Genomic DNA, 115,343 nt, shown 5'->3' on the forward strand with positions numbered 1-115,343 from the left:
TAGAAGACGACCTGTTCCTTCTCTTTCGGGAAGGTGTCGAGCCGCACCGCCATCAGCATCACCTTGCCGGCGCTGCCGGACGCCTCGAACAGGCGGCGCGGATCGGCATTGAAGCGGGCAGGGGTTGGCGCCTCGATGTCACGCACATGGGCGGCATAGTCATGGTCCGAGGCGGCTCGGGCGGGGTCGTTGACGATGTCGGCGGCGGTGAAGTCGCCGCTTTCGATCCGCCGAAGGATCGTCTCCGGATCATTGCCCAGCGCGATGCCGAGATGATTGACGAGATGCAGCCCGCCCGCCTCATCCAGCCGTGCGAACAGAGCGAGCTGGGTGAATGCGGGGCCGCGATGGATCAAGGCGCCGCCGGAATTGTTGCAGACGCCGCCGAACACCGACGCGCCGATGCACGACGAGCCGATCACCGAGTGCGGCGCGCGGCCGATCTTGTCCAGCGCCTTCTCCAGATGGAACAGGGTCGTGCCCGGCAGGCAGACCACCTGCGTCCCGTCGTTAATCAGGTGCAGGCCCTCGATACGCATGGTGTTGACGAGCACGATGCCACGATCATAGTCGTCGCCGTCGGGGGTCGAGCCGCCGGTGACCCCCGTGTTGGCCGACTGCATGATGACGATCTTGTCCGCCGCGACGCAGGCCTTCAGGACGCGCCATTGCTCCACCAGCGAGCCGGGCCGCACCACGGCGACCACCGGGCCGGAGCCGAAGCGGATGCCGGTGCGAAAACGCCGCGTCGCCTCGGGGCTCGTCAGGACATGCGATTGACCGACGATGTCCCGAAGGTTTGCGATCAGGATCGCGTCGCCGTCGTCCGTCTCCCGCGCAGCGGTCTTGCCCGCCGGAATCGTCAGGTCGAGAAATGCGGCATCCATGGCAACCACTCCCCCCTTTGCGTAACCTGTGGCTCCCGGCAGGATCCATCAAGCGGCTTGATCGGGCGGTCCCGCTGTCGGCCGGCCAATGCGCCGTCCGACGAGGATCGATGGCCACAGCCTATTTGGATGCCCGCTGTGCAGCATCGCCAGAAGTGGTGATGCCACGCATGCTCGCGGCGCTTAATCGCCTCCCGGCGCGGCCCCTTCCCAGGCCGTACCGAGGGGAGTGAGGCGCGGGACTGTCTTCTCCAGCCACTCGACCTGCGCTGGCGGTTCGGCGCCCGCTCTTACGCCCGCGTTCCGCTGGTCTCTCTCCTGCTCTTCAGCAGCGCTTCCATGAAGATCGGCTCCCAGGTGAGGATGTGGTTCCGCATAAGCTCTCCGATGCCGGCCACGTTGCCTGCCTCGGCGAGGGCGGTCAGCTGGTAATGCTCGCCCACAGATGCGGCCTGCCGCTCGAGCCCCGCCCGCGACGAGATGCCGTGGAGCCGCATCTTGTCTCGCAGGCCCATGGCCATCTCCGTGAGCAGCGCATTCTCGGCCGCGCCGATGAACACCATGTGGAAATTGCGGTCGTTCTCCAGGTAACCGTAGATATCGTCATTCTCCACGGCCACACGGATTGCGTCGGCGAGGCCGGTGAGCTGCTCAAGGACCTTCTTTTTCTTCCGCGGCTTGAGGGCGAACAGCTCGGCTGCATGCACCTCGAGCAGGCTGCGCATATCGAACAGATTGCGCAGATCGTCCACCGTCGGCTCCACCACCTTGAACCCGCGATTGCGCATGGGCTCGATGAGGCCGGTACGTGCCAGCTCCAGCAGCGCTTCCCGCACCGGAGTCGTGGACATGCCGAGGTCAGCCGCCAAGGTCGGCACCGAGTACATCTTACCCGGACCGCTTTGTCCCGAGATGATCTCCGACCGCACCTGCCGGAGCACCTGTTCACGCAAATTCGGATCCATCACCTGCCCGCAGTTGGTGCCGCCTGAGGCACAATTGGTAGCGCTTTACAATAATGCGTCACTTTTCGCCGCGCAAGCCGGGTAGACCACGAAGGTGCCAGTGGTGGCGGGGAAAATCGGCATTTCAGGGCCTGCTTAAACTTTGCGCTTGCGGCCGGTGACGCGCCAATATAAAACGTGACGTGTGACGCGCTACACTAATGTAGGATATTCACATGGATACGCCCCTCAAACGATGGCTCTGCCTCGGATGCGGTTTTTCGTACGACGAATCCCTTGGCCTTCCGGAGCACGGATTGGCACCCGGCACCCGCTGGGCCGATGTCCCTGACGACTGGGTTTGCCCCGATTGCGGCACGCCCAAGAACCAGTTCGAAATGGTGGAGATGGGCTACGCCGAAGGCGGCGTCGATCTGGCGCGCAACGCCTAAGCGCGCAACAACCTCGGGAGATGAACCATGCCCAAATCTTTCGTACTCCGGGCGAGTGAACGCGGCCACGACGTGATCTATTCCGATGGCAGCGCCTCGTCTTATGTAGCCGGTCACCCCGGCAGCTATATCGCCCGCGAATCCAGCTTCAACTTTCATCAATACCAGGGCGGGCGCCCTGGGTTCGGCACCGTCCGCGTGTTCGGCGATGAAGTGTTCAACGGTGCTGGCTGCGGCTACAACATGCACCCGCACCACAATTTCATCATCTGCGCGTTTGTGCTGGAAGGCGAGCTGACCCACATCAATACAGCCGGCGGCGGCACCGTGGATCAGCTGCGGCAGGGAGATTACTACGTTTTCTCCGCCGGATCGGGTGGGAAACACTGCGAGCTATCGATCAGCCCGGAAAACATGAACGCCATTTATCTTTGGCTCATGCCCGGCCAGCTCTATCTGTCGCCGAGTTACCATCGCGCCCACTTCGACATCCGCACCCGGCGCAATCGTATCGCTCAGCTCGTGGGCGATGGGGACGGCGCGCTGCCGGTCTCGCAGGACCTGCGCGTCTCGCGTCTGGTGACCGACCGTGCAGGCCGCTTCACCTACACCCCGCGCACACCGGAACACGGCGTTTACGTGTTCGTCGCGGAGGGCAGCGCCACCGTGAACGAGGTCGCGCTCGGGCGTCGTGACAGCCTGGGCATCAGCGGCGTCGAGGCCCTCGCGATCGAGGCTCGCGACAGCTCCGACCTCTTCTTCGTCGAGACGGCCATGCTCGACGATGCCCGCATCCGCGCTTGGGAAAAGGCCCACGGAGCCGACCTCCTCGACTGAGGGCGTGCCCGGAGATCCATCCCCAGGGAGACGACAATGCCGATCATGGACGTGCGCTATGCCGCCGGGACGCTCGATGCAGCGGCGAAAGCCGATCTTGCCGCGCGCCTCACCGACGTGCTTATCAAAATGGAGGGCGGCGCCAACACGCCTGGCGGGCGGGCGTTCGCCTGGGTGTTCTTCACCGCTTTCGCTGCGGATGACTGGTGGATCGGCGGTCGAACCGATGGGACCTACGTGACCGGTCCGGGCAAGTTCCTGGTCAATGTCTTCATCCCCGAAGGTTACATGAACGTCACGCACAAGAACGAGGTTCATGCCTGGGTGGCGGAAGCGATCGGCGGGGCGACAGGCTGCGCCGATCCGGCCGATAGCCTGCTCACCGTCATCAACGAGGTGACCGAGGGCAATTGGGGCGACGGGGGCCAGCCCATCAGCCTGGAATCCATCGCCAGGACGGTGGGCCAGGAGGGCGGGCCCCGACCGCTCTGGTCGCGCGCCTATTTCGAGGCCAAGGCGCGGGCCATGGCGGCGGCGGGCTATCCGGCCGACACCGGCGGAATGCTGCCCTCGCTGCGGCCGCGGCTGCTAGCATCGGCCGCTGACCCGGCCTGATAACCGGCGCCGGAAACGGCGCGGTTTTCCACAACCGGCCGAAGCGCGGAGACACGCGCGCGGCTTCTTGCAACAATCCAGAGAAGAAGTGAGGGGAACTTCGTGACCGATCAAACGATTCTGACCCCTGTACTGGACCGCAGGCGTCTCCTCGTCGGCGCCGCCGTCCTCGGCACCGCCGCCCTGCTCCCCGGCGCCGGCCACGCGCAGAGCGGCGAGCTCGTCGTCTCCAACTGGGGCGGCGACTGGAACGAGCGCATCGCCAAGGGGTTCGAGGACCCGGCCTTCGCCGCCTCGGCCCTGCGCATCATCCATGACCTTGCCCCGGTGCCGGAGCGCAAGGCCAAGCTGCTGGCGGAACGCCGCCTTCCCCGCTCCAGCGTCGACGTGACCTGGCTGAGCGACGCCGACGCCTACGAGATGAGCGCCCAGGGCGTGCTCGAAACTCTCGACATGTCCCGCATTCCGAGTGCCGGTCACATCATCGAGAAGCTGCGCCGGCCCTATTTCATTCCCGCGGCCTATGGCGGCGTGGTCCTGCTCTACAATCCGGCCAAGATTCCGCAGGCGCCGACAAGCTTCGCCGATCTGTGGAACCCGAAATATGCCGGCCGCGTCGGCATCATCGATCAGCTCTATTTCAACTATATCTACGCGGCCGCGCTCTCCCACGGCGGCTCCATGGGCGACGTGAGCCAGGCCTTTCCCGCCCTGCTCGAGATGAAGAAGCAGGTTCAGCCCCGGCTCTATCCCTCCCACCAGGCGCTCGCGGCGGCGTTCAAGGCAGAGGAGATCTGGATCTCGGCGAACTACAGCGCCCGCGCCATCCAGTGGGAGAAGGAAGGCCTGCCCCTGCGCTGGTCCTATCCGAAGGAGGGTGCCGTCGCCATCTCGTTTGGCGCGGGCATCCCGAAACGGGCGCGCAACGTGGACGGCGCCTACGCCTATCTGGAGGCGATGCTCCAGCCCAAGGCCATGGGCGCGATCTCCCTCGCCACCTCCTATGCCGTCGCCACCGACAATGCCGACGTCCCCGCCGAGGATCGCAAGCGCCTCGAATTTACCGCCGACCAGATCGCGAAACTCAATTTCGTCGACTACCCTTATGCGGCAAAGAGCGACGCCCAGTGGATCGAGTGGTGGAACAAGGAATTCAAGGCGTGAGCGCGCCGGCCATTACCGGAGAGGACAGCCTGGCCGGTGGACGGCCTGCACCGGGCGGCACCGACCGCCAGCGCCGGCGCTCCGGCGCCGGCTGGCTGCTTTTTCCCAGCCTGACGCTGGTGCTGGCAGGCCTGATCCTGCCGCTTGCCCTGATGGCCCGTACCAGCGTCGCCCATTTCGATGCCGGGTCACCGGACCTCGCCGGCTTCACGCTGGAAAACTATGCCCGCTTCTTCGGCGAGCCGTTCTATTTGATGATCCTCGCCCGCACGCTGGCGGTTGCGCTGAGTTGCACGGCCATCTGCCTGGTGCTCGGCATCCCCGCGGCGTTCGCCATCAGCCGGGTCGAGAGCCGCGCGCTGAAGACGGCGCTCATCCTCGCCACGATCATTCCCCTGCTCATGGGGAACGCGGTGCGCGCGGCGGGCTGGATGGTTCTGCTGGCCGACAAGGGACTGATCAATTCGGCGCTGCTGTCCGCCGGGTTGATCGCCGAGCCGGTCCGTATCCTCTACACCGGATCGGCGGTGGTAATCGGTCTCATCGCCGTGCTGCTGCCGTTCATGGTGATCTCGCTCGAGAGCGTGTTCGAGAACATCGGCACGGCCTATGAGGAAGCTGCCCAGACCATGGGTGCGCCGCCGTGGACGGCATTCTTCCGCGTGACCCTTCCGCTGGCCATGCCCGGCATCTTCTCCGGTTGCCTGTTGTGCTTCGTGCTGGCGATGAACGCCTATGCGACACCGGTCCTCATCGGTGGCCCGTCGTTCCAGATGATGGCGCCGAAGGTCTTCGAACAGGCGATCAAGGTGTACAACTGGCCGTTCGCCGCCACCATCGCCCTGGTGCTGATGGCTGTGACGCTGGCGCTGAGCGTCGCCTCCAGCCTTGCGCTGCAGAAGCGCTACGGAGTGCTGTGACCATGATCGGCTCGCGCTCTCCCTTGCCGCGCTCCTTGTCGGACAGATCGTTCCGGCCGGTCATGGTCGGCGGGTGCGTCGCGGCCTTCGTCATGGTGCTCTCGCCCTTGGCGGCGATCATCTGGGTCAGCTTCTTCGAGAACAAGATCATCAGCTTTCCACCCACCGGCTATACCTTCGACTGGTATCGGGCCGCAGCGGCGGCGCCTCAGTTCCGCGACGGCTTCTTCACCAGCCTGGAGCTGGGCGTCGTCGCGATGCTGGTGAGCCTTGTCGTCGGCGTGCCGGCGGCCCTCGTGCTGGCCCGGGGGCGCTTCCCCGGGCGCGAGGCGATCCAGTCGCTGTTGCTGGCGCCGCTCATCGTGCCCGGCATCGTCGCCGGGGCGGCGCTCTATATGTTCCTCATCGAGGTGGAGCTGGCGAGCGGCGTTCAGGTGGCCATGACCTTTACCGGCCTCGCCATCGCCCACAGCCTGATCGCGCTGCCCTGGACGGTTCGGCTGGTGACGGCCTCGCTGGTTGGCCTGGATCCCCAACTGAAGGAAGCCGCGCTCACCATGGGTGCGCGGGAATTGACCGCCTTCCGGCTGGTGACATGGCCGCTCATCCGGCCCGGGGTGGTGGCGGGAGCGCTGTTCGCCTTCATCGCATCCTTCGTGGACCTTGAGAAATCGCTGTTCCTCGTGGGGCCGGGAATGACGACGCTGCCCATTGTCATCGTCAACTATCTGGAGTGGAGCATCGACCCGACCATTGCCGCGGTCGCGACCGTCCAGATCGCCATCATTTCGGCGGGCCTCGTCCTGACCGACCGCTACTTCAAGCTTGCGCGCGCATTCTGAGGAACGAAGATGTCGAGCATCCGCATCCAGGACCTCGTCAAGCGCCACGGTGCGCAGGTGACCGTCGACCGCGTCTCCCTGGAGATCGGGCAGGGCGAGTTCATCGCCTTTCTTGGCCCCTCGGGCTGCGGCAAGACCACAACCCTGCGCATGATCGCGGGCCTGACCGAAGCGAGCGCCGGCACGATCCATTTCGGCACGCGCGAGGTCACCGACCTGCCGCCTTACCTGCGCGACGCCGGCCTCGTGTTCCAGGGCTATGCCCTGTTCCCGCACATGAGCGTCGCGGAGAACGTCGCGTTCGGGCTTCAGATGCGCAAGGTGGACCGCCAGGAGGTGCGGCGCAGGGTGGACGAGGCGCTGTCGCTGGTGAAGCTCACACATCTCGCCGGACGCCTGCCGAAAGAACTCTCCGGCGGCCAGCAGCAGCGGGTCGCGCTGGCGCGGGCCATCGTCTACAAGCCCGAGGTGCTGTTGCTCGACGAGCCGCTCTCCGCTCTCGACGCGAAACTGCGCACCGAGGTCCGCACGGAATTGCGGCGGCTGCAATCCGCGCTCGGGCTCACCACCATCTTCGTCACCCACGACCAGGAAGAGGCGCTCAGCGTCGCTGACCGCATCGTGGTGATGTCGGAGGGGCGGGTGCAGCAGGTCGGCACCCCGCGCGAGATTTACCAGCGGCCGGCGACGCGCTTTGTGGCCGAATTCATCGGTCTCGCCAACCTGTTCCCTGGCGGGCTCGACGGCCCGGGCCGGTTCCGGTCCGAGAGCGGCGAATGCTTCGCCACCGGGACCACGGACGTGCCGCCGAACGCATCGGTGTTGGCCATCCGTCCCGAGCACGTCAGCCTGCTGCGGGGCGACCCCGCGCCTGGTGGCGCCTGCGCCCTGGCGGCGACTGTCGAGGACGTGATCTATCGCGGCGCCCTGACCGAGTTCGTCGTGCGCACCGCCTCGGGCGTGAAGCTTGCGGCGCACCTACAGAATTCCGCTCCCGGCCGCGACGACCTGCGGCCGGGAGACCGGGTTGTCGCCTCCTGGCCGGTGGATGCGGCGATGCTGTTCTAACCCTAGCCCTGCGCCTCGTCAGGCGCCTGAACCCCTCGCTCGATCCGACGGCCGTCTTCCACGGCCGCAGAAGCCGCACGCCCTTCAGCGCGCGAAAGATGGACCATGGCTGAACGACACCAAGGCTATTGCACCCTTTGCCGCTCGCGCTGCGGCTCCATCACGCTGGTGGAGAACGGGCGGATGGTGGGTGTCGAGCCGCGCCAGGACCATCCCACCGGCGGGGCGCTTTGCGCCAAGGGCCGTGCCGCGCCCGAACTCGTGCACAGTCCAAACCGCCTCAGCACGCCGTTGCGCCGGATTGGACCAAAAGGCGAGGGGGCGCGCTGGGAGGAGATCGGCTGGGACGAGGCGCTCGACGAGATCGCAGGGCGCCTCGGCGCCATCCGGAACGAGTCCGGCGCGGAGGCGGTGGCTTTCGCCGCTACCACCTTCAGCGGCTCGCCCATCGTCGATAGCTACGAATGGATCGAGCGCTTCGTGCGCTGCTTCGGCAGCCCGAACCTCATCTATGCCATCGAGGTGTGCGGCTGGCATAAGGACTATGCCCACGCGCTCACGTTCGGGCGCGGGCTCGGCATGCCGGACTACGATCATGCCGATGTGATCGTCCTGTGGGGGCATAATCCGGCGCGGACCTGGCTGGCGCAGGCGAGCCGGGTTGCGGAGGCCCGTCGGCGCGGCGCGAAGGTGGTGGTGATCGATCCCAAGCCGGATGGCTCGGGCCAGCAGGCGGACCTGTGGCTTCGGATGCGGCCGGGTACGGACGCTGCCCTCGCCATGGGCGCGATCCATCATCTGATCACAACCGGGCGCTTTGCCGACGACTTCGTGCGACGCTGGACCAATGCGCCGATGCTGGTGGAGGCGCAAACCGGCCAGCTGGTGCGCGCCGATGCCGTGGGCGTGGCTGGAGCGGAGGGCTTCCTTGTGCTCGACGCAGCCGGCGAGCTGCGGCCCTGCGACACGAGCCTCGCGCCGGGAGAGGCCGCGGGTGTTCGGCTGGACGGACAGGTGCGCCTGTCCAGCGGGGATGGCCGCATGATCGAGGCGCAGACCGTCTTCCGCCGCCTCGCCGAGCGTGCCCGCCCGTATTCGCTGTCCCGCGTCTGCGCCCTGACGGGGCTCGGCGCGGCAGAGGTGCAAGCCTTCTACGCGCTTCTGGAAGGCGCGCCCCGCGCCGCTTATTACACCTGGACCGGCGTCGGCCAGCACGCCAACGCCACCCAGACCGAGCGCGCCATCGCCACCCTGTTCGCCCTCGTCGGCTCTTGCGACCGGGAGGGCGGCAACATCTGGATCGTCCCGCCGCCGGCCAACGCGCTGAACGATCTCTCCCTGCTGCCGCCCGGACAGAAAGAGAAGGCGCTCGGCCTCGCCGAGCTTCCGCTGGGCCCCCCCGCCCATGGGTGGATCACGGCCCGCGACTTCGCCCGCGCCGTGGTCGATGGCGCGCCCTACAAGGTGCGCGCGCTGATGAGCTTCGGCACCAATTTCGCGGTGTCGCAGGCCGATACGGCACGCAATCTCGCGGCGCTGGATGCGCTCGAATTCCATGTCCATGCCGACATGTTCATGAACCCCACCGCCGAGCGCGCCGACATCGTGCTGCCGGTGAACATGCCCTGGGAGCGCGATGCCTTGCGCATCGGCTTCGAGATCACCCAGGAGGCGGCCGAGACCATCCAGTTTCGCCGGAAGGTCCTCGACCCCCTGAGGCAGAGCCGGGCGGACCATGAGATCGTGATGGCTTTGGCGACGCGCCTCGGGATGGCAGCCCAGTTCTTCGGCGGCGACATCGAGGCTGGCTGGAACCACCAGTTGGCGCCCCTCGGCCTGACGGTGGACGATCTGCGGGACAGGCCCGACGGGGTGCGCGTGCGGCAGCCTTTCGCCCATGCGAAGTTCGCGACGCAGGAGGCTGACGGCACCGTGCGCGGCTTCGACACCCCGACCCGCCGGGTGGAGCTCTACAGCGAACGGCTGCTGCAGCACGGCCACGACCCGCTGCCCGATTACGTGCCGCCCTATGCCGACGAGGACAGCGCGCTGCCGCTGATCCTCACCACCGCCAAGAGCGGCTGGTTCGTCCACACCTCCCATCGCCATGTGGCTTCCCTGCGCCGCAAGGCGCCGGATCCTGCAGTCGAGATCAGCCCTGGCCTTGCCGCCGCCCGCGGGCTTGCGGCAGGGGACTGGGCTGAGGTGCGCACGCGGGACGGGGGAGCGCGCCTTCGGGTGCGGATCAACCAGGCCCTCGGGGATGCGACCGTGGTGGCCGATTTCGGCTGGTGGGAGGCGTGCGCCCCCCTCGGCCGAGCCGGCACCGGCAGCCACGGGCCGGACACCGCAAACATCAACGCCGCCCTGAGCGATGCCGTGCGCGATCCGGTCAGCGGCTCGGTGCCGCTCAGGGCGGTGCGCTGCGAGATCATGCCGCTGCCCGAGGCCAATCGCGGCCGATGGCAGGGCGAGCGCCGCTTCATCGTCGCCGCCGCCCATGCGGCGGATGCGCAGACCCGCGCCCTGACGCTGGTGCCAGAGGACGGCGGCGCGCTGCCGGATTTCCTGCCCGGTCAGCATGTGATCGTACGCCTGCCGCAGGGCGGGCCGGCGCGGGCCTATTCCTTGACCGGGCCGCCCGCCGCGCCGCGGACCTTCTCCATCGCCGTGCGGCGCAATCCGGTTTGTGCGGATGGCGAGGAAGCCGGCTTTCTCTCCCACCGCATCCAGGAGCTTGAGGCCGGCGACGCGCTGCTGCTGGAGCCGCCCTCCGGCGTGTTCACATTTCCTCTCGACGGCCACCGTCCGCTGCTCCTGATCGCCAACGGCATCGGCATCACCCCGTTCGTATCGCTTCTTGAAGCGTTGGCGGGGGCGCCGGCCGGACATACCGGAGATGTATTGCTGCTGCACGGCTGCCGCCGCCGCGCTGAACACCCGCTCGCCGACCGGCTTGATGCCCTCGCAGCACGCATTCCATCGCTGCGCAGGATCACGTCTTATTCGCGGCCCGATGTGCAGGACCGTGCCGCACAACCGGTCGCGGTGGGCCGCCTCGACATCGACGCGCTGCGCGCCAGCGGTGACCTGCCCGATGCGCCGGTGGGCCGGCCGATTGCCTATATCTGCGGAACGCCCGATTTCATCGCCACCATGCGGCACGGGCTGATGCGATGGGGTGTGCCGGGCTTCGACATCTTCACCGAGGCCTTTTCGGTCGCGGCCGAGATGCCGCCCCAGCTTGCGCCGCGGCGCGTGACCATTGCGGGCGCCAACCAGTCATTCGTGTGGACGCCGCAAGCCGGTTCGCTGCTCGATGCGGCGCAGGCGGCGGGGATCGGGCTGCGCAGCGGTTGCCGGGTGGGCCAATGCGAGAGCTGCGCCGTCGCGCTGGTGGACGGCAGGGTCGCCCACCGCGTGCCGGTGGAGGTGGACACCGGCACCTGCCTCGCCTGTCAGGCGGTGCCCCTCACCGATCTGACCCTATCCCTATGATCGCAAGAGGATGACATGACGTTCAATGCCACCCCCAGTCCACACCCTGTCATATCGAAGGAAGGAAAGATCATGCACGAAACGACCTCATCCCGCCGCGCCATGCTCCGCCTGGCCAGCATCGCCGCCGGCGCCGCCGTGGTGGCAGTTTCCGCTCAAAGCGCGAAGGCGTACCAGGGCAATATGGAGCGCGCCATCGGCGAGCTCGAGATCGCCCTGCGCTCCCTGCGCCAGGCGACGCCCGACAAGGGCGGCCACCGGGAGCGCGCGATGGAGCTGATCCGTCAGGCGATGAACGAGGTGCAGGCGGGCATCGACTATGCCGCCCGCAAGTTCGGCGACTGAGGGCGGAAGCACTCCCGCATGCAGCTGTGGGTTGTCGACCTGCATCCGGCAATCCACAGGCTCGTGGTTTGGGTTGAAAGAGGAGCGGCGGACCAGCTCAAGCCGCTTCTGCCGCATCCCGGCGGGCCGGGATGCGTTGAAAGGACTGAGCTTCTCTGCCATCGTCAGGCTACTTTCGGGGCTGTCCCAGCGTGAAAGACACGGAGCGCGATCTTGCCGACTGCGTCGGCGCCATCTATCAGGCCGGCGCCGGGGACGGCAGCTGGCTGGACGTCGGCGAGCGCATCTGCCGGCTCATGGATGCCCCGCGCGCTTTGCTGAACCTCGGGGGGCCGGGCGGGCCGCGCAATCTCCTGATGCCCGCCGACGGCAGCGAGAGCGCCTATTCGGCCTATTTCCACGCCAGCGACCCCTATGCCGCCAAGGCCCGCTACGACTTTGCGACAGCCCGGGCTTACCACCTCGGGAACGCGAAGCTCGGCGCCGAACTGGTCGCCGAGACCGACTTCCTGCACAGCGAGTTCTATTATGATTTCGCACGGCATCACGAGCGTCGCCATGTGATCGGCGGCATGGCCGGCCTCATGGAGGCGACTCCGGTGCTGGTGTTCCGCGGCGGCGACGCCGGCGCATTCGACGAAACCCATGTGCGCCTGCTGAAGACCCTGATGCCGCACGTCCAGCGCGCCATCGAGCTGCGCGCGCGGCTGGGGCGGGACGACGAGGCGGTCGCCCTGACGCGGGCCGCCCTGGACGCGCTTCCCGTGGGCGTGAGCGTCGTCGATGCGGGACTGAAGATCCGCTTCATCAACGATCTCGCCCGCAAGTATCTGGCCGGACCCGATTCCGGCCTGTTCTCCCTGCGCTCGGGCCCCTATGCCGGCAGTGGGGTCTATGTCGCGGCCATGTCCCGCGAAGAAGCCGGCGTGCTCCGCAAACTTGTTGCCTCCGCCACGTCAGGGGGCTCAGGGGGGGCGATGCGGGTCACCTCGCGCAACGGCGCCATCGCCGCGCTGACGGTCGCGCCGGCGCCGCTGGGCCTTGCCAACGACGTGAGAGGGCGGGACGAAGGCGATGCCAGGGATCCCTTGGCTCTCATCCTCCTGCGGTCGCTCAACCGCAAGGTGGTGCCACAGGCGGACATGCTGTGCGAGATGTTCGGCTTCAGCCGGGCCGAAGCGGAGGTCGCCGTCGCGCTTTCCGGCGGCGCCAGCGCCGAGGACGTGGCGCGCGGACGCGGGGTCTCGCTCATGACCGTCCGCAGCCAGATCCGCTCGATCCTGGGCAAGTCGGAAGCGGAGAATTTGCGCGACTTCGAGCGCACCATGGCGACCCTCGGGGCGCTGGTGCCGCAGCTGCGCTGAAGGATCATCCGTCGGCCCGTCGGCCGCTTTGTTTCCCGCATAGACAGTTCTGACGATGAGGCGCCGTGCCCCATTGGCTAGGTTCCCTTCAATCGAAGCGGGATCGGATGCGCGCCATGCAACAGCACGTCACCCCTGCGCCACGCAGGCGCATGATCGTCGGGATCAGCGGCGCCACGGGGATCGTCTACGCACTGCGCATCCTGGAGGCGCTGAGGCTCCTCGACATCAAGACGCATCTCGTCATGTCGAAGCCGGGCGAGCGCACCCTCGCCCACGAAACCGGCCTGAAAGTGCGTGACGTTCGCGCCATGGCGGACTTCAGCTATAGCGACGCCGATATCGGCGCCGCCATCGCCTCCGGCTCGTTCCGCACCATGGGCATGATCGTCGCCCCCTGTTCGGTGAGGAGCCTGTCCGCCATCGCCACCGGCAACACCGACGGCCTGCTCACCCGCGCGGCCGACGTCTGCCTGAAGGAACGGCGCCGCACGGTCCTCATGTTCCGCGAGACGCCCCTGCATGCCGGGCACATCCGCGCCATGGCGCAGGCCACCGAGAGCGGCGCCATCCTCTTCCCGCCGGTGCCGGCCTTCTACGACCGCCCCGCCTCGTTGGACGAAATGGTGAACCACACCGTCGGGCGCGTGCTCGATCTGTACGACCTCGACGCAGGCCTGTTCCATCGATGGGGCGGCCAGGCGGAAGCAGGTCCTCGCGCCGACGCGCACGCCGGGGGAGACGCCTGATGTCCCTCACCGACCTGCGCCTTTACATCGAGGCCCTGCGCGCCCTCGGGGAAATCCAGGAGATCGACACGCCGGTCTCCCTCGACCTGGAGCTTGGCGCCATCATCCGCCGCTGCATCGAGACCGGGGCGCCCGCGCCCCTGTTCAATGCTTTCTCCGACCACCCCGGTGGCTTTCGCATCCTTGGAGCTCCGGGCGGCACCAGCGCGCAGCGCGGCATGGAGCTCGTTCGCGTTGCCGTCGCGCTGGAGCTGCCGCCGACCACGGGCGGCCTTGCCATCGCCGAGGCCATTGCCGCGAGCCTCGACAGGCCGGCCATCGACCCGGTGATCGTGGATGATGCGCCGGTCTTCGAGAACAAGCTCACCGGCGCCGCGGTGGACCTCGCCGCGCTCCCCGTGCCGCTGCTGCACTATGGGGACGGGGGGCGCTATCTCAACACCTTCGGCTGCATCGTTGCCCGCACGCCGGACGGAAGCTGGACCAACTGGTCCATCGCTCGCATGATGCTAGTCGATCGCGAGCGCCTCTCGGGGATCGTGGCGCCGGAGCAGCACCTCGGCATGGTGGCGAAGGCGTGGGCGGACCTGGGCAAGCCGATGCCGTTCGCGCTGGCGCTCGGGGTCGAGCCTGCCATTCCCTTCATCTGCGGCATGCCGCTGCCCGCCCATGTCGACGAGGGCGGCCGCCTCGGCGCGCTGCTGGGGCGCGCCATCAGGACCGTGAAGTGCAGGACGGTCGATCTGGAAGCTCCCGCCAGCGCGGAGATCCTGATCGAAGGGCACCTGCATCTTGACGCGTTGGTGGAGGAGGGCCCCATGGGCGAGTTCGCCGGCTACATCCCCCTCGATACGCAGATGCGCCGGCCCACCTACCGGGTCTGCGCCATCAGCCATCGCGACAACGCCATCCTGCCGGTCGTCGTCGCCGGCGAGCCGGTGGAAGAGAACCACACCGCCTGGGGCCTGCCGAGCTCGGCCCAGCTCCTCCACGAACTGCGCAAGGCCGGGATCCCGGCGACCACGGCGTGGATTCCGCTGCACGCGGCCCTGCACTGGCTGGTGGTCACCGTGCCGCGCGACTGGCGTCGTCGCAGCGGCGCCGGCGAGAGCGAGGCGCTCTGCCGGCGCATCGGGCAGACGGTGTTTGCAAGCAAGGCGGGGGCGGTGATCCCCAAGGTGATCGTGCTGAATGACGACGTCGATCCGACCGACCTGAAGGAACTGGTCTGGGCCTTCGCCACGCGCTGCCATCCCCTGCTCGGCCATGTTGTGTTCGACGACATCGAGGCCGCGCCGCTTCTCGCCTATCTGCGCAGGAGCGAGAAGGTCTCGGGCCATACCGGCAAGATCGTCTACAATTGCCTTGCCCCGGACGAATGGGGCGAAGCCCTGCCGATGCGGGCATCGTTCCGCCACGGCTATCCGGCGGACATCGTCGACCGCGTGCGTCGACGATGGAGCGCGTACGGTTTCAAGTAAAGGTCGCCCATCCACACCACGTCAACAGCCGGCGGTCCGGGAATCACCCCGGCGCCGGAGAGAGGAAAGCCATGACCGACGCATTCGAATCCACCCATCCGGCGGAGATATCCGCTTTCGTGGGCAAGCACATCATCTATACTTATGCCAATGGCTGGCAGTATGAGATGTACTTCAAGAACGACCGCACCATCGACTACCGCGTCCATGGCGGCATGGTCGGCGGGCGCTGGGTGAAGGGCCAGGAGGTGCACATCGTCCGCCTGGCCGACGGCGTGTACAAGGTCTCCTGGCACGAGCCGACGGGCACCTGCGTGAGCGTCGCCTACAATCTCAATGAGAACCGCGCCCACGGCGCCACCTTCTTCCCCCGCTGGATCGAGCAGGAACCGAAGAAGATCATCGGCTTCCAGAACGACAAGATCGACCTGATGCGCCGGTATCGCGACGCGGGCCCGACCTATCCGACCCTGCTCGTCGATGAATTCGCCGACATCACCTTCGTTGAGGATTGCGGCCGCGACGACGAAAGCGTCATCGCCTGCGCGCCCGAGGATCTGCCCGCGGGCTATGCTACGCGCCGCAACGTGGGCTAATGGGCGCTGATGGCTGCACGCGACACGGGAGGGTTCGAGAATGGCCGTCGGAGACCTCAATCGTCGTCAAGTCGCGCTGCTGGGTGTAGCCTTGGCCGCGACATGGCGCGCTCCGGCGGAAGCACAGGCGAGATCCCCAATGCTCTATCCGGGCGAGGAGTTGACCGAGGCGGCCGGCTATCCGGCTCTGGTGCGGTTCGAACCGGGGCGCGAGGGCCTTCCCCTCGTGGTGTTCGTCACGGGAGGAGGGGTGCTCGGTCGCATCGCCTATGGGCCGCCCGGAGGAAGGGCCGCCGATTTCCTGTGCCACTGGCTGCACGAGGAAGGGTTCCCCTCGCTGGTCCTGTCCTATCCCATCGACAACGGGGGTGTGTTCGACGCCGCATTCCCGCGGTTCTCGGTCACCGACTGGGCGGAGCAGAGTGCCGAGATCATCGCCCGCTACATGGACCGCAATGGCCTGCCGGCCAACGCAATCGTGCTCGGCTGGAGCATGGCAGGGCGGATTGCGGAGCCGCTTCATGCCGCCCTGCGCGGCCGGGGAAAGGGCATCGAGCTTTTCATCGCGATGGCCGCCGCAACGGCGCTCCCCAATACCCTGCCCGGTCTCGACCACCTCAAGCCAGCCGCAAGCGGCCTCGCCGCGATCAGGGGCGCCTACCTCGACTGGCTGCTCCGGTGCCTCGCGGATCAGAACGCGGCTGCCGGCCACGTGGTGCTCAATGCGGACGCATTCACACGCGAGATGACCGGCGATTTCCCGGTCGGGCTCGCAGCATCGGCCATGCGCTATCGAGACGGAGCTTTCGTTTCCGACCCTGCCGGAGACGCGCGCGAGGTCGGCACCGCGCGCTACCGCGCCTTTCCGCCGCTCGCCTTGATGACGCACGCCTCTGCGATCGACGCCCGGCACGCGCTCACGGACCGCTCCACATGGGGCGTCTACATCACCCAGCAGCTTTGCGAAGGTCTCGTTTTCTCGCAAACGGAGAAGCTCGCGGCGCTTCCCTCCGAGAAATGGGCGTTGCTGGTCGAGCATGTCGGGCATGCCGCCCAGCGCCTGAGCGCGACGCTGCCAGGCAATCACATGTTCTTCCTTGGAGAAAATGGCGCCAGGAAAACCGTGCAGACGTTGAAGCAGCTCAGGCAAACCGCCGTAGACGTTGCAGGCGAGATCTCACTTCTGATGGACTGAGAAATCGCCCATTCAGTCCCCTCCAAATAAGTCGGACTACGGGCTTGTTCCGGTCGCAGATGGCGCGGCCTTTCTGGCCATCAATGCAGACGATGTCGCCAAATTGGCGCTTTCGTTCGCGGTCAATCGCGACCGGGAGGGGCGAACGCAACTTGTCACAGAAACGCGTGTCCATTGCACGACCCGTGCGACCCGTCTGAAGTTCACGCCCTATTGGCTTCTGATCCGTCCTTTCAGCGGCCTTTTGCGTCGACGAATTCTCTCATCGGTCAGGAATTCACTCCCACTCGATGGTGCCCGGCGGCTTGCTGGTCACGTCGTAGACCACGCGGTTGATGCCCTTGACCTCGTTGATGATGCGGGTCGCGGCGCGGCCGAGGAAGTTCATGTCGAAGGGATAGTAATCGGCCGTCATGCCGTCCACCGAGGTGACGGCGCGCAGGGCGAGGACGTGGTCGTAGGTGCGGCCATCGCCCATCACGCCCACGGTGCGCACCGGCAGCAGAACCGCGAACGCCTGCCAGATCACGTCATAGAGGCCGGCGGCGCGGATCTCCTCCAGATAGATGGCATCGGCCTTGCGCAGGATCTCGAGCTTCTCGGGCGTGATCTCGCCGGGGCAGCGGATGGCGAGGCCCGGGCCGGGGAAGGGGTGGCGGCCGACGAAGCTCTCGGGCAGGCCGAGTTCACGGCCGAGTACGCGCACCTCGTCCTTGAACAGGTCGCGCAGCGGCTCCACCAGCTTCATGTTCATGCGCTCGGGCAGGCCGCCCACATTATGGTGGCTCTTGATGGTCACCGAAGGCCCGCCGGTGAAGGACACGCTTTCGATCACGTCGGGATAGAGCGTGCCCTGGGCGAGGAAATCCGGCACGCCCTTGCCGTCGGCGGCGATCTTCTTGGCCTCCGCATCGAACACGTCGATGAACAGTTTGCCGATGGTCTTGCGTTTGACCTCGGGATCGGTGACGCCCGCCAGCTCCCGCAGGAACAGATCGGCCACATCCACATGCACCAGCGGAATGTTGAAGGTGTTGCGGAACAGGGAGACCACCTGCTCGGCCTCGCCCTGGCGCATCAGGCCATGGTCCACGAACACGCAGGTGAGCTGGTCGCCGATGGCCTCATGGATCAGAACGGCCGCGACCGCCGAATCCACCCCGCCGGAGAGGCCGCAGAGCACGCGCCGGTCGCCCACCTGGGCGCGGATCTTGGCGATGGCACTGTCGCGGAAGGCGCCCATGGTCCAGTCGCCGGAGAGGCCGGCGATGCGGCGCACGAAATTGCGCAGCAGCTTCGCGCCGTCGGGGGTATGCACCACCTCGGGATGGAATTGAACCGCGTAGAACCGCCGGCCTTCATCGGCGATGGCGGCGAAGGGGGCGTTGTCGGAGGTGGCGATCACCTCGAAGCCCGCGGGCAGGGCGGTCACGCGGTCGCCATGGCTCATCCACACCAGATAGCGCTGGGCTTCCTGCCACACCCCCTCGAACAGGGCGCTCGGCTTTTTCACCTCGACCTCGGCGCGGCCGAATTCGCGGTGGTGCCCGGCCTCCACGGAACCGCCGAGCTGGGCGGCCATGGTCTGTTCGCCATAGCAGATGCCGAGCACGGGAATGCCGGCCTCGAACACTTCCTGCGGCGCGCGCGGGCTCTCCCCCTCGATCACCGAGGCCGGGCCGCCGGACAGGATGACGGCCTTGGGGTTGAGCCGCTTCAGCGCCTCCTCCGCCTTCTGGAACGGCACCACCTCGGAATAGACGCCTTCCTCGCGCACGCGCCGTGCAATGAGCTGGGTCACCTGGCTGCCGAAATCGATGATGAGGACGGTGTCTTGCATGGCGGCGCGGCTTTCCGGCGGGAGGGGCGAGGATTGCGCCCTCCTTTAACGGCAAAGTCGCGAATTGCAAAAGCGCGCGCCGCTCCGCGGCGCGCGGCTCACGCATGCCGTGGACGCAGGGCGGCCGCCGCCCGCGACCGAGGCATGCGCTTGTCCCGCGCCGGCGGCGTCAGATCGATGCCCAATGTCCTTCGCATCCCTCGGGGGCGGCGTTGGCGGTGGAATGGCGCTTCTTCAGCTCCACGCAGCCATAGGCCCGTGCCTCTTCCGGCAGATGGGAATTGATGGCGACGCCGATCTGGTCATAGGGGGAGGGGGCGGCGAAGACATAATAGGCCCAATACCCGCCGACGGCGACGACGAGCAGGACAAGCAGGCGGATGATGAACATGGCAATCTCCCGGGTTCCGATGGGCGCGCGAGCGCAACCTCTGCGCTAAGGACGCTTCAGGAGAGGGGAAGGTTCCAGGCTAAGGGCAGGGCGCCGGTGCGCCGGATGCCCAGATCTGCATCAAGGAGCCGGCGGCAAGGGATTGCGTCGCGGCGACCTTGAAGCATTGCCCCGAGCGCAAGGTGGCGAGCGTGGTGCCCCAGCCGGCCGCGCTCGGCCGCACATAGACCGACCAGCGCGCCTCGATCAAATCACCGGCCTTCGGCGCACCGGTCAATGGGGTGCCGTCGGGCGCTGTGAAGTTGAAATCGGACGTCCCGGCGAAACCCACGGCCACCCATTGGGTCCTGGGAGACGCGCCGGACGGCTGGATGGTCGTCGCGGCACTGCCGGAGCCCGGGGGGATTGAGGGCAATTGTGGGGTCTTGTTTGGAAGCAGGGCCAGCAGCAGCGCGCTGAAGCCTGTCGATTGTGGATCGTCCGTATTGCACGACTTTGGAAGAAGCGCGCGTATAGCGTTTACTTGCTCGCCTTGCAGATTGTCCTGGGAAGCGACGAAATCCATCGTGTCCTTCAGCACGCCCCAACAGGCCGTCTCCCTGTTGAACCTTTCCTTTTCGGTGTTCGACCTCTGCCCCTCCTGGTTGAGGCTGTAGGTCGCAAGACCGAGCACCACAGCGATCGCCGATTTCGTGATGACATCGGCGATGCTGATGCCGAGCTTCCAATATTCCACATTCATAGCAACGCCCCCGTATGCCATCACGGCAGACTATCGATTGGCGGAGCCAGAAATACAACCAATAATTGAAATATCAGCTTCGTCGCAACACGCTCACAAAAAAACCGTCGGTCCCGGTCCGCCGCGGCGTCAGCAGCAGGCCTTCGGGGCTTTCCAGAGCGGCGGTGCGCAAGGCGAGGCCGGGGGCGCCCAGCGCCAGCACCGCTTCCACCGGCGGAACCACCGAAAAGTCCGGGTGCTTCTCCAGCAGGGCCCGGATCTGGGCGCCGTTTTCCACATCCAGCAGCGAGCAGGTGACATAAGCCAGGCGGCCGCCGCTCTTCACATAGCGGGTGGCGCTTTCCAGGATCTTGGCCTGCTCGGCGGTGCGCTCCGCCAGGGCACCGGGGCGCATGCGCCATTTCGCGTCCGGGTTGCGCCGCCAGGTGCCGGTGCCCGTGCAGGGCGCATCCACCAGAACCAGGTCCATCTGTCCGGCGAGGTCGGCGAGCACGTCGGCATCGCCGCGCGGCGCGCGGATCTGCACATTGCGCACACCGGCGCGGGCGAGGCGCTCGTGGATCGGCTTCAGGCGGCGAATGTCGGAATCATGGGCGTAGAGCTGGCCCTTATTGTCCATGAGGGCGGCGAATTCGAGCGTCTTGCCGCCGGCGCCGGCGCACAGGTCCAGCACCTGCGAGCCGGGCAGGGGGCTCGCGAGGATGGCGGCGATCTGCGACCCCTCGTCCTGCACCTCCACTTCGCCTTTGACGAACGCGCCCTCCGAGGTGAGGGGCGGGGCCTTGCCCTCCGCATCGAGGATGATGCGCAGCGACAGCGGCGACCATTGGCCCGGCTGGGGCGAGAGATGGGAGAGTTCGGCCAGCGTGGCTTCGGGGGTGGATTTCAGCGTGTTCACCCGCAGGTCCAGCGGGGCGCGGGCGGCGAGCGCGCGGCCCTCCTCGACACGCTCCTCGCCGAACACGACGTTCAGATAGGGATCGAGCCATTGGGCGTAATCGCCCTTCACCCAGGGGGCGGCGCCCTCCAGGCTCGGATTGGCGAGGCGCGCGGCTTCCTCCGCGCTCAAAGGCGCAGGGGCGAAGCGGGCGCCGTCGCACAGGCGCGAGATGGCGTCGAGATCGAGCCCGCGCATCACCGCAAGCGTGCCGAGCACGAGAGCGCGCGGCGTATCCGCGCCCATCACGTACGCGGCCGAAGCGCGGCGGCGCAAGGTGTCGAACACGAGGCCGGAAATGGCGGCGCGATCGCCCGAGCCGGCGAAGCGGTGGGCGAGGCCCCATTCCTTGAGGCTGTCGCCGGCGGGGCGGCGCTTTGCGGCGATATCGCCAAGCACCTCGATGGCGGCGGACAGGCGGGCTGAGGGGATCAATTCAATCAGGTCCTTGGGGCAAGAAGGGGGGCAAGAAGGAAGGCGCCGGCTTTCACCTGGGCCTCGAAATGATCGAGCGCGGCAGCGAGCCGTTCGTCGATCACATGCAGATATTCGGTCCAGTCTTCATAGCGCGACAATTCGGAGCGCCCGTCGCTGATGCCGCGCAGGCCCACCAGCGGCACGCCGAACCGCTGGGCCGCACGCAGCACCGCGAAGGTTTCCATGTCCACCATGTCGCAGGCAATGGAATCATAGGCCGCGCCGGAGATGATGGCCCCGCCGGTGGAGAGCGACGCCGCCGCGATGCCGGGAATCTGGTGGGGAATTTCCACCAGGGCCGGCAGGTCGAGAAACGGCGTGCGCCCCTTCTCGAAACCGAGCGGGGACGCGTCCATGTCCCGATAGGCGAGGTGCGAGACCTGATAGATGCCGGCATGCTCCAGCGCGCGCGCCCCCGCCGAGCCGAGGGTGAACACGAGGTCGGGCAAGGCGTCGGCGGCGGCGAGGTGGGCAAGCGCATGGGTGGTCGCCATCGCCGCCTCCACCGGGCCGACGCCGGTGATCAGGGGATCGATGCGCGCGCGCAGATGGGGCCCGTATTCCATCTGCGTCGCCATGACGAACAGGATTTCGAGATCGCCGACGGCGCGGACGTGGCGGGACGGGTCTTCCATCGCAGGGCAATCCGGGAAATGCGTGAGCCGCACTCCTCGGCTGGCGCGGCGGTCCTGTCAATCACCCGCGCCTCACACGTTGAGGAGGATGGCCAGCGCGAACAGCACCCACATGATGGCCAGGGCCACGGCGCCCACCGCATAGGCGGAGAAGCGCAGGTGCAGCCGGTTGGACGTGGTGAACACGAAGGCATGGACGATGCGGGAGATCACGAACACCCAGGCGAGCACCACGAAGACGATATCCGCCTTGCGCGTGAACAGGGCCAGCACGGTGATCACATAGAACAGCACCGGCAGTTCGAACTGGTTGGAAAAGGCATTGGCGAAGCGCTGGGCGCGGGGCGGATAGGCGGCCGTGTTCTCGGCTGCGGCGGCATGGGAGACCTCGCCGCTGGAGAGGGCGCGCATCCGCACCGGAAAAAGCGCGAACAGCAGCAGGAAGGTGAGGCCCACTTCCACGAACAGGGGCAACAGGATCATGGCGACGGTCATGGATGGGCCTTTTCGCGTGAATGAGCGGGGTGGGGGCGCCGGCTGCGCCCCCATTGCACCGCTCATGGTGAGGAACCTCGAGCACGGCTGCACGTTCCATCCTTGAACAGGAAACACAGCCATGACCGCCCCATCTTCTCCCGCCCCATCTTCTCCCGCCCCATCTTCCCTCTCGCAGCCCACGCAGCTTCCCGACGCGCGGCAGGTGGAGCGCGGCCGCGCGCCGCGCCCTTTCTTCACCCGCCTGGCGCAGGAGGTTTCGCGCTATGCCGGCAAGCCGGCGACCTTCGTGTGCGCGGTCGTCATTATCCTGGTCTGGGGCGCGACCGGGCCGCTGTTCGGTTACAATGATACTTGGCAGCTGATCATCAACACCTCCACCACCATCGTCACCTTCCTGATGGTGTTCCTGATCCAGAACAGCCAGAATCGCGACACCGCCGCACTCCAGATCAAGCTCGACGAACTCATCGCCCGCACCGAGGGGCCGCGCAACGCGCTGCTGGATCTGGAGGACCTGGACGAGACGACGCTCGAAAAGCTGCGGATGGAATATGCGCTTCTCGCCGATCGTGCGCGGGAAGAGGGCAAGGGGCAGGGCGGAGCACGCGATCCCGGAGCGGTCGCGCCCGAGACCGCGCCGGTCAAGACCGCCGAGAAGGGCGCTGCCGGATGCGCGCCGGACGCGGCTTCATCGCCTGGGCCGTGCGACGGTGGCCGCCAGGTGGCTGCGGCGGATTGCCCCGATCTTCCGGGCCGCGCCGCCTGATCCCGCGCATCTTGCGCCGCGCCGGGGCAGGCGCCCGCGGCGCGGCCACCTAGCCCCGGATGCCAAGGCGCGCTAGGCAGGGAGCGGAACGCGCCAGGCGAAGGGCGCGGGGAGATTGGGATCCATGCCGCTGTATTCCCTGGACGGGGTCGGCCCGGACGTGCCGGCCACGGGCCGCTATTGGATCGCGCCCGACGCCACCCTGATCGGCCGCGTGATCGTCTCGGAGGAGGCGAGCGTGTGGTTCGGCGCGGTGCTCCGGGGCGATAACGAGCCGATTTTCATCGGCCACGGCACGAACATCCAGGAAAACTGCGTGCTCCATACGGATCCGGGGTTTCCGCTGCATCTCGGCGCGGGCGTCACCGTCGGCCATATGGCGATCCTGCACGGGTGCACGGTCGGCGACGACAGCCTCATCGGCATGGGCGCGACCGTGCTGAACGGCGCGCGGATCGGGCGCAATTCGCTGGTGGGCAGCAATGCCCTGGTGACCGAGGGCAAGGCGTTTCCCGACAATTCCCTCATCGTGGGCGCCCCGGCGCGGGTGGTGCGGGAATTGGATGAAGGCGCCATCGCCGCCCTCAAGGGCGCGGCGCAGCGGTATCGGGCGAATTGGAAGCGCTTCGCCTCCAGCCTCAAGCGGATCGACTGAGGCGGGCAGCAGGCACAGTAAGGGAAGGCGACGGGAAGGGGCGGCTCAGCGGCCGCCGCCCACCACCGGGGGAGAGCGCGTGTCGCCCAGGGAAACCCACAGCGTGGGATCGCCCTGCGACTGGCGCTTCACGTAGCGATAGCCGGTATCCTGCCAGGGCAGGATCTGATTTTCCTGATTGTCGAGGATCAGGTCGCCGCGGTCGGTGACGACGGTGAGCACGGCGTGGCCGTCGCCTTCCTTGTCGCGCACCACCGTGATGAGCAGGACCGAGGCCGGCCAGCCGAGGCCGATCAGCGCCCGCCGCTTGGCGAGGACGTAATCCTCGCAATCGCCCTTTCCGTCGTCGGGATAGGCCCAGCGCTCCACCTCGCCATAATGGTCCATGTCGGTCATGGGCGTGATGGAAGTGTTGAAGCTGCGGTTCACCTGATCGAGCGCCGCCAGATGTGCGGCGTCCAGCGGCGCCTCGGCGATGAGATCGCCCTCGGCGACGCAGTCACCCTTATTCTCGGCGCAGAAGCGCACATAGCCGATGGGGGCGGAGGTGCCCCCCACCGCCTGGAGATGCGGCATCAGCGCGGGCGGAAGGCTCGCATAGCGCCGGTCGCCGGCGACGGCGCTGCCGGCACCCGCAACGAGCAGGACCGCGAGCAGAAGCTTTCGAGCGATGTGAAACGGCATGGCACGCTGTCGCGAGGGGTTAACAACTTCATAATGCCTGAGGTTCGCCGCATTCGCGCCGTCAACCTTTCATTAACCTTAACTGCCGTTAACGACCTTGGCCAGCCGCCGGCGCGGCCTGCGATCCGCGCTGTGGCACACGCGCTTTTTCCTTGCTGCGGACACCGCGCCCCCTTATGTGCGGGACGTGCTCGACCTCAGCGATCCACGCCGCGCGCCGCCCCGCGAGCCGGTGTTCAACATTCCAGGCATCGTGGCGCTGCTGGCCCTGGTCATGGCGGCGATCGCGTTCGCGCGCGAATTCCTGCTGGACGAGCAGTCCAACGTGATGCTGCTCGCCTATTTCGCCTTCATCCCGGCGCGCTACGACGCCACGTTCGCACTGCCCGGCGGGGTCGGGGCGGACATCTGGACCTTCGTGAGCTATGCCTTCCTGCACGCCAATCTCGTGCATCTCGGCGTCAATCTCGTGTGGATGCTGGCGTTCGCGACGCCCGTGGCGCGGCGCTTCGGCACGCCGCGCTTCCTGGCCTTCATGGTGGTCACGGCGGCGGCCGGTGCGCTCGCCCATCTGATCGCCTATCCCGACGCCCTGGTGCCCATGATCGGCGCTTCGGCGATGGTGTCCGGGGCGATGGCGGCGGCGGTGCGCTTTGCCTTCTCGCCCGGCGGCGCGCTTGGCCGCCCGGTCCGCGGCGCGCCCGAGCATCCGCCGGCCGCCTCGCTTCTCGGCGCGTTCCGCGAGCCGCGCGTGCTCACCTTCGTCGCGGTCTGGGTGGTGGTGAACTTCCTGTTCGGCGCCGCCATCACGCTGCCCGGCACGGAGGGCGCGGAAGTGGCGTGGCAGGCGCATATGGGCGGCTTCTTCGCCGGCCTGCTGCTGTTTCCCCTGTTCGACCCCATTCCCCGCGCGGCGGTGCCTTCGCACCCCCCGCGCTGAGGCCCGTGCTGAAATACCAGTCAATCATCCGCGCGCGCCGTCATGCGGGGTTGCGGATCGCGCCATCGCGGATGATCATTCCCTCAAGGCAATACCGGTGAGCGTCAATAACGCCGGATCCGCCTCTCACTAGGGAATGGAGGTCAGCCATGACCGTAGGTATTATTCTTCAACGCAAGACATCGGGTCTCGTCACGATCTCGCCGGAAGCCTCGCTCACGGAAGCGGTGCAGAGCCTTTCGCAGAACCGCATCGGTGCCATCGTCGCCACCGGGCCGGACGGGCACCTCGAAGGCATTCTTTCCGAGCGCGACGTGGTCCGCATCCTCGGCGAGCGCGGGCCGGAGGTGCTCTCCGAGCCGGTCTCCTCCGTGATGACGCGGGCGGTGGTGACCTGCACCGCCGACGAAACCGTTCCCGCCATCATGGAGCGCATGACGCGCGGGCGCTTCCGTCACGTTCCGGTGGTATCGGGCAACACGCTCGTCGGCATCATCTCGATCGGCGACGTGGTGAAGTATCGCGTCGAGGAAATGGAGCGCGAGAGCGCCGAGCTGCGCGACTACATCATGACCGCCTGAGACGGCACGGGTCAGGGCCGCGGCGCCCTGGCCCGCGCATCCGGCGCGCCCGCGGGATGCGCCGCCGGGCGATTTTGGCGCCCTTATTTCAGCGCCTCCATGGCACTGTGCACATCGTCCACGATCCGTTCCACCGCCTCGCGCCCGGCGGCAATGGCTTCGTCCGCGCGGTGGAAATCGAACAGGCCGATCTTGGCGAGCTTCGGCGAGACCGTGACATCCGGCGGGTCCCCCGCAAGGCGGGAGCGGGCGATGCGATCCTGGGTGATGTTGAAGGCGTCGATCATAACCGCCGAGATCCCGCGCGGTCCCTCGCTCGGCCCGGAGAGGAACTGCCGGCGCAGCATGCGGTCGGGCCGCAGCATGCGCGAAAGCCCCTGCTTCTGGTGCTCCACGACCACATCGGCCACTTCGGCGATGGTGCTGCCATGGTCCTGGATCACGGTGCCGCGCCCGAAGATTTCTGAATTCAGATTGACCGCGATCACGATCCGCCCGCCGAGCGCGCGCGCCGCCGAGACCGGCACCGGATTGACCAGCGTGCCGTCCATCAGCCAGCGCCCGCCCACCTTGGCCGGAGTGAAGATGCCCGGCAGGCAATAGCTCGCGTGGATCGCCTCCACCAGTTCGCCGCGCGTCAGCCAGATTTCATGGCCGGTGCCGAGCTCGGTGGCGATGCAGCCGAACACCACCGGCAAATCCTCGATGGTGAGATCGCCGAGTTCGATGCGCATGCGCTCCATCAGCCGCCGTCCGCCGATGAGGCCGGCCGCGCCGAGGGAGAGATCGAGAAAGCCGAGCACGTTGCGCTTGTTGAGGCCGCGTGCCCAATCCTCCAGCGCGTCGAGCTTGCCGGCCGCCCAGATGCCGCCGACCACCGCGCCGATGGAGGTGCCGGCGATCACGCTCGGGCGGATGCCGTGGGCTTCCAGCGCCCGCATCACGCCGATATGGGCGAAGCCGCGCGCGGCGCCGCCGCCCAGCGCCAGGGCGATCTTCGGGCCGCCCTTGCGGCCGGCCTTCCACGGCGGCTCGACCTCGCCTTGCGCGTCCACGGCGGGTGCCACCTCGGGGTGGAGACTGCCCTCGCCTTCGCTTGGGGCTTCGTCGGTGCGAGTGCGACGGGTAAAACCTTGAAACATGCGCGACCTCCGACCGGCCGGCGTGCCGGTGGCAAGCTCCGGGACTCAAACCCTGTCTAACCGTGTTTGATGTCCGAAGCGTGGCTTTGCCAAGGTGCGCCATGGGGCTGGTGCGAGGCTGCGCCCGTACTGTTCAACACATCCTTAATCGTGCGAATGGCCGGACTTAATCGTGCGAATGGCCGGAATGCGCGCCATAGACCGCCTTCGGGTCGAAGCGCGGCTCATCGCCGGTGAATTCCAGCGCCGCTTCGCCCGCTGCGCCGCCGATAGGCACGCGGCGATAGAAGCAGGAGCGTCGGCCGGTGTGGCAGGCGGCGCCCGTGCCGCCCATCTCGACTTTCAGCAGCACCGCGTCCTGGTCGCAATCCACGCGGATCTCCAGCACCTTCTGGGTATGGCCGGAGCTTTCGCCCTTCTTCCAGAGCGTCTTGCGCGAGCGGCTGTAATAATGCGCCTCGCCGGTCTCGATGGTGAGCGCGAGCGCCTCTTCATTCATGAAGGCGAGCATCAGCACCTCGTTCGTCACCGCGTCCACGGCGATGCAGGTCACGAGGCCGTTGGCATCGAAGCGGGGGGTCAGGCGCGTGCCTTCCTCAAGCTCGGCCGTGCCGGTGCTGGCCGCGAAGACGGGGGTCTCAAGGCTCATGAAAACTCCAATGGGCTGTTCTGTCGGCGGGCACCGCGCCGAGGGGCTCAGCCCTTGGCGCGCACCAGGGTGATGAAGCGCACCTGCTCGGCCGGGTCATCGCGGAACGCACCGGTGAACTGGCTGGTGATGGTGGAGACCCCGGCCTTGGTGATGCCGCGCATGGCCATGCACATATGCTCGGCCTCGATCATCACGGCAACCCCGCGCGGTTTCAGCGTCTCGTCCAGGGCGGAGATGATCTGCGAGGTCAGGTGTTCCTGGGTCTGCAGGCGCTTGGCATAGATGTCCACCACCCGCGCGATCTTGGACAGGCCGACCACCCGCTCCACCGGGAAATAGGCGACATGCGCCTTGCCCACGAACGGCACCATGTGGTGCTCGCAATGGGAATAGAAGGGAATGTCCCGCACCAGCACGAAATCGTCGAAATTGCCGATCTCGCCGAACGTGCGGTCGAGCGCCTCGGCGGCGTCGTGGCGGTAGCCGGAGAACAATTCCCCATAGGCCTTCACCACCCGATGGGGTGTTTCCAGCAGGCCCTCGCGGTCCGGGTCCTCGCCGATATAAGCGAGCAGGGTGCGCACCGCCGCTTCCGCCTCGCGCTTGGAGGGGCGTGCGGGATCGTGCGCCTCGTCGGCCGCCGCATCCTGCGGGGCGTCATCGTGCCGCTTGGCCTGCGCCTGGAGATGCTTCACGTGCTTGCGGGCCTTGGCCTCGTTCTCGGCCTGCGCCCGCAGCAATTTGACAACCGCGTCCATACCCAACTCCGTTCGACCCGCCGCGGATAAAGTCCGGGCGAGAGTGTCACCGGTGTCGGCTACGCATGCGCGGATCCTCATCTTCCGCGCCCCACCGGAAGCCCCGGCGGCGGCCTTGCCGTCCGTTCTGCGCGAAGCGTCGCCGGGCGGGAGCCTGCTCCCGAAGGGTTGCTTCGCTATCAGGCGCCAGCGTCTTCCGCCGCGCCGCACATGGATTATATAAGACGGCGAACCAGGCAACGCAAAGCGCGCTTTTGCTTGAGCGTGCCGCGCAAACCGCATGGCAGCGCGCCTTTACGGGCCGCGGCCGCGCGGGCCGGATGAGGACGCCGCCATGGGGCGGCCGGGATCGCACGATGATCAACGACGTCTATAATACCCGTATCCTGGGCTATGCGGCCGATATTCCCCGCATCGGCCGGCTGGCGCATCCCCAAGCCAGCGCCACCGCCCATTCGCGGCTGTGCGGCTCGACCGTGACCGTGGATGTGGCGCTGGAGGGCGACACGGTGAGCGATTTCGCCCACGAGGTGCGCGCCTGCGCGCTCGGCCAGGCGTCGTCCTCCATCATGGCGCGCCATGTGGTGGGGTCGAGCGTCGGCGAATTGCGGGCGCTGCGCGAGACCATGCGCAAGATGCTGAAGGAGAACGGGCCGCCGCCTGCCGGCCGCTGGGCCGAACTGGAAGTGCTGGAGCCGGTGCGCGACTACAAGGCGCGCCACGCCTCCACCTTGCTGACTTTCGACGCGGTGGTGGATGCCATCGACCAGATCGAGGCGAAGGCCGGCGCCGCGCGCGAGGCACCCGCCAGCGCCGGCAATTGAACCGGCATCGGCGCCCGTCCCCGGGCGCCGGGCGTCACGCCGCGCGGATTACTTCGCGGCGGCAGCCGTCGGTGCCGGAGGGCTGTTGGCGTTCGCCGCCTGCGGAAGCGTCGAGGGCAGGGCCGGCAGGCCGAGAAGCCCGCGCACTTCCGCCGTCGCCTTGGCAAGGTCGGCATTGAACTGCGGATTGTCCATCATCTGCGCCGCGATCACCGCGCCGGCGATATGGCTCGCCTCCACGTCGGAGGGGTAATGGATGCCGCCCACCAGCCGCGAGAAGCCGAAGCCGACGCCGCGCAGATGGATTGCCGTCGCCTTCTCCGGCACCATATTGGCCAGGATGATGGCGGTGAGCGTGCCATAGGCCGCGTGGCCGCTGGGATAGGAAGGGGTGGTCTCGGCGGGAACGGCGAGCGTGATGTCGGAATGCGCGAGATTGGGCCGGGGGCGCTTCCAATAGGCCTTCGCGGCATCCACGATCGGCCGGGCGTTGGCCCAGGCCTTGTCCACCAGGGCGTTGGCGAGCGGCGCCTTCTCCTTGGAGAGGTCGGTGCCCAACACCTCGGAGAAGCGGGAGAGGGTGCGGTCCACGTCCGCATTCGCGAGCGCGACCAGTTCGGGCGTGCGCCGGGACTGGATGTCCAGCACGACCTTGGTGTCCTCGCGGGCGGCGGGGGAATCGTCCGCCGGCGCGGGGGCGAGGATGCGGGTGAGGTTCACCTGGTCGGGCCGTACATAGGGTTCGTCACCGGCGAAGGCCGCGGACCCCAGGACCGTGGACAGGGCAAGTAAGGCAAAGGTAAATTTACGTATGGTCATGCAACAGTCCCCGCGTAAAGCCGGCCGCCCGCGCCTCGCGGTTTCTCTCCCATGGAATCGACGACATAAAGATGTCATCGAGCGCCCATCCCTCGTGTCGCGCATCGCAGGTGCCGTCGCGCGCCTGCCGCGCCTGATCTTGCGCGCGCCCATCCTGCTCTATCGCTATACGCTTTCTTCCTTCATGGGGCGGCAATGCCGCTATCTGCCCACCTGCTCGGAATATGCCGACGAGGCGATTTCCCGCCATGGCGCCTGGGCCGGGGGATGGATGGGCGCGGCGCGGCTGTGTCGCTGCCACCCGTGGGGCGGCTCGGGTTTCGATCCGGTGCCGCAGTGCCTGCCCGCCGACGCGCGCTGGCATCGCCCCTGGCGCTATGGCCTCTGGCGCCAGCCGCCGCAGTGAGGCGCCGGCAATCCGCCGACAAGCATCGCTCCGAAGGCCCGGAGGCCGGCCGCATTCCCGCGTCCGGCAAGCCTCGCGCCGGCTTCGCCCTTTACGGCGCGCGCCGGGCGGCCTAGAGGAGGCCGCTTCAACAAGAGCCTACCTGCGGAGTGCGCAGGAGTGGGCAGGAGAAGACCGATGGTGACCCTGACTTTCCCCGATGGCGCCCAGCGCGAATTCGCCCCCGGCACCACGGGTGCCGACGTGGCCGGCGCCATTTCCAAATCGCTCGCCAAGAAGTCCGTCGCGATCGTCCTCGATGACACGCTGACCGACCTCTCCGATCCCATCCTCGCGGACGCCCGGATCCAGATCGTCACCCGCGACGATCCGCGCGCGCTGGAGCTGATCCGGCACGATGCCGCCCATGTCCTCGCCGAGGCGGTGCAGAGCCTCTATCCCGGGACCCAGGTGACCATCGGTCCGGTGATCGAGAACGGCTTCTATTATGATTTCGCCCGGAACGAGCCTTTCACCACCGACGATCTGCCGAAGATCGAGGCGAAGATGCGCGAAATCATCGCGAAGGATCGCCCGTTCACGAAGGAGATCTGGTCCCGCGAGGAGGCCAAGCGCGTGTTCGCCGCGAAGGGCGAGGCGTTCAAGGTGGAATTGGTGGATGCCATTCCCGACGGCCAGGACCTGAAAATCTACAAGCAGGGCGAATGGTTCGACCTCTGCCGCGGCCCCCACATGCCGTCCACCGGCAAGGTGGGCAACGCCTTCAAGCTGATGAAGGTGGCCGGGGCCTATTGGCGCGGCGACAGCAACAATCCCATGCTCACCCGCATCTACGGCACCGCCTGGCACGACCAGGCCGCGCTCGACGCCTACCTCCATCGCCTGGAGGAAGCGGAAAAGCGCGATCATCGCCGCCTCGGCCGCGAGATGGACCTGTTCCACTTCCAGGAGGAGGGGCCGGGCACGGTGTTCTGGCATTCCAAGGGCTGGACGCTATTCCAGAATCTGGTCGCTTACATGCGCCGCCGCCTGAAGGTCGAATATGCCGAGGTGAATGCCCCGCAAGTGCTCGACAAGTCGCTGTGGGAGACCTCCGGCCATTGGGGCTGGTACAAGGAGAACATGTTCAAGGTGCAGTCGGCCGGCGACGACACCGAGGACGAGCGCGTGTTTGCGTTGAAGCCGATGAACTGTCCCGGACACGTGCAGATCTTCAAGCACGGGCTGAAATCCTATCGCGACCTGCCGCTGCGCCTCGCCGAATTCGGCGCCGTGCACCGCTACGAGCCCTCCGGCGCCCTGCACGGGCTGATGCGTGTGCGCGGCTTCACCCAGGACGACGCCCACATCTTCTGCACCGAGGAGCAGATGGCGGCCGAGTGCCTGAAGATCAACGACCTGATCCTCTCCACCTACGCCGACTTCGGCTTCGAGGAGATCATCGTGAAGCTCTCCACCCGGCCGGAGAAGCGCGTCGGCTCGGATGCGGTGTGGGATCACGCGGAAGAGGTGATGACCCGCGTCCTGGCGCAGATCGAGGCGCAGTCCGGCGGCAAGATCAGGACCGGCATCCTGCCGGGCGAGGGGGCGTTCTACGGGCCGAAGTTCGAATACACCCTGAGCGATGCCATCGGCCGCGAATGGCAGTGCGGCACCACCCAGGTGGATTTCAACCTGCCGGAGCGCTTCGGCGCCTTTTACGTGGATGCCGACGGGCAGAAGAAGACGCCGGTGATGATCCACCGCGCCATCTGCGGCTCCATGGAGCGCTTCACGGGCATCCTGATCGAGCATTTCGCGGGTCATTTCCCGCTCTGGCTCGCGCCGGTGCAGGTGGTGGTGGCGACCATCACCTCGGAAGCGGACGATTATGCCGCCGAGGTGACGGCAGCGGCGCGCGCCCGCGACCTGCGGGTGGAAAAGGACATTCGCAACGAGAAGATCAACTACAAGGTGCGCGAGCATTCCCTGGCCAAGGTGCCGGTGCTGCTGGTGGCGGGCAAGAAGGAGGCCGCGGAAGGCACGGTCTCGATCCGCCGCCTCGGCAGTCCCGACCAGGTTTCGATGCCGCTCGGCGCCGCCCTGGACCTGCTCGCGGGGGAAGCGGTGCCGCCCGACCTGCGTCGGCGGGCGCCGTCCAGCCTCGTCGCGTGAGCGGCAGCTGAACCTTCGCTGAACCTTCGCTGAACCGACGGACCCGGCCGTTCGCGGCCGGGTCTCGGCCGCCCGACCGGCGCCAGGTGCGGCGTAGCGCAACGCCAGACGCCTCACATCCCGCGCGCCCGAATCGAATGCCTGTGGCGGGCCCGTTCTCCCGCGACGTGGGGGCAGGGCGATATGGGAATTTCGAGCGGATGTTATTCGGGCGAAGCGACACCGCATGCGCCGACGATTTCGCTCAATAAGAGTTCCTCGAGTGGAAAGTCAGGGGTAATCGGTTGCCCTTTTTCCCCATGTTGCGCGCTTCCTCAAATCAAAATGCAATGCAACAAAATGGCCGCGCCACAGGAAAAAGCTGATCTGGCTGTGCTCAAAGGAGCACGCGCGGGTTGGTTTTACAGTCGCTCGCAGGATGTGACGCGAATTGAAGCCATATGACTCGCTTTCATCTGCGGCTCTGTTAATGATTTCAGTGTCGTGTGTGTGTCGGTTGGGAACGGTTCGGTATGAATATGGCTGCGATTCGCGGGCGCCTGCTGTCGTCCTGTGCGTATTTTTGCGTGGCCGGCCTTGCCGTATCCGGCTTGGGCGCGCAAGCCAATGCCGGGCCGCCGCCTCCCGCCCCCACGCCCTATACGACGCTGAATTACGGGACCACCGGCACCTTCCTCACGGGTATTCGCGGCAATACGATCGTCGGCAATTACGTGGTTCCCGGCACCACGGCCACCGGCGGGCTGCTCTACAATACGTTCACCGGCCAATGGTCGGCCATGCCGGTCGCCACCCCCAACGGGGTGAACTATCCCGGCGCCATCGGCTCTTCGCCTTATGGGCCGAGCTTCGGCAACCAGGGCGGCGTGCTGCGCACCGTGGGCAGTTACATCACCCCCGCTTCCACCCCCTACGACCTCAGCTATCTGTATGACGCGGCGGCGGCCCCGGGGCGGCAGCTGACCGGGCTGGCCTTTCCCGACGCGCCCGGTAATCCCACCCTCTTCACCATCGCCCACAGCACGTTCGGCGATCAGGTGGTGGGCGATTTCGACACCCGCCTCGCGACCGGCAATGCGATGATCTACACGATCTCCACCGGCACCTATGCCACCAACAATAAGCCGGGCGCGGCCAGCACCACCGCCTACGGCGTCTATGGCAACATGATCGCGGGCGGCTATTTCGATGTGCCGGGCGGCGGCATCGGCGCCGAGCATGGCTATCTCTACAACCAGACCACCGGCACCTGGGCGACCTACGACCATCCCGGCGCCGTGGTCACCCATCTGGAAGGCATCACCGGCGCCGGGCGTTCGGGCGAATACAACATGGTGGCCGACTGGGTGACGGTGGACGGCGTGGTGCATGCCGGGGTTCTGCACGTGGACGCGCTGGGCATCCCCACCTGGTATGAAATCAATATTCCCGGCGCGTCGCTGGTGTCTTCCAACTCGGCCTATGGCGACACGGTGGTGGGTATTTATCTCACCCCCGGCTCCACCACGCCCAACGGCTATGTCGCGACCATCGCGGGCATCTACAATCCCATTCGCAACACCGGGACGCTGACCTCCAGCGCCGAGAATGCCGCCGCCTTGTCCGGCGGGATCGGCGACGACATCGTCAACAGCGGAACCGTGAAGGTCAGCGGCAACGGCGGAATCGGCATGCGCGGGGAGACCTATGGCGTGCTGACCAACACCGGCACCGTCACCTCCAGCGGCATCGCCGGCGCGGCGGTGGACCTGCACGGCCTCAACGGCACCTTCCTGAATTACGGCACCTTGCAGACAACCATCGAGTCCGACGCGGTGCGCACCGGCCTCGACGCCAGCGGCACCGTCATCGTCAATATGGGCATCATCGATGGCCGCATCGCCGCGACGGCGGGGCTGGACAAGAGGTTCGAGAACAGCGGCTGGCTCGGCGTCAGCGGCAACGGGCCGTCGATCACCCATCTGTTCGGCGGCACCTTCGTCCAGACCTCGGCCGGCACGCTCTCCTTGCGGGTCACGCCGGGCAGCAACGACGTCTTCGGCATAGCCGGCGTCGCGCGGCTCGCCGGCACGCTGGAGGTTCCCTTCCTGACCTCGACGCTGTCCAACAGCTATAATCTGCTTGCCGCCACCGGCGGGACGACCGGCGCCTTCGAGACGCTGACCACGCCCGGCCTGCCCACCTATGTGAGCGCGGCCCTGGCGTATTCGGGCACCAACGTCGCGCTGAACCTGACCTCGCAGATGGCGCGGCAGGCGGGCCTGACCGCCAACCAGTCGGCTGTCGGCGGCGCGGTGGATCGCGGGTTCAACAATGGCGCCCTGGCGAACACGGCAAATGCCGGCGCCGTGGCGCTCAACAGCCTCTACAGCCTGAGCGGGAGCCAGCTTCCGGGCGTGCTGAAGGGGCTCTCGGGCGAAGCCTATGCGAGCGAGCAATCGGTTCTCATCGGCGATGGCATCTATGGCCGTCAGGCGGTCATGGACCGGCTGCGGCAGAGCGCCTATGCCGGCCAGACCGGGACGATGGGCGCGCTCGCCTTCGGCGGGCCGGCGGCCATGTCGTACGCCGGGCCGGAAGCCGCCGCTCAGCCGGCGACCACCACCGCGCTCGGCGCCCTTGCTTATGCCACCAAGGCGCCGGCCGTCGCTCCGGCGCCCGTCGGCGGCAGCACAACGATCTGGGCGCAGGGCTTCGGCGGCTGGACCAACCTCGACGGCAACGGCAATGCCTCCAGCGTGAGCGAGAGCATCGGCGGCATCATTTCCGGCGCCGACATCCGGGCGGGCGACTGGCGCATCGGTGCGGCGCTCGGCTATTCCCAGTCCAACGCCAATGTGGACGCGGTGGCCAGCTCCACCGAGGTCAACAGCATGCTGCTGGCGCTCTATGCCGGCACCAGCGCCGGCCCGTGGAACCTGCGCCTCGGCGCGAGCTATGCCTTCAACCAGATCGATGCCACGCGCACCGTTGCCGTGCCCAGCCTCGTCCAGCAGGCCAATGCGCAATATGACGGCGGCACCGCCCAGGTGTTCGGCGAGGTCGGCTATGGCTTCGCGGTCCAGCAGGTGGCGCTGGAGCCGTTCGCGGGCCTTGCCTGGGTGCAGCTCAACACGGACAGCTTCGCCGAAAGCGGAGCGTTTGCCGGGGTTTCCGGCGCGTCGTCTTCGGCGGGGGTCGGCTATTCCTCGCTCGGCTTGCGGGCGGCGACCTCCATCCCCCTGTCCAACGGCATGGTGCTGGCGCCCCATGCCTCTGCGGCCTGGCAATATGCCTTCGGCGATCTCGACCCCACCGCGCAGCTCGCCCTGCGCGCCATCCCGGGGGCGAATTTCACGGTCGGCGGCGTGCCTCTGGCGGAGAATACCGCGCTGCTGGAAGTGGGCGCGGATCTCAACCTGTCCGCCCAGGCCCGCGTCGGCGTTACCTATGTCGGCCAGTTCGCCGATGGCGTCAGCGTCAACGCCTTCCAGGCCAATGTTGCCTGGAGGTTCTGACCGCCGCTTCCGCCTTGCCCGGCGATCGTGCGTCGCCGGGAGAGTCAGGAATTGCGCAGGGCGGTCAGCAGCCGGTCGCCGAACAGCATGAACACCACGCCGGCCATGATGATGAGCGCGCCCACCAGCTTCACCGGGGTCAGCCTGCGTTCGATCAGCCCGACCAGGCCATAATGGTCGAGCAGCAGCGATGAGATGAGCTGGCCGCAGATCACCAGCGCCAGCAGGCTGGCGAGGCCGATCTTCGGCACCAGATAGATCGAGCCGATGATGAAGGCGGCGCCGAGGAAACCGCCGCACAGCTTCCACAGCGGCTGGCTCGGAAGCGCCGCAAGCGCCGCGGGAATGCCGCCCTGCGCCACCGCGACCACGGTGAGGAATGCTGTGCCCACCAGGAACGAGAACAGGGCGGCCAAGATGGTGTTGTGGCCGAAGGCCTGGGCGAGCTGGTTGTTGATCGGCGCCTGAAGCGAGATGCATGCTCCGATGATGAAGGCGGCGGCCAGATAGAGGGTCGTCACATGCAGGCTCCGGGTGGGGCGCAAAGGGGCGGGGAACTCACTTGTTGATGACTTCGACCTCGCGGTCCTTGCCCGCCTCCACCTTGAAGTCTCGGGTGATGACCTTGCCGTCGTTGCGGGCAATCGCCCTGTAGTCGCCTTCGCTGAGTACGACGGTGGGCAGGGCGCCGATGGATTCCTTGATGGTATCGCCGCCCGGTGTCTCCACCGACCATTGGGTGTTCGCTAGGGCGTCCCCGCCTTTTTCCGCCACCAGTTTCAGCACGATCTGCGCCGCGCGGTGATGGAAGGTGGCATCCGTGAGCTTGCCGGCCTGCACGTTGACGTCCGCGCGCACCACCGCATTGGCGTCGCCATAGGTGGAGACCACGTGATAGGTGCCTTCCGGCAGCAGCACCACGTCGCCGGCATTGGCGCCGCGATAATAAGGCTGGGTCGAGGTGCGGCCCTGAAGGAACGAGCCTTCGTAAATGTCGAAGGTCAGCCTCTGGCCGGGAATGATCTTGCTTTCCACGTCCGCCTGGAGCCGCAATCCGCCGGCCGGCAGAACGAATTGTTCGCGCCGTGCCACGGCACCCACTTGCAGCCGCTGGGCGGCGGTGGAGAAGCCATAGCTGACATGAACGATGTATCCGCCGGGGCTGAGGAAGAACACCGGAGCCGGGTCGGTGCTCTCGGCGACGAGCGGAAAGGCGCCGGAGGCTTCCGCCGTATCGGCGAACACGCGCCACATCAGCCCGTGGGGAATGGCCGGCCCGTCGGCGCTGAAGCGGGCGAACACGCCCACCGTGGTCTTGCCCGCGGGCGCGGCCGGAAGCACCGCGTGCGGTTCGCGGCTCGGGACCTGCCCCTGCTGCGGTGTGGTGCGCAGGCCCGGATTGGTGCCGAGCGCAGGCGGCGCGGAAAAGGCATCGACCGGCGGCGGCGCGGCGGAAGCGCCGGCGAACGGCATGACCTGGCCGAAAGCCGCGCCATTCGCCAGCGCGGCGGCCACGAGCGGGAGCAGCAACGGAAACAGCCGGTTCCGCCGGCGGCGGCGGGTGGCTTCGATCTTTCGACGCATGGATCTGACGTGCATCGAAACCGCGGCGGTTTCAAGTCACCACACCGACATTGCGCCCATGCGCGGCCCGCCGCCCGCCCGGCGCGCTGGCCGGGGAGCGCTATGTCGCTTTTGGCCGGCGCGCGCGGCGTGATAAGGCAGGCGCGGAAAACGCGGGTACAGCCCCTCCCGCCCCGCCCCCGCCCTCGGCGGGGTGCCGGGCGGCGGTGCGCCCCGCGGTTGTTTGAAGGCTTGCCATGTCCGACATTCTTGACGTGCTCCGCACCCGCCGTTCCACTCGCATTCTCGATTTCGCCGAGCCCGGCCCTTCGCCGGAGCATCTGCGCGACATGCTGACCATCGCCGCGCGCGTGCCGGACCATGGCAAGCTCGTGCCCTGGCGCTTCCTCCTTCTGGAAGGCGAGGGACGGGCCCGCGCCGGGGCAGCCCTCGCCGCCGTGCTCGCCGAGGTGGACCCGCAGGCCGCCCCCCGCCGCGTGGAGGAGGAGCGCAACCGCTTCCTGCGCGCGCCGCTCGTCGTGGCGGTGGTGTCGCGCGCCGCGCCCCATGTGAAGATCCCGGAAATCGAGCAGGTCTTCTCCTCCGCTGCCGTGGTGGAAAACCTGCTGATCGCCGCCACCGCCCTCGGCTATGGCGTGACCTGGCTCACCGAATGGCCGGCCTATGAGCCCAAGGCCCGCGCCGCGCTGGGCCTGGCCGAGCATGAGCGCATCACCGGCTTCGTCTATATCGGCACCGCCACCCAGAAGCTGGAGGATCGCCCCCGGCCGAACCTCGACGAGATCGTCACCCGCTTCTGATCACATGCGGCGGTTCGCCCCGAGGGTTGGCGCCAGGGAGAGCAGGCGATGGTGTCGTTCAAGGCGCGGATGGAGGCGTCCAAGCAATTGCTGATCGCCGCGCTGGATGTGAGCGCGCGGGCCAATCCCGTGCGCCGCGTCCGCAAGGCGCTGCGGCTCCTGTCGACCGCGTCCGGCGCGCCGGTGCAGGAGGATCGCGACGTGCTCGGCCCGGCGTTCCGCGCCGTGCGGCTGCCGGCGGTCTCGCTTTCCGGCGGCCCGGTGTGCCTGATGGTGACCGCCGCGGCGGACGGGCGGGTGTTCGGCCACACCCTTCGCCTGTGCGCGGACCTCAAGGCAAGCGGCATGCAGGTGGTGCTGATCATCGCCACCGACCGGCCGGACCTGGACTGCCTCGACCCCGGCCGCGAAATTGCCGATGCGGTCGTGACGCGGGAAAACCACGGCTATGATTTCGCCGCCTGGGCGGCGGCGCTGCGCTATCTGCCCGAGGTGTGGGCGGCGCCCGAGGTGCTGTTCGCCAATGACAGCGTCTATCATTCCACCCCGAAGCTCGCGGCGACGCTGGAGCGCATGCGCGGCACGTCCGCGGATGTGGCGGCTCTGACGCAGAGCGCGGAGATCGCCCCCCATTTCCAGAGCTATCTGTTCCTCTACAAGGCGACCGCGCTCGCCCATCCGGCGGCCCGCGCCTTCTGGGGCGAGGTGCGCTCCCTCGGCGACAAGCTCCAGATCATCCGCGATTATGAGGTCGCCCAGCGCGGGGTGCTGGAACGGGCGGGCCTTGGCGTGGACATCCTGTATCCGGGGGCGCCCGGCGCGCAGGGCGAGAACCAATTGCACCAGGGTTGGCGCGCGCTGATCGCCGACGGCTTCCCGTTCGTGAAGGTGCAGCTTTTGCGCGACAATCCCTATGGCGTGGACCTCGCCGGCTGGCGCGCCTTCCTCGACCGGGCGGATTTCGACGTCAAGGAGATCGCCTTCCACCTCGGCGCCGGGCGCGACGGTGCGGCCGCTCTGCTGGAGATGCGCTAGGACCGATCGACATTAGCGGCATGTTGGATCATCGCGGCGCTCATGGCAGATGCACGCGAGTGTCTTTCATCGACAGGGCGTCGTCTTTCGCGCGTCATGCACGGGACAGGCCCGCGCATGACGATGCTCTCCCTCAACGGCGTCAACCTTGGAATGTCGTTCCGCCCCAGGCCGCTCAGCCCGGCGGCATGCCGATGGGCTGCCCGCGGCAGGGCAGGGAGCGTTCCGTGACCATGTAGATCACGAGATCGGGCTTGAAGCGCTCCACCGCGGGCCATTCGAACTTGCAGGCGCTGTGGTGCATCCAGGCAAACCGGCTCGCCACCCGTTCCAGCAGGCGCTGCCAATAATGCTGGGAGAAGGAATCGCCGATCACCAGGATGCTCGGCCCCGCATGCCCGGTGGAATAGGCATAGGGCTGGAAGGGATCGTCCGCCGGGCGCTCCGGCATGAGGCCCTTCAGCGGGGTCAGCACCGGCTTGGGATTGGAGGCGATCTCGCCATAATCCTTGTCGCCGGTGGGGTTCGCCTCGCCGAGATAGCGGGCTAGGTCGCCCGAGGGCGCATCCTGCAAGGGGCCGATCGCCGTGTCGGGCGCGATCTCGAGATCCGGCCGGCCGGCGGCGGCCATCATGGCATTGAAGGCGAGCACGGAGCTGCGCTGGTTCCAATGGGTGTCGGTGCGGCGGAACACCGGCCCCTGCGCCTTCGCTTCGGTGAGAACCGGGCGCAGGTCCACATAGGCGATGCCGCGCTTCTCCATCTGCTCGGTGAGGAAGTCGAGTTCGGTGGGATGGGTCATCTGCCCGCGCGCCCAGGCCGGCAGCTTTTCCGGCAGCACGGTGGCGGCATTGGGCGGGGAGGAGACCACCAGCTTCGCCCCGCGCGCCTTCAGCAGCGCGTCCAGGCGCGAGAGCGTGTCGGCGAGCTCGGTCATGGGCTTGATGCGGAACAGCCGGCCGAGGGATTGTTCCAGCGTCTGCTCGCCGGTGAAGAACATCTGCCCGCCCTCGCCCAGCAGGACCGGCCGCTCGCGGGTGGATTTCATGGCCCGCAGATAAGTCGCGTTCCCCGCCATCACGAGGCCGCGAAAGCCGTAGCGGCCATTGATGAAGGGGTCGAGGCGCTCGGTGGCGTGCACCCACCAGCGTTCCTGCGGCGTCGTCATCAGGCGCACCGGGCCGGGCAGGTCGGGCAAGACCAGCCCCAGCGTCGGCAGGGCCAGCACCGCCATGAAGAAGAAGCACCACCAGCGGCGGTAGGCGAGCAGGAGGGGCATGCCGCTAGAACCGGAAATAGAGGAAGGGGCTGTAATTGGACGCCCCCACCGTGATGAACGACAGCACGAACAGCGCCAGCATGATGAGGCTGTCGCACGCGCCATAGGCGAGCCGCCGCAGTTTCGGCGAGAGCGGCCCGGCAGGCAAGGCGGGCAAGCCGTACATGGCGAGCGGCCAGGCCAGGATCATCACCGCGATGGTCAGCGGCTGGAGCGCCACCAGCAGGCCCGGCGCCAGCGGCCCGAAGCCGTTGAGGCCCACGAGGCCGGCGAAGATATCCATGGCCTGCGGCAGGCCGAGCGCGCGGAACCACACCCAGCCGAACAGCACCACCAGTAACACGTAGAGATGGCTCAGCACCTTGGGGCCGGCGGCGAGCGCCTTGCCGAACCGCGTGCGCTCCAGCACCAGGAAGGCGCCATGGTGCGCGCCCCAGATCACGAAGGTCCAGCTCGCCCCGTGCCAGAGGCCGCACAGCAGGAAGACCGTCCACAGGTTGAGCGCGGTGTGGATATGGCCGTTCCGGTTGCCGCCGAGCGGGATATAGACATAGTCGCGGAACCAGCTCGACAGGCTCATGTGCCATTTGCGCCAGAAATCGGTGATCGAGAGCGCGCCATAGGGCAGGCGGAAATTGCGCGGGAACTTCAGCCCCATGGCGAGGGCAAGGCCGATGGCCATGTTGGAATAGCCGCCGAAATCGAAATAGATCTGCAGCGCGTAGGCGAGCACGCCGATCCAGGCGGTGAAGAAATTCGGCGCGGTCGTCTGGTCGAACACCATGGTGGCGAGCGGCGCCACCTCGTCGGCGATCAGCACTTTCCAGGACAGGCCGATGACGAAGATGCGCAGGCCCGCCGAGACCCGGCCCACGGTGGTGCGCCGCTCCCGGATGCGGTGCGCGATGGTGGAATAGCGCACGATCGGCCCCGCCACGAGCTGCGGGAACATGGTGATATAGACCGCAATCTCCTCCAGCCGGCCGTTGGCGCGCGCCCGTCCGCGATACACGTCCACGAGATAGGAGATGGCGTGGAAGGTGAAGAAGGAGATGCCGAGCGGCAGGGCGAGGTGCACCACCGGCACAGAGACGCCGAGGGGTGCGAGCAGCACGTTCAGGTTCTCGGCCAGGAACCCGGCATATTTGAATACGATCAGCCCGGCGAGATTGAGCGCCACGGCGAGCGCCAGCATGGGCAGCCGCTTGCCCGGCGGGCGCGCGCCCAGCACCTGCGCCAGGATGAAATTGCCCAGCATGGAGGCGGCGAGCACGAGCAGGTTGAACAGGCCGCCCCAGGCATAGAACACCAGGGAGAAGGCGAGCAGGACGAAGTTCTTCGCCCGAATGCCCGGGGTCGCGAAATAGCAGACCAGGAAGGCGGGCAGGAAATAATAGAGGAATGTAACGGAGGAAAAGACCATTTCACTCTATTCTCGGGCCGCGCCGGGGCGCGCTGGTCAAAATCAGTAGACGAATTGCTCGCGCAGGATGCGCTCGTCCAGGCTGTGGTCGGGATCGAACAGCATGTCCATGGAGGACGTGGGGTCGAGCCGCGCGGAGACGCTGACGATATCGCGCACCTCGTAATGATCCGCCACCGCGCTGACCGGGCGCTTTTCCGGTTCGAGCACCGAAATGTCGATGCGCGCCTTGTCCGGCACCAGCGCCCCGCGCCAGCGGCGGGGACGGAAGGGCGAGATGGGCGTGATGGCGAGCAAGGCGGTGCTCAGCGGCAGGATCGGCCCATGGGCGGAAAGATTATACGCGGTGGACCCGGCGGGTGTCGCGACGATCATGCCGTCGCAGATCAGCTCCTCCAGGCGTACCTTGCCGTCGATCGACACGCGCAGCTTGGCGGCCTGATAGGTCTGGCGCAGCAAGGCCACTTCATTGATGGCGGGGGCCTGGTGCCGCACGCCGGCGCGGTCCACGGCTTCCATGATCAGGGGATGGATCACCACATGCTGGGCGGCCGCGAGCCGTTCCGGCAAGGCGTCCTCGCGATAGGTGTTCATCAGGAAGCCGACCGAGCCGCGATGCATGCCGTAGATCGGCACGCCGCGGTCGCGGAAGGCGTGCATGGTCTGGAGCATGAGCCCGTCGCCGCCGAGCGCGACGATCACGTCCGCATCGGCTTCGGCAACGTCGCCATAGCGCTGGATCAGGCGCGTGCGGGCGGCCCGGGCCTCGGTGGTGTCGCTGGCCACGAAGGCGATCTTCTCGAGGGGGCGGTTGGGTTCGCTCATGCGGACGGTCGCGCGGCGACCCCTTCTTGCGGTGCCGGCACAGCACCCGCGCCTTTCGTATCGGCCCGCGCCGCGCTTGTCGAGGCGGGCTGGACCCGTGCGGGTCCCTTCGCGTCACAAGCTTCGCGCCACCGGATCAGGGGCGCTCGGGCGAATGCGGACGCAGGCCGGGCATTTCCCATCGTTGACGTAAGGGCGCCCCGCCGCTCAGGGTCGAGCGAGCGGCGGAGCGGTTTTCGGAAGGCTCAGCGTACCGGCGGGGCGTATTGGATGCCGCCGGTGCTCCAGAGCTGGTTGATGCCGCGCGGAATGCCGAGCTTGGAGCCGGCGCCCACGTTGCGTTCGAACACTTCGCCGTAATTGCCGACCGCCTTGACGATGCGCACCGCGAAATCCTTGGTGAGGCCGATCTGCTCGCCGTAGTTTCCGTCGGTGCCCACGAGGCGCTTCACGTCCGGCTTCTCGGACTTCAGCGCCTGGTCGAGATTGCCGCTGTTCACGCCCAGTTCCTCGGCGTTCAGCATCGCATAGTGGGTCCACTTGACCACGTTGAACCACTGGTCGTCGCCCTGGCGCACCACGGGGCCGAGGGGCTCCTTGGAGATCACGTCGGGCAGGACGATATGGTCGCCGGGCTTGGCCATCACGAGGCGCAGCGAATAGAGCTGCGATACGTCGGTGGTGATGGTGTCGCACTTGCCGCTCTCATAGGCCTTCACGACCTCGTCGGAGGAGGGCAGGGAGATCAGCTCGAGCTTCATGTTGTTCGCGGCGAAATAGTCGGTCGCATAGCCGGCGCCGGTGGTGCCGGCCTGGACGCAGACCTTGGAATTGTCCAGTTCCACCGCCGAGGTGATCTTGCGGGCCGAGCGCACCATGAAGCCCTGGCCGTCATAATAGGTGATCGGGCCGAACAGCAGGCCGAGTTCGCCTTCGCGCTGCAAGGTCCAGGTGGAATTGCGCGAGAGCACGTCCACCTTGCCGTCCTTGAGCGCGGTGAAGCGCTCCTCGGCGTTCAGCGGCACGAACTTCACCTTGGAGGAATCGTTCAGCACGGCGGCGGCGATGCCGCGGCACAAATCAACGTCGAAGCCGGTCCATTTGCCGGTCGCATCCGGATTGGAGAAGCCGGGCAGGCCGCGGCTGACGCCGCACACCAGCTCGCCGCGATCTTTGACCGCCTTGAGCGTCTGCGCGCTCGCGCCGTGCGCCGACAGCGCCACGACGGCGCCGGTCAGCAACGCCAGGAGTGTCTTCATGAATCCCGCCCCATTGAGGTGATTGGAAGGAAGAAGCGGCCGCCGCGGGGTGCGGCGGCCGTCGCTGCGGCACGCGCGGTGCCGTGGATCAGAGCGTGACCGCCTGGCGCACGATAACCTTCGTGCCCACGGGAACGCGGGTGTAGAGGTCGATGATCTCGCTGTTCACCAGACGGAAGCAGCCGGAGGACACCGCATAGCCGATGGTATCGGGCTGGTTGGTGCCGTGGATGCGGTAGACCGTGCCGCCGAGATAGAGCGCGCGCGCGCCCATGGGATTGCCCGGGCCGCCGGCCATGAAGCGCGGCAGATAGGGCTGGCGCTGGATCATTTCGGCCGGAGGCGTCCAATCGGGCCATTCGGCCTTGCGCACCACGGTGACGAGGCCCTTCCAGGTGAAGCCGTCGCGGCCGACGCCGATGCCGTAGCGCAGCGCGCGGTTGTTGCCTTCCACCAGATACAGGAACTTGTCGTCGGTGCTGATGATGATGGTGCCCGGCGGCTCGGTGGTGCGGAAATAGACCGGCTGGCGCTTGTAGGCCGGGTCCATGTTGACCTCGTCGTCCGCGGGCGGGACGAGGCCCGGCTGGTCGCCGATATCGAGCGTCGCGCCCGGAACGCCGCGCTGCGGCACCGGCGTGGACTGCGCCATGGCATAGGAACCGAACGCGAAGGCGCCGACCTGAAGCAGGGTGGTCAGCGCCAGGGTCTTGAACAGTTTGGGCATCATGCCGGCCTCTTTCTTCGCGCCCCCAAGGAGCTTCGCGGGCAGAGACTGGCAAGCCGGGGTTAACATTGCGCTTCAGCCGCATGTGCCGCGCGCAACAGGCCCTGTCCGCCGCTCTCCCCGTTTCCGTCCCGCGTGCCGTGGAAAGACGGCACACCCCATGCTTCGATTAGCTGAGCTTGCGGGGCAGGAAAAGTGAAAAAGCTTGACCTATTTTCCCTTCGCGCCGGTTTGCGTGGGAACCGTGCCCTCCGGGCCGCGGCGCGCGCGACCATTTCGCCCGCGCCGACCGGCGCAGCCGGACGCAATTCGCCCGCAGCTGCCGTTCATGGCGCGCGCAAGCGGATCGGCTGATCGGGCGGGGTTGGTGCCGGTTGAGGGCACGCCCGAGGGGCTGAGCCCTGCGTTTTCGCCAGAAGGCGCCGCACCCCTGCTTTCGCCTATCGTGAGCGCATGGCGGGTTAGGCGTTCCCGGCGGCCCCTTTGGGCCTGACGCGATCGCTCCGCTCAGTAGCTCACATAGACCCGCGCTTGCACGTTGGCATCCCCGGCTCGCGTGTAGATGGCGTCAGTAAGCGCGATGCCGGCCACAAGGCTCACGGTGAAGTTTCGGCCGAGAGTGTAGTCGACGCCGGCGCCGAGCCCCGCCAGCGAATAGTCCTGACGTCCCACGGGACCGAGCAGGCCCTCATAGCCGTAGGTGCGGCCCCAGCCGGCATCGAGGAACGCATAAGGCGAGACCTGATCGCTCATGCCCCCGACGCCGAGCGCGGGCAGCAGCTCGAAAGTGGGGGTGCGCAGTTCGTTGCGCCAGACAAGGCCGGTATCCACCGTTCCGTCGTCCAGTGTGTAGGCGCGCGTCGCATAGAACCCGCCGAGGCTCAGTTGCTCGGTGTCCGGCAGCGGCTGGCCCGCCGCAAGACCCGTGATCTGGCTGACCCAGTTGAAGCCTCCGGACAGCCGCGTCACCCGTGCCAGGTCCGCCTGGCCGTAGGCATAGGTGATGTCCGTGACCCGGCCGCCGCTATAGATGCTCCATTGTGGTCCGTCATTGCCGCCGATCACCCCGCCGGGGTTGCCCACCAGCTTCAGCTCCAGGCTGGTGGTGCCATAGGGGTCGGCGCGCGACACCGACCAGCCGGCCACCAGTTCGAACAGGTCCGCCTGCGCCCCGCCGATGTCCGCTGTCCCGAAATAGCTGGTGCGCGACACGGTCTTGCCGGTGGCCCCCAGAAGAAGGTCGCCGGCATAGAGGGTCGGCAGCAGATTGGAGACGGCAATGCGATAATAGACCGGGATTTCGAGCGTGGCGTTATCGTAGGTGAAGTCGCTCAGGGGGACAATCTGGCGCGTGGCCACGTAATTGGGCACGATCTCGATGCTCTGCCGCGTGCCCGTGGCGATCACAAGCCGCCCCGCCTGGCTGTAGTAGCTCGGCTGCTCCGGACCGGTGCCGACGCTGCTGGGGTTGCTCCAGAAGTTCGGGCTTCCGGTGACCTGATACGACAGGAAGCTCTGCGGCATGCCCACCAATGCGGCACCGAAGCCGGCGAAATAGCGGTCGAACCCAGTGGCATGGGTGCCGGTGTTGGACCAGCCGGCGAACGCCTGCCAGGGCTTCTGCGGCGTCACCTCCAGGGTCAGTGTACTGAGGCCAAGGTCGTCGCCGGGCGCGAACACGCCGTTCACCGAGCGATAGGGATAGCGGTTGAGCCAGGCGAGGTCCTCATCGAGCGCGTCCACCGAGATGCGTTGTCCCGGCGCCGCGCGGACCCGGCCTGCGAGATCCGCGTCCGTGCCCGCTTCCGCGCCGGACACCTTCACCGCGCCCGTTCGGAACTCCACCACGCGCAGCGTCAGCACGCCGGATGTGACTTCTTGCGGCGGCAGTGTCACCGACACGAAGGGATAGCCGGCCTCGCGATAGACCTTGGCGATGGCGGCCTGGATGTCCGCAATCAGCTTGCGCGACAGGGGCCGGCCGATGAAAGGCAAGAGCGCCTGTTCCAGGGCCGAATGGGAGATATCGCCAATGGCACCGATGCGGATGCCGCGGCCGCCGCGCCCAACCACGGCCTCTTTGGCGCCGATCAGCGCCAGCCCCGAAAGCCGCACGCCCAGCGTCGTGTCGTCCGGGCTCCCCGACAGGTCCTGAGGGCCGATCACGAGGCGCCCCTGGCCGGAGATCACGGGCGGGAGGTTGCGCTCGATGGGGGCGATCACCTGCGCCAAGGCAGGCGCCGGCAGCAGCAGGGCGCCCATGGCGGTCACGCGGAATGCGCCGTGCATCGTTAGGTTGCGCCAGGAGAAGGGCATCTCGTCACTGGCTCCGGAAGCTCAGCCAGCGGCCGCTGGGCAAGTTGGCGGCGGTGGGCAGAAGCCCGCACGGGTCGCCCGACGAGGCGCCGCATTGGGCGACGACGGGCGGCGAGGCAGGTTGGTACAGGAGGGAGACGAGATCTTTGGTGTCGAGGGTTGCGATGAACTGGTCCGGCGCGGTTGTCTCCACGAAGGTGGTCGCGCCGGGTTGGTTATCGCCGATGATTGTCAGCACGCCGGGCAAATAGGCCAGCGCATAATTGGCCGTGGCGGCGAGCGTTCCCTGAAGGATCGGATATTGCCCCATTGCCGAACGCGCATCTGCCGGGCTCGCAAGCGCGCCCGAGAGCGCGTCGGCATTCACCAGGCCAAGGCCCCCGAGGGTGTAGGTGAAGACCGGATTGGCAGTCCCCACCGGTCGCTGCTGATTGATGGCGGCCACCGCGATCGCCCGCGGTATCACGCTGACCACCCCCGCCCCATAGCCGACCGCATAGTTGGACGAGGCGGCGAGCGCACCCTGTTCGATGACGTAGGTGCCCACGTCGGACGTGGACGCGGCGCTCGTCGCCAGCGCGCCGGTCAGCGTATCGCCATTTACCAAGCCCGCGCCGCCGACGACATATGTCAGCGCCGGCGCGGCGTTGCCATAGACCATGCTCTGGTTATCTGCCGTCACCGAAAGCGGGCGCGGCGTGATGGAGAGGTTTGCGCCCGTATAGGTCAGGCCATAATTGGCCGAGGCTGTGAGGCTGCCTTGCGTGATGCCATAGAGGCCGATGCCCGTCGTGGACGAGGCGGATGTGACCAGCGCGCCGGAGAGCATGTCGCCGTTCACCAGGCCAGCGCCGCCGATTACATAGCTCAGCCCCGGCACCGTTTCGCCATACACCATGCTCTGGCCGTCGGCGGTGATGGTCAGGGGGCGGGCCGTCACCGAAACGTTCGCCCCGGTATAGGTCAGGCTATAATTGGCCGAGGCTGCGAGGCTGCCCTGCGTGATGCCGTAGAGGCCGACGCCCGTCGTGGAAGATGCCGTCGTGGCCAGCGCGCCGGTGAGCATATCCCCGTTCGCGAGGCCTGCGCCGCCGATCACATAGCTCAGCCCCGGCACTGTTTCGCCATAGACCATGCTCTGGCCGTCGGCGGTGATGGTCAGGGGGCGGGCCGTCACCGAAACGTTCGCCCCGTTATAGCCCAGACTATAATTGGCCGAGGCCCCCAGCGTGCCTTGCGTGATGGCGTAGAGGCCGACGCCCGTCGTGGAAGATGCCGTCGTGGCCAGCGCGCCTGTGAGCATATCCCCGTTCACCAACCCGCCGCCGTCGATCACATAGGTCAGCCCCGGCACCGTTTCGCCATACACCATGCTCTGGCCATCGGCGGTGATGGTCAGGGGGCGGGCCGTCACCGAAACGTTCGCCCCGGTATAGCTCAGCGCATAATTTGCTGACGCAGCCAGCGTGCCTTGCGTGATGCCGTAGAGGCCGACGCCGGTCGTGGAGGAGGCGGTTGTGGCCAGCGCGCCGGTGAGCATGTCGCCGTTCACCAACCCGCCGCCGATCACATAGGTCAGCCCCGGCACCGTATCGCCATAGACCATGCTCTGGCCATCGGCGGTGATGGTCAGGGGGCGGGCTGTCACGGAGACGTTTGCCCCGGTATAGGTCAGCGCATAATTTGGTGACGCAGCCAGCGTGCCTTGCGTGATGCCGTAGAGGCCGACGCCCGTCGTGGAAGACGCTGTTGTGGCCAGCGCGCCGGAGAGCATGTCGCCGTTCACCAACCCGCCGCCGCCGATCACATAGGTCAGCCCCGGCACCGTATCGCCATAGACCATGCTCTGGCCGTCGGCGGCGATGGTCAGGGGGCGGGCCGTCACGGAGAGGCTGCCGCCCACGTAGGAGAAGACATAATTCCCCGTGGCGGCGCCGGAAAGGGTGCCTCCGGAAGCGCTGGTGGTGTAGCTCGTTCCCACGTCGGAGGTGGAGGTCGCGTCCGTGGTCACGCTGACGCCGGTCAGCAAGCTGTCCGTCTGGCCGTTCTTCCAGCCCGAGGCGCCGTAGCCCAGCGTCGGCACCGGATCTCCATAGACCAGGGTGCCATCGTCCGCCGTAACGATGAGCGTGGCCGGATCGACCGTCAGGGTGCCGGCGCCATAGGTGATGGCGAAGCCCAGGTCCGTGGTGGCGCCCGAGGCGGTGATGGTGTAGCCGCCGACATCGGCTCCTGCGGCACCGCCGGTGCTGGCGAGGGTCGGGCCGGCGGTGAAGGCGCCGCTGTCGATGCCGAGATAGGCGCCGGCCACCCCGGCCGTTTCGCCGGACAGCGTGTAGGCCGTGGGGGCCACGGCATCGCCATAGGTCTTGGTTGCCGCATCCGCCGTGATGGTCACTGTGGGCTGGACGGCGAAGACATAGCGATTGCCGCTCTGCGCCACCGCCCCGTCCGCCAGCGTCCGGTTCCAGACCGCGTAATTGGCACTGTCGAGGTCGCCGTAGGTATTGCCTGTGGAGCCCGGCAGATAGACCAGCCAGCGCCCGCCGGTGCTTGCCACCGCATCCGCGCCACGCAGGTTGACGAAGTGGCTGCCGGACAAGGTGACATTGCCTCCGCCCTGGACGGTGCCCGTCGTCGCGACCTCGAGATCGCCGCCCGCGGCGATGCCAACGGTGCCGGTGCGAGTGACGGCCGTATCCACGGCGAAGGCTCCGGAGGCCGAGACGTCGAGATTGGCGAGCCCGCTCAGCAGCGTGCCCACGGCCGTATTCGAGCCATAGGCCCCCGCGAGGGCGTTTTGCATGGCGGAATTCGTCGTGGCGCCCGTGGCGACGCGCAGGGTATTGCCCCACAGATTCAGGCCCGACGAGGCGCCGCCATAGCTGGCGGACGAGGATGTATAGGCGAGGAAGCCCGTGCCGGGATCGGTGAAGCCGGGCGCGGACAAGACGTAATAATAACCGTTGGCGCCGCTGGTCGCGCGCCCGACCTGAGTGCCGCCGGCCATGACCGTGACGCCCGCGCCCTTGGAGGCCGTCGTGCCGCTGTCCGTATAGGCCATGCCGGAAATGGCGACGGGCACCTCGCCCGCCCCGTAGAATGCCTTCAGATAGGGATACAATCCCGGTCCCGTGCCCCAAACCGTGGGGTCGAAGCCCGCGGGCAAGGTGCCCTGCAATTGGGCCGTCGTAAGCGCCGTGCCGCCCGGAAGCGTAACGCCGCCGCCGACACTGGTCGAGCGTCCTGTCGTTTGACTATCCCAGTAGACATTCATCAATGTGGGGGAGTAGCCAAAAACACCGATAAGCCCTCCTCCGACACCGCCGGAGACGTAGCCAGACGCATAGACGCCGGAAAGTGTGGTTGCCTCCGCATAGCCTATAATCCCGCCTGTGGAGCCGAGAGCAGAGACCGAACCCGTCACGTAAGAATTGACGATGCTTCCGATCCAGCTTTCTCCCAGAAGTCCACCAGTAAAGTTGTACCCGGAGATTGCGGCGTTGGAATATACTTGCAGAAGATTTGAGTTGCCAGCGTAACCCGCAATGCCACCCACTTGCCCCCGTCCCACCACGGAGCCACCGAGCAATCCGATATTGGAGATCGTGGCGTTCCCCATGGCGCCAAACAAGCCGGTATAATCGGCACTCGGCCGATTGATATAGAGATCGGCCAGCGTATGGCCCGCGCCATTCAGGCTCCCGGTGAAGGGCGTTGCCATCGACCCGACTGGCGAAAAGCCCGCGCTGCTCCACATCTGTGCGGGCTGCTGCAGGACGGAGAGATCGATATTGGCGCCCAGCGTGTAGCTGGCGCCAAGATTCATGCTCATCAACTGGAGCTGGTGCGCGTTGGTGATGGTGGTGGAATATTCCGAACGCAGGAAGGGCCTCGTCGAGCCCTCGATCATGTACCAGGTGTTGGCGAAGTCGAATCCGGCATAGGTGGCCTGCGCGAATGCATTCGGCGTCGCGGAAGACCTGTAGATCGCGGTAATGCCGGTGCCGCTGCCCGCGCCCACGGCATTGCTCGTACCCGAGCTGTCGACGTCCCAATAGGCGTTGCTGATCGAAGCGAAGCCCATGCCAAGCAGCCCACCGACCGACGATGAGCCTGAAACGCGGCCGGTGCTGTAGACATTCGAAATGCTTCCCCGCGCATCACCGATCAACCCGCCGACATTGCTGCTGCCGGTGACGCTCCCGACACTGTAACTGTTGCTGACAAACGCCGAGGAAGAGCTGCCCAAGGCATAGCCCAACAGGCCCCCGACCTGCGAGGTCCCGGCAACGCTCGCTTGGCTATGGGATCCGGAAATAGAGACCGGGGAAAAGGTCCCGTTCAGCAATCCTACGAGGCCACCGACCCTGGTGCCTCCGGAGACAGTGCCGAGGGTGTAGGAATCCGCCACGATCCCACCATCATAGACGACGCCGACCAGCCCGCCGACATTATCCTGCGCGCTGATAATACCGTCACTGAAAGCGAGCCTAACCAAGCCTCCTGTCAGGCCACCAACGAGTCCGCCGACCCCGACGCGGCCGGTGACGCGGCTGTTGCTCAGGCCGACATTGCTGATGGTCACGCCGGTCGCGGAGCCGAACAGGCCGACACTGTCGGTGGAAGGGCGGTTGATGGTGAGCCCGTCGATGACGTGGTTCAAGCCGGTGAATGTTCCGGTGAAGGTCCCAATGGGCGCGAAGCCGGCACCGGCGTTCCAGCCCGCCGTGGCCGAGGCGTCGATGTCGTTGCCAAGAGCGTAGAGGCCGCTGGTTCCCATGGCCTGAAGGCCGGTGGCGTCATGGATCAAGGTATAAGCGGAGCCATTGGTGGTGAAGGAGGCGGACGCGCCCGAAAGGGTGACGCGCGCGCCATTGTTCAGGCTGTAGTTGCCGCCGAAGTTCAGCGCCACTCCCGCCGTCGCGCCGGTCGCGGTGATATCCGCATTGATCAGGATGCTGTCCGCCGCGGTCAGCGTCAGCACGCTGTTCGCGCTCCAGGCGATGGGCGTGGCCACCGTGATGTTGCCCGCCTGCGAACCATTGCTTCCAGTTGTCACCACCACGTTCGCGCCGGCAAGGGCGGCGGTAAGGGTGGTCACATTGAGGATGCTGTTATCGGCGCCGGCATCGAAGCCGGACATGCCGGAACTGGTTCCCGCCGAAATGGTCAGGTCGTAGGGATCGAGCAGCAATGTGCCGAAGCTGCCGCCTTCGCTGCGCAGGTCCGCCGTGCCGCGAAAATCCAGCACCGCCTTTCCGGAGACTTCCGCATCGCCGCCGGCAGCCGTGCCGGCGCCCGTGGCGGAAAGAGAGCCCTGGAAGCTGGTATGCGAATCGGACCACACCACCACCTGGCCGCCGGCCCCTTGCGTGCCGTCCGCCCGGATGCGGGCGCCGGGCGCCACCGTCACCGTCTCGGCGTTGGCCACCGTCTCCGACAGATATTTTGTCGCCGCGTCCTTGCCGCCTTGATAGTCGCCGCCCACCAGCACCAGGCCGCCCGCGGATCCGGACACGTCCAGATCGGCGCCCGCCGCCAGTTCGATCTCGCGGGCGGTGGCGACGATGGTGCCGCCCTTATCGCCCTCGCCCCGGGCATCCAGCTTGCCCGCGATCGTCACCTTGCCGCCGGAGACGCGGATCTCGCCGCCCTTCGCTCGTCCTCCCGTGGGCGTGGAGCGCGCCACCATCTTCTGGGTGGCGGTGACGGTGCCACCCGCGCCGGCTGTGAGGAAAATGCGCCCGCCCTTGCTGGCGACGCCGGTGGCCTTGGTGAGGCTGTGCGTGTTGCCGGCCAGCGCATAGACGTTTCCGCCATTGGCCTTCAGCTCCACCTCGGCGGCCTTGATGACGCCGGAGGTCTTCGCTTCGGTATGGGCCCCGCCCACCTTCACCACGAACTTGCCGTCGGAAAGCGCGGCATCGCGCACCAGCACTTCATAGCCGGCCGCCAGCCCTACCGTTCCGTTGGGCGCTGTGATGGTGCCGGCGTTCTCCACCTTCCGGGCGATCAGCGCCACATCGCCGCCCAGCGCGCCGATGGTGCCGTAATTGATCACGCTGGCCTTGCTTGATCCCCGGAAGGTCATTGCCCCGCCGGCATGGAACGCGGCATCGGAGACATCGTGCGTCGAGGCCACGAACGAGCCGCCCGTGGTCACCTGGCCGCCGGGCCCGACGGTGATGCCGTTGGGATTGACCAGATAGACGCTGCCGGTCGCGGAAAGCACGCCATCGATCTGCGAGCGGGAGAGGCCGGTGACGCGGTTGAGCGTGGCGCCGGCGCCATTTTCGAAGCGCACGCTGTTTCCGGCACCGATGGAGAAGCTGCCCCAATTGATAATGGCGGTGCGCGACCCCTGGGTGATGAGCATGCTCGATCCCGAGGAAGACGAGATGGCTGCCTGCCCAGACGAGACGCTGCCGCCGGTGGGCAATGCTTGAGCCAGAACCGGACCAGAAGCGAAAACCAATGCCGAGCCGGATAGCAGCGCAATCGCGCGCCGCGAAAGAACACTTTGGTGCGGAACGTTCGCTCCAGCACCCCCCATCAGCCCCGCCATCCCAGCCCCCATGCCACAGGCGAGTGTCGCTAGCCACCCTCGCGCAGCGTTGTCGGCGAAGCATAGTATCGTAGGGTAATTTCCACCATTCCTCTAAATAGAGGATACGATTAGCCGTGGGGTTTCAGCTTGCACTTTGGATCCACAGGCTCATCAGTGCTGCGCGGCTGGAAACACCGAACTTCCGAAATATACTTGTGACCCGCTGGTGCACCGTTGCCTTCGAGAGGTCCAGAGCGCGCGCGATCTCGGCTTCCGACGCCTTGGTGAGCAGAAGGCGCAAGACCTTGCGCTCCGCGGGCGTGAGCAATTCTTTCGCCAGAAACAAGCCGTTGCTCAACATCAAGTGGCGGTGAAACCATTTTATGCCGCGCAACGCGTAGATCAATTCTGCAATATGCTGGTCCTGGAAGGTTGTTCTGGAATAGAAGCCGAAATGCGACTCGCAATCATCGTTGAGCGGAAAGGCGACGAATACAGCGTCGCGCGTGCCCACGGAAGCGTAATGGCGCTTGTAGAAGTCCGATGAAAACCAGCTGCGCGGCAACTCGCGCCGCAGCGAATAGCTTCTGAAGGCGCCCACCTGCTTAAGCGGCAGCAGGAAAGAGGGGTCGATCTCTCGACGGTCCCACACATCGAGGATTTCCCTGAAGTGGGTTTCATCCGGGTGCGGCTCGACCGGATGCAGCGCCTGAACCGCGGCGACGCGCCACCCTTGAAGCGGATCGCCGTCCGGCGCGTCGTTCACCCGGATGGCGCCGGCCCATGTGGCATTCCACGCGCCCACCCGCTTGCACAGCGCGCCCATGAGGTGGGTCACGGCGGAGCCGGACTGGGTCTGCTCGAAATCGGCAATTTCATCCCAAAGGCGATGGGCTACGTCCTGAAAATCGGCCAGCATGGATCGCCTGTCAGCATTCATTGTGCGAATCCCACGCTTAAGCTAGATCGCGGGACGCGTGAATAGCCGAGCATGAATGCCGAGACGGCAGGAGTCTGCGCGACCTGAAACACGGATGCCCCGAGGCCCGGAAAGCTTTTCGCCGCAATGTGGCCGATGTGTATGGGTGGTTTGAGCGTTCGGAGCGCGACGTGCTGATCGGTCTGAGGCGGAGCGCATTTCAACGGGCACGCCATTCACGCTGGCTACGTCGCAACGACAGGCACCCCCGACCGACGGCGTCGCAATCCGGTCTGTCTCGCGCCATCCCAAAGTTCCTCTGAGCGCGCAGTCGGGCGAGTTTGTGGGCCGATTTGTGGGCTGGAATAACTGGAGGTCAGGCAAGTATCTGAAGTAAAAGTAATTTTTTACATAAAATGGTGCCGGTTGAGGGGATTGAACCCCCGACCTTCGGTTTACAAAACCGCTGCTCTACCGCTGAGCTAAACCGGCCTGCGGCCCGCGGCGGATCGGTGCCGGGGCCATCCGCGCCATGCCTATCAGCGCCGGGCGGCGGGAACAAGATGTCGGCGTCACGGTCCCCAGAGGCGCGCGCTCGCAAGTGGGGAGCGCAAACGCAGACGGCCCCGCCGGGGCGGGGCCGTCGCGGAGGGAGGACCGGGGCAGCCGGTCATCCCCCCAAGGCCGGCCCCAGGGGGCCGGCCGCCGGAGAGCTTGGCTCAGTGCGAGTGCCAGTCGTCGAGGTTCCGGTTCTTGGTCTCGGGGACGAACAGCAGGCCGATGACGAAGGTCATCAAAGCGATGACGATCGGGTACCAGAGGCCGTAATAGATGTCGCCGGTCGCGGCCACCATGGCGAAGGCGGTGGCCGGCAGCAGGCCGCCGAACCAGCCGTTGCCGATGTGGTACGGCAGCGACATGGAGGTGTAGCGGATGCGGGTGGGGAACAATTCCACCAGCGCCGCAGCGATCGGCCCGTACACCATGGTCACGAAGATCACCAGCACGAACAGGATGCCGATGACGGCGGCCGGCTGCGGACGGAAGATGTCGAACGGATGCGCCATCTTGACGATGTTCGCATCGCCCGCCTTGGGATAGCCCGCGGCCTGCAGCGCGGCCGTGGTGGCCTTGCCGAAGTCCGGACCGAACGGCACCACCGCGTCGTTGATGCGGATGGTGGTGGGCGTGCCGGCGGGCGCCGCCTCGGTGGTGTAGCGCACCGAAGACTTGGCGAGGAAGTCACGCGCCAGATCGCACGGGGCGGTGTAGACGCGGGTGCCGACCGGGTTGAACAGGCTGCCGCAGGTCGCGGGATCGGCGACCACCGCCACCTTCACCGACGTGATCGCCTTTTCCAGGGCCGGATTGGCCGCGGTGGTGATCATGTTGAACAGCGGGAAGTAGCAGGAGGCGGCGATCAGGCAGCCGGCGAGGATGATCGGCTTGCGGCCGATCTTGTCCGACAGCCAACCGAAGAACACGAAGAAGCCGGTGCCGAGCACGAGCGACCAGGCGATCAGCAGGTTGGCGGTGTAGCCGTCGACCTTCAGGATCGATTGCAGGAAGAACAGGGCGTAGAACTGGCCCGTGTACCACACCACGCCCTGGCCGGCGGTGAGGCCGAGCAGCGCGATGATGACGAACTTCAGGTTCCGCCACTCGCCGAAGGCTTCCGACAGCGGGGCCTTGGAGCCCGTGCCTTCTTCCTTCATGCGCTTGAAGGTGGGGGATTCGTTCAGGGTCAGACGGATCCACACCGACACGCCGAGCAAAGCGATGGAGATCAGGAACGGCACGCGCCAGCCCCAGGCCGCGAAGTCGGCTTCGCCCACCACGGTCCGGGTGACGAGGATGACGATCAGCGACAGGAACAGGCCGAGCGTGGCCGTGGTCTGGATCCACGAGGTGTAGAAGCCGCGACGGCCCTGGGGCGCATGTTCCGCCACATAGGTCGCCGCGCCGCCGTATTCGCCGCCGAGCGCGAGGCCCTGCAGCAGGCGCAGCGCGATGAGGATCACGGGGGCGGCAAAGCCGATGGTGGCCGCATTGGGCAGGATGCCGACGATGAAGGTCGACAGGCCCATGATCAGGATGGTGACGAGGAAGGTATATTTGCGCCCGACGAGATCGCCGAGGCGGCCGAACACCAGGGCGCCGAAGGGACGCACCAGGAAGCCGGCGGCGAAGGCCAGCAACGCGAAGATGTCGCGGGTTGCCGGGGGATAGGCGCTGAAGAACTGGGCGCCGATGATGGCCGCGAGCGAGCCGTACAGATAGAAGTCATACCATTCGAAAACCGTGCCCAGGGACGAGGCGAAGATGACCTTCTTCTCCTCCCGGGTCATCGGCACGCCCTTGGCGACGGGCCCCGCAGTCGTGACAGTCATGAAGTCTTCCTCCCTCAAGGATCGCCGGTCCTCCCCGTGGGGAGGCGGATCTGGCGGCGCGGGCGCGGCGCGACTGGGCAATCCTGCGGGAACGAGCCACGGCTCCGGCACGGGGCCGAAGCGGCATTTCCTCCAAGTCTTGCCGTTCCGCGTCATTGGCGCGCGGATTGAATCGAACCGGCGCTGTTACGCCATGGGAGAAAGATGACCGAGCTTGATCGCGCGTGCGATTGGCAAATGGTCTTAGGTGCAAAGGCGAAATATGGTGCGCCGCACGCAACAGGACGGCCGGCGGACAGAAAAACTCAGCCGGCTTTCTTCAGCGCGCGCCGCGCGATACCGAGCGAGAGCGCGGCGGCATTGGAGACGTTCAGGCTCTTGATGGCGCCCGGCAGGTCGATGCGGGCGAGCACGTCGCAGGTCTCGCGGGTGAGCTGGCGCAGGCCCTTGCCCTCGGCGCCGAGCACCAAAGCGAGCGGGGCGCGCAGCTTGGTGTCCTCGAGGTCGGCTTCGCCCTCGCTGTCGAGGCCCACCACCAGCATGCCGTTCTCCTTCAGCTCGGTCAGGGCGCGGGAGAGATTGGTGACGAGGCAGAACGGCACGTGCTCCAGCCCGCCGGAGGCGCTCTTCGCCAGCACGCCGGTGGCCGGCGGGCTGTGGCGGGCGGTGGTGATGATGGCGCCCACCGCGAACGCCGCCGCCGAGCGCACGATGGCGCCCACATTGTGCGGGTCGGTGATCTGGTCGAGCACCAGCACGAGGTCGTGCTTCGCCGCCTGGCGCAGGGACGGGGAGGGCAGGTGGTCGGAATGCGCCAGCAGGCCCTGGTGGACCGCATCCGGGCCCAGCAATTTGTCGATGTCGCCGGGCCGCACCATGTCCGGCGCGATGGGCAGCTTGAAGCCCTCTTCCGCCAGGCGGTTGATGGCGTTCTCGGTGGCGAGGATCTTGCGGAACCGCCGCTTGGGATTGGCCAGCGCCTCGGTCACCGTGTGCCAGCCGTAGAGCAACGCGACATCCTCGTCGCCTTCCCATTTGGGCGGCGGCCCACCGCTGCGGGGGCGGCGCGGCGGAAACGGGCGCTTGCCCGCCTTGTCGCCGAAGGCGGGGCGGGAGCCGGGACGGGACGGGGGGCGGCTTGGCCGATCAGACATGGCCACAGCGATGTCAGAGCCGGCTTGCGCGCGCAAGGGCCAAGGGTGCAAAACCGCGTCAAACGCGCCGGTGCGGCCGCCGGACGGTCTCAGGGGCGCGGCGGCATGAGGCCCGTCTGGGCCAGCACCGCGGCGGCCTTCGGCCCGGCGAGCGCGCCGATCAGCGCCTGGGCGGCGGCGCGATGCGGCGTGTCGGCCGCGAGGGCGGCGGCATAGATTGTCTCGTTCTGGATCTCCGCCGGCAGCGGCCCCACCAGGGCGACGCCTTTCACCGCCAGGATCTCGCTGATCTGGTGCAGGGCGAGGTCCGCCTCGCCGGAGAGGAGGCGGCGCGCCACCAAGCCGCCGGCCACCGGCAGGCTCTTCGCCTTCATCTCCTCCGCGATGCCGAGCTGTTCGAACAGGCGGATCAGATAGGGGCCGCTCGATCCGCCCGAGGCCGGGTCGATGAAGGCGACCTTGCGCGCATCCAGCAGCGTCTGGCGGAAGGCGGCGACGGTGGAAATGTCGGGCTTCGGCGCGCCCGCCGCCACCGCCACGCCAATGCCGACGCGCGCCACCTCTGTGGGCGGCCCGGCGGCGATGCGGCCGCTCCGGGCGAGGGCCTCCAGCGCGGACGGCGGCAGGATCACGAGGTCGAACCGCTCGCCGCCGGCGATCCGTTTCACCAGCGCCCCCGCCGTGTCGTTATCCACAAGCAGGCTGTGCCCGCCGGCCGATTCGAAATCGCTTTTCAGCGCCATCACCACCGGCTTGAACGCGCCGGCCGTCAGCACGGTGAGCGTCGCCGCCTGGGCGGTGACGCAACCGAGCGCGAGGCCCAGCAAGGTGATCGGCAGGCGGGCGCTCTTGAGGATACGGGACGCGATCATGAATGCCTCGGCTGGGCGCGGCAGGGCGCAGCTTGCCTGATGTCTCCCGCACCATGCCCTATCTATAGAGCAAGCGCGCGTCCCGTGCCGCCCAGGCGGCCTTATCCTTGCGCCGTGGATGAGGCTTCATTTCCGGTTGACTTGTGCCGGAGCCCCTCACATAAAGCCGATCCTTGTGAGCCCGGAACGTTGTTTCGGGCGCGCGGAAAGGACCCGGCCGGCTTCCGGCCTGCGGTCAGCGCTTGAAACCTCAGCCGAAAATTGGCAAGTGAGGGGCAAGACGACGGGCGTCGATGTGGAGGGGTGCCCGAGTGGTTAAAGGGGACGGACTGTAAATCCGTTGGCTCTGCCTACGTTGGTTCAAATCCAACCCCCTCCACCACCCGTCGTCGTGAACGAGCGCGGCGCGCTTTTCAGTCAACTGACCGCTGCTGAAAGCGCGGGCCGCTGGGCGAGAAGCGTTCGCCCGGCGAAAAGCGCTCGTCTTGCGAAAAATTGCCCGCCCGGCGCAAGGCGTTCGCTCCGCACGCTCGCTCCGCGAAAGCGCCTTGCGCATCTGGCGCGCGCCATCTGTCGATCCCCGCATCCCGTGCCCGCACCCGCGCGGGCGGCTGTGCATTGATCCGGCTGGGGCCCCAGGTGGGGCTTTTGCGGTGGAATCTCCTGTGTTATGGCTGCCGCTCGCCATGACGGGGCGTGCGGGCGCGGGCAGCGGCACGGCCGGGTGCGCGTCCGGCAATGGGGCGCGGGTTCCGGATCGCAAGATCGGTGTTTCGCTCCGCCCGAAATGGTTCGTCCGCTTCGCGCGGCACGCGGGTGTAGCTCAATGGTAGAGCAACAGCCTTCCAAGCTGATGACGAGGGTTCGATTCCCTTCACCCGCTCCAGATCGCCGACGTCAGAAGGCCCTTGTGTGAGGCCGAGCGGTCCTCATGCGTCGGACGCGGGGCCGACTTGGCGGAACCGGAGGCGCGGCGCGAATCAGGGTGGGCGTGCGCGCCAAACTCCGCCGCCTGCGGCGCCCGGCATGGTGTTCTGCATGCCACCTGCGCGCTTCGGGCGCAGGCCGGGTCTTGCGAACTTCTTAGAAACCCCCTATCCCACGGCGGCCTTTTTGCAGCCTGACACGGCGCCGCCGAAGAACTGAGAGAGAAGATGGCCAAAGCAAAATTTGAACGCACGAAGCCGCACTGCAACATCGGCACGATTGGTCACGTTGACCATGGGAAGACGTCGCTGACGGCTGCGATCACGAAGGTGCTTGCGGAAGCGGGCGGCGCGACGTTCACGGCGTACGACCAGATCGACAAGGCGCCGGAAGAGAAGGCGCGCGGCATCACGATTTCGACGGCGCACGTGGAATACGAGACGCCGAACCGCCACTATGCGCACGTGGACTGCCCCGGCCACGCCGATTATGTGAAGAACATGATCACCGGCGCGGCGCAGATGGACGGCGCGATCCTGGTGGTCTCGGCGGCCGACGGCCCGATGCCGCAGACCCGCGAGCACATCCTTCTGGCGCGCCAGGTGGGCGTTCCGGCGCTGGTGGTGTTCCTGAACAAGTGCGACATGGTGGACGATCCCGAGCTTCTGGAGCTCGTGGAGATGGAAGTGCGCGAGCTTCTGTCGAAGTACGACTTCCCGGGCGACGACATCCCGATCATCCACGGTTCGGCGCTGATGGCGCTTGAGGGCAAGTCCCCCGAGCTCGGCCATGACGCGGTCCTGAAGCTGATGGAAGCGGTGGACAGCTACATCCCGCAGCCGGAGCGTCCGGTGGACCTGCCGTTCCTGATGCCGATCGAGGACGTGTTCTCGATCTCGGGCCGCGGCACGGTGGTGACGGGTCGCGTGGAGCGCGGCGTGATCAAGGTGGGCGAGGAAGTCGAGATCGTCGGCATCCGGCCGACCACCAAGACGACGGTGACCGGCGTTGAAATGTTCCGCAAGCTCCTGGACCAGGGGCAGGCGGGCGACAACGTGGGCATCCTGGTGCGCGGCACCAAGCGCGAGGACGTGGAGCGCGGCCAGGTCGTGTGCAAGCCGGGTTCGGTGAAGCCGCACACGAAGTTCAAGGCCGAAGCCTACATCCTGACGAAGGAAGAAGGCGGCCGCCACACGCCGTTCTTCACCAACTACCGCCCGCAGTTCTACTTCCGCACGACGGACGTGACGGGCATCTGCACGCTGCCCGAGGGCACCGAAATGGTGATGCCCGGGGACAATGTTTCGATGGATGTGGCCCTGATCGTCCCCATCGCCATGGAGGAGAAGCTGCGCTTCGCCATCCGTGAAGGTGGCCGGACCGTCGGCGCCGGCGTCGTCGCTTCCATCATCGAGTGATCCTGCGCCGCACGGCGATCGGGATCGAACGGGCCGGCTGCGAAGCCGGCCCGTTTTCGTTCCGGCGCCCCCGTTTTCGTTCCGGCGCCTGGGTCGCGTCTGCCCGGAGCCGCCGGCGCTTTCCGTCCGCGCTCGCTGGGGATAGCCGGCAGCTCCCCCGCCATGCCCTCTTTACAGATGCCATTTCGCTGACTAGACACAAGGCCCCGATGCGCTGGGTCGTTTTCCCGGCGCGGGGGTGCTTACCCCTCGCTTGCGTGGGCCTAGGAGTGTAGCTCAACTGGTTAGAGCACCGGTCTCCAAAACCGGGGGTTGGGGGTTCGAGTCCCTCCACTCCTGCCAGGCGCGGCGAAGGTTCGGGGCAAGCGAAAGTCTGGCGCGGCGAAAGCGGGCGGCCGGGCGGACCGGGAAAGACACCGCGGCTTGAGTTGCAAGCCGGCGCATTTCCTGATCCACAAGAGGGGATGACCCGTGGCGCATCGGCGATTGCCGGCGACACGAAGCCGGGAGTGCCCGGTCCGTATTCCGCGAAGGCGCTCCGGCTCCGGGCGGAGATGGTTTTGGAACGGCCGGCCCTGGGCCTTTGCCCCGGGCGGCCGCCAGCGAGGAGAAGGCATCGCGCGGGCGCAGGTTCGCGGGGATGCCGAGGCGACATGGCGAAGATCAGCCCCACCGAGTTCTTTCAGCAGGTCCGCACCGAAACCCGGAAGGTGACCTGGCCGACCCGGCGCGAAACCCTCATCACCACCGCCATGGTGTTCGTGATGGTGCTGATCGCGTCCGTCTTCTTCCTTATCGCCGACCAGGTGATGCGCTTCGGCGTGAGCCAGCTCCTGACCCTCGGCCACTGAGAGCGCCCATGTCCTACCGGTGGTACATCGTTCACGCGTATTCGAACTTCGAGAAGAAGGTCGCCGATTCGATCCGCGAGCAGGCGGAGCAGCGCGGGCTGACCGATCTGTTCGAGCAGATCCTGGTGCCCACCGAGAAGGTGGTGGAAGTGCGCCGCGGCCGCAAAGTGGACGCCGAGCGCAAGTTCTTCCCGGGCTATGTGCTGGTGAAGATGGACCTCACCGACGAGGCGTTCCATCTCATCAAGAACACGCCCAAGGTCACCGGCTTTCTCGGCGCCGACAACAAGCCCATGCCGATCTCCGAGAAGGAGGCCATGCGCATCCTTCAGCAGGTGCAGGAAGGCATCGAGCGGCCGAAGCCCTCCATCAGCTATGAGGTCGGCGAGACGGTGAAGGTCTCCGACGGCCCGTTCGCTTCCTTCAACGGCATCGTGGAAGAAGTGGACGAGGGGCGCTCGCGCCTCAAGGTCGCGGTCTCCATCTTCGGCCGCGCGACCCCGGTCGAGCTGGAGTTCGGCCAGGTCGAGAAGGTCTGAGCCCGATCCGGGCTCGCGGTCGGCGACCCTTGCGCCGGCGCGATAATTCCATTATGTGACCCGCTTCCTGTCCGGCCCCGGATTTCCGATCCGGGGCCGGACAGGTTTTTCGGCCCCTCCTTCTTGGGGAGCGGCCAGCGTGGGAGGTGACGGAGCGTCTCGCCAAACGCTCCTGCGACCCGCACCACGCACCCCGGTCCGAACCGCCGCGCGCGGCTTCGGCCATGTTACGGGAGTTTTGAAATGGCGAAGAAAATCACCGGTTACGTCAAGCTGCAGGTTGCGGCTGGCAGCGCCAACCCGGCGCCCCCCATCGGACCCGCGCTCGGCCAGCGCGGTCTGAACATCATGGAATTCTGCAAGGCGTTCAACGCCCAGACGGCGAAGGAAGAGAAGGGGATGCCCATCCCCGTCGTCATCACCGTCTATCAGGATCGCTCCTTCACGTTCGAGCTGAAGACCCCGCCGATCTCCTACTTCCTCAAGAAGGCCGCCGGCCTCGAGACGAAGAAGAAGCCCGGCTCGGGCTCGAAGACGCCCGGCAAGGGTGCCTTCGTCGGCAAGGTCACGCGCGCCCAGCTCGCCGAGATCGCCGAGAAGAAGATGAAGGATCTGAACTGCGATTCCGTGGAAGCGGCCGTTCAGATGATCGAAGGCTCGGCCCGCTCCATGGGCCTCCAGGTTCAGGGGTGAGCACGATGGCGAACCAAGGCAAGCGCATCCGCGCAGCTCACGAAGGCATCGACCGCCTCAAGCTCTATGGCCTCGACGAGGCCCTGACGCTCCTCAAGGAGCGCACCACCGCCAAGTTCGACGAGACCATCGAGGTCGCGCTGAACCTGGGCGTGGACCCGCGCCATGCGGACCAGATGGTCCGTGGCGTGTGCAACCTGCCGAACGGCTCGGGCCGGACCGTGCGCGTGGCGGTGTTCGCCCGCGGCGCCAAGGCTGACGAAGCCAAGGCGGCGGGTGCCGACATCGTCGGCGCGGAAGACCTGCTGGAGAGCATCCAGGGCGGCACGATCGACTTCGATCGCTGCATCGCGACCCCGGACCTGATGCCGCTGGTCGGCCGCCTCGGCAAGATCCTCGGCCCGCGCGGCCTGATGCCGAACCCCAAGGTCGGCACCGTGACCATGGACGTGAAGGGCGCCGTCGCCGCCGCCAAGGGCGGCGCGGTGGAGTTCCGCGTCGAGAAGGCCGGCATCATCCACGGCGGCATCGGCAAGGCCTCGTTCCCGGCCGAGAAGCTGGCCGAGAACATCCGCGCCTTCGTCGACGCGGTGGTGAAGGCCCGTCCGACCGGCGCCAAGGGCACCTATGTGCAGCGCGTCGCCGTGTCCTCGACCATGGGCCCCGGCATCAAGGTGGAGCCCTCCACCGTGCTCAGCGCCTGAGCGTTCCGCACGCATGAATGAAGAGGCCGGGCGCTGCGCCCGGCCTTTTTCTTGACCGCAAGCCGGGGCCGGGCGGGACCTGCGACGCAGGCGCCTGTGCCAGGATTTTCGGCCGGTCAAGCAAAAAATGCGAAAAGGGCGTGACAAGTCGCGCCCGAGCCTCTATATGGCATGTTTCGCTGGTGTGGAAACACAGCAGCGTTAATAGATCGAGCTTCCGCCCGGAAACGGGTGGAGGGGCTGGGAGGGTTCGCCCGCCCGGCCTCATTGCCTGTCTGATCTGCCGGTTCTCGAACCGGGATATCGGAGAGGCAAGAGTCCTGTCCGAGACTGCAGGCGCCATGCTCGCATGGCTTAATCCTCGCCAGACAACCTCGCCCGAGGCTGTCCTCTGGAGGGCCAGCATAGACGGGGAAGACCGGATTTCGCGCGATGCGCACCCGCGTGTCGCAACAAGATCGGTTCGAACCAGTGCCTTGTGGCCGGTGACCCGGTTCCCGAGGGGACAGGGCATGTGAGCGTCGCGCGTGCGCGGCCGGCATGTCTGATGAGGATGTATCCCTTGCGGATATGTTCACGTGTGGACGTTCCGGGAAGCGGACGAGCGGCAAGGCGCAACCGGTGGAGCCGGCTTTCGGTTCCACCACAGGCTTAAAGAGAGCCAGACGTGGATCGAGCGGAAAAACAACAGCTCGTCACGACGCTCACTGAAGTGTTTCAGAACACTTCGGTCGTCGTGGTGGCCCACTATTCCGGCCTCACCGTAGCTCAGCTGTCGAAACTTCGTCGGCAGATGAAGCAGAACGGTGCGACCGTGAAGGTGGCGAAGAACCGCCTCGCCAAAATCGCTCTGGAAGGCTCCGACGTTGCCCACGTGGCGACCCTTCTCAAGGGTCCCACGCTGATCGCTTATTCGAGCGATCCCGTGGCAGCGCCGAAGGTTGCCGTCGAGTTTGCCAAGGGCAACGACAAGTTCGTTATCCTCGGCGGCGCGATGGGCAAAACGGCCCTGAATCCGGATGGTGTGAAGGCTCTGGCCACCATGCCCTCCCTGGATGAACTGCGTGCGAAGCTGGTCGGCCTTATCCAGGCCCCGGCCACCAAGATCGCCCAGCTCACCACCGCGCCGGCAGCAAAGCTTGCCCGCGTGTTCGGGGCCTATGCCAAGCAGGACGAGGCCGCGTGAGGCGGTTGGATCTCGCAAACCTGAATTTCGAACCTATCTTAGGAAGACACGACAATGGCTGACCTGACCAAGCTCGTTGACGAGCTGTCCTCCCTCACCGTCCTCGAGGCCGCCGAGCTGGCGAAGCTCCTCGAAGAGAAGTGGGGCGTTTCCGCCGCTGCCGCCGTTGCGGTTGCGGCTGCCCCGGCCGGCGCCGCTGCGGCTCCGGTCGAAGAGCAGACCGAGTTCACCGTGGTGCTCGCGGCTGCCGGCGACAAGAAGATCGAAGTCATCAAGGAAGTCCGCGCCATCACCGGCCTGGGCCTCAAGGAAGCCAAGGACCTCGTCGAGGCCGCTCCCAAGCCTGTCAAGGAAGGGATCGCCAAGGACGAGGCCGAGAAGCTCAAGGCCCAGCTCGAGAAGGCTGGCGCCAAGGTCGAGCTCAAGTGAGCTTTTGAAAGCGAGGCGGCCCCGGGAATCCCGGGGCCGCCTCATCTGTCCCGGCGGGGTCTGGCCGGCGGGATGGGCAGGGTCGAGGACGGTTCTCCCGGTCGCCGCTCAGGGCGACGACCCGGCGAGCCGTTGCAGATGGAGGGGAATGGCTCTCGGGCCCCCAACCCCTTCGTCGCGGGAGCAATGGCGGTCTTATGGGCCGGAGCGAATGCCTTGTCGGGGCGCGTTCCGTGCAAGGGCCAGGACGGACGAGGATCGAGATGGCGCAAACGTTCACCGGTCGCAAGCGGATCCGCAAATTCTTCGGAAAGATCAAGGAAGTCGCGCAGATGCCGAACCTCATCGAGGTTCAGAAGGCATCCTACGACCAGTTCCTCCAGATCGAGGAGCCGAAGGGCGGGCGCGTGGACGACGGTCTCCAGGCGGTGTTCAAGTCGGTATTCCCCATCTCTGACTTTTCCGGCGCCGCCATGCTGGAATTCGTCAAGTATGAGTTCGAGCAGCCCAAGTACGACGTGGACGAGTGCCGCCAGCGCGGCATGACCTTCGCCGCCCCGCTGAAGGTGACGCTGCGCCTGATCGTGTTCGATGTCGATCCCGACACCGGCGCGAAGTCCGTCAAGGACATCAAGGAGCAGGACGTCTACACCGGCGACATCCCGCTGATGACCATGAACGGCACGTTCATCGTCAACGGCACGGAGCGCGTCATCGTCTCGCAGATGCACCGCTCCCCGGGCGTCTTCTTCGACCATGACAAGGGCAAGACCCATTCCTCGGGCAAGCTCCTGTTCGCCGCCCGCATCATTCCCTATCGCGGCTCCTGGCTCGACATCGAGTTCGACGCCAAGGACATCGTGCACGCGCGCATCGACCGTCGCCGCAAGATCCCGGTGACGAGCCTGCTCTATGCGCTCGGCCTCGATTCGGAAGAGATCCTCGACACCTTCTACGAGAAGATCCTATATTCGCGGGCGAAGGACGGCTGGCGCATGCCGTTCGATCCCAAGCGCATGAAGGGCTACAAGGCGGTCTCCGACCTGGTCGACGCCGACACCGGCGAAGTCGTGGTCGAAGCCGGCAAGAAGCTCACCGTGCGCGCCGCCCGCCAGCTCGCCGAGAAGGGCCTCAAGGCCCTGAAGATCTCCGACGAGGAGATGGTCGGCCAGTTCATCGCGGAAGACCTGGTGAACACCGCCACCGGCGAAATCCATGCCGAAGCCGGCGAGGAGATCACCGAAAAGCTGCTGAAGGTGCTCGAAGAGGCCGGATACAACGAGATCCCGATCCTCGACATCGATCACGTCAACACCGGCGCCTATATCCGCAACACCCTGGCGGTGGACAAGAACGTCACGCGCGAGGACGCGCTGTTCGACATCTACCGCGTCATGCGCCCCGGCGAGCCGCCGACGCTCGACAGCGCCCAGGCGATGTTCCATTCGCTGTTCTTCGATTCCGAGCGCTACGACCTTTCGGCCGTGGGCCGCGTGAAGATGAACATGCGCCTCGACCTCGACGCCGAGGACACCGTGCGCATCCTGCGCCGCGAGGACATCCTGGCGGTCATCCGCACGCTGGTCGAACTGCGCGACGGCAAGGGCGAGATCGACGATATCGACCATCTCGGCAACCGTCGCGTGCGCTCGGTCGGCGAGCTGATGGAGAATCAGTATCGCGTCGGCCTGCTGCGCATGGAGCGCGCCATCAAGGAGCGCATGTCGTCCGTCGACATCGACACCGTGATGCCGCAGGACCTGATCAATGCGAAGCCGGTGGCGGCGGCGGTGCGCGAGTTCTTCGGCTCGTCCCAGCTCTCGCAGTTCATGGACCAGACCAACCCGCTCTCCGAGATCACCCACAAGCGCCGCCTCTCGGCGCTTGGCCCGGGCGGTCTGACGCGTGAGCGCGCCGGCTTCGAAGTCCGCGACGTGCATCCGACCCATTACGGCCGCATCTGCCCGATCGAGACGCCGGAAGGCCCGAACATCGGCCTGATCAACTCGCTGGCGACTTTCGCGCGGGTCAACAAGTACGGCTTCATCGAGGCGCCCTATCGCCGCGTCCACGACAGCCGCGTGACCGACGAAGTGGTCTATCTCTCCGCCATGGAGGAGGGGAAGTACCACGTCGCCCAGGCGAACATCCCGCTCGATAAGGATGGCCGGTTCGAGGAAGACCTGATCGTCTGCCGTCATGCCGGCGACGTGCTGCTGGTGCCGCCGGACCGCGTGGACTTCATGGACGTGTCGCCCAAGCAATTGGTGTCGGTCGCGGCCGCGCTGATCCCGTTCCTTGAGAACGACGACGCGAACCGCGCGCTGATGGGCTCGAACATGCAGCGCCAGGCGGTGCCGCTGGTGCGCTCCCAGGCGCCGCTGGTCGGCACCGGCATGGAAGCCGTGGTCGCCCGCGATTCGGGCGCGGCCATCGCGGCCCGCCGCACCGGCGTGATCGACCAGGTGGACGCCACGCGTATCGTTATCCGCGCCACCGAGGAGGCTGATCCCTCCAAGTCGGGCGTCGATATCTATCGCCTGATGAAGTTCCAGCGCTCCAACCAGTCCACCTGCATCAACCAGCGTCCGCTGGTGCGTGTCGGCGATCTGGTGCGCAAGGGCGACATCATCGCCGACGGTCCCTCGACCGAGCTCGGCGAGCTGGCGCTCGGCCGGAACGTGCTGGTCGCGTTCATGCCGTGGAACGGCTACAACTTCGAAGACTCGATCCTGCTCTCGGAGAACATCGTCAAGGAAGACGTGTTCACCTCGATCCATATCGAGGAATTCGAGGCCATGGCCCGCGACACGAAGCTCGGCCCCGAGGAAATCACCCGCGACATTCCCAACGTCTCGGAAGAGGCGCTGAAGAATCTCGACGAGGCCGGCATCGTCTATATCGGCGCGGAAGTGCGCGCCGGCGACATCCTGGTGGGCAAGATCACGCCCAAGGGCGAAAGCCCGATGACGCCGGAAGAAAAGCTCCTGCGCGCCATCTTCGGCGAGAAGGCCGCGGACGTCCGCGACACCTCCCTGCGGCTGCCCCCCGGCACCACCGGGACGATCGTGGAAGTGCGCGTGTTCAACCGCCACGGCGTCGACAAGGACGAGCGCGCGCTCGCCATCGAGCGGGAAGAGATCGAGCGCCTCGCCAAGGACCGCGACGACGAGCAGGCGATCCTCGACCGCAACGTCTACGGCCGCTTGACCGAGCTGCTGGACGGCAAGGTGGCGATCGCCGGCCCGAAGGGCTTCAAGAAGGACACCGAGGTGACGCGCGCCGCGCTCACCGAGTATCCGCGCTCGCAATGGTGGCTGTTCGCCATCGCCGACGACGCGCTGATGGCCGAGATCGAAGCCATCCGCGCGCAGTACGACGAATCGAAGAAGCGCCTCGAGCAGCGCTTCCTCGACAAGGTGGAGAAGCTCCAGCGCGGCGACGAACTGCCCCCCGGCGTGATGAAGATGGTCAAGGTCTTCGTCGCGGTGAAGCGCAAGATCCAGCCCGGCGACAAGATGGCCGGACGCCACGGCAACAAGGGCGTGGTCTCGCGCATCGTGCCGGTGGAGGACATGCCGTTCCTGGAAGACGGAACCAATGTGGACATCGTGCTCAACCCGCTGGGCGTGCCGAGCCGCATGAACGTCGGCCAGATCCTGGAGACGCATCTGGGCTGGGCCTGCGCGGGCCTCGGCCGGCAGGTGGCTGCCGCCATGGACGCCTATTACGGCAAGAAGGACCTCGCCCCGGTGCGGTCCACCCTTGAGGGCATCTACGGCCCCGACGACATCACCGTCCTCAATGAGGACCAGGTGCTGGAGCTGGGCGAGAACCTGCGCAAGGGCGTGCCGATGGCGACCCCGGTGTTCGACGGCGCCCACGAAGCGGACATCGAGATCCAGCTGGAGAAGGCGGGCCTCGACCGCTCCGGCCAGTCCACGCTGTTCGACGGGCGCACCGGCGAGCCGTTCGACCGTAAGGTGACGGTCGGCTACATCTACATGCTGAAGCTGCACCATCTCGTGGACGACAAGATCCACGCGCGGTCGATCGGCCCCTACTCGCTCGTGACCCAGCAGCCGCTGGGCGGCAAGGCGCAGTTCGGCGGCCAGCGCTTCGGCGAAATGGAGGTGTGGGCGCTCGAAGCCTATGGCGCGGCCTACACGCTCCAGGAGATGCTGACGGTGAAGTCGGACGACGTCGCCGGGCGCACCAAGGTCTACGAATCCATCGTGCGCGGCGAAGATTCCTTCGAGAGCGGCATCCCCGAGAGCTTCAACGTTCTCGTGAAGGAAATGCGCTCGCTGGGCCTCAACGTCGAGCTGGTGAATTCCAAGACCGGGCGCAACGTCAGCCCCGGAACCCGCGAAAATCTGCCCGCGGCCGAATGAGGCCGCGCCTGTCGGAAGGCGGGGGCGCGGCGCGCCTTCGCTCTCCTGCCGATAAGATCCTGCATTTTCCGGTCGAAACCCCATCAGGCGGCATGAGGGGCGAGCGACCGAGCCGAAGGAGACGGTCATGAATCAAGAGGTGATGAATCTCTTCAATCCGGCGACCCCGGCTCCGACCTTTGATCAGATCAAGATCTCGATCGCGAGCCCGGACAAGATCGCGTCGTGGTCCTACGGCGAGATCAAGAAGCCGGAGACCATCAACTACCGCACGTTCAAGCCCGAGCGTGACGGCTTGTTCTGCGCGCGCATCTTCGGTCCCATCAAGGACTACGAGTGCCTGTGCGGCAAGTACAAGCGCATGAAGTACAAGGGCATCATCTGCGAGAAGTGCGGCGTGGAAGTCACGCTCTCGCGGGTGCGGCGCGAGCGCATGGGCCATATCGAGCTGGCCGCGCCGGTGGCGCACATCTGGTTCCTGAAGTCGCTCCCGAGCCGCATCGGCCTGCTGCTCGACATGACGCTGAAGGACCTCGAGCGCATCCTGTACTTCGAATATTTCGTCGTGCTGGAGCCCGGCCTGACGCCGCTGAAGTATCGTCAGCTCCTCTCGGAGGACGATTATCTGCGCGCCCAGGACGAGTACGGGGATGACAGCTTCACCGCCATGATCGGCGCGGAAGCCATCCGCGAGCTGCTGCGCTCCATGGACCTCGACAAGATCGCCGCCGATTTGCGCGTCGAGATCGCCGAGAGCACCACCGAGCTGAAGCCCAAGAAGCTCGCCAAGCGCCTGAAGATCGTCGAGGCCTTCCAGCTCTCCGGCAACAAGCCGGAATGGATGATCCTGACCCATGTGCCGGTGATCCCGCCGGACCTGCGCCCGCTCGTTCCCCTGGACGGCGGCCGGTTCGCGACCTCGGACCTGAACGATCTCTACCGCCGCGTCATCAACCGCAACAACCGCCTGAAGCGCCTGATCGAGCTTCGCGCCCCGGACATCATCATCCGCAACGAGAAGCGCATGCTTCAGGAAGCGGTGGATGCGCTGTTCGACAACGGCCGCCGCGGCCGCGTCATCACGGGCGCCAACAAGCGCCCGCTGAAGTCGCTCGCCGACATGCTGAAGGGCAAGCAGGGCCGGTTCCGCCAGAACCTGCTCGGCAAGCGCGTGGACTATTCCGGCCGCTCGGTCATCGTGGTGGGTCCGGAGCTGAAGCTCCACCAGTGCGGCCTGCCCAAGAAGATGGCGCTGGAGCTGTTCAAGCCCTTCATCTACGCCCGCCTCGACGCCAAGGGCCATTCGGCCACCGTCAAGCAGGCCAAGAAGCTGGTGGAGAAGGAGCGTCCCGAGGTTTGGGATATCCTCGACGAGGTGATCCGCGAGCATCCCGTGATGCTCAACCGCGCCCCGACGCTCCACCGCCTCGGCATCCAGGCGTTCGAGCCGGTGCTGATCGAAGGCAAGGCGATCCAGCTGCATCCGCTGGTCTGCTCGGCCTTCAACGCGGACTTCGACGGCGACCAGATGGCCGTGCACGTTCCCCTCTCGCTGGAAGCCCAGCTGGAAGCGCGCGTGCTCATGATGTCGACCAACAACATCCTGCACCCGGCCAATGGTCAGCCGATCATCGTGCCGTCGCAGGACATCGTGCTCGGCCTCTATTATCTCTCGATCATGCGCGACAACGAGCCCGGCGAGGGCATGATGTTCGCGGACATGGGCGAGATCGACCATGCGCTGGCGGCCAAGGCCATCACCCTGCACACCAAGGTCAAGGGCCGCTACATCGGCGTGGATGCCGACGGCAAGCGCATGTCCAAGATCTATGACACCACGCCCGGGCGCATGAAGCTCGGCGAACTGCTGCCGAAGCATCCCAAGGTTCCCTTCGACGTCGTCAACAAGGGTATGACGAAGAAGGAAATCTCCAACATGATCGACACGGTGTACCGTCACTGTGGGCAGAAGGAGAGCGTGATCTTCTGCGACAAGATCATGTCGCTCGGCTTCTACAACGCGTTCCGCGCGGGCATCTCCTTCGGCAAGGACGACATGGTCGTGCCGAAGAAGAAGTGGGAGCTGGTCGAGGAGACCCGCAGCCTCACCAAGGAATACGAGCAGCAGTACAATGACGGCCTGATCACCCAGGGCGAGAAGTACAACAAGGTCGTCGATGCGTGGGGCAAGTGCACCGACCGCATCGCCGACGAGATGATGAAGGAAATCTCGGCGGTCCGTAAGGATCCCAAGACCGGGCGCGACCGCCAGATCAACTCGATCTACATGATGTCCCACTCCGGGGCGCGTGGGTCGCCGGCGCAGATGAAGCAGCTTGCCGGCATGCGCGGCCTCATGGCCAAGCCGTCGGGCGAGATCATCGAGAGCCCGATCATCTCGAACTTCAAGGAAGGCCTGACCGTGATGGAGTACTTCAACTCCACCCACGGTGCGCGTAAGGGCCTGGCCGACACCGCGCTCAAGACGGCGAACTCGGGTTACCTCACCCGCCGCCTCGTGGACGTGGCGCAGGATTCGATCATCACGGAAGTGGATTGCCACAGCGACAACGGCATCCACATGCGGGCCATCGTGGACAGCGGCCAGGTCGTGGCCTCGCTCTCCTCGCGTGTGCTCGGCCGTACCGCCGTGGAAGACGTGGTGGAGCCGGCGACCGGCACCGTCATCGTCCCCAAGGGCGAGATGATCCAGGAATGGCACATCGAGCGGATCAACAAGTCCGGCATCCAGGAAATCAAGATCCGCTCGGTGCTGACCTGCGAGACCCGCAACGGCGTGTGCGGCACCTGCTACGGGCGCGATCTCGCCCGCGGCACGCCGGTGAACATGGGCGAGGCGGTGGGCGTCATCGCCGCGCAGTCCATCGGCGAGCCGGGCACCCAGCTCACCATGCGTACCTTCCACATCGGCGGCGCCGCGCAGCTCGCGGATAGCTCGTTCGTGGAAAGCAACTTCGAGGGCACCGTCAAGATCCGCAACCGCAACGTGGCGCGGAACTCGGAAGGCGACCTCATCGTCATGGTGCGTAACCTGGCCGTGGTGATCGTCGATCAGGACGGCTCGGAGCGGGCGGTTCACCGCATCCAGTACGGCTCGCGCCTGAAGGTGGATGAAGGCGACACCATCAAGCGCGGCCAGCGCATCGCGGAATGGGACCCCTACACCCGTCCCATCCTGACCGAGGTCGAGGGCACGGTGGCGTTCGAGGACCTGGTCGAAGGCGCCTCCATGAACGAGGCGATCGACGAGGCGACCGGCATCGCCAAGCGCGTCGTGACCGACAGCCGTGTCGGCCGCGGCTCGGAGCTTCGCCCGGCCATCCTCATCAAGGGGAAGGACGGCAAGATCCTCAAGCTCGCCCGTGGCGGCGAGGCGCGCTATTCGCTGCCGGTGGAAGCCATCATCTCGGTGGATCCGGGCAATACCATCCGCGCCGGCGACGTCGTCGCCCGCGTGCCGATGGAGAGCGCCAAGACCCGCGACATCACGGGCGGTCTGCCGCGCGTGGCGGAATTGTTCGAGGCGCGGCGTCCCAAGGACGCGGCGATCATCGCGGAAGTCAGCGGCACCATCCGCTTCGGCCGCGACTACAAGAACAAGCGCCGCCTGATCATCGAGCCGCAGGACGGCGGGGATCCGGTCGAGTACCTGATCCCGAAGGGCAAGCACATCCATCTCCAGGACGGCGACGTGGTGGAGAAGGGCGACTTCCTGGTGGACGGCAACCCGGCGCCGCACGACATCCTGGCGATCAAGGGCGTGGAAGAGCTCGCAGCCTTCCTCGTCAACGAGATCCAGGAGGTCTACCGGCTCCAGGGCGTGAACATCAACGACAAGCATATCGAAGTCATCGTCCGCAACATGCTCCAGAAGGTGGAAGTGGACGATTCCGGCGAGACCGAGTTCCTCGACAACGAGCAGGTTGACCGGATCGACTTCGCGGAAGCCAATGAGCGGGCCATTGCCGAAGGCAAGAAGCCGGCGACCGGCCATCCCGTGCTGCTCGGCATCACCAAGGCGAGCTTGCAGACGCGGTCCTTCTTCTCGGCGGCCTCGTTCCAGGAGACCACCCGTGTCCTCACGGAAGCGGCGGTCAACGGCAAGATCGATCCGCTCGACGGCCTGAAGGAAAACGTCATCGTCGGCCGGCTCATCCCGGCGGGCACCGGCGCGCAGATGGCGAAGCTGCGGGCGGTCGCGAATTCCCGCGACGACCTCATCGTCGCCACCCGCGAGCAGACCGACGGCCAGCCCCTGGTCGAAGGCCCCGCCGACGCGGCGGAGTGAGACGGGGCTTCAGCCCGGTTCGTGAGACACGAAAGGCCGCCCCTCGGGGCGGCCTTTTGCGTTCAAGCGGGCGTTCGGCGCGTTTGCCGAAGAGTTTGCCGATCACCGTGCGGATATTCGCCGACATCCCCCGAAAAGGCGCGGCCATCGCGGCGTCAAGGGCTTCTCCGCGCGGTTCGGCGGCTCACACCGGCAGGCGCACGGTGGCCCGCAATCCGCCGAGCGGACTGTCGCCGAGGATGATGTCGCCGCCATGGGCGCGGGCGATGTCGCGGGCGATGGACAGGCCGAGCCCCGAGCCGCCGGCATCCTGGTTGCGCGCATCATCGAGCCGCAGGAACGGGCGGAACACCTCCTCGCGCTTTTCCGGCGGGATGCCCGAGCCGTCGTCGTCCACATTCACGCTGAGCCAGCGGGCATCGCGGGTGGCGGAGATTTCCACCGTCCGCGCATAGCGCACCGCATTGCTGACGAGGTTGCCGATGCAGCGCTTGAGCGAATCCGTCTTCACCTGAACCAGGGGCGGCCCCATGAAGCTGGCGCGGGCAATAGCCCCGTGGCGCTCGGCATTGGTGCGCAGATCCTCGATCACCTGCGCCATGTCGGTCAGCGAGGCCTGCTCCCCCGGATCGCCGCGCGCGAACGCCAGATAGGCTTCGAGCATGCCCTGGAGTTCGTCCACATCCTTGCGCAGCGCCTCCACCTCGGGCCCTTCGCCGAGGAAGGCGAGTTCCAGTCGGAAGCGGGTGAGGATGGTGCGCATGTCGTGGGACACGCCCGCCAGCATGGTGGTGCGCTGCTCGATCTGCCGCTCGATGCGTCGCTTCATCTCCAGGAACGCTACCGCCGCCCGCCGCACCTCCCGGGCGCCGCGGGGGCGGAAATTCTCCACGTCGCGCCCCTTGCCGAACGCCTCGGCGGCATCGGCGAGATTCTCGATGGGGCGGATCTGGTTGCGCAGGAACAGGATGGCGACCGCCAGCAGGACCAAAGAGGTGCCCACCATCCAGAGCAGGAAGATGTGGGAATTGGAGGCATAGGCCGAGCCGCGCCGGGCGAAGATGCGCAGCACCACGTCGGGCATCTTCACCCGCACTTCGATCAGATTGGAACGTCCCACCGTGTCGATCCAATAGGGCTCGGAGATGCGCCGGCCGATCTCGCGCGAAAGCGCGCTGTCGAGGATCGAGAAAAACGGCTGCGGCCCCGGCTCGGGCAGGGGATCGGGCGGCAGGATGTCGAGGGTCAGTTCGAGATTCTGCCAGGCGATCCGCCGCAGGACGGTCGCGTCCTTGTCGTGCGGAAAGGCGCCATAGAGCGCCACGACGGCGGCGATATCCTGGCTGACGGCGGCGGACAGGCGGCGGGTGACGGTGTTGTAATGGCGCTCCATGAACACGAAGGCCACCACCGATTGCAGGATCACCATGGGAACGACGATGATCAGCAGCGAGCGGGGATAAAGCCCCTTCGGCGTCACCCGGTTGAACCACGCGCCGAAATTGGCATTGGCATGGGCGAGCCGGCTGCCCAGGGTCCGCATGGCGGCGCGGACGGCATCCATCGCGCCGCCTCCGCCCGTGGTCTTGGTCTCCTGCCGCAGGCTCATGGGGTCACGACCAGCCGGTAGCCGATGCCGCGCACGGTCTGAACGTAAGTGGGGTTTGCCGGATCGCGCTCCACCTTGCGGCGCAGGCGGTTCACCTGCACGTCTACGGCCCGCTCGCTCGCCGCCCCATTGCCCGCGAGCGCCATGCGCGGCACGGTTTCACCGGGGTTCTCGGAAAGCGCGCGCAGCATGTCGCGCTCGCGCTCGGTGATGCGCAGGATCTCGCCGCCGCGGCTCAGCTCGCCGCGCCCGAGGTGGAAGCTGAATTCGCCGAACCGGACCTCCTCGATGGCCTTTTGCGGCGCCGGCGCGGCGCGCTTGAGGATCGAGCCGACGCGCAGCAGCAGTTCGCGCGGCTCGAACGGCTTGCCGAGATAATCGTCCACGCCCGCCTCCAGGCCGGCGATGCGGTCCTGGATCTCCGAGCGCGCGGTGAGCATGAGGATCGGCACGGTGGAGGTGGTGCGCAGGGAGCGGGCGAGATCGAGCCCGGATTCTCCCGGCATCATCACGTCCAGCACCAGCAGGTCGAATTCCAGCCCATCCAGGCGGCCCCGCGCCTCCAGCGCCGAGGCGGCGGTGGTGACGCGATAGCCGTGCTCGCTCAGGAAGCGCGACAGCAGAGTCCGAATGCGGTTGTCGTCGTCCACCACCAGCAGATGGGGGGCGTCGTCCGCCGGTGCCGGCGGTGCGGGATGGGACGTGGTCAGCTCGGTCATGTCTCGTGCCTTCAGGCGGGCCGCATGCGGGCGGATGCGGCGGCGCGCCGGGTGAGCCGCTCCACCTCGGTGCGATCTTCGGGGTCGATCATGGCCACAAGAAAGCGCTGCGCCGCTTCGCGCGCATTGGGCCCGCATTCCTCCAGCGCCTGGGCGATGCGCTGGCTCTGGAGGGCGACGAATTCGCGTGCCAGGGCCTGCCCCTTCGCGGTGGGATAAAGCAGGCGCTGGCGGCGGTCGGAGGCGCCGGCGCGACTCTCCACGAACCCCTCGTCCACCAGTTCGCGCAGCACCCGGCCGAGGCTCTGCTTGGTGATGCGCAGGATGTCCAAGAGGTCCGTCACGCGCATACCAGGATGGCGATTGACGAAGTGCAGCACGCGGTGATGGGCCCGGCCGAAGCCGAGGGGCGCGAGGATGGCGTCCGGATCGCCGACGAAGTCCCTGTAAGCGAAGAAGAAAAGTTCAATCAACTCCACCAGCGACTCGGCCTGCGGGGCGGCGGCCGGCCGGTCGGGCTCGGGCGCTTCGGGGACGGTGGGAAGGGGATTTATGTCAGCCATGTTGACTTTTTTCGGTCCGATCATTACTCACAGGCTTGCGGTCGCGAAAGGATCGGTCTCCAATAACCCATCTGGAGTTCGATCATTGCGCCTTTCACAGTCTGCACCATATGTCAGATGTGAAAATATCCGTACCGGGCACGGCTGCAAAGGGCAGCCGTCATGGGAGGCGAAGGCCGTCTTAAAGACGCGGCCGGATCAGGAGTTGAGACCATGAGTGGTGGAGAGCCTTTCGACAAACGCGACGGTTGGATCTGGTTCGACGGGGTCCTGGTGCCCTGGGCCGACGCAAAGATTCACGTACTCTCCCATGGTCTGCATTATGCCAGCTGCGTGTTCGAAGGCGAGCGTGCCTATGGTGGCACCATCTTCAAGAGCGCGGAACATTCCGAGCGCCTGCGTCTCTCGGCGGAAATGCTGGATTTCACCATTCCCTATTCCATCGGCGAGATCGATGCCGCCAAGCGCCTGACGCTGGAAAAGAACGGCCTGGTCGACGCTTACGTGCGCCCCGTCGCCTGGCGCGGCAGCGAGATGATGGGTGTTTCGGCGCAGTCGAACACCATTCATCTTGCGATCGCCTGCTGGGAATGGCCGAGCTATTTCGACCCCGAGCAGCGCCAGAAGGGCCTGCGGCTGGATCTGGCGGAGTTCCGTCGTCCCGATCCGGCCACCATCCCCTGCCGGGCCAAGGCTTCGGGCCTCTACATGATCTGCACCATCTCCAAGCACAAGGCGGAGCGGCGCGGGTTTGCGGATGCGCTGATGCTGGATTATCGCGGGCTGGTGGCGGAATGCACCGGCGCCAACATCTTCTTCGTGAAGGATGGCGTGATCCATACGCCCAAGCCCGACTGCTTCCTTGACGGCATCACCCGCCGCACCGTGATCGGGCTGGCGAAGAACCATGGCATCGAAGTGGTTGAACGCGCCATCAAGCCGGAAGAACTCGCCGATTTCACCGAATGTTTCATCACCGGCACCGCTGCCGAGGTGACCCCGGTGGGCGAGATCGCCGATTGGCGGTTTGCGCCCAGCGGTATCACCCATCAGCTGATGGATGCCTATAGCGAGGCGGTGCGCCCGAAGCAGGCGGCGGCATAAGGAAAAGCGCCGGACTTACGTTAGGCCAATATTGCCCTTCGCTTAAGGGCAGCGCATAAGCGAAAAAGAGGGGCGGCACCAGCCGCCCCTTTGTTTTAGGTGTTCATCTGCCTCACATGACGCGGTAACCGCGGGGGGAAACGCCATGCGCCGTCCATTGTACAAGGTGCTTTACGTCCAGGTGTTGTTCGCCGTGTTCTGCGGCCTGCTGCTCGGCGCGTTCTTCCCCCATACGGGCGCGGCGATGAAGCCGCTGGGCGACGGCTTCATCAAGCTCATCACCATGATCATCGCCCCCGTGATCTTCTGCACGGTGGTGGTCGGCATCGCCAGCATGCGCGACGTGAAGAAGGTCGGGCGGGTCGGCGGCAAGGCGCTGCTGTATTTCGAGGTGGTGTCCACCTTCGCCCTGGTGCTCGGCCTGATCATCGGCGAGCTGGTGCGGCCCGGCGACGGCTTCAATGTGGATGTGGCCACGCTCGATACCAAGGCGATCGCCAATTACACCACCCAGGCGGCGCACACCTCGACCGTCGATTTCCTCCTGAACGTCATCCCGAGCACCTTCGTCAGCGCCTTCACGGCGGGCTCGATCCTCCAGGTGCTGATGATCTCGATCCTGACCGGCTTCGCCATCGGCGGACTGGGCGATCACGGCGAGCCGGTGCTCAAGGCGGTGCAGGCGATCGAGAAGGTCGTGTTCGCCATCGTGAAGATCATTCTTTACGTGGCGCCGATCGGCGCGTTCGGCGCCATGGCCTTCACCATCGGTGCCTATGGCCTGTCCGCGCTCGGCAACCTGCTGGAACTGATCGCCACCTTCTATCTGACCGCAATCCTGTTCGTGGTGCTGGTGCTCGGCACCATCGCGCGGCTGGTGGGCTTCAACGTGCTGAAGCTGGTGCGCTATATCCGCGAGGAATTGCTGATCGTGCTCGGCACGTCCTCCTCGGAAAGCGCGCTGCCCCCGCTCATGCGCAAGCTGGAGAATGCCGGCGCCTCCAAGTCGGTGGTCGGCCTGGTGATCCCCACCGGATATTCCTTCAATCTCGACGGCACGAACATCTATATGACCCTGGCGACGCTGTTCATCGCCCAGGCCACCAACACCCCGCTGACGCTGGAGCACGAGCTGATCGTGCTGGCGGTTGCCATGCTCACGTCGAAGGGCGCGAGCGGCGTGACCGGCGCGGGCTTCATCACGCTGGCCGCGACGCTGGCGGCGGTGCCGGAAATTCCGGTGGCGGGCATGGCTCTGATCCTCGGCATCGACCGCTTCATGAGCGAATGCCGCGCTTTGACCAACATCACCGGCAATGCGGTCGCAACCCTCGTGGTGGCGCGCTGGGAAGGCGAGCTGGACATGGACCGGCTGCATGCGGTGCTCGATGGCAAGGATGTGCCGCCGCTCGTCGCCGAGGTGCCGGCCGCCCGCATCTGAACCCTGCCTCCCGGCTTGGCCGGGAGGACAAGCCGCACCGGCGGGACGCTTCCCCGCCGGTCGCCCCTTGACCCGTCGGCCTTTGCCGCCCGCGCGCCCGCCCGCCGGCCCTTTCCGGGCGCTTCTCCGTCCCTTCACCCCATCGCCGGCTTAGGGCAGATCGACGTTTGCTCGTCCTGGCCGGGCTGTCCCGGCCATCCACGTCGGGCCGTCAACGCGGGCCTTGAGAAGCCGATGTCGCCGGTGCGCCCATGGATGCACGGGACCGGGCCGCGCATGACGATTGTTTCTCGCACCGGCGCCACGCCCTGAAGGTCGATCGGTCCTGGGCCGTTGCGCCCGGGGTTCCGTGCGCGTTCGCGCATCGCCGGCGCCGCGCGCGGACAAATGCGCCGGTATCCGCATATGTTCTCCTCTCCTTCATCAGACTGCCATTGATGGTCGCGTTTTATGACGCGCGCGATGGAATCCGCCGATCCGCCCCGGTCCGCGCGGGATGGAATGGGACGTGACCGACGCGCCTTCCGAAACGGAATTGCGAACCCGCCTGCCATCCCCGGCCGGACGGCGGGTGCGCAGGACCTGCAAGGCATGGCCCCTTCGGCGTTGGAGAGTTTGATGCGGCGTCCCTTCTACAAGATCCTTTATGTGCAGGTGCTGTTGGCGGTCGTGGTCGGGGTGGTGCTCGGCGTGGTCTTTCCCCATGCCGCCGAGGCGATGAAGCCGTTCGGCGACGGCTTCATCAAGCTGGTGAAGATGATCATCGCGCCGGTGGTCTTCTGCACGGTGGTGGTCGGCATCGCCGCCATGGGAGACGTGAAGCGCGTCGGCCGGGTGGGCGGCAAGGCGCTGCTCTATTTCGAGGTGGTGTCCACCTTCGCGCTCGTCCTCGGCCTCATCGTCGGCAAGGTGATGCAGCCCGGCGCCGGCTTCGATGTCGATGTGAGCACGCTGGACGCGAAGACGGTGTCCGGCTTCACCACCCAGGCGGCGCACGCCTCCACGGTGGATTTCCTGCTGAACATCATTCCCAAGACCCTGGTCGGCGCCCTGGCGGAAGGGGAGATTCTCCAGGTTCTGTTCATCGCCATTCTCACCGGCTTCGCCCTGAGTGCGCTCGGCCCCAAGGGCGAGCCGATCCTGAAGGCGATCCGCCAGGCGGAGGCGCTGATCTTCGGCATCGTTGCGATTCTGATGCGCGCGGCTCCGCTCGGGGCGTTCGGCGCCATGGCCTTCACCATCGGCGCCTACGGGCTCGCCTCCATCGGCAATCTGCTGGAGCTGATCGCCACCTTCTATCTCACCGCGGCGCTGTTCGTGGCGCTGGTGCTCGGCACCATCGCCAAGCTCGTGGGCTTCAACATCTTCAAGCTGCTCTATTATATCCGCGAGGAATTGCTGATCGTGCTCGGCACCTCCTCCTCGGAAAGCGCGCTGCCGCAGCTCATGCGCAAGCTGGAGAATGCCGGCGCCTCCAAATCCGTCGTGTCGCTGGTGGTGCCCACCGGCTATTCCTTCAATCTCGACGGCACCAACATCTACATGACCCTGGCGACCTTGTTCATCGCCCAGGCCACCAATACGCCGCTGACGCTGGAGCATGAATTGATGGTGCTCGGCGTGGCGATGCTCACCTCCAAGGGGGCGGGCGCTGTGACGGGCGGCGGCTTCATCACCCTTGCCGCGACCCTGGCGGTGGTGCCGGAAATTCCGGTGGCCGGCATGGCGCTCATTCTCGGCGTGGATCGCTTCATGTCCGAATGCCGCTCGCTGACCAATTTCATCGGCAATTCGGTGGCGACGCTTGTGGTCGCGCGCTGGGAGGGCGAGCTTGACCTCGATCGCCTCCATGCGGTTCTGGATCGGCGCGACGTCGTTGCGCTGGACGCGAGCCCGGTGCGGGCCTGATCTTAAGCGCGGGGGCCGGCGCGGGGGCGCGCCGGCGAGGAACGGCGGCGCAAGGCGTCGCAGGCCGGGGGAGCCGTGACAGGATCGAGGCCGGGGGCGCGCACGCCGTTCTACCGCATCCTCTATGTCCAGGTGCTGCTCGGCGCCGGCGCGGGGGCGGCGACGGGCGCGTTTTTTCCCGCCGTCGGCGCGGCCATGGGGCCGCTCGCCGAATTGTTCGTGCGCCTGCTGCATCTCATCGTCGCCCCCGTGATGTTCTGCACCCTCGTGCTCGGGGTCGCCGGCATGGGCGACGCGCGGTCCGTGGGGCGCATCGGCGGCCGGGCCATGCTCTATTTCGAGGCTGCCTCCACGCTCGCGCTCGGGCTCGGGCTGCTGGCCGGACTGCTGGTGCGGCCCGGGGCGGGGCTGGATGTGGCGGTGTCCAGCCTCGATCCGCGCGCGGTCGCGCCGTTCCTTCAGCAGGCCGAGGCGTCGAGCCTCTCCGGCTTCCTGCTCGACATCATTCCCGGCAGCTTCCTCGGCGCCTTCGCCGGCGGCGGCCTGCTCCAGGTGCTGCTGGTCGCCGTGCTCACGGGATTCGCGCTGGCGCGGCTTGGCCCCGATGGCGCGCGCATGTGCGCGGCGCTGCGGCGCGTGCAGGACATGGTGTTCGCCGTGGTTTCCATGGTGATGCGGGTGGCGCCGCTCGGCGCGTTCGGGGCGATGGCGGTGGTGGTCGGCCGTTACGGGCTCGGCGTGTTGGAGAATTTCGCCCTGCTCATCCTCACCCTCTATGCGACGGAACTGGTGTTCGTGCTGGGCGTGCTCGGCGCCGTCGGGCTGGCGTGCGGCTTCAGCATCCTCAAGCTGCTGCGGATGCTGCGGGAAGAGCTGATCCTGGTGCTCGGCACCTCCTGCTCGGAAAGCGCCCTGCCGGGGCTCATGGCGAAGCTGGAGCGCGCCGGCGTCGATGCGCGGGTGGTGGGGCTCGTGGTGCCGACCGGCTATTCCTTCAATCTCGACGGCACCAATCTCTACATGACGCTGGCGCTGCTGTTCATCGCCCAGGCGACCAACACCCCGCTTTCCCCCGCCGACCTGATGATGATCTTCGCCGTGACCATGGTGACGACGCGCGGCCTGCCGGGGGTTCCCGGCGCCTGCTTCATCGCGCTTGCGGCGACGCTGGCCATCGTGCCCCAGATCCCCATCGGCGGCATCGCCTTGCTGCTGGCGGTCGACCGGATCCTGAACGAGGGGCGGGCGCTGGTGAACATCGTCGGCAATGCGGTGGGAGCGATCGTGATCGCCCGCTGGGACGGCGCGCTCGATCCCGCGCGCTTCGCCGCCACCATCGCGATGCGGGGATCGCCCGGCGCCGTGGCCCCGGCGATCTCGGCGGGAGAAGCCCCATGACGCCTGTCGCCACGATAGCGGCTGCCCCGCGCAGGAGCCTGCATCGCATCCTCTATGTCCAGGTGCTCGTCGCGGCCCTGGCGGGAGCACTGCTCGGCCTGCTCTTTCCCGCCACCGCCGCGGCGATGGAGCCGCTCGGCCAGGGCTTCGTGAAGCTGATCCATATCCTCATCGCGCCGCTGGTGTTCTGCACCTTGGTGGTGGGCATCGCCGGGATGCGGGACGGCGGCAAGGTGGGCCGGCTCGGCGGCAAGGCGCTGCTGTATTTCGAGGCCATGTCCACCTTGGCGCTGCTGATCGGCGTCGCGGTGGGCGAGATCGTGCGGCCGGGGGAGGGGTTCGGCGTGCGCCCCGGCATGCTCGATGCCGCGGCGGTGGCGCCCTATCTGGACGGGCAGGAAAGCCACGGCATCGTCGACTTCCTGCTGAATATCATTCCCCGCACCCTGGTCGGCGCCTTCGCTGATGGGGACATCGTGCAGGTCCTGTTCGTGTCGGTGCTCGTTGGCTTCGCCATCAAGACGCTCGGGCCGGCCGGCGCCGGCGCGGTGCGCGCCATGGAGCAGCTGGAGCGCGCGGTGTTCGCCTTGGCCCGGCTGGTCATGGCCACCGCCCCCGTGGGCGCGTTCGGCGCCATGGCTTATGTGGTGGGCAAGTTCGGCGCCACGGCGATCGAAAACCTGCTGCTGCTGGTGGCGACGCTCTATATCGCCGAAATCGCGTTCGTCACGCTCGTGCTCGGCCTCGTGGGGCGGGTCTGCGGCTTCAGCATCTTTGCCCTGCTGCGCTACATCAAGGATGAGATCTTCCTGGTGCTCGGCACCTCCTGCGCGGAAAGCGCGCTGCCGACCCTGATGCCGAAGCTGGAGCGGGCGGGGGTCGACAAATCCGTGGTCGGGCTCGTGGTGCCGGCCGGCTACGCCTTCAATTCGGACGGCACGAACATCTATATCTCGCTCGCGGTGCTGTTCATCGCCCAGGCCACGGGCACCCATCTGAGCCTCGCCCATCTCGCCACCCTGCTGGCGGTGGCGATGCTGACGACCAAGGGCGCGGGCGGGGTCACGGGATCGTCCTTCATCGCGCTCGCCGCCACCTTGAGCGTGGTGCCGGACGTGCCGCTGGCCGGCCTTGCGCTGATCCTCGGCATCGACCGCTTCCTCAGCGAGGCGCGCTCCACCACGAATGTCATTGGCAATGCGGTGGCGACCCTGGCGGTGGCGCGGTGGGAGGGCGCGCTGGACCTGCCGCGCCTGCAAGCGGTGTTGCACGGACAGGCGCTCGAACCCGCGAAGACGGCGACGGAAGAGCCGGCGGCGTGAGCCAATCCGGGGCCGGCCCGCCCGCGGGGGAGGCTATTTCCAGCGGTCGGCGGCGGCGTCGTCGGTGCTCTTGGCCTCGACCCAATCGCCGGAACCGGCGCGATCCTCCTTCTTCCAGAAGGGGGCGTTGGTCTTCAGCCAGTCCATGAGGAATTCGGCGGCGGCGAAGGCGGCGCCGCGATGGGGCGAGGCCGTGACAACGAGCACGATGGGGTCGCCCGGCACCAGAGTACCGTGGCGATGCACGATGCGCGCGCCGAGCAGCGGCCAGCGCTGGCGCGCCTCCGCGATCAGGCGGTCCATCTCCTCTTCCGCCATGCCGGGATAATGCTCCAGCGTCAGCGCGGTGAGGGCGGTGCCGTCGGCGGCCAGATCGGCCCGGCAGAGGCCCGCGAAGGTGACCACCGCGCCCACGTCCACGCGCCCGCGCGTCATGGCCTCGGCCTCGGCGGCGGCATCGAACGGCTCGGCCTGCACGCGCGCGCCGAACGCGGCCTCGGAAGGGGCGAGGGAACTGCTCATGGCCTCAGCCGCCGGTCATGGGGGGAAAGAACGCGACTTCCCGCGCCCCGGCCAGTGTTGCATCGCCCTTCACATGGCGCCGGTCGAGCGCCGCGCGCACCACCGCCGGATTGGCGAAGGCATGGGCATGGGCAGAATCGCGCGTCGCCAGCCAATGGGCGAGGTCCGATACGGTCGCGACCTCCGGCGGCAAGACGATCTCCTCCTCGGCGAGGCCCACGCGCTCCCGCAGCCAGGCGAAATAGAGGATCTTCACCGGTCATCCTCCACCAGATGCCGCGCGCCGGCGCGGAAATAATCATAGCCCGTATATAAGGTGAGCACGGCGGAAACCCACAGCAGGCTGAGGCCGACAAAGGTGACGCCGGGAAGCACCAGATCGCCGGCCGGACCGGCGAGCAGGAATCCCACCGCCACCAGCTGCAACGTGGTCTTCCATTTGGCGAGCCGCGAGACCGGCACGCTCACATGCAGCTCGGCGAGGAATTCGCGCAGGCCGCTCACCAGGATTTCCCGGCACAGGATGACGATCGCCGCCCAGAGCGACCAGCCGCGGATCGTGCCGTCGGAGGCCAGGACCAGCAGGCTGGTGGAGACCAGCAGCTTGTCCGCGATGGGATCCAGCATGCGGCCGATGGCCGATTGCTGGGACCAGGCGCGGGCGAGATAGCCGTCGAAGAAATCGGTCACGGCGGCGGCGATGAACAGGCCCAGCGCGACCCAGCGCAGCCAGATGCCGCCGTGCAGGATGTCGGACCAGAACATGCAGCCCGCCACCAGGGGCACCGCCGCGCACCTGGAATAGGTGAGAAGGTTGGGCAGCGACAGGACGAGCCCGCGCTCCTTGCTGCTGCGGGGCCGCGCGCTGGGTCTGGTTTGGGCCTCGGCCATGTTGATGCGGCTCGTTCTTGGTTCGGGTGGGCGGCACCATGCCCCGGAATGCGGGCGGGGTCGAGGCGGGTGTCCGCGCCGGCGCGCGTCTCAGCGCCCCGGCTGGCTATGGAAATAGCCGTATATGGCCTGCGCGGTCGAGGCGTTGATGCCCGGGACCTGCTCCAGATCCGCGAGCGAGGCCCGCTCGATGGCTTTCAGCGTTCCGAAATGCCGCAGCAGGGCGCGCTTGCGCGTGGGGCCAACGCCGGGAATGGCCTGAAGCCCGGCGTCCGTGATGTCCTTCTTGCGGCGCGCGCGGTGCGAGCCGATGGCGAAGCGATGGGCTTCATCGCGCAGGCGCTGGACGAAATAGAGCACAGGGTCGCGCGGCTCCAGGCGGAACGGCTGGCGGCCGGGGATGAAGAATTGCTCGCGCCCCGCCTCCCGGTCGAGCCCCTTGGCGATGCCCACCAGGGGCACGTCGGTGATGCCGAGTTCCTCCAGGATCGCGCGCGCGGCATTGAGCTGGCCGAGGCCGCCGTCGATGAACACCAGGTCCGGCCAGGGGGACGTGGCGTCCGCCTCGTCGGGAAGGACCGGCGGCGCCTCCTCGACCGCTTCCTCGACCGCCTCCTGCATGGCCGCGTCCAGCACCGGCGGCGGGGCCTGTTCGTCCAGCGTCGGGCTGGAATTTTCTTCGACCGCCGGCGCGCCGGCACGCGGCGCTTCCTTCACCAGGCGGGCGAAGCGGCGGCGCAGCACCTCGCGCATCATGCCGAAATCGTCGCCCGGCGTGATGTCCGTCGATTTGATGTTGAACTTGCGATACTGGCTTTTGCGGAAGCCTTCCGGCCCCGCCACGATCATGCCGCCCACCGCATTGGTGCCCATGATGTGGGAATTGTCATACACTTCAATGCGCCGGGGCGGCCCCTTGAGCGCGAAGGCCTGCTGCACGCCGTCCAGCAGCCGGGCCTGGGTCGCGGTCTCGGCCAGCTTGCGGCCCAGCGCCTCGCGGGCGTTCTGCAAGGCATGGCTCACCAGATCGAGCTTCTCGCCCCGGCGGGGCGTGGCGATCTCCACCTTGGAGCCGGTCTTCTGCGTGAGCGCCTCGGCGATCAGCGCCTGGTCCTCCACCTCGTGGCTGAGCAGGATCAGGCGCGGGCAGGGCTTGTCCTCGTAGAATTGGGCGATGAAGGCGCCGAGCACCTCGCGTTCGTCGAGCGATTTGTCGGCGCGCGGATAATACGCGCGGTTGCCCCAGTTCTGGCCGGTGCGGAAGAAGAACACCTCGATGCAGGTGGCGCCGCCCTGCTGATGGCAGGCGAAGACATCCGCCTCTTCCACCGAGCGCGGATTGATGCCCTGGCTGCCCTGGACCGCGGAGAGCGCGGCGAGGCGATCGCGCAGGCGCGCCGCGCGCTCGAATTCCAGCGCCTCGGAGGCCGCCTCCATCTCGCCGGCGAGCTCCTCCTTCACCGCCCGCGAGCGGCCGCTGAGGAATGCCCGGGCCTCGCGCACCAGCTCCGCGTAATCGGAATGGCTGACCTCCCCGGTGCAGGGGCCCGAGCAGCGCTTGATCTGGAACAGCAGGCAGGGGCGGGTGCGATTCTCATAATAGCTGTCGGAGCAGGACCGCAGGAGAAAGGCCCGCTGCAGCGCGTTGATGGTGCGGTCCACCGCCCAGACGCTGGCGAACGGGCCGTAATACTCCCCCGGCCGGCTGCGCGCGCCGCGATGCTTGAGGATCTGCGGCGCCGCATGATCCGCCGTGATGAGAATGTAGGGGAAGGATTTGTCGTCCCGCAGCAGCACGTTGAAGCGCGGCTTCAGCTGCTTGACGAGGTTCGCTTCCAAGAGGAGCGCCTCGGATTCGGTGCGGGTGGAGACGAATTCCATGGAAACCGTCGCCGCGATCATGCGGGCGATTCGGTTGGTGTGGCCGACGAGCCGGGTGTAGCTGAGCACCCGCTTCTTGATGCTCTTGGCCTTGCCCACATAGAGCACCGTGCCGTCGGCGGCGATCATGCGATAGACGCCGGGGCCGGAGGGCGCATGCTTCACCGCGCGCGCGATCGCCTCCCGCCCGGTGGCGAGCGTGCCGGGAGAAACCTCATCTTCGGCTTGGGAGTCCAGCACCAGTGCGGCTTCGTCGTCCGTATCCTGGGGGTCGAAGCTGTCGTCGGGCTGGTCGAGGGGCGGGCGGGCGATCATGGCTGCAAGTTAGGGATTCGGCGCCGCCGGGGCCAGGGGGGCGAGGGCGGGAGGATCGGATTTACCCTTTGTTCACCCTGACTTTGTAATGCGGGCGTGCGGGAAGGGCGTCGGCCAGACTTCCTTTGCCATTTCCGACTTATGCCTTTTGCAGCATCCGGCTTCGGCCGGGTCATGGCAGGAGGATGGAGGATGAGCAGACGTTGGTTGGCCGCCGCCGCCGCGTGCATCAGCCTGACGGCGCCAGCGGGCGCCGCCGATATGACCCAGTATGGCGCTTATGGCTATGCACCTGCGGCCGCGCCGTTTTCCTGGACCGGCTTCTATCTGGGCGCCAATGCCGGCTATGGCTGGGGAACGGCGGCGTCTCAGAGCCCGGGCGGATTCATCGGAGGTTTGCAGGGCGGATACAATTTCCAGTTTGCCGGATCGCCATTGGTGGCCGGCCTCGAGGCCGACTTCGACTGGTCCGGCATCAGCGCGGGCGCATTTAACGTCGATTATCTTGGAACCGTAAGGGCTCGGCTGGGTTTTGCCTTCGACCGGGTGATGGCCTACGCAACGGCGGGCTTCGCCTACGGCCAGGGGCAGTTCGAGGTCGCGGGGCTGAGTAATTCGCAGGCACATTCAGGTTGGACGATCGGCGCGGGCGCAGAATTCGCCCTCGATCGCAACTGGAGTGCCCGAGCGGAATATCTTTACGTCGATCTTGGTAGTTCTACGTACTCATCATTGATCGGACCGGCCTCGGTCGGGTATGACGGTAATGTTCTGCGTGCAGGCGTGAACTATCGTTTCTAAAGTCTTAAGCTGGGAAATTAGAACCGTATTGGCGGGAAGCTTGAGTTTGCTGGCCCTTGATCGCCAATTGTGTTCTGATGTAGTCTCCTGGTCACAATGTCGCCCCGTTTTCTTGGGGCGGTGTTGCTCCAGGGTGACAGACGGGACGGCGGACTCGCTGTAAGGTCCGCTCATTCTGGTTTCGCATCGTAATGAAGGGTGTAACAATGTTGAAGCGCGCTCTCGCCGGGGTCTCTGCCCTGGCCCTCCTCGGCGGCGCCGCCTCTGCGGCCGACCTCGCCACCAAGTATCCCGTCAAGGCCGTGGCCGTCGTCCCGGTCTTCTCCTGGACCGGCTTCTACCTCGGCGGCAACGTCGGCTGGGGTTGGGCGAGCAACTCGTTCAACGTCTCGCCGTTCTATGGCGCGCCGTATTCCAACTACAGCGCCGGCGATGCCAATGGCTTCCTGGGTGGTGGTCAGATCGGCTACAACTACCAGTTCGCCAACAACATCGTTCTCGGTGTTGAGGCCGACGCGCAGTGGGGTTCGATCTCCAACAGCAGCCTCATCCTGAGCGGCCCGTTCATCGGCGCCAACGTCGAGCCCGAAATCAAGACCTTCGGCACGATCCGCGCCCGCGCTGGTTACGCCATGGATCGTTGGCTGCCCTACATCACCGGTGGTGCTGCTTGGGAGCGCGTGAGCTTCGGCAACTTCTACGGCGTCGACACCTCCACCACCAACTGGGGCTGGACCATCGGCGGCGGCGTGGAATACGCCTTCACCAACAACATCACCGCCAAGGTCGAATACCTGTATGCCAACTTCCAGGGCAACACGTATTCCATCCCCTCGACCCTCGGTTCGATCAACACCGACCTGGACGTGAACACCGTCCGTCTCGGCGTGAACTACAAGTTCTGATCGCTGATCGGTTTCGACTGATTTTCGAGCCCCGGGCGAAAGCCCGGGGTTTTTCTTTGTCGCACGGGAGGTTTCTAAATACCATTCACGTATGGGCGGCGCCATGGAGAGACCCCTTCGCTGCCACGCCTTCGCCTTCCGCACGCCATCTCCGGGCCAGCCTGGGAGCGGATGCTGCCGCTCGACGTCGAGAGTCGAGGTGCGTCCGATGAAAAGGCTTCTTCTGTCCGGTGCCCTGCTGAGCACCATGCTCGCGGCGCCCGCCATGGCGGCCGATCTGGGCAGGCCCGCGCCTGCACCGGCCCCGGTGGCCTCGGCGCCGCCGGTATTTTCCTGGACCGGCTTCTACATCGGCGGCAATGCCGGCTACAGCTGGGGCAAAGGCAAGGATGCGGCCGATTTCTACGGGCTCGATCCTTCCGGCTGGTCCGCGGGCGGACAGGTCGGCTATAATTACCAGTTCGTGAACAATGTTCTGGTGGGCGTGGAGGCCGACATCCAGGGCGGCGACATCTCCAGCGGCGCCTATGGCCTCTCCAGCACGCTGGATTATTTCGGCACCGTGCGCGCGCGGCTCGGCTATGCGTTCGACCGCGTGCTGCCCTATGTCACCGGCGGCCTCGCCTATGGCAAGAACACCATCACCGATTTCGGCATCAGCGATTCCAACACCCACGTGGGCTGGACCGTCGGGGGTGGCCTGGAATATGCGCTGACCAACAATTGGACCGCCCGCGCCGAGTATCTCTATACCGACCTGGGTTCGAAGACCTATGACAATATCGGCGCCGATGCGGGCCTCACCTCCAGCACCACCCGCCTGGGCGTGAACTACAAATTCTGACATTCGTGAAGGTTCGTGGAGCAAGGGGATGCGCCGCCGCGCATCCCCTTTTTTGTCGGGCCGAGGTCCATATCGCCACCCGGGGCAGCATTGATTTACCGCAGCGGGGTTTGCCGCATTGCAGCATTCGCGGTAATACGCCGACGCAATTCTTGAACGCCGCACGGGGCCGAAGGGACCCGCGCGGCTCGCGTCCGGCGCACCTCCCGTGATAGGAGCCGGACGAAGCGACAAAGAAAGAGGCCTCTTATGGCTCAGGACAGAGCATCACTGGGGCAGCGCCGCATCCGCGTCGGCGTTACCGGCATCGGCATCATGGGCTCCAACCATGCCCGCGTGCTGTCCCAACTGCCGGGCGCCGAACTGGTGGCCATCGCCGATCCCGACGCCGGCCAAGCGGGCCGCGTCGCCGGCTTCCTCGGTTGCCAGGCGGTGGCGGATCATCATGCGCTGCTGGAACTGGGCCTCGACGCCATCATCGTCGCCGCGCCGACCCATCTGCATCATCCGATCGCACTCGACATCATCAATGCCGGCACCTCCGTGCTGGTGGAAAAGCCGGTGGCCTCCACCGCCGAGCAGGGCCGCGAGATCATCGCCGCCGCCCGGGCGCGGGGCGTGACGCTGATGGTCGGCCATGTGGAGCGCTTCAACCCCGCCGTGCAGACGGTGAAGGAAGCGATCCGCGGGGAAGACCTGCTCTCGATCGCCATCACCCGCGTCGGCCCGTTTCCGCCCCGCATGTCGAATGTCGGCGTGGTGATTGACCTTGCGGTGCACGACATCGACCTGATCCGCTGGTTCACCGAGTCGGACATCGTCGAACTGCAGCCGCAGACCTCCAGCGCCATGGCCGAGCGCGAGGATATCGCGCTGCTGCAATTCCGCACCGCCTCGGGCGTGCTGGCGCACATCAACACCAATTGGCTCACGCCGTTCAAGGCGCGCACGGTGCATGTGGCCACCCGCAAGAAATACGTGATCGGCGACCTGCTGACCCGGCAGGTCACCGAATGCTTCGATTACCGGCCGGACGGCGCCTATTCCATGCGCCACCTTCCGGTGGCCTATTCCGAGCCGCTGCGCACGGAGCTGGAGAATTTCCTCCAGGCGGTGCGCACCGGCAATCCGCCGCCGGTCACCGGCGAAGAAGGTGTCGCGAGCCTGGAAATCGCCATCGCCTGCCTCAGCGAGCGCGCGGAAGCCAAGGCACGCTCGGCCCGCCTTCGAGCCGCAGGCTGAAGGGCTCCTTTCAAGGACTTATCATGACGTCTCACGTGAAGGCCCAGATGGCACCAATTCCCTTCATCGACCTCGCCGCCCAGCGCCAGCGCATCGGCGCAAAGATCGATCAGGCCGTGCAGGGCGTGCTGAATTCCTGCCGCTTCATCAATGGCCCGGAAGTGACGCTGCTGGAAGAGCGGCTCGCCGCCTTCGCCGGCTCGAAATATGCGGTGGCCTGTTCCAGCGGCACCGATGCGCTGGCGCTGCTGCTGATGGCCTGGGACGTGAAGGCGGGCGATGCCGTGTTCTGCCCCGCCTTCACCTTCTGCGCCACCGCCGAGGTGGTGCCGTGGGTGGGGGCGACGCCGGTGTTCGTGGATGTGAAGGACGACACCTTCAACATGGACCCGGAGAGCCTGGAACTGGCGATCGATGTCGCCAAGGACCGGGGCCTGATCCCCAAGGTGGTCATTCCGGTGGATCTGTTCGGCCAGCCGGCGGATTACGATGCGATTTTGCCCATCGCCGAGCGGCATGGGCTCAAGGTGCTGGCGGATACCGCCCAGGGCTTCGGCGGCACCTGGAACAACAAGCGCACCGGCAGCATCGGCGATGCCGCCGCCACCTCCTTCTTCCCCGCCAAGCCGCTCGGCTGCTACGGCGATGGCGGCGCCATCTTCACCGATGACGCGGACCTCGTCACCGTGCTCAAGAGCCTGCGCGAGCACGGGCAGGGCGTGGACAAGTATCAGAACGTGCGCATCGGCATGACCGCGCGGCTCGATACCATCCAGGCGGCGGTGCTGCTGGAAAAGCTCGCCATCTTCGAAGACGAGATCGCCGCCCGCGACAAGGTGGCCGCGCGCTATAACACCCTGCTCGCCGATGTGGCGGCGGTGCCCTTCGTCGATCCGCGCGCGACCTCGGTGTGGGCGCAATATACCATCCGCCTCGCTCCGGGCCGCCGCGATGCGCTGGCCGAAGCGCTGAAGGCGGAAGGCATCCCCACCGCCGTCTATTATCGCATCCCCATGCATCTCCAGCCGGCCTATGGCGCCTATCCGGCGGCAGGCGCGATCCTGCCGGTGGCCGAGACCTTGTGCGAGGAGGTCATCAGCCTGCCGATGCATGCCTATCTCGACGAGGCGACGCAGGACCGCATCATCGCCGCCGTGCGGCGCGCGCTCGCCGAATAGGGCGCTCCGCCGAACGGCGGGCCGCGCCGCCGGCGCCAAACCGGCGCCTGTGGGGCAGGGGGCGGCTTTCGCTTATGCTGCGCGGGCGATTCGGCGCGACGGGTGCACGCCCGTCGCGTTCGCACGCCGCCATTGTCCGCTTGTCACGAAAAGCCGGTTCATGTTCCGCAACATCCTTTCCGTCGGCGGGCTGACGCTGCTCTCGCGGCTCGCCGGCTTCGTGCGCGATGTCGTCATGGCGGCCGTGCTGGGCGCCGGGCCGGTGGCGGATGCGTTTCTCGTCGCCTTCCGCCTGCCCAATCATTTCCGCGCCATCTTCGCGGAAGGGGCGTTCAATGCCGCCTTCGTGCCCACCTATGCGCGCCTGAAGGAGCAGGGCGGGATTGCGACCGCGCGTGCCTTCGCCGATGAGATTCTCACCGCCATGGCGCTGGTGCACGGTGTTCTGCTGGCGGGCGCGCTGGCGTTCACGCCCCAGTTTGTGGGGCTGCTGGCGCCGGGCCTTGCCGATGATCCCGAGCGGTTCGCCCTCGCCATCACGCTGACGCGCATCACCTTTCCCTATCTGGCGCTGATCTCGGTGGCGACCCTGATCTCCGGCGCGCTCAATGCATCCGACCGGTTCGCCATGGCGGCGGCCTCTCCCATCCTGCTGAATGTGTGCATGGTCGGCACGCTGCTCAGCGCGGCGGCCTTTCCCACCGCCGGGCACGCGGCGGCGTGGGGCGTGCTGCTTTCGGGCATCGGGCAGGTGATCCTGGTGGGATGGGATGCGGAGCGCACGGGCATCGGCCTGCGCTTCGGCCGGCCGCGACTCGATCCCGGCACGCGGCAATTTCTCAAGGCCCTCGGCCCCGCCATTATCGGGTCCGCCGGGGTGCAGATCGCCTTGTTCGCCGATACGATCATCGCCACCTTCCTGCCCACCGGCGCGCTTTCCGCGCTCTATTACGCCGACCGCATCAATCAATTGCCGATCGGCGTGGTGGGCATCGCGATCGGCACCGTGCTGCTGCCCGAGATGTCGCGCCGGCTCGCCGGCGGCGATGATGCCGGGGCCGCCCATGCACAGGCGCGCTCCATCGAGCTGGCGGTGTTGCTGGCGTTGCCGTTCGTGGTGGCGGCGCTGCTGATTCCCGATCTCACCATGCGCGCTTTGTTCGCCCGCGGCGCCTTCACGCGCGGCGATGCGGCGGAGGCGGCCGCCACCTTGCAGGCCTATGGCATCGGGCTGATCGCCTTCGTGGTGGTGCGGGCCTTCATCGCGCCCTTCCATGCCCGCGGCGATACCGCGACGCCCATGAAGGCGGCGCTGCTGGCGGTGGCGATCAATGTGGCGCTGAAATTCGCCCTGATGGGGTCGTTGGCGCAGGTGGGGCTGGCGCTCGCGACCGCGCTCGGCGGCTGGATCAATCTCGGCCTGCTGATCTGGTTTGCCCACCGCCGGGGTCTGCCGGTGGGCGATGGAACCCTGCCGGGCAACCTCGTGCGGCTCGCGGTGTGCGGCCTGGTGCTGGCGGGCGTGCTGCTCGGCGCCGGTCCGCTGGCGGCGAAGCTCACGGCTGGGTTCGCCTTCGCTCGCGAGGAAGTGATCTTCCTGCTGGTGGTCGGCGCGGGGGGGCTTGCCTACGCGCTTTCCGTTTGGGCAATGCTGGGCCGCAGGTTCCTGAAGGCTCTGGCCCGGCGGCGCGCGGCCGAAGCCGCGGACGCCACGCGGACGAGCGATTGACGCTTTAAAGCGTTTTGCATCGCACATCGCTGTGCTATTCGACCTTCGCTGGTGACGCGGCACGTCGATTGCGGAAGGCGCCGCCCGTCACCCTGACATTCAAGAGGCGCCGCGCGCGGCGCCTGTCGGAGCATATTTCATGTCCGTATCGGCCCGCCTTCCGCTCGCCGCGCTTCTTTCGATCGGTTTCGTTCTCGCGGGGTGCAGCCAGCCGCAGCAGCAGGCCGCGCCTCCGCCGCCGGCTGTGACGGTCGCGAAGCCGAAGAGCCAGACCATCACCGATTACGACGAATATGTCGGCCGCTTCGTTGCCATCAACGAAGTGAATGTACATGCGCGCGTCTCGGGCTATCTGTCCCAGATCCACTTCACCGACGGTCAATTGGTGAAGGAAGGCGACCTGCTGTTCACCATCGACCAGCGGCCCTTCAAGATCGCCCTCGATTCGGCGCAGGCGAACCTCGCGGTCGCCAAGGCCAATCTCGATTTCGCCCAGACCGACCTCGAGCGCGCCCGCACGCTGCTCCAGGACAAGAATTCCAACGCCATCTCCAAGCAGGCGTTCGACCAGCGCACCCAGACCGAGCGCACCGCGGCCGCCACGGTGCAGGCGCAGGAAGCGGCCGTCGCCTCGGCCAAGCTGGATCTGGAATTCACCGAGCTGCGTGCCCCGGTCGCCGGGCGCATCGGCGATCGCCGGGTTTCGGTGGGCAATTACGTGCTGGGCGGCGCGGGCGCCACGCCCACGCTGCTCGCGATCATCGTCTCCACCGACCCGATCCGCTTCGAATTCACCTTCGACGAGGCTTCGCTCCTGCGTTACCAGCGCCTCAACGACGGCAAAGAGCTGACCGGCGGGCCGGTGAAGCTAAAGTTGATTGATGACAAGAGCTTCGTGCATGTCGGCAAGATGGACTTCCTGAACAACGTGGTCGATCGCGCCACCGGCACGATCCGCGGCCGCGCCCTGTTCGACAACAAGAACGATCTGTTCCGCCCCGGCATGTTCGCGCGCATCCAGCTGCCCGCCTCGGCCGCCTATCAGGCGCTGACGGTGCCGGATTCGGCGATCGGCAGCGAGCAGCTGCGCAAGTTCGTCTATGTGGTCGGCCCCGAGAATGTGATCCAGCAGAAATTCGTCGAGATCGGCCAGCTGGAAGGCAGCGCGCGGGTCGTCAAGTCCGGCCTCGCGCCGGAAGATCTGGTGGTCGTGAACGGGCTGATGCGCGTGCGTCCGGGCGTGAAGGTGACGCCGCAGGAGGCCCCCGCGACGCCCGCCGCCGCACCCGCCGCCGCCAATTCGGGTTCAAGCACCGCCACGGCGAAGTGAGGAGAAGACCCCATGCGCTTCTCCCATTTCTTCATCGACCGCCCCATCTTCGCGTCGGTCATCTCGGTGGTCGTGCTGATTCTCGGCGCGGTGTCCTACCTGCGTCTGCCGGTCGCCCAGTATCCCGAAATCGCGCCGCCGGTGATCACCGTGACCGGCCAATATCCCGGCGCCAGCGCCGAGGTGGTGGCCGAGACGGTGGTGACGCCCATCGAGCAGCAGATCAACGGCGTGGAGGGCATGCTCTATGTCTCCTCCAATTCGTCCGCTGACGGCCGCTTCTCCATCTCCGTCACCTTCGACCTCGGCACCAACCTCGATATCGCCCAGGTGCAGGTGCAGAACCGCGTGGCCATCGCCCAGCCGCGCCTGCCGCAGGAAGTGCAGCAGATCGGCATCGTGACGGCGAAGAGCTCGCCCGACCTGATGCTCGTGGTCAGCCTCTATTCGCCCGACGGCTCGCGCGACCCGCTGTTCATCTCCAATGTCGCGAACGTCCAGATCAAGGACGTGCTCTCGCGCATCGACGGCGTCGGCTCGATCACCGTGTTCGGTGCCCGCGACTATGCCATGCAGGTGTGGCTCGACCCGGCGCGGCTTCAGGAATTGAACCTCACCGCGGGCGATGTCGTCACCGCGCTCCAGGCGCAGAACGTGCAGGTCGCCTCCGGCGTGCTGAACCAGCCGCCGGTGCCGGAGCAGCGCGCCTTCCAGATCGCGGTGCGCACGCTCGGCCGTCTGTCCGATCCCACCCAGTTCGGCAACGTGGTTATCAAGCAGACCAATACCGCGCTGGTGCGGCTGAAGGACGTGGCCCGCGTGGAGATCACCGCGCAGGATTATTCCTCCACCTCGTTCCTCGACCGCGACGTCGCGATCTCGCTCGGCGTGTTCCAGCGCCCCGGCTCGAACGCGCTGTCCACCGGCAATGCGGTGGTGGCGAAGATGGCGGAGCTGGGCAAGGAACTGCCCTCGGGCCTGAAGTACGCGATCTATTACAACCCCACCGAATTCATCCAGCAGTCGGTGGAGGCGGTCATCCACACCATCGGCGAAGCCGTGGTGCTGGTGGTGCTGGTGGTGATCCTGTTCCTCCAGACCTGGCGCGCGGCGATCATCCCGATCCTGGCGATCCCGATCTCGCTGGTGGGCACCTTCTTCGTCATGACGCTGTTCGGCTTCTCGCTGAACAATCTGTCGCTGTTCGGCCTGGTGCTCGCCATCGGCATCGTGGTCGACGACGCGATCGTGGTGGTGGAGAACGTCGAGCGCAACATCGAGGCGGGGCTCAGTCCGCGCGATGCCGCCTACAAGACCATGGACGAGGTGGGCGGGGCGCTGGTGGCGATCTCGCTGGTGCTCTCGGCGGTGTTCATTCCCACCGCCTTCATCACCGGCATCTCGGGCCAGTTCTATCGCCAGTTCGCGCTGACCATCGCCGGATCGACCCTGATCTCGCTGCTGGTTTCGCTGACGCTCTCGCCCGCCATGTGCGCCCTGCTGCTGCGGCCGCATGCGCACGCTGACGCGCCGGTCGCCTGGTATGCGCGGCCCCTGGTCGGCTTCTTCCGCATCTTCAACCGGATGTTCGAGGGCTTGGGCAACGGCTATGCCTGGATGACCCGGCGGCTGGTGCGCATCGTCGCGCTGGTGCTGATCGTCTATGTGGGCATCGTCGGCTTCGGCGGCTATCTGTTCGTGACGACGCCCCAGGGCTTCATCCCGCAGCAGGATCGCGGCTATCTGATCGTCGCCGTGCAATTGCCGCCCGGCGCCTCCATGCAGCGCACCGAGGCGGTGATGAAGGCGGCGGCGGACCAGGTGATCGGCACCCCCGGCGTCGGCCACATCATCAACATCGCCGGCTTCTCGGGCGCGACCTTCACCAACGCGCCCAATGCCGGCGCCATGTTCGTGATCCTGGAGCCGTTCTCCCAGCGCGCCGGCGATCCCGCCCGCACCGCGCCCGCGGTTCAGGGGCAGCTGTTCCGCAAGCTCGCCTCGATCCAGGAAGCCTTGCTGATCGTGGTGCAGCCGCCGCCGGTGAACGGCATCGGCAATGCCGGCGGTTTCCGCATGATGGTGGAGGACCGGGTCGGCGCCGGCTATCCGGCGCTCCAGGGCGCGGTCTATGCCATGATGGGCGCGGCGGCGAAGACCCCCGGCCTGATGCAGGTCTATTCGCTGTTCGAGACCTCGACGCCGCAGATGTATCTCGACATCGACCGGTCGAAGGCCCAGCTGCTCCAGGTGGACGTGGGCAATGTGTTCGCCGCGCTCCAGACCTATATCGGGTCGAGCTATGTGAACGACTTCAACCTGTTCTCGCGCACCTTCCGCGTGCAGGTGCAGGCCGATGCGCCGTTCCGCCTCGACCCGAAGGACATCCTCGCCATCCGCGTGCGCAATGCGGCGGGCGATACGGTGCCGCTCGGCTCGTTCACCACCATCTCGGACATTTCCGGCCCCTATCGCGTGCCCAGGTACAATCTGTATCCGGCTGCGGAACTCGACGGCAGCCCGGCGCCCGGCTATTCCCAGGGTCAGGCGATGGACATCATGCAGAAGCTGGCGGCGCAGGTCCTGCCGCAGGGCTTCGCCTATGAGTGGACCGCGCTCGCCTATCAGCAGCAACGGGCCGGCAACACCGCCATCTTCGCCTTTGCTCTGGGCGTGGTGTTCGTGTTCCTGGTGCTTGCGGCACAATATGAGAGCCTGACCTTGCCGCTGGCGGTCATCCTCATCGTGCCCATGTGCCTGGTGGCGGCGCTGATCGGCGTGATCCTGCGGGGTATGGACAACAACATCCTCACCCAGGTGGGCTTCATCGTGCTGATCGGCTTGGCGGCGAAAAACGCGATTCTGATCGTGGAGTTCGCCAAGCAGCTGGAGGACCAGGGCCACGGGCGCCAGGAGGCGGCGGTGGAAGCCGCCCGGCTGCGTCTTCGCCCCATCGTCATGACCTCGCTCGCCTTCATCCTCGGCGTGGTGCCGCTGGTGTGGGCGGTCGGCGCCGGCGCGGAATTGCGCCAGGCGCTGGGCACGGCGGTGTTCTCCGGCATGATCGGCGTGACGCTGTTCGGCCTCATCTTCACGCCGGTGTTCTATGTCACGGCGCGCTGGCTGGCTGCGCTGGGCGGCAAGCCGGCCAAGGACGGTCCGGGCGACCATCCCGCCGGACCGCAGCGCACAGGTGACCATCCCGCTCCGGCGGAATAGAAAGATGCGCGGCAGAAGCCGCGCGTCATTCCCATCGAGAGCGTCATGCACTCTGCCGAAACCGGTCTACCCTTCGACGATATCCGCCACCTGATCGCGACCCTGCCGGGTCCGGACGAAGCGGCGCGCGACGCCGCGCGGGAGCGGCAGGGCCAATTGGTGAAGCCGCCCGGCGCGCTCGGGCGGCTGGAGGATATCGCCGCCCATCTCGCCGCCTGGCAGGGCAAGGCCATGCCCACGGCCGACCGGCCCATGGTCGCGGTGTTCGCCGGCACCCATGGCGTGACCGAGCGGGGGGTCTCGCCCTATCCCAATTCCGTCACCAAGCAGATGCTCGACACCTTCACCGCCGGCAAGGCGGCGGTGAACCAGATCTGCGCCACCTTCGACGCCGGGCTGCGGGTGTTCGACCTCGCGCTCGACCTGCCGACCGGCGACATCACCCAGGAAGCCGCCCTGGACGAGCGCGCCTGCGCCGCCACCATGGCGTTCGGCATGCAGGCCATCGCCGGGGGGGCGGATGTGCTGGTTCTGGGCGAAATGGGCATCGGCAACACCACGGTCGCCGCCGCCATCTGCCATGGCCTCTATGGCGGCACGGCGGAGGAATGGGTCGGCGCCGGCACCGGTGCGTCGGGCGAAGTGCTCGCCCGCAAGATCAACGCGGTCCGCGAGGCGGTGGAGCTGCACCGCGCCGCGCTCGGCGACCCGCTGGAAGTGCTGCGCCGCCTGGGCGGCCGGGAGCTGGCGGCCATGGCCGGCGCCATCATCTCCGCCCGCCACGAACGGGTGCCCGTGATCCTCGACGGCTATGTGGTGACGGCCGCCGCCGCCGTGCTCCACGCGCTGGACCCGACCGCCCTCGACCATTGCCTCGCCGGCCATGTTTCGGCTGAGCGGGCCCACCGGCAACTGCTGGAGAAGCTGGGCCTGGTGCCGCTGCTGGACCTCGGCATGCGGCTCGGCGAAGGCTCGGGTGGGGCGCTGGCGGTGGGCATCGTGAAGGCCGCGGTGGCCTGCCATCGGGGCATGGCGACGTTTGCCGAGGCGGGCGTTTCCGACAAGGACTGATCCCCGCGGAATGGGCCCCGCGCCGACCGGCTACTCGGCCGCAGGGGCAAGGCGCGCCGCGCGCAGTGCGTGCGGCAGGTCCTGCACCGGGGCGTGCGGTTCCAGCTCCGGCGCGTCCCGCCCGCCCGCCATCTCCGGTTCCGCCGCCGGCAGCGCGCGGGAGGCGGGGAAGGTGACCTGCGCGCGGGTTCCGCCCGCCGGCCGTGGGTCCAATGTCAGCCGCGCGTCGTGCAGGGCCGCGAGGCCGCGCGCGATGGCAAGCCCCAGCCCGGCGCCGCGCCCGGTGGCGAGATCGAGCCGGCTCTCGCGGTTGTGCGCCGACAGTTTCAGCGGCAGCTCGGCGCTATCGATGCCCGGGCCGGTATCCTCGATGGCGAGGAACGGCGCGCCGGTTTCGCTCGTGCCCACATGCAGGCTCACGGTGCCGCCGGCGGGCGTGAACTTCACCGCATTGGCGAGCAGGTTCAGCGTGATCTGCCGCAGCGCCCGCTCGTCCGCCCACAGGCGCGGCGCGCCCGCAGACGCGCCCACGGCAAGGCGCATGCCCTTGCCATGGGCGGACAGGCGCATCATGTGGGCGCAGTCCGCCGCCAGCGCATCGAGGCAGACCGCCGTCTCCAGCAGGGTGCGGTGGCCGGTCTCGATGCGCGCCACGTCCAATATGTCGTCGGCGAGCGCCAGCAGATGGCGGCCCGAGCTGTGGATGTCGCGGGCGTAATCGCCATAGGTCGCGACCGCATGGGGGCCCAGCACCTCGTCGGCCATCATTTCGGAAAAGCCGATCACCGCGTTCAGCGGCGTGCGCAATTCGTGGCTCATCTCGGCGAGGAAGCGCGACTTCGCGGCGTTTTCCGCCTGCGCATCGGCGATGTCCTGCCCGGCACGCACAGCTGCCTGCGTCAGAGCCGCCAGCGCCCGGGTGCCGACGCGCAGCGCGCGGCGAAGGCGCAGGCCCTGCCGGGCGGCCTCAAGCGCGGGAAGCCCGCAGATGGCCAGGACCAGCGCCAGGACCGGAAGCGGCGGCCGAAGGGCGGCCGCGAGCAACGCCAGCGCCAGCGTGGCGCCCGCCGCGATCACAAGGCGCCCGGCCGCGCGCCGCGCGGCGCGGTGGGCCGCTTCGAGATCGCGGGCCGCGTCGGGAATGTCGAAGGGGGGGGCGCTGCGGAATCCGTTCGGCATCCCGGCCCCGGTGGGGCCGAGGGCGGGGCGAGCGCCAGAGCCGAAGAGGCGTTCCATGGCCCGAACCTTCCGCACACCCGCAGGCAGGTGAGTCCGCCGGCGGGAGGTTTCAGGATGACTCCTGCGCGAGGAGGGTTAATGAATGGTTAACGCGGCGGGGCCCCATTGACCATGCGCACGGGAATCGCGTCTTGCACCGCATGCGCCCGCGCGATCTGCTCACCGCCGCTGCCCTTCTGTTGGCTCTCGCCGCCCTCGCGGCGCTGCTGACGCGCGCGGACGAGATCGCCGGCCCGGCCTTCGCCGTGGACGGCGACACGCTGCGCATCCTGGATGTGCGCGTGCGGCTCGAGGGCATCGACGCGCCGGAACTGGCCCAGACCTGCGGCGCGCCGCGCGCGACTTGGCCCTGCGGGGCAAGGGCTCTGCACCGGCTCGCGCAGGTGCTCGACGTGCCCCTGGTCACCTGCCGCCTGCGCGGCACCGATGCCTATGGGCGGCGCATCGGCACCTGCACGGCAGGCGGTCGCGACGTGGCGCGCGTGATGGTGGAGGAGGGCTTGGCCCTGGCCCTGTCCGGGCGCGCCTACGGGAGCGAGCAGGACGCGGCGGAGCAGCAGCGCCTCGGGATCTGGAGCGGACCGTTCCAGCGCCCGGCCGCGTGGCGCGCGGACCATCCGCGCTGATCCGCTCGCGTGCTTGACCCAGGCGGTGCCGCGTGGTGAGTGCCCGCAAAACACCGGAGGCGACGCCATGCAGCTTTATCAGACCACGGGTGCCCCGAACCCGCGACGGGTGGCCATCTTCCTTGCGGAGAAGGGCATCACGGTCCCCACGGTCGAGGTCAATCTGAGCAAGCTCGAGCATTGGCAGGACGAGTTCGTGAAGCTGCATCCGCGCCGCCGGGTCCCGGTTCTCGAACTGGACGACGGCACGGTGATTGCCGAGACCATCGCCATCTGCCGCTATTTCGAGGCGGTGCAGGGCGAGCCGCGCCTGTTCGGCACCACGCCGACGGAACAGGGGCTGGTCGAGATGTGGCAGCGCATGGTGGAGATCGAGCTTCTCATGGCGATCCAGTTCGCCTTCCGCCATCTCCATCCCCGCATGGCGGAGCGCGAGCAGCCCCAGGTGAAGGAATGGGGCGAGGCGAACAAGCCCAAGGTGCGGGATTTCCTGTTCTTCCTGGACTGCCAGCTGGACAGCCATGCCTTCGTCGCCGGTGCGAATTTCAGCGTCGCCGATATCACGGCCGGTGTGGCGCTGGACTTCGCGGCCACGGCGCGGATCGAGGTTCCCGCCGAGCTGAACAACATCGCCCGCTGGCGCGCCGAGATGGCGGAACGCCCGAGCTTCAAGGCCTGAACCGCCCTTTCGCCCGCGCGGGGCCATGCCTATGTGAAGCGGCCGCCGGTGTGGCGGCGGCTTCGGCAGGGCCGGCGTGTGGCGATGATAAAGGCTGAGATCGGAACGGACGGCGGCGCGGCCGCGGCGCAGACGGCGCCCGCACCCGCGCCGCGCGAGGATCTTGCCGCGCTGGTGGCCGATATCCGTGCCTGCCGCGCCTGCGTCGAGGCGCCGCTGGGCGCACCTCTGCCCCATGGGCCGCGCCCGGTGCTGCGGGTGTCGCCGACGGCGCGGATTCTTGTGGCGAGCCAGGCGCCGGGCACCAAGGTGCATCTCTCCGGCCTGCCGTTCACCGATGCCTCGGGAGATCGCCTGCGCGCCTGGATGGGGGTGAGCAAGGACGAATTCTACGATGTCGCGCGCATCGCCATCGCTCCCATGGGCTTCTGCTTTCCCGGCCAGGACGCGGCCGGCGGCGACCTGCCGCCGCGGCGGGAATGCGCGCGCCTGTGGCATGACCGCCTGTTCGCCGCCCTGCCGCAGTTCGACATCGTGCTGACCATCGGCCGGCCGGCGCAGGCCTATCATTTCCGCCGCCTCGGCCTCGGCGATCTGCTCGGCTCCAGCCTGACGCAGACGGTGGAGAACTGGCGTGCGGTGCGGGCGGCGGCGGGCCCGCGCCTCTATGCCTTGCCCCATCCGTCCTGGCGCAACACCGGCTGGCTGAAGCGCCATCCCTGGTTCGAGGCCGAGGTTCTGCCGGACCTGCGCGCGGATGTGCGCGACGCCCTCTCGGGGCGGTAGGTGCCGCCCGCGCGCGAGCGGGCTCCGGCGTCTTTGCGCCGGCGGCACCTTGTGCCAAGCCTTGCCTCCCGCCACCTGATGCTTTACCGCCCCCACGTGAATGCGAGGCGGCCACCCGGCGTACGGGTGTCGGTCCATGAAGGAGACGCGGAATGTCCGAAGTGACGGAAGCCGAGGTTCGGGCGACGCTCGCTCAGGTTCGCACCCCTGAAGGCGTGCCGCTGTCCGCCTCGCCCGCCCTGTCCGGCGTCGTCGTCACCTCCGGCAAGGTCTACCTCTCCATCAATGTGGACGCGGCCCAGGCGCGCGCCTGGGAGAGCGTGCGCATGGCCGCCGAGACGGCGGTGAAGGCCATGCCGGGGGTCGCCTCGGCCCTGGTGGCGCTGACCGCCGAGCGCAAGATGGGCACGGCTCCGGCGGGCCCGCGCCCGGCCGGCGGGGGCCACGCCCATGGCGCGCCGGGCGCCGCGCCGGCGCGCGCCATCGAGGTGCCGGGCGTCAATGCAATCATCGCCGTTGCCTCCGGCAAGGGCGGGGTCGGCAAGTCCACGGTCGCCATCAATCTCGCGCTCGGCCTGCGCGACCTCGGCCTGAAGGTCGGCCTGCTGGACGCCGACATCTACGGCCCCTCGGTGCCGCGCCTCTCGGGCGTGCACGGAAAGCCCGAACTGGTGGACGGGCGCATCATGCTGCCGCTGGAGAATTTCGGGCTCCAGCTCATGTCCATCGGCTTCATGGTGGAGGAGGATACCCCCATGATCTGGCGCGGGCCGATGGTCATGTCGGCGCTGTCGCAGATGCTGCGGGAAGTGAAATGGGGCCCGCTCGACGTGCTGGTGGTGGACATGCCGCCCGGCACCGGGGATGCGCAGCTCACCATGGCGCAGCAGGTGAACCTGGCCGGGGCGGTGATCGTCTCCACCCCGCAGGACCTGGCGCTGATCGACGCGCGGCGCGGCATCGCCATGTTCAACCGCGTGAACGTGCCGATCCTCGGCGTGGTGGAGAATATGTCCTATTTCCTGTGCCCCCATTGCGGCGAGCGCTCGGACATTTTCGGCCATGGCGGCGCGCGGGACGAGGCGAAGAAGATGAACGTGCCGTTCCTCGGCGCGATCCCCCTGCACATGCGCATCCGCGAAATGTCCGACGCCGGCGTGCCGGTCCTGGTCAGCGATCCGCAGAGCCCGCAGGCCGAACTCTATCGCGACATCGCGCGCAACGTGCGCGCCTCCATGGATCGGCTCGGCGCAAGCGCGCGCAAGGCGCCGCGGATCGTGATCGAATAGGCGCCCATGACCCTGCGGCATCTGCGAATTTCTTCCGCGCGCCGGTCGCCAAGGTGGGGTTGCATCCGTTAGAACAAAGTCGCGGATGACCCCGCGACACTTTGGCCTTACGCAGGTGGTCATAAAAGAATTTCAGGGAGTGCAATCAATGAAACGCCGTGAGTTCCTCACCGCCGCCGGCGCGGGTGTCGCCGCTTCCACCGCCATCGCCATGCCGGCGATCGCCCAGACCATGCCCGAAGTGAAGTGGCGCTGCACCTCGTCCTTCCCGAAATCCCTCGACACCATCTACGGCGCCGCCGAGCTGATGGCGAAGTCGGTGGCCGAAGCCACCGACGGCAAGTTCCAGATCCAGGTGTTCGCCGCCGGCGAAATCGTGCCCGGCCTGCAAGCCCTCGACGCCACGCAGAACAAGACCGTCGAGATGTGCCATACGGCGTCTTATTACTACGTCGGCAAGGACCCCACGTTCGCGTTTGGCTCGGCGTTTCCGTTCGGCCTCAACGCCCGCATGATCAACGCCTGGTTCTACCATGGCGGCGGCCTGGAGCTGCTGAACGAGTTCTACAAGAAGTATAACGTCTACATGCTGCCGGGCGGCAACACCGGCGGCCAGATGGGCGGCTGGTTCCGCAAGGAAATCAAGACGGTCCAGGATCTCCAGGGCCTCAAGATGCGCATCGCCGGCATCGCCGGCCAGATCATGGCCAAGCTCGGCGTCGTGCCGCAGCAGCTGGCCGGCGGCGACATCTATCCCGCGCTGGAAAAGGGCACCATCGATGCGGCCGAATGGGTCGGCCCGTATGACGACGAGAAGCTCGGCCTCCAGAAGGTCGCGCAATATTATTACTATCCCGGCTGGTGGGAAGGCTGCGCCTCGCTGACCTTCTTCTACAACCAGGAAAAGTGGAACGAGCTGCCGAAGAATTACCAGGCGGTTCTGCGCTCCACGGCCGCCCAGGCGAACGGCGACATGCTGGCCAATTACGACGCCAAGAACCCGAAGGCGGTTCAGAGCCTCGTCAAGGCCGGCGCCCAGCTGCGTCGTTTCCCCAATGAGATGATGGACGCCTGCTACAAGGCCGCCCAGGAACTCTATGAGGAAATCGGCGCCAAGAACCCGGACTTCAAGAAAGTCCACGATCACGCCAAGGCGTTCCGCAACGAGGAATATCTGTGGTGGCAGATCGTCGAATATACCTATGACGACTATATGGTGCGCGCCCGCACCCGCGGCTGATCAAGCCGCCTTCTGAGCATGCAGAAGCGCCCGGAATGCAGTGCATTCCGGGCGTTTTTCATTGAGCACCGTTACGCTTGACCTGGTCGGCGCTCAGGCCGGTCAGCGGCTCGGACCCGGGGTCGCCTGGGTGCGGCCGCCTTCCTGCGCGGGACCCTTGTGCGGATCCTGGCCGGCGGCGGTGCCGCTGCGCGGGGTGATCGAACCCGTGGTGTCGATCACCCCGCCGGACGTGCTGCTGCCGCCGGGGCTCGCCTGGGTGCGGCCACCCTCCTGCGCGGGGCCGGAATGCGGATCGCCCGCCGTGGTGCCCGAGCGCGGGGTGGGGGCGGCGGCCTTGTCGTTGGGCGCGATGACGCCGGAACCGCTGGGGCCGGGGGTCGCCTGGGTGCGGCCGCCTTCCTGCGCCGGGCCCTTGTGCGGATCCTGTCCTGCCGCGGTGCCGCTCATCTGGGCGGACGCGCCGATGGTCGAGAGGGCCAGGAACGCTGCCGTGGCCAGAGTGAGTTTGCGCATGCTGTGTTCTCCTTAAGTGAACTCCCACTGCGCACCCAACGCGAGCCCGGCTAAGTTGGTTCAATCACACAAAGTTTGAGCGCGGGCGCGGCGCTAGAGCGGAACCATTCCGCCGCTGCTTGATCTCGCTTCGCCGCCCGCCTAGTGTCCGCGCGCGTTCCCGGGGGAGCGCCTCGCGTGCTCAAAGGCCGCGATGCGGGGCGGGAAGCGGCGCGGCCGCGGCCCGCGATCCGCCTCGCCGCCGCAGTCAGAACGATGCCATGATCGATCCCGCGCTTCCGTCCCATATGCGGCCCGACCGGTCCTTCCAGGGCCTCCTGCTGGCGCTCCAGCGCTTCTGGGCGGACCGGGGCTGCGTCGTGCTCCAGCCCTATGACATGGAAGTGGGCGCCGGCACCTTCCACCCCGCGACGACGCTGCGGGCGCTGGGTCCGAAGCATTGGCGCGCCGCCTATGTGCAGCCGTCGCGCCGCCCCAAGGATGGGCGCTATGGCGAAAATCCCAATCGCCTGCAGCATTATTACCAGTTCCAGGTGATCCTGAAGCCGTCGCCGGACAATCTCCAGGACCTCTATCTGCGCTCGCTCGCCGCCATCGGCATCGACACCGCGCTGCACGACGTGCGCTTCGTCGAGGACGATTGGGAGAGCCCGACGCTCGGCGCCTGGGGCCTCGGCTGGGAATGCTGGTGCGACGGCATGGAAGTGTCCCAGTTCACCTATTTCCAGCAGGTGGCGGGCTTCGAGTGCGCCCCGGTTTCCGGCGAGCTGACCTATGGCCTGGAGCGCCTCGCCATGTATGTGCAGGGCGTGGAGAATGTGTACGACCTGAATTTCAACGGCCGCGAGGGGGCCGAGAAAACCACCTATGGCGACGTGTTCCTCCAGGCGGAGAAGGAATATTCGCGCCATAATTTCGAACACGCCGACACCGACATGCTGTTCGAGCAGTTCAAGATGGCGGAAGCCGCCTGCGCGAAATATCTCGCAGCGGGAGACGCCGGCGAGCGCCACCTGATGGCCCAGCCGGCCTACGACCAGTGCATCAAGGCCTCGCACGTTTTCAATTTGCTGGATGCGCGCGGCGTGATCTCGGTCACCGAGCGCCAAAGCTATATCCTGCGGGTGCGCGAACTCGCCAAGGGGTGCGGGGCGGCGTGGCTGAAGACCGAGGCGGGTGGCGCCGCCGCCTGAGGCGCGAGGGGGAGGCACCATGAGCGGGGCGATGCCCATGGATTCGACCGCGCCCGCACCGGAGCGGCCCGCCACGCCCCACATGCTGGCCGCGGGGGCGGCGGGCAACCTGCTGGAATGGTACGATTTCGCCGCCTACGGCTTCCTCGCCAGCATCTTCGCGACGAACTTCTTCCCCAATTCCAGCCCGGTCATCGGCCTTTTGTCGGCGTTCGGCATCTTCGCCGCCTCCTTCCTCATGCGGCCGCTGGGCGCGGTGGTGTTCGGCCATATCGGCGACCGCTATGGTCGCCAGCGGGCGCTGTTCATTTCCGCGGGGCTGATGACCGTATCCACGGTCGCCATCGGCCTTCTGCCCACCTATGCCATGGTCGGCGCGGCGGCCCCGGTGCTGCTGCTTGTGCTGCGCCTCGCGCAGGGCGTGTCCATCGGCGGGGAATTCACGACCTCGGCCGTTTTTCTCGCCGAGAACAGCCCGGCCCGCTGGCGCGGGCTCGTCAGCTCGTTCTCCACCGTGGGCAGCAATGGCGGCACGCTGCTCGGCTCCGGCATCGGCGCGCTGACCGCCTCTTTCCTCACCCAGGACCAGCTGGTGGACTGGGGCTGGCGCATTCCCTTCCTGCTGGGCGTTGTGCTTGGCGGCTTCGCCTTGTTGGTGCGCAAGTCCATGGCGCAGGACGCGGGCACGGCCGAGGCCGGCGACGAGCCGCCCGTGGTGCGGGCGTTCCGGGAGGACTGGCGGGCGATCCTGCGCGCCAATTCCATGACCTTCCTGGTGGGCGTGATCTTCTATCTGATCTTCGTCTATCTCACGACCTACATGCAGCAGGTGGACCATCTCAGCGCGCGGGTGGCGCTTCAGATGAACACCGCGAACATGATGGTGACGCTGATCCTGTGCGTCGTCTTCGCCGCGCTCAGCGATCGCATCGGCCGCAAATGGGTGCTCGGCGCCGGCTTCTTCGGAATGATCGTGTTTTCCTGGCCGCTGTTTCGCCTGCTGAGCAGCGCGGTTCCCGAGGAGGTGTTTCTCGGGCAGCTGGGCTTTGCGGTGCTGATCGCGCTCGGCGGCGGCACCATGCCGGGCACGCTGGTGGAGATGTTCGCCCGCCGCACCCGCTGCTCGGCGGTGGCGATCAGCTGGAATCTCGGCATCGGGCTCGGCGGCGGCACGGCGCCCATCGCCGCCGTGTTTCTCCAGGAGCGGCTGGAGAGCGCCATGGCGCCGGCGCTGTATCTGATCGTGCTCGCGGCGATCGCGCTCGCCGGCCTTCTCACCATGGAGGATCGCGCCGGCCAGCCGCTGGACCGCGAACAGCGGGGCACGCCATCTCGACGCGCTGCGCGAAACCCTCTAGGCAACAGCCTGACCTGACTTCACTCCAGAAGGCGCCCGCGCGCCGCCCCCCGTTCGCCGGGAGGATGAGCCAAAGCCAATGCCCGATCTGCTCCTTGAATTGTTCAGCGAAGAAATTCCGGCCCGCATGCAGGCGCAGGCGGCGGAATCGCTCCGCAAGCTCGTCACCGACGCCCTGGTGGAACGCGGCCTGCTCTACGAGGGCGCGAAAGCCTTCGTGACGCCGCGGCGCCTTGCGCTGGCCATCCACGGGCTGCCCGGGCGGCAGAGCGATACGCGCGATGAGAAGAAGGGGCCGCGCGTCGGCGCGCCGGAGGGCGCGATCCAGGGCTTCCTGAAGAGCGCCGGCCTTGCCTCCATCGATCAGGCGAGCATCCAGAGCGACCCGAAGAAGGGCGATTTCTATGTGGCGGTGGTGGAGCGCCCCGGCCGGGCGACTACCGAGGTGATCGCCGAGATCGTGCCGCAGATCGTGCGCAGCTTCCCCTGGCCGAAATCCATGCGCTGGGGTTCAGGCAGCCTGCGCTGGGTGCGGCCGCTACATTCCATCCTGTGCACCTTCGGTACCGAGGTGGAAGATCCCGAGGTGGTGCATTTCGAGATCGACGGCATCGTCTCCTCCGACATCACCCACGGCCATCGCTTCCTGGCCCCGGCGCCCATCAAGGTGCGGCGGCTGGAGGATTATCTCGCCAAGCTGGAGGCGGCCAAGGTGGTGGTCGACCGCGACCGCCGCAAGGACATCATCCTCGCCGACGCAAAAGACCTCGCCCTGGTCCACGGCCTGGATCTGGTGGAGGACGAGGCGCTGCTGGAGGAGGTGGCCGGTCTCGTGGAATGGCCCGTCGTTCTCATCGGCGCGTTCGAGGAGGATTTCCTCTCCATCCCCGACGAGGTGATCCGCGCCACCATCCGCGCCAACCAGAAGTGCTTCGTGCTGAAGGACCCGAAGACCGGGCGCCTCGCCAACCGCTTCATCCTGATTTCCAACATCGCCGCGAGCGACGGCGGCGGTGAGATCGTCGCCGGCAACGGGCGGGTGATCCGCGCCCGCCTGTCGGATGCGAAATTCTTCTGGGACACGGACCGCAAGGGCACGCTGGAAGGCCGCCTCGGCAAGTTCGATTCCGTCACCTTCCACGAGAAGCTCGGCAGCCAGGGCGCGCGCATCGCGCGGATCGCCCGCCTCGCGCAGGAGATCGCCCCGCAGGTGGGGGCGGATCCCGCGCTGGCCGCGCGCGCGGCGCTGGTGGCGAAGGCCGACCTGCTCACCGAGGTGGTGGGCGAGTTCCCCGAGCTTCAGGGCCTGATGGGCCGCTATTACGCCCAGGGCGAGGGCTTGCCGGCCGAGATCGCCGCCGCGAGCGAGGATCATTACAAGCCGCAGGGTCCCTCGGACCGCGTGCCCACCGCGCCGGTGTCCATCGCCGTCGCCCTGGCGGACAAGATCGACACGCTGGTCGGCTTCTGGGTGATCGACGAGAAGCCGACGGGTTCCAAGGATCCCTATGCCCTGCGCCGTGCGGCGCTCGGGGTGATCCGCATCGTGCTCGACAATGATCTGCGTCTGCCGCTGCTGCCATTGCTGGTCTCCGCGACGCGCCCGATCCTCGGCGAGGCCCATTATGCCAGCCATCCGCATGACGTGTTCCGCGTGGGTGCGCTGGCCGACAAGGTGGTGAGCGACCTGCTCCAGGGTCTCGCCCGGCGCATCCTGAAGCTCGCCCCCGGCGCGGAGGTGCCCGCCATCGAGCGGGCCGAAGGGCAGACCCTGTCCGGCGATCTGGCGCGCGACCTGCTCGCCTTCTTCGCCGAGCGGCTGAAGGTGCACATGCGCGAGCGCGGCGCCCGGCACGATCTGGTGGACGCGGTGTTCGGCCTTGAGAACCAGGACGACCTGCTGATGATCGTGCGGCGCGTGGAGGCGCTCCAGCGCTTCCTGGAAACCGAGGACGGCAGGACCCTGCTGGCCGGTTATCGGCGCGCGGTCAACATCCTGCGCATCGAGGAGAAGAAGGACGGCGAGCGCTACGAGGGGCCGGCGGATGCCCGCTTCCTGGTGGAGCCGGCCGAGGAGCGCCTCGCGGCCATGATCGAAACCGTCAAGCCGCAGGTGGCCGAAGCGGTGGCGCGGGAGGATTATGCGGCCGCCATGGCGGCGCTCGCGCATCTGCGCGGCCCGGTCGATACCTTCTTCGAGGCTGTGACGGTGAATGCGAGCGAGCCGCAATTGCGCATCAACCGCCTGAAGCTGCTGGATGAGATCCGCGCCTCCACGCGCGCGATCGCGGATTTCGACCGGATCGAGGGGTAATTCCCGGTCCGCCGCGCCGCCGGCGTTCTCCAATACCATCAAATACCGCCGTGCCTTGCGTAAAGCAGGAGCGCGGCGGTTTCCGTTTGGCGGCTTTGTTTCGGTTCGTCTTTCCCGGCGGGGATGAGCCTGCGTTTTCGCTCCCAGTCATCGTGTGTATCGACGGCAATCGCGCGGGTATGACTTGCGCATTTACACATAAGTTATAGGTTTTAACTCGCGTTAATAGAAGTAAATAACACCTTTTTATTGTCCTTTAGGGAAATCTTCATCGCCTCCTGTCACGGTCGCCCAGGGTTGGGTTGAGTAATGGGTGAGCGTAGCAATGACCGATGCCTATCGGCCTAGGGTGAAATACGTGATCGGGCCCGATGGGAGCCCGTTGACCATCGCGGACCTGCCGCCGCCGGACACTCGACGCTGGGTGATACGGCGCAAGGCGGAAGTGGTGGCGGCGGTGCGCGGCGGGCTCATCAGCCTGGAAGAGGCGTGCAAGCGCTATACGCTCACGGTGGACGAGTTCCTGTCGTGGCAGGCCTCTATCGACCAGCACGGCTTGCCCGGCCTGCGCACGACGCGCATCCAGCATTATCGCAATTAACGCCTCTGCCGCCGGCGGGCGGGCTGCACCGGCCGCGCGGTTCAGGCCGGCGCGTGCGCGGCGATGAAATCGGCGAGGCGGGTGCCGCACGCCTCCGGCGGGCCGACGTTTTCAAGCAGCAGATCGGGCTGAAGGTCGATCTGCGGCGCCCGCTCCAGGCGCTCGCGGATATCGTCCTCCGCTTCCCGCCCGCGCAGGGCGAGGCGGGCGGCGCGCACCGCGACCGGCGCGCTCACATGCACCACGAACAGGCGCGAAAAACGCCTGCGCGCCTCCGGCAAGGTGGCGCGCGAGCCGTTGGCCACCACCACATCGCCCGCGCGCACCTGCGCCGCCACTTCCGCCCCGAGGGCGTAGGAAAGGCCGTGCGCCTGCCAGGAGAGGGCGAATTCCCCCTGCCGGGCGGCGAAATCTTCGACGCTCAGCGTGCCGTGTTCCTCGCCCGCGCCCGCCGGGCGGGTCACGAGCCGGCGCGCGAAATGCACCCGTGCATTGTCGCTCAGGCGGGCCCGGGCGATGTCCAGCAGCGTGTCCTTGCCGGCGCCGGAGGGGCCGACCACCAGGATCAGCGCGCCGGGACCGAGCGGTTCCGCCCCGCGTGCCATCGCGTCCTGTGCCATCGCGTCCTGCGCCACCTTCATGCCACGCGCCGCCCCTCGCGCCACACGGCGGCGGCCACCGGCAGTTCGCCCGCGAGGCGCACCCGCACCAGATCCGCCCGCTTGCCCGGCGCGATCTCGCCGCGATCGGTCAGGCTCGCCGCGGCGGCGGGCGTGCGGGTGACCATGGCGACGGCTTGCGGCAAGGTGATCTGGCTTTCGCGCTGGGTCAAATCGAAGGCGGCCCACAACAGGCTGGACGGCACATAATCCGACGACAGGATATCGAGCAAGCCCGCCTGCGCCAGGGACTGGGCCGAGACATTGCCGGTGTGCGAGCCGCCGCGCACCAGATTGGGGGCGCCCATCAGCACCCGGATGCCGGCGGCATGGGAGAGGCGGGCGGCATCATGGGTGGTGGGGAATTCGGCGATGGCGACGCCGTCGCCGATGGCCTCCTCCACATGCGCCTCGGTGCCGTCGTCATGGCTGGCCAGCACGATGCCGCGCGCGCGGGCGACGGCGACGAGGTTCGCCCGGTTCTCGCGTGCGTAGCGGGCGTGGAAGTCCAGGCGCGCGGCGACGATGATGTCCATCTCGTCGTCGGTGATGCCGCTCTTCTTCTTATAATAGCTGCGGAACTGGTCGATGGTGGCGAACTGGCGCTGGCCCGGCGTGTGGTCCATCAGCGAGACGAGGCGCACGTCGTGCGCGTCCATGATCGCCTGCGCTTCCTCCACCACCGTGTCGGTCGCGACCTCGCAGCGCAGATGGATCAGATGATCGGCGCGCAGGGCGCCCGCCGCGCGGGCCTCGGCCAGGGCGGTGGCGAGCAAAGGCGCATCGCCATCCATGCCCACGGCGCGCCGGTCCGGCCATACCCGGAGCGAATCGAACACGGTGGTGATGCCCGAGGCGGCGATCTGCGCATCATGGGCGAGCACGGCGGCCACCGGGTTCCAGCGCACCTTGGGGCGGGGCGCGAGATGGCCTTCCACATGGTCGGTATGAAGTTCCACGAGGCCGGGCAGCAGATAATCGCCCGCGAGATCCTCGGCGCCCGCCGGCACCGCGCCGGTGCCGATTTCGACGATCAGCCCGTCGCGCACGCGGACATGGCCGCTCAGGACCTCGTCGGCCAGCACGATGCGGGCATTGGCGAAAACGCTCTCGCCGGTGGAAGGAACGGACATGGCTGGGCCTTTTCATCGCATCGCCGCGCGCGGAGGCGCACTCCGGCGGCCGGCGAAAGGGGAGGCCGCGCCTAATGCGCGGCGGAAAAACCGGAAACGTCCACGACCTGGTCGGCCACCGCCTCGCGCACCTCGCCATCATGGAAGATGCCGAGCATGCCGATCCCGGCCGCCTTCTTCTCGCGGATCAGGTCGATCACCACGGCGCGGTTGGCCGCGTCGAGGGAGGCGGTGGGCTCGTCCAGCAGCAACAGGTCCTGGGCGCCGATGAAGCCGCGGGCGATGTTCACCCGCTGCTGCTCGCCACCGGAAAAGGTCGCGGGCGGCAGGCCCCACAGGCGCTCGGGCAGATTGAGGCGGGCGAGAAGGGTTCGCGCCCGCGCCAGGGCGGCATCGGCCGCAACCCCCTCGCCGCGCAGCGGCTCGGCCACCACGTCGAGCGTGGAAACGCGCGGAATGACCCGCAGGAACTGGCTGACATAGCCGATGCGGTCGCGCCGCAGCCGCAGCATCCGGCGGGGCGCGGCGCGGGCCACATCCACCTGCTCGGCACCGTCGGCTATCAGGATTTCGCCGGCGTCGGTGCGATAATTGCCGAACACCATCTTGAGGATGGAGCTTTTGCCGGCGCCCGAGGGACCGCCAAGGGCGACGCAGGTGCCGGCGCGCACCTCGAAACTCACGCCTTCCACCACCGGCAGGCGCATGCCGTCGCGCAGATGCAGGGTGAAGGCCTTGGAGAGCCCGCGCACCTGCAAGAGCGGGACAGCCGGCGTGCGCG

Annotated in this window: 94 protein-coding genes and 4 tRNA genes (2 of these 98 only partly in view); 59 read left to right on the forward strand and 39 right to left on the reverse strand. The window is 67.1% G+C overall.

The features are described from left to right. Together dld and V5F84_RS08125 are read right to left on the reverse strand one after the other, a co-directional pair. On the reverse strand, positions 1 to 887 hold the beginning of the coding sequence (gene dld, locus V5F84_RS08120) for a D-lactate dehydrogenase (protein WP_394044109.1). Its footprint begins 913 nt before the window's first position; only the first 887 of its 1,800 coding nucleotides appear in the window; the start codon lies at positions 885 to 887; the stop codon falls past the left edge of the window. A 290-nt stretch (positions 888 to 1,177) separates the two neighbouring features. Continuing rightward, positions 1,178 to 1,852, reverse strand: coding sequence for a GntR family transcriptional regulator (locus tag V5F84_RS08125; protein WP_394044108.1), 675 nt, complete (start codon positions 1,850 to 1,852; stop codon positions 1,178 to 1,180). Between the two features lie 215 nt (positions 1,853 to 2,067). Here V5F84_RS08125 and V5F84_RS08130 point away from each other — a divergent pair, with 215 nt between their 5' ends. From V5F84_RS08130 to V5F84_RS08195, 14 genes are all read left to right on the forward strand, one after another. Next, positions 2,068 to 2,283, forward strand: a complete 216-nt coding sequence (locus V5F84_RS08130; protein WP_394044107.1) for a rubredoxin — start codon at positions 2,068 to 2,070, stop codon at positions 2,281 to 2,283. Between the two features lie 27 nt (positions 2,284 to 2,310). Beyond that, positions 2,311 to 3,120, forward strand: a complete 810-nt coding sequence (locus tag V5F84_RS08135; RefSeq protein WP_394044106.1) for a pirin family protein — start codon at positions 2,311 to 2,313, stop codon at positions 3,118 to 3,120. A gap of 45 nt (positions 3,121 to 3,165) precedes the next feature. Continuing rightward, a complete protein-coding gene (locus tag V5F84_RS08140; RefSeq protein ID WP_394044105.1) occupies positions 3,166 to 3,735 on the forward strand; it encodes a tautomerase family protein in 570 nt (189 codons plus the stop codon). Between the two features lie 102 nt (positions 3,736 to 3,837). Next, positions 3,838 to 4,899, forward strand: a complete 1,062-nt coding sequence (locus tag V5F84_RS08145) for an ABC transporter substrate-binding protein (protein WP_394044104.1) — start codon at positions 3,838 to 3,840, stop codon at positions 4,897 to 4,899. After that, positions 4,896 to 5,819, forward strand: coding sequence for an ABC transporter permease (locus V5F84_RS08150; protein WP_394044103.1), 924 nt, complete (start codon positions 4,896 to 4,898; stop codon positions 5,817 to 5,819). Before V5F84_RS08145 ends, V5F84_RS08150 begins: the two co-directional genes overlap by 4 nt. A gap of 2 nt (positions 5,820 to 5,821) precedes the next feature. Continuing rightward, complete coding sequence (locus tag V5F84_RS08155; protein WP_394044102.1) at positions 5,822 to 6,661, forward strand: ABC transporter permease; 840 nt, start codon at positions 5,822 to 5,824, stop codon at positions 6,659 to 6,661. 9 nt (positions 6,662 to 6,670) lie between these two features. Further along, positions 6,671 to 7,729: an ABC transporter ATP-binding protein gene (locus V5F84_RS08160; RefSeq protein ID WP_394044101.1), complete on the forward strand. Its 1,059-nt coding sequence runs from the start codon at positions 6,671 to 6,673 to the stop codon at positions 7,727 to 7,729. 105 nt (positions 7,730 to 7,834) lie between these two features. Continuing rightward, positions 7,835 to 11,227, forward strand: coding sequence for a molybdopterin-dependent oxidoreductase (locus tag V5F84_RS08165; protein ID WP_394044100.1), 3,393 nt, complete (start codon positions 7,835 to 7,837; stop codon positions 11,225 to 11,227). A gap of 15 nt (positions 11,228 to 11,242) precedes the next feature. Beyond that, on the forward strand, positions 11,243 to 11,572 hold the full coding sequence (locus V5F84_RS08170; protein ID WP_394044099.1) for a hypothetical protein: 330 nt from the start codon (positions 11,243 to 11,245) through the stop codon (positions 11,570 to 11,572). A 191-nt stretch (positions 11,573 to 11,763) separates the two neighbouring features. Next, entirely contained in the window at positions 11,764 to 12,936 is a 1,173-nt protein-coding gene (locus tag V5F84_RS08175; RefSeq protein ID WP_394044098.1) for a hypothetical protein, read from the forward strand. 116 nt (positions 12,937 to 13,052) lie between these two features. Then, entirely contained in the window at positions 13,053 to 13,685 is a 633-nt protein-coding gene (locus V5F84_RS08180; protein ID WP_394044097.1) for a UbiX family flavin prenyltransferase, read from the forward strand. After that, entirely contained in the window at positions 13,685 to 15,166 is a 1,482-nt protein-coding gene (locus tag V5F84_RS08185; protein ID WP_394044096.1) for a UbiD family decarboxylase, read from the forward strand. The genes V5F84_RS08180 and V5F84_RS08185 overlap by 1 nt, the downstream gene beginning before the upstream one ends. A 71-nt stretch (positions 15,167 to 15,237) precedes the next feature. Then, positions 15,238 to 15,762, forward strand: coding sequence for a phenolic acid decarboxylase (locus tag V5F84_RS08190; protein WP_394044095.1), 525 nt, complete (start codon positions 15,238 to 15,240; stop codon positions 15,760 to 15,762). A 40-nt stretch (positions 15,763 to 15,802) separates the two neighbouring features. Beyond that, positions 15,803 to 16,957, forward strand: coding sequence for a hypothetical protein (locus tag V5F84_RS08195; RefSeq protein ID WP_394044094.1), 1,155 nt, complete (start codon positions 15,803 to 15,805; stop codon positions 16,955 to 16,957). 277 nt (positions 16,958 to 17,234) lie between these two features. Here the strand turns inward: V5F84_RS08195 and guaA are convergent, their stop codons facing one another. From guaA to V5F84_RS08225, 6 genes are all read right to left on the reverse strand, one after another. Then, positions 17,235 to 18,797, reverse strand: coding sequence for a glutamine-hydrolyzing GMP synthase (gene guaA / locus V5F84_RS08200; protein WP_394044093.1), 1,563 nt, complete (start codon positions 18,795 to 18,797; stop codon positions 17,235 to 17,237). Between the two features lie 169 nt (positions 18,798 to 18,966). After that, positions 18,967 to 19,188: a hypothetical protein gene (locus tag V5F84_RS08205; RefSeq protein WP_394044092.1), complete on the reverse strand. Its 222-nt coding sequence runs from the start codon at positions 19,186 to 19,188 to the stop codon at positions 18,967 to 18,969. Positions 19,189 to 19,267: 79 nt separating this feature from the next. Continuing rightward, on the reverse strand, positions 19,268 to 19,930 hold the full coding sequence (locus V5F84_RS08210) for a hypothetical protein (RefSeq protein ID WP_394044091.1): 663 nt from the start codon (positions 19,928 to 19,930) through the stop codon (positions 19,268 to 19,270). A gap of 73 nt (positions 19,931 to 20,003) precedes the next feature. After that, complete coding sequence (locus tag V5F84_RS08215) at positions 20,004 to 21,302, reverse strand: RsmB/NOP family class I SAM-dependent RNA methyltransferase (protein WP_394044090.1); 1,299 nt, start codon at positions 21,300 to 21,302, stop codon at positions 20,004 to 20,006. 5 nt (positions 21,303 to 21,307) lie between these two features. After that, complete coding sequence (locus tag V5F84_RS08220) at positions 21,308 to 21,979, reverse strand: 5'-methylthioadenosine/S-adenosylhomocysteine nucleosidase (RefSeq protein WP_394044089.1); 672 nt, start codon at positions 21,977 to 21,979, stop codon at positions 21,308 to 21,310. 72 nt (positions 21,980 to 22,051) lie between these two features. Next, positions 22,052 to 22,474, reverse strand: coding sequence for an MAPEG family protein (locus V5F84_RS08225; protein ID WP_394044088.1), 423 nt, complete (start codon positions 22,472 to 22,474; stop codon positions 22,052 to 22,054). Positions 22,475 to 22,595: 121 nt separating this feature from the next. Between V5F84_RS08225 and V5F84_RS08230 the strand changes: the two genes are divergently transcribed. Beyond that, on the forward strand, positions 22,596 to 23,243 hold the full coding sequence (locus V5F84_RS08230) for a low affinity iron permease family protein (RefSeq protein ID WP_394044087.1): 648 nt from the start codon (positions 22,596 to 22,598) through the stop codon (positions 23,241 to 23,243). Between the two features lie 124 nt (positions 23,244 to 23,367). Continuing rightward, positions 23,368 to 23,898, forward strand: coding sequence for a gamma carbonic anhydrase family protein (locus tag V5F84_RS08235; RefSeq protein WP_394044086.1), 531 nt, complete (start codon positions 23,368 to 23,370; stop codon positions 23,896 to 23,898). A 45-nt stretch (positions 23,899 to 23,943) separates the two neighbouring features. On the opposite strand, the gene V5F84_RS08240 is transcribed toward V5F84_RS08235, so the two are convergent. Then, entirely contained in the window at positions 23,944 to 24,582 is a 639-nt protein-coding gene (locus V5F84_RS08240) for a transglutaminase-like cysteine peptidase (RefSeq protein ID WP_394044085.1), read from the reverse strand. Between the two features lie 187 nt (positions 24,583 to 24,769). Between V5F84_RS08240 and V5F84_RS08245 the strand changes: the two genes are divergently transcribed. Together V5F84_RS08245 and V5F84_RS08250 are read left to right on the forward strand one after the other, a co-directional pair. Then, the gene (locus tag V5F84_RS08245) at positions 24,770 to 25,522 is read left to right on the forward strand and encodes a rhomboid family intramembrane serine protease (RefSeq protein ID WP_394044084.1); all 753 of its coding nucleotides are present in this window, start codon (positions 24,770 to 24,772) and stop codon (positions 25,520 to 25,522) included. Between the two features lie 149 nt (positions 25,523 to 25,671). Next, positions 25,672 to 26,103: a CBS domain-containing protein gene (locus tag V5F84_RS08250; RefSeq protein ID WP_394044083.1), complete on the forward strand. Its 432-nt coding sequence runs from the start codon at positions 25,672 to 25,674 to the stop codon at positions 26,101 to 26,103. 83 nt (positions 26,104 to 26,186) lie between these two features. Here V5F84_RS08250 and V5F84_RS08255 read toward each other — a convergent pair whose 3' ends face one another. From V5F84_RS08255 to folE, 3 genes are all read right to left on the reverse strand, one after another. Then, the gene (locus tag V5F84_RS08255; protein ID WP_394044082.1) at positions 26,187 to 27,245 is read right to left on the reverse strand and encodes a patatin-like phospholipase family protein; all 1,059 of its coding nucleotides are present in this window, start codon (positions 27,243 to 27,245) and stop codon (positions 26,187 to 26,189) included. Positions 27,246 to 27,411: 166 nt separating this feature from the next. After that, positions 27,412 to 27,894: a phosphoribosyl-AMP cyclohydrolase gene (gene hisI / locus V5F84_RS08260; RefSeq protein ID WP_394044081.1), complete on the reverse strand. Its 483-nt coding sequence runs from the start codon at positions 27,892 to 27,894 to the stop codon at positions 27,412 to 27,414. A gap of 47 nt (positions 27,895 to 27,941) precedes the next feature. Further along, entirely contained in the window at positions 27,942 to 28,655 is a 714-nt protein-coding gene (gene folE, locus V5F84_RS08265) for a GTP cyclohydrolase I FolE (protein WP_394044080.1), read from the reverse strand. Between the two features lie 356 nt (positions 28,656 to 29,011). On the opposite strand from folE, the gene V5F84_RS08270 reads away from it, so the two are divergent. After that, the gene (locus tag V5F84_RS08270) at positions 29,012 to 29,479 is read left to right on the forward strand and encodes an iron-sulfur cluster assembly scaffold protein (RefSeq protein WP_394044079.1); all 468 of its coding nucleotides are present in this window, start codon (positions 29,012 to 29,014) and stop codon (positions 29,477 to 29,479) included. 48 nt (positions 29,480 to 29,527) lie between these two features. Here V5F84_RS08270 and V5F84_RS08275 read toward each other — a convergent pair whose 3' ends face one another. Next, positions 29,528 to 30,298 (reverse strand): acid phosphatase, encoded by a 771-nt coding sequence (locus tag V5F84_RS08275; RefSeq protein WP_394044078.1) that lies wholly within the window; start codon positions 30,296 to 30,298, stop codon positions 29,528 to 29,530. Positions 30,299 to 30,434: 136 nt separating this feature from the next. Between V5F84_RS08275 and yidD the strand changes: the two genes are divergently transcribed. The 3 genes from yidD (at position 30,435) to V5F84_RS08290 (ending at position 36,355) form a co-directional block, all read left to right on the forward strand. After that, the gene (gene yidD / locus V5F84_RS08280) at positions 30,435 to 30,704 is read left to right on the forward strand and encodes a membrane protein insertion efficiency factor YidD (RefSeq protein WP_509277201.1); all 270 of its coding nucleotides are present in this window, start codon (positions 30,435 to 30,437) and stop codon (positions 30,702 to 30,704) included. A 177-nt stretch (positions 30,705 to 30,881) separates the two neighbouring features. Then, positions 30,882 to 32,858 (forward strand): threonine--tRNA ligase, encoded by a 1,977-nt coding sequence (gene thrS, locus V5F84_RS08285; protein ID WP_394044076.1) that lies wholly within the window; start codon positions 30,882 to 30,884, stop codon positions 32,856 to 32,858. A gap of 512 nt (positions 32,859 to 33,370) precedes the next feature. Then, entirely contained in the window at positions 33,371 to 36,355 is a 2,985-nt protein-coding gene (locus V5F84_RS08290; RefSeq protein ID WP_394044075.1) for an autotransporter outer membrane beta-barrel domain-containing protein, read from the forward strand. A gap of 44 nt (positions 36,356 to 36,399) precedes the next feature. Here V5F84_RS08290 and V5F84_RS08295 read toward each other — a convergent pair whose 3' ends face one another. Next, entirely contained in the window at positions 36,400 to 36,876 is a 477-nt protein-coding gene (locus V5F84_RS08295) for a DMT family transporter (RefSeq protein WP_394044074.1), read from the reverse strand. 37 nt (positions 36,877 to 36,913) lie between these two features. Further along, entirely contained in the window at positions 36,914 to 37,939 is a 1,026-nt protein-coding gene (locus tag V5F84_RS08300) for an RgsD C-terminal domain-containing protein (protein ID WP_394044073.1), read from the reverse strand. A gap of 236 nt (positions 37,940 to 38,175) precedes the next feature. On the opposite strand from V5F84_RS08300, the gene V5F84_RS08305 reads away from it, so the two are divergent. Together V5F84_RS08305 and V5F84_RS08310 are read left to right on the forward strand one after the other, a co-directional pair. Beyond that, on the forward strand, positions 38,176 to 38,739 hold the full coding sequence (locus tag V5F84_RS08305; protein ID WP_394044072.1) for a nitroreductase family protein: 564 nt from the start codon (positions 38,176 to 38,178) through the stop codon (positions 38,737 to 38,739). A gap of 48 nt (positions 38,740 to 38,787) precedes the next feature. After that, positions 38,788 to 39,774, forward strand: a complete 987-nt coding sequence (locus V5F84_RS08310; RefSeq protein ID WP_394044071.1) for a rhamnan synthesis F family protein — start codon at positions 38,788 to 38,790, stop codon at positions 39,772 to 39,774. A gap of 175 nt (positions 39,775 to 39,949) precedes the next feature. Here the strand turns inward: V5F84_RS08310 and V5F84_RS08315 are convergent, their stop codons facing one another. From V5F84_RS08315 to V5F84_RS08370, 12 genes are all read right to left on the reverse strand, one after another. Beyond that, entirely contained in the window at positions 39,950 to 41,053 is a 1,104-nt protein-coding gene (locus V5F84_RS08315; protein ID WP_394044070.1) for an alginate O-acetyltransferase AlgX-related protein, read from the reverse strand. Positions 41,054 to 41,057: 4 nt separating this feature from the next. Further along, on the reverse strand, positions 41,058 to 42,476 hold the full coding sequence (locus V5F84_RS08320) for an MBOAT family O-acyltransferase (RefSeq protein ID WP_394044069.1): 1,419 nt from the start codon (positions 42,474 to 42,476) through the stop codon (positions 41,058 to 41,060). A 42-nt stretch (positions 42,477 to 42,518) separates the two neighbouring features. Continuing rightward, positions 42,519 to 43,301: an NAD kinase gene (locus V5F84_RS08325; protein ID WP_394044068.1), complete on the reverse strand. Its 783-nt coding sequence runs from the start codon at positions 43,299 to 43,301 to the stop codon at positions 42,519 to 42,521. A gap of 245 nt (positions 43,302 to 43,546) precedes the next feature. After that, positions 43,547 to 44,560 carry an amino acid ABC transporter substrate-binding protein gene (locus V5F84_RS08330; protein ID WP_394044067.1) on the reverse strand — a complete coding sequence of 338 codons (1,014 nt, stop codon included), beginning with the start codon at positions 44,558 to 44,560 and terminating at the stop codon, positions 43,547 to 43,549. An 88-nt stretch (positions 44,561 to 44,648) separates the two neighbouring features. Beyond that, positions 44,649 to 45,287, reverse strand: coding sequence for a L,D-transpeptidase (locus V5F84_RS08335; protein WP_394044199.1), 639 nt, complete (start codon positions 45,285 to 45,287; stop codon positions 44,649 to 44,651). 507 nt (positions 45,288 to 45,794) lie between these two features. Beyond that, the gene (locus tag V5F84_RS08340; protein ID WP_394044066.1) at positions 45,795 to 47,603 is read right to left on the reverse strand and encodes a ShlB/FhaC/HecB family hemolysin secretion/activation protein; all 1,809 of its coding nucleotides are present in this window, start codon (positions 47,601 to 47,603) and stop codon (positions 45,795 to 45,797) included. A gap of 4 nt (positions 47,604 to 47,607) precedes the next feature. After that, on the reverse strand, positions 47,608 to 54,183 hold the full coding sequence (locus tag V5F84_RS08345) for an MBG domain-containing protein (protein WP_509277187.1): 6,576 nt from the start codon (positions 54,181 to 54,183) through the stop codon (positions 47,608 to 47,610). 112 nt (positions 54,184 to 54,295) lie between these two features. After that, entirely contained in the window at positions 54,296 to 55,072 is a 777-nt protein-coding gene (locus V5F84_RS08350; protein ID WP_509277188.1) for a LuxR C-terminal-related transcriptional regulator, read from the reverse strand. Between the two features lie 417 nt (positions 55,073 to 55,489). Continuing rightward, positions 55,490 to 55,564 (reverse strand) — tRNA-Thr (locus tag V5F84_RS08355). 227 nt (positions 55,565 to 55,791) lie between these two features. Continuing rightward, positions 55,792 to 57,462, reverse strand: a complete 1,671-nt coding sequence (locus tag V5F84_RS08360) for an MFS transporter (protein ID WP_394044063.1) — start codon at positions 57,460 to 57,462, stop codon at positions 55,792 to 55,794. A 305-nt stretch (positions 57,463 to 57,767) separates the two neighbouring features. After that, a complete protein-coding gene (gene rlmB, locus V5F84_RS08365; RefSeq protein WP_394044062.1) occupies positions 57,768 to 58,616 on the reverse strand; it encodes a 23S rRNA (guanosine(2251)-2'-O)-methyltransferase RlmB in 849 nt (282 codons plus the stop codon). Positions 58,617 to 58,705: 89 nt separating this feature from the next. Beyond that, positions 58,706 to 59,488 (reverse strand): molybdate ABC transporter substrate-binding protein, encoded by a 783-nt coding sequence (locus tag V5F84_RS08370; RefSeq protein ID WP_394044061.1) that lies wholly within the window; start codon positions 59,486 to 59,488, stop codon positions 58,706 to 58,708. Positions 59,489 to 59,785: 297 nt separating this feature from the next. Here V5F84_RS08370 and V5F84_RS08375 point away from each other — a divergent pair. From V5F84_RS08375 to rpoC, 12 genes are all read left to right on the forward strand, one after another. After that, positions 59,786 to 59,870 (forward strand) — tRNA-Tyr (locus tag V5F84_RS08375). 430 nt (positions 59,871 to 60,300) lie between these two features. Beyond that, positions 60,301 to 60,374: transfer RNA gene (locus tag V5F84_RS08380), tRNA-Gly, on the forward strand. Between the two features lie 268 nt (positions 60,375 to 60,642). Continuing rightward, positions 60,643 to 61,833, forward strand: a complete 1,191-nt coding sequence (gene tuf / locus V5F84_RS08385; protein ID WP_509277114.1) for an elongation factor Tu — start codon at positions 60,643 to 60,645, stop codon at positions 61,831 to 61,833. A gap of 265 nt (positions 61,834 to 62,098) precedes the next feature. Continuing rightward, positions 62,099 to 62,175, forward strand: a tRNA-Trp gene (locus V5F84_RS08390). 311 nt (positions 62,176 to 62,486) lie between these two features. Further along, positions 62,487 to 62,684 carry a preprotein translocase subunit SecE gene (gene secE / locus V5F84_RS08395; RefSeq protein ID WP_394044203.1) on the forward strand — a complete coding sequence of 66 codons (198 nt, stop codon included), beginning with the start codon at positions 62,487 to 62,489 and terminating at the stop codon, positions 62,682 to 62,684. 8 nt (positions 62,685 to 62,692) lie between these two features. Beyond that, on the forward strand, positions 62,693 to 63,223 hold the full coding sequence (gene nusG, locus V5F84_RS08400; RefSeq protein ID WP_348846924.1) for a transcription termination/antitermination protein NusG: 531 nt from the start codon (positions 62,693 to 62,695) through the stop codon (positions 63,221 to 63,223). 243 nt (positions 63,224 to 63,466) lie between these two features. After that, complete coding sequence (gene rplK, locus V5F84_RS08405; RefSeq protein ID WP_348846923.1) at positions 63,467 to 63,916, forward strand: 50S ribosomal protein L11; 450 nt, start codon at positions 63,467 to 63,469, stop codon at positions 63,914 to 63,916. Between the two features lie 5 nt (positions 63,917 to 63,921). Beyond that, positions 63,922 to 64,620: a 50S ribosomal protein L1 gene (gene rplA / locus V5F84_RS08410; protein ID WP_394044204.1), complete on the forward strand. Its 699-nt coding sequence runs from the start codon at positions 63,922 to 63,924 to the stop codon at positions 64,618 to 64,620. 667 nt (positions 64,621 to 65,287) lie between these two features. Continuing rightward, the gene (gene rplJ, locus V5F84_RS08415) at positions 65,288 to 65,806 is read left to right on the forward strand and encodes a 50S ribosomal protein L10 (RefSeq protein WP_394013499.1); all 519 of its coding nucleotides are present in this window, start codon (positions 65,288 to 65,290) and stop codon (positions 65,804 to 65,806) included. A gap of 54 nt (positions 65,807 to 65,860) precedes the next feature. Continuing rightward, on the forward strand, positions 65,861 to 66,235 hold the full coding sequence (gene rplL, locus V5F84_RS08420) for a 50S ribosomal protein L7/L12 (RefSeq protein WP_394044205.1): 375 nt from the start codon (positions 65,861 to 65,863) through the stop codon (positions 66,233 to 66,235). 263 nt (positions 66,236 to 66,498) lie between these two features. Continuing rightward, positions 66,499 to 70,629 carry a DNA-directed RNA polymerase subunit beta gene (gene rpoB / locus V5F84_RS08425; RefSeq protein WP_394044206.1) on the forward strand — a complete coding sequence of 1,377 codons (4,131 nt, stop codon included), beginning with the start codon at positions 66,499 to 66,501 and terminating at the stop codon, positions 70,627 to 70,629. Between the two features lie 127 nt (positions 70,630 to 70,756). After that, the gene (rpoC, locus tag V5F84_RS08430; RefSeq protein ID WP_394044207.1) at positions 70,757 to 74,938 is read left to right on the forward strand and encodes a DNA-directed RNA polymerase subunit beta'; all 4,182 of its coding nucleotides are present in this window, start codon (positions 70,757 to 70,759) and stop codon (positions 74,936 to 74,938) included. 184 nt (positions 74,939 to 75,122) lie between these two features. On the opposite strand, the gene V5F84_RS08435 is transcribed toward rpoC, so the two are convergent. The 3 genes from V5F84_RS08435 to V5F84_RS08445 are packed head-to-tail and all read right to left on the reverse strand — an operon-like array spanning position 75,123 to position 77,829. Then, positions 75,123 to 76,547 (reverse strand): ATP-binding protein, encoded by a 1,425-nt coding sequence (locus V5F84_RS08435; protein ID WP_394044208.1) that lies wholly within the window; start codon positions 76,545 to 76,547, stop codon positions 75,123 to 75,125. Then, the gene (locus V5F84_RS08440; RefSeq protein ID WP_394044209.1) at positions 76,544 to 77,266 is read right to left on the reverse strand and encodes a response regulator; all 723 of its coding nucleotides are present in this window, start codon (positions 77,264 to 77,266) and stop codon (positions 76,544 to 76,546) included. The genes V5F84_RS08435 and V5F84_RS08440 overlap by 4 nt, the downstream gene beginning before the upstream one ends. 11 nt (positions 77,267 to 77,277) lie before the next feature. After that, a complete protein-coding gene (locus V5F84_RS08445) occupies positions 77,278 to 77,829 on the reverse strand; it encodes a MarR family winged helix-turn-helix transcriptional regulator (protein WP_394044210.1) in 552 nt (183 codons plus the stop codon). Positions 77,830 to 78,042: 213 nt separating this feature from the next. On the opposite strand from V5F84_RS08445, the gene V5F84_RS08450 reads away from it, so the two are divergent. The 5 genes from V5F84_RS08450 (at position 78,043) to dctA (V5F84_RS08470) (ending at position 85,002) form a co-directional block, all read left to right on the forward strand. Beyond that, entirely contained in the window at positions 78,043 to 78,933 is an 891-nt protein-coding gene (locus V5F84_RS08450; protein ID WP_394044211.1) for a branched-chain amino acid aminotransferase, read from the forward strand. 145 nt (positions 78,934 to 79,078) lie between these two features. After that, positions 79,079 to 80,374 (forward strand): dicarboxylate/amino acid:cation symporter, encoded by a 1,296-nt coding sequence (locus tag V5F84_RS08455; RefSeq protein ID WP_394044212.1) that lies wholly within the window; start codon positions 79,079 to 79,081, stop codon positions 80,372 to 80,374. A 591-nt stretch (positions 80,375 to 80,965) separates the two neighbouring features. Further along, the gene (locus tag V5F84_RS08460; RefSeq protein WP_394044213.1) at positions 80,966 to 82,282 is read left to right on the forward strand and encodes a dicarboxylate/amino acid:cation symporter; all 1,317 of its coding nucleotides are present in this window, start codon (positions 80,966 to 80,968) and stop codon (positions 82,280 to 82,282) included. A gap of 75 nt (positions 82,283 to 82,357) precedes the next feature. Then, complete coding sequence (gene dctA, locus V5F84_RS08465; protein WP_394044214.1) at positions 82,358 to 83,680, forward strand: C4-dicarboxylate transporter DctA; 1,323 nt, start codon at positions 82,358 to 82,360, stop codon at positions 83,678 to 83,680. Continuing rightward, a complete protein-coding gene (gene dctA / locus V5F84_RS08470) occupies positions 83,677 to 85,002 on the forward strand; it encodes a C4-dicarboxylate transporter DctA (protein WP_394044215.1) in 1,326 nt (441 codons plus the stop codon). The genes dctA (V5F84_RS08465) and dctA (V5F84_RS08470) overlap by 4 nt, the downstream gene beginning before the upstream one ends. 33 nt (positions 85,003 to 85,035) lie before the next feature. Here dctA (V5F84_RS08470) and V5F84_RS08475 read toward each other — a convergent pair whose 3' ends face one another. The 4 genes from V5F84_RS08475 to uvrC all read right to left on the reverse strand — a co-directional run bounded on the left by V5F84_RS08475 (position 85,036) and on the right by uvrC (position 88,611). Beyond that, positions 85,036 to 85,524: a molybdenum cofactor biosynthesis protein MoaE gene (locus tag V5F84_RS08475; RefSeq protein WP_394044216.1), complete on the reverse strand. Its 489-nt coding sequence runs from the start codon at positions 85,522 to 85,524 to the stop codon at positions 85,036 to 85,038. A 4-nt stretch (positions 85,525 to 85,528) separates the two neighbouring features. Next, positions 85,529 to 85,780, reverse strand: a complete 252-nt coding sequence (moaD, locus tag V5F84_RS08480) for a molybdopterin converting factor subunit 1 (protein ID WP_394044217.1) — start codon at positions 85,778 to 85,780, stop codon at positions 85,529 to 85,531. After that, complete coding sequence (gene pgsA / locus V5F84_RS08485) at positions 85,777 to 86,415, reverse strand: CDP-diacylglycerol--glycerol-3-phosphate 3-phosphatidyltransferase (protein WP_394044218.1); 639 nt, start codon at positions 86,413 to 86,415, stop codon at positions 85,777 to 85,779. The genes moaD and pgsA overlap by 4 nt, the downstream gene beginning before the upstream one ends. A 90-nt stretch (positions 86,416 to 86,505) precedes the next feature. Continuing rightward, on the reverse strand, positions 86,506 to 88,611 hold the full coding sequence (uvrC, locus tag V5F84_RS08490; RefSeq protein ID WP_394044219.1) for an excinuclease ABC subunit UvrC: 2,106 nt from the start codon (positions 88,609 to 88,611) through the stop codon (positions 86,506 to 86,508). A 192-nt stretch (positions 88,612 to 88,803) separates the two neighbouring features. Here uvrC and V5F84_RS08495 point away from each other — a divergent pair, with 192 nt between their 5' ends. The 9 genes from V5F84_RS08495 (at position 88,804) to cobT (ending at position 100,930) form a co-directional block, all read left to right on the forward strand. After that, positions 88,804 to 89,412 (forward strand): outer membrane protein, encoded by a 609-nt coding sequence (locus V5F84_RS08495; protein WP_394044220.1) that lies wholly within the window; start codon positions 88,804 to 88,806, stop codon positions 89,410 to 89,412. Between the two features lie 206 nt (positions 89,413 to 89,618). Then, positions 89,619 to 90,317, forward strand: coding sequence for an outer membrane protein (locus V5F84_RS08500; RefSeq protein ID WP_394044221.1), 699 nt, complete (start codon positions 89,619 to 89,621; stop codon positions 90,315 to 90,317). A 208-nt stretch (positions 90,318 to 90,525) separates the two neighbouring features. Further along, entirely contained in the window at positions 90,526 to 91,161 is a 636-nt protein-coding gene (locus tag V5F84_RS08505; protein WP_394044222.1) for an outer membrane protein, read from the forward strand. Positions 91,162 to 91,410: 249 nt separating this feature from the next. Next, on the forward strand, positions 91,411 to 92,403 hold the full coding sequence (locus V5F84_RS08510; RefSeq protein ID WP_394044223.1) for a Gfo/Idh/MocA family oxidoreductase: 993 nt from the start codon (positions 91,411 to 91,413) through the stop codon (positions 92,401 to 92,403). 23 nt (positions 92,404 to 92,426) lie between these two features. Then, positions 92,427 to 93,581, forward strand: a complete 1,155-nt coding sequence (locus tag V5F84_RS08515; RefSeq protein WP_394044224.1) for a DegT/DnrJ/EryC1/StrS family aminotransferase — start codon at positions 92,427 to 92,429, stop codon at positions 93,579 to 93,581. A 160-nt stretch (positions 93,582 to 93,741) separates the two neighbouring features. Further along, entirely contained in the window at positions 93,742 to 95,310 is a 1,569-nt protein-coding gene (murJ, locus tag V5F84_RS08520; RefSeq protein WP_394044225.1) for a murein biosynthesis integral membrane protein MurJ, read from the forward strand. A 139-nt stretch (positions 95,311 to 95,449) separates the two neighbouring features. Next, complete coding sequence (locus tag V5F84_RS08525; protein ID WP_394044226.1) at positions 95,450 to 96,640, forward strand: efflux RND transporter periplasmic adaptor subunit; 1,191 nt, start codon at positions 95,450 to 95,452, stop codon at positions 96,638 to 96,640. Between the two features lie 12 nt (positions 96,641 to 96,652). After that, a complete protein-coding gene (locus V5F84_RS08530; protein ID WP_394044227.1) occupies positions 96,653 to 99,859 on the forward strand; it encodes an efflux RND transporter permease subunit in 3,207 nt (1,068 codons plus the stop codon). Positions 99,860 to 99,904: 45 nt separating this feature from the next. Then, the gene (gene cobT / locus V5F84_RS08535; RefSeq protein ID WP_394044228.1) at positions 99,905 to 100,930 is read left to right on the forward strand and encodes a nicotinate-nucleotide--dimethylbenzimidazole phosphoribosyltransferase; all 1,026 of its coding nucleotides are present in this window, start codon (positions 99,905 to 99,907) and stop codon (positions 100,928 to 100,930) included. 30 nt (positions 100,931 to 100,960) lie between these two features. Here cobT and V5F84_RS08540 read toward each other — a convergent pair whose 3' ends face one another. Further along, positions 100,961 to 102,166 (reverse strand): ATP-binding protein, encoded by a 1,206-nt coding sequence (locus tag V5F84_RS08540; RefSeq protein WP_509277189.1) that lies wholly within the window; start codon positions 102,164 to 102,166, stop codon positions 100,961 to 100,963. A 143-nt stretch (positions 102,167 to 102,309) separates the two neighbouring features. Here V5F84_RS08540 and V5F84_RS08545 point away from each other — a divergent pair, with 143 nt between their 5' ends. The 5 genes from V5F84_RS08545 to V5F84_RS08565 all read left to right on the forward strand — a co-directional run bounded on the left by V5F84_RS08545 (position 102,310) and on the right by V5F84_RS08565 (position 106,789). After that, a complete protein-coding gene (locus V5F84_RS08545) occupies positions 102,310 to 102,795 on the forward strand; it encodes a thermonuclease family protein (RefSeq protein WP_394044317.1) in 486 nt (161 codons plus the stop codon). Between the two features lie 67 nt (positions 102,796 to 102,862). Beyond that, complete coding sequence (locus V5F84_RS08550) at positions 102,863 to 103,474, forward strand: glutathione S-transferase family protein (RefSeq protein WP_394044230.1); 612 nt, start codon at positions 102,863 to 102,865, stop codon at positions 103,472 to 103,474. A 78-nt stretch (positions 103,475 to 103,552) separates the two neighbouring features. Then, on the forward strand, positions 103,553 to 104,260 hold the full coding sequence (locus V5F84_RS08555; protein ID WP_394044231.1) for a uracil-DNA glycosylase family protein: 708 nt from the start codon (positions 103,553 to 103,555) through the stop codon (positions 104,258 to 104,260). Positions 104,261 to 104,412: 152 nt separating this feature from the next. Further along, the gene (locus tag V5F84_RS08560; protein ID WP_394044232.1) at positions 104,413 to 105,549 is read left to right on the forward strand and encodes an Mrp/NBP35 family ATP-binding protein; all 1,137 of its coding nucleotides are present in this window, start codon (positions 104,413 to 104,415) and stop codon (positions 105,547 to 105,549) included. A gap of 148 nt (positions 105,550 to 105,697) precedes the next feature. Then, positions 105,698 to 106,789, forward strand: a complete 1,092-nt coding sequence (locus tag V5F84_RS08565; protein ID WP_394044233.1) for a TRAP transporter substrate-binding protein — start codon at positions 105,698 to 105,700, stop codon at positions 106,787 to 106,789. A 102-nt stretch (positions 106,790 to 106,891) separates the two neighbouring features. Here the strand turns inward: V5F84_RS08565 and V5F84_RS08570 are convergent, their stop codons facing one another. Further along, positions 106,892 to 107,305, reverse strand: a complete 414-nt coding sequence (locus tag V5F84_RS08570) for a hypothetical protein (RefSeq protein WP_394044234.1) — start codon at positions 107,303 to 107,305, stop codon at positions 106,892 to 106,894. Positions 107,306 to 107,568: 263 nt separating this feature from the next. Here V5F84_RS08570 and V5F84_RS08575 point away from each other — a divergent pair, with 263 nt between their 5' ends. The 4 genes from V5F84_RS08575 to sciP all read left to right on the forward strand — a co-directional run bounded on the left by V5F84_RS08575 (position 107,569) and on the right by sciP (position 112,770). Further along, positions 107,569 to 108,498 carry a glycine--tRNA ligase subunit alpha gene (locus V5F84_RS08575; RefSeq protein ID WP_394044318.1) on the forward strand — a complete coding sequence of 310 codons (930 nt, stop codon included), beginning with the start codon at positions 107,569 to 107,571 and terminating at the stop codon, positions 108,496 to 108,498. Positions 108,499 to 108,517: 19 nt separating this feature from the next. Next, a complete protein-coding gene (locus V5F84_RS08580; RefSeq protein ID WP_394044235.1) occupies positions 108,518 to 109,873 on the forward strand; it encodes an MFS transporter in 1,356 nt (451 codons plus the stop codon). A 61-nt stretch (positions 109,874 to 109,934) separates the two neighbouring features. Next, positions 109,935 to 112,169 carry a glycine--tRNA ligase subunit beta gene (gene glyS / locus V5F84_RS08585; RefSeq protein ID WP_394044236.1) on the forward strand — a complete coding sequence of 745 codons (2,235 nt, stop codon included), beginning with the start codon at positions 109,935 to 109,937 and terminating at the stop codon, positions 112,167 to 112,169. Between the two features lie 325 nt (positions 112,170 to 112,494). Beyond that, positions 112,495 to 112,770: a CtrA inhibitor SciP gene (sciP, locus tag V5F84_RS08590; protein ID WP_348847339.1), complete on the forward strand. Its 276-nt coding sequence runs from the start codon at positions 112,495 to 112,497 to the stop codon at positions 112,768 to 112,770. Between the two features lie 41 nt (positions 112,771 to 112,811). Here the strand turns inward: sciP and phnN are convergent, their stop codons facing one another. The 3 genes from phnN to phnL all read right to left on the reverse strand — a co-directional run. Beyond that, positions 112,812 to 113,411 carry a phosphonate metabolism protein/1,5-bisphosphokinase (PRPP-forming) PhnN gene (gene phnN / locus V5F84_RS08595; protein ID WP_394044237.1) on the reverse strand — a complete coding sequence of 200 codons (600 nt, stop codon included), beginning with the start codon at positions 113,409 to 113,411 and terminating at the stop codon, positions 112,812 to 112,814. Next, positions 113,408 to 114,562, reverse strand: a complete 1,155-nt coding sequence (locus V5F84_RS08600; protein WP_394044238.1) for an alpha-D-ribose 1-methylphosphonate 5-triphosphate diphosphatase — start codon at positions 114,560 to 114,562, stop codon at positions 113,408 to 113,410. The genes phnN and V5F84_RS08600 overlap by 4 nt, the downstream gene beginning before the upstream one ends. Before the next feature lie 71 nt (positions 114,563 to 114,633). Continuing rightward, positions 114,634 to 115,343, reverse strand: partial view of a phosphonate C-P lyase system protein PhnL gene (gene phnL, locus V5F84_RS08605; protein WP_394044239.1) — the 3' portion only. Its footprint extends 40 nt past the window's final position; 710 of the gene's 750 nt are visible here — the last part of the coding sequence; its start codon lies off the right edge, out of view — the gene reads right to left on this strand; the stop codon is at positions 114,634 to 114,636.

The sequence above is a fragment of the Roseixanthobacter liquoris genome (assembly GCF_043195135.2).
Taxonomy (GTDB): domain Bacteria; phylum Pseudomonadota; class Alphaproteobacteria; order Rhizobiales; family Xanthobacteraceae; genus NCEH01.

What these genes read in the sequence shown, in the direction of transcription:
- V5F84_RS08125 (WP_394044108.1), bottom strand. Translation starts at nt 1,852, where the DNA reads ATGGATCCGAATTTGCGTGAACAGGTGCTCCGGCAGGTGCGGTCGGAG.
- V5F84_RS08130 (WP_394044107.1), top strand. Translation starts at nt 2,068, where the DNA reads ATGGATACGCCCCTCAAACGATGGCTCTGCCTCGGATGCGGTTTTTCG.
- V5F84_RS08135 (WP_394044106.1), top strand. Translation starts at nt 2,311, where the DNA reads ATGCCCAAATCTTTCGTACTCCGGGCGAGTGAACGCGGCCACGACGTG.
- V5F84_RS08140 (WP_394044105.1), top strand. Translation starts at nt 3,166, where the DNA reads ATGGACGTGCGCTATGCCGCCGGGACGCTCGATGCAGCGGCGAAAGCC.
- V5F84_RS08155 (WP_394044102.1), top strand. Translation starts at nt 5,822, where the DNA reads ATGATCGGCTCGCGCTCTCCCTTGCCGCGCTCCTTGTCGGACAGATCG.
- V5F84_RS08160 (WP_394044101.1), top strand. Translation starts at nt 6,671, where the DNA reads ATGTCGAGCATCCGCATCCAGGACCTCGTCAAGCGCCACGGTGCGCAG.
- V5F84_RS08165 (WP_394044100.1), top strand. Translation starts at nt 7,835, where the DNA reads ATGGCTGAACGACACCAAGGCTATTGCACCCTTTGCCGCTCGCGCTGC.
- V5F84_RS08170 (WP_394044099.1), top strand. Translation starts at nt 11,243, where the DNA reads ATGACGTTCAATGCCACCCCCAGTCCACACCCTGTCATATCGAAGGAA.
- V5F84_RS08180 (WP_394044097.1), top strand. Translation starts at nt 13,053, where the DNA reads ATGCAACAGCACGTCACCCCTGCGCCACGCAGGCGCATGATCGTCGGG.
- V5F84_RS08185 (WP_394044096.1), top strand. Translation starts at nt 13,685, where the DNA reads ATGTCCCTCACCGACCTGCGCCTTTACATCGAGGCCCTGCGCGCCCTC.
- V5F84_RS08190 (WP_394044095.1), top strand. Translation starts at nt 15,238, where the DNA reads ATGACCGACGCATTCGAATCCACCCATCCGGCGGAGATATCCGCTTTC.
- V5F84_RS08195 (WP_394044094.1), top strand. Translation starts at nt 15,803, where the DNA reads ATGGCCGTCGGAGACCTCAATCGTCGTCAAGTCGCGCTGCTGGGTGTA.
- guaA (WP_394044093.1), bottom strand. Translation starts at nt 18,797, where the DNA reads ATGCAAGACACCGTCCTCATCATCGATTTCGGCAGCCAGGTGACCCAG.
- V5F84_RS08205 (WP_394044092.1), bottom strand. Translation starts at nt 19,188, where the DNA reads ATGTTCATCATCCGCCTGCTTGTCCTGCTCGTCGTCGCCGTCGGCGGG.
- V5F84_RS08210 (WP_394044091.1), bottom strand. Translation starts at nt 19,930, where the DNA reads ATGAATGTGGAATATTGGAAGCTCGGCATCAGCATCGCCGATGTCATC.
- V5F84_RS08220 (WP_394044089.1), bottom strand. Translation starts at nt 21,979, where the DNA reads ATGGAAGACCCGTCCCGCCACGTCCGCGCCGTCGGCGATCTCGAAATC.
- V5F84_RS08225 (WP_394044088.1), bottom strand. Translation starts at nt 22,474, where the DNA reads ATGACCGTCGCCATGATCCTGTTGCCCCTGTTCGTGGAAGTGGGCCTC.
- V5F84_RS08230 (WP_394044087.1), top strand. Translation starts at nt 22,596, where the DNA reads ATGACCGCCCCATCTTCTCCCGCCCCATCTTCTCCCGCCCCATCTTCC.
- V5F84_RS08235 (WP_394044086.1), top strand. Translation starts at nt 23,368, where the DNA reads ATGCCGCTGTATTCCCTGGACGGGGTCGGCCCGGACGTGCCGGCCACG.
- V5F84_RS08240 (WP_394044085.1), bottom strand. Translation starts at nt 24,582, where the DNA reads ATGCCGTTTCACATCGCTCGAAAGCTTCTGCTCGCGGTCCTGCTCGTT.
- V5F84_RS08250 (WP_394044083.1), top strand. Translation starts at nt 25,672, where the DNA reads ATGACCGTAGGTATTATTCTTCAACGCAAGACATCGGGTCTCGTCACG.
- V5F84_RS08255 (WP_394044082.1), bottom strand. Translation starts at nt 27,245, where the DNA reads ATGTTTCAAGGTTTTACCCGTCGCACTCGCACCGACGAAGCCCCAAGC.
- hisI (WP_394044081.1), bottom strand. Translation starts at nt 27,894, where the DNA reads ATGAGCCTTGAGACCCCCGTCTTCGCGGCCAGCACCGGCACGGCCGAG.
- folE (WP_394044080.1), bottom strand. Translation starts at nt 28,655, where the DNA reads ATGGACGCGGTTGTCAAATTGCTGCGGGCGCAGGCCGAGAACGAGGCC.
- V5F84_RS08270 (WP_394044079.1), top strand. Translation starts at nt 29,012, where the DNA reads ATGATCAACGACGTCTATAATACCCGTATCCTGGGCTATGCGGCCGAT.
- V5F84_RS08275 (WP_394044078.1), bottom strand. Translation starts at nt 30,298, where the DNA reads ATGACCATACGTAAATTTACCTTTGCCTTACTTGCCCTGTCCACGGTC.
- thrS (WP_394044076.1), top strand. Translation starts at nt 30,882, where the DNA reads ATGGTGACCCTGACTTTCCCCGATGGCGCCCAGCGCGAATTCGCCCCC.
- V5F84_RS08290 (WP_394044075.1), top strand. Translation starts at nt 33,371, where the DNA reads ATGAATATGGCTGCGATTCGCGGGCGCCTGCTGTCGTCCTGTGCGTAT.
- V5F84_RS08300 (WP_394044073.1), bottom strand. Translation starts at nt 37,939, where the DNA reads ATGCGTCGAAAGATCGAAGCCACCCGCCGCCGCCGGCGGAACCGGCTG.
- V5F84_RS08305 (WP_394044072.1), top strand. Translation starts at nt 38,176, where the DNA reads ATGTCCGACATTCTTGACGTGCTCCGCACCCGCCGTTCCACTCGCATT.
- V5F84_RS08310 (WP_394044071.1), top strand. Translation starts at nt 38,788, where the DNA reads ATGGTGTCGTTCAAGGCGCGGATGGAGGCGTCCAAGCAATTGCTGATC.
- V5F84_RS08315 (WP_394044070.1), bottom strand. Translation starts at nt 41,053, where the DNA reads ATGCCCCTCCTGCTCGCCTACCGCCGCTGGTGGTGCTTCTTCTTCATG.
- V5F84_RS08320 (WP_394044069.1), bottom strand. Translation starts at nt 42,476, where the DNA reads ATGGTCTTTTCCTCCGTTACATTCCTCTATTATTTCCTGCCCGCCTTC.
- V5F84_RS08325 (WP_394044068.1), bottom strand. Translation starts at nt 43,301, where the DNA reads ATGAGCGAACCCAACCGCCCCCTCGAGAAGATCGCCTTCGTGGCCAGC.
- V5F84_RS08330 (WP_394044067.1), bottom strand. Translation starts at nt 44,560, where the DNA reads ATGAAGACACTCCTGGCGTTGCTGACCGGCGCCGTCGTGGCGCTGTCG.
- V5F84_RS08335 (WP_394044199.1), bottom strand. Translation starts at nt 45,287, where the DNA reads ATGCCCAAACTGTTCAAGACCCTGGCGCTGACCACCCTGCTTCAGGTC.
- V5F84_RS08340 (WP_394044066.1), bottom strand. Translation starts at nt 47,603, where the DNA reads ATGCCCTTCTCCTGGCGCAACCTAACGATGCACGGCGCATTCCGCGTG.
- V5F84_RS08345 (WP_509277187.1), bottom strand. Translation starts at nt 54,183, where the DNA reads ATGGGGGCTGGGATGGCGGGGCTGATGGGGGGTGCTGGAGCGAACGTT.
- V5F84_RS08350 (WP_509277188.1), bottom strand. Translation starts at nt 55,072, where the DNA reads ATGCTGGCCGATTTTCAGGACGTAGCCCATCGCCTTTGGGATGAAATT.
- V5F84_RS08360 (WP_394044063.1), bottom strand. Translation starts at nt 57,462, where the DNA reads ATGACTGTCACGACTGCGGGGCCCGTCGCCAAGGGCGTGCCGATGACC.
- rlmB (WP_394044062.1), bottom strand. Translation starts at nt 58,616, where the DNA reads ATGTCTGATCGGCCAAGCCGCCCCCCGTCCCGTCCCGGCTCCCGCCCC.
- V5F84_RS08370 (WP_394044061.1), bottom strand. Translation starts at nt 59,488, where the DNA reads ATGATCGCGTCCCGTATCCTCAAGAGCGCCCGCCTGCCGATCACCTTG.
- tuf (WP_509277114.1), top strand. Translation starts at nt 60,643, where the DNA reads ATGGCCAAAGCAAAATTTGAACGCACGAAGCCGCACTGCAACATCGGC.
- secE (WP_394044203.1), top strand. Translation starts at nt 62,487, where the DNA reads ATGGCGAAGATCAGCCCCACCGAGTTCTTTCAGCAGGTCCGCACCGAA.
- nusG (WP_348846924.1), top strand. Translation starts at nt 62,693, where the DNA reads ATGTCCTACCGGTGGTACATCGTTCACGCGTATTCGAACTTCGAGAAG.
- rplK (WP_348846923.1), top strand. Translation starts at nt 63,467, where the DNA reads ATGGCGAAGAAAATCACCGGTTACGTCAAGCTGCAGGTTGCGGCTGGC.
- rplA (WP_394044204.1), top strand. Translation starts at nt 63,922, where the DNA reads ATGGCGAACCAAGGCAAGCGCATCCGCGCAGCTCACGAAGGCATCGAC.
- rplL (WP_394044205.1), top strand. Translation starts at nt 65,861, where the DNA reads ATGGCTGACCTGACCAAGCTCGTTGACGAGCTGTCCTCCCTCACCGTC.
- rpoB (WP_394044206.1), top strand. Translation starts at nt 66,499, where the DNA reads ATGGCGCAAACGTTCACCGGTCGCAAGCGGATCCGCAAATTCTTCGGA.
- rpoC (WP_394044207.1), top strand. Translation starts at nt 70,757, where the DNA reads ATGAATCAAGAGGTGATGAATCTCTTCAATCCGGCGACCCCGGCTCCG.
- V5F84_RS08435 (WP_394044208.1), bottom strand. Translation starts at nt 76,547, where the DNA reads ATGAGCCTGCGGCAGGAGACCAAGACCACGGGCGGAGGCGGCGCGATG.
- V5F84_RS08440 (WP_394044209.1), bottom strand. Translation starts at nt 77,266, where the DNA reads ATGACCGAGCTGACCACGTCCCATCCCGCACCGCCGGCACCGGCGGAC.
- V5F84_RS08445 (WP_394044210.1), bottom strand. Translation starts at nt 77,829, where the DNA reads ATGGCTGACATAAATCCCCTTCCCACCGTCCCCGAAGCGCCCGAGCCC.
- V5F84_RS08450 (WP_394044211.1), top strand. Translation starts at nt 78,043, where the DNA reads ATGAGTGGTGGAGAGCCTTTCGACAAACGCGACGGTTGGATCTGGTTC.
- V5F84_RS08455 (WP_394044212.1), top strand. Translation starts at nt 79,079, where the DNA reads ATGCGCCGTCCATTGTACAAGGTGCTTTACGTCCAGGTGTTGTTCGCC.
- V5F84_RS08460 (WP_394044213.1), top strand. Translation starts at nt 80,966, where the DNA reads ATGGCCCCTTCGGCGTTGGAGAGTTTGATGCGGCGTCCCTTCTACAAG.
- dctA (WP_394044215.1), top strand. Translation starts at nt 83,677, where the DNA reads ATGACGCCTGTCGCCACGATAGCGGCTGCCCCGCGCAGGAGCCTGCAT.
- V5F84_RS08475 (WP_394044216.1), bottom strand. Translation starts at nt 85,524, where the DNA reads ATGAGCAGTTCCCTCGCCCCTTCCGAGGCCGCGTTCGGCGCGCGCGTG.
- pgsA (WP_394044218.1), bottom strand. Translation starts at nt 86,415, where the DNA reads ATGGCCGAGGCCCAAACCAGACCCAGCGCGCGGCCCCGCAGCAGCAAG.
- uvrC (WP_394044219.1), bottom strand. Translation starts at nt 88,611, where the DNA reads ATGATCGCCCGCCCGCCCCTCGACCAGCCCGACGACAGCTTCGACCCC.
- V5F84_RS08495 (WP_394044220.1), top strand. Translation starts at nt 88,804, where the DNA reads ATGAGCAGACGTTGGTTGGCCGCCGCCGCCGCGTGCATCAGCCTGACG.
- V5F84_RS08500 (WP_394044221.1), top strand. Translation starts at nt 89,619, where the DNA reads ATGTTGAAGCGCGCTCTCGCCGGGGTCTCTGCCCTGGCCCTCCTCGGC.
- V5F84_RS08505 (WP_394044222.1), top strand. Translation starts at nt 90,526, where the DNA reads ATGAAAAGGCTTCTTCTGTCCGGTGCCCTGCTGAGCACCATGCTCGCG.
- V5F84_RS08510 (WP_394044223.1), top strand. Translation starts at nt 91,411, where the DNA reads ATGGCTCAGGACAGAGCATCACTGGGGCAGCGCCGCATCCGCGTCGGC.
- V5F84_RS08515 (WP_394044224.1), top strand. Translation starts at nt 92,427, where the DNA reads ATGACGTCTCACGTGAAGGCCCAGATGGCACCAATTCCCTTCATCGAC.
- murJ (WP_394044225.1), top strand. Translation starts at nt 93,742, where the DNA reads ATGTTCCGCAACATCCTTTCCGTCGGCGGGCTGACGCTGCTCTCGCGG.
- V5F84_RS08525 (WP_394044226.1), top strand. Translation starts at nt 95,450, where the DNA reads ATGTCCGTATCGGCCCGCCTTCCGCTCGCCGCGCTTCTTTCGATCGGT.
- V5F84_RS08530 (WP_394044227.1), top strand. Translation starts at nt 96,653, where the DNA reads ATGCGCTTCTCCCATTTCTTCATCGACCGCCCCATCTTCGCGTCGGTC.
- cobT (WP_394044228.1), top strand. Translation starts at nt 99,905, where the DNA reads ATGCACTCTGCCGAAACCGGTCTACCCTTCGACGATATCCGCCACCTG.
- V5F84_RS08540 (WP_509277189.1), bottom strand. Translation starts at nt 102,166, where the DNA reads ATGGAACGCCTCTTCGGCTCTGGCGCTCGCCCCGCCCTCGGCCCCACC.
- V5F84_RS08545 (WP_394044317.1), top strand. Translation starts at nt 102,310, where the DNA reads ATGCGCCCGCGCGATCTGCTCACCGCCGCTGCCCTTCTGTTGGCTCTC.
- V5F84_RS08550 (WP_394044230.1), top strand. Translation starts at nt 102,863, where the DNA reads ATGCAGCTTTATCAGACCACGGGTGCCCCGAACCCGCGACGGGTGGCC.
- V5F84_RS08560 (WP_394044232.1), top strand. Translation starts at nt 104,413, where the DNA reads ATGTCCGAAGTGACGGAAGCCGAGGTTCGGGCGACGCTCGCTCAGGTT.
- V5F84_RS08565 (WP_394044233.1), top strand. Translation starts at nt 105,698, where the DNA reads ATGAAACGCCGTGAGTTCCTCACCGCCGCCGGCGCGGGTGTCGCCGCT.
- V5F84_RS08570 (WP_394044234.1), bottom strand. Translation starts at nt 107,305, where the DNA reads ATGCGCAAACTCACTCTGGCCACGGCAGCGTTCCTGGCCCTCTCGACC.
- V5F84_RS08580 (WP_394044235.1), top strand. Translation starts at nt 108,518, where the DNA reads ATGAGCGGGGCGATGCCCATGGATTCGACCGCGCCCGCACCGGAGCGG.
- glyS (WP_394044236.1), top strand. Translation starts at nt 109,935, where the DNA reads ATGCCCGATCTGCTCCTTGAATTGTTCAGCGAAGAAATTCCGGCCCGC.
- sciP (WP_348847339.1), top strand. Translation starts at nt 112,495, where the DNA reads ATGACCGATGCCTATCGGCCTAGGGTGAAATACGTGATCGGGCCCGAT.
- phnN (WP_394044237.1), bottom strand. Translation starts at nt 113,411, where the DNA reads ATGAAGGTGGCGCAGGACGCGATGGCACAGGACGCGATGGCACGCGGG.
- V5F84_RS08600 (WP_394044238.1), bottom strand. Translation starts at nt 114,562, where the DNA reads ATGTCCGTTCCTTCCACCGGCGAGAGCGTTTTCGCCAATGCCCGCATC.